A 113824-nucleotide genomic window follows, 5' to 3' on the forward strand; every position below is an offset into this window, starting at 1 on the left:
ACACCGCGTTCCAGGACATCCGAGCGGAGTTGGACCGTGTCAACTGAGAGCCTGCGCATCGTCTGGGTCTACCCCGACCTGCTCTCCACCTACGGCGACCGGGGCAACGCGCTGATCCTGGCCCACCGCGCCCGCCAGCGCCGGATGCCGGTCGAGGTGCTGGAGGTCCGCTCCGACGAGCGGCTGCCCACCACCGCCGACATCTACCTCATCGGCGGCGGCGAGGACGGCCCGCAGGCGCTCGGCGCGCAGCGGCTGACCGCCGACGGCGGCCTGCACCGGGCGGTCGCCCAGGGGGCGGTGGTGTTCGGTGTCTGCGCCGGCTACCAACTGCTCGGCACCTCGTTCTTTGCCAAGGGCACCCAGTACCGCGGCCTGGAGCTGCTCGACCTCTCCTCCGACCGGGGCCCGACCCGGGCCGTCGGCGAACTGGCCGGCGACATCGACCCCCGGCTCGGCCTGCCCCCGCTGAGCGGGTTCGAGAACCACGGCGGGCGCACCCACCTCGGTCCGGAGGTCGCCCCGCTGGCCCGGGTGACCGCCGGCATCGGCAACGACGGCGCCACCGAGGGCGCCTGGCGGGGCAAGCTGCTCGGCACCTACTCGCACGGTCCGGCGCTGGCCCGCAACCCCGCCCTGGCCGACCTGCTGCTGCGCTGGGCCGCCGGCGTGCACCAGCTGCCGCCGCTGGACGACACCTGGTCCGACCGGCTCCGGTCCGAGCGCCGCGCCGCGGTGGCCGCCGCCCGGGCATGATCCGCGCTGTCCGGCGGCTGCGGGGGCAGCCGTCGGCCGTCCGGTTTCTCCTGCTGCTGCTCCTGCTCGCCGGGTTCGGGGCGCTGCTGCTGGTGGCGCCCCGCCCGGAGGTCGCCGAGCTGCCGCGGCTGGCCGACCGGCTCGGCACGGCGGCCCCGGTCGCGGCGATCCTCGGCGGGGCGCTGCTGCTGGTGGCGCTCGTGCCGCGGACCTTCATCACGCTCGCCGCCGGGGCGATCTTCGGCCCCCTCGAGGGCGCCGGGTACGCCCTGTGCGCCGCGCTGCTGGCCGCGGCGCTCGGCTTCGCCGTCGGCCGGCTGCTCGGCCGGGAGTTCGTCGCCGAGCGGGTCCGCGGCCGGCTGGCCCGGCTGGATCACTGGTTCGCCCGGCAGAGCGTGCTCGGGGTGGTCACTGTCCGGCTGCTGCCGATCGCCGGGTTCGGGCTGGTCAGCTACGGCTACGGCACCACCGGCGCCCGGGTGCTGCCGTTCCTCGCCGGCAGCGTGCTCGCCTCCGCCCCGACCGCCTTCGGCTACGCCGCCGTGGGCGCGGCGGTCGCCTCTCCCGGCGACGTCAACTGGTTCGCCGCCACCCCCGCCGCGCTCGGCCTGGTCGCCAGCGTGGTGCTGATCCGCGGCTGGTGGCGCGCCGAGCGGCAGCGCCGCCCGGGTCTGAGCTGACCCCGTGCCGCCAGCGAGCGCGGCGGGCACCGACCCGGCCGGCGAGGAACGGCTACCGGGCGGCTTCATCGCCGAGGTGGTCCGGGTCGGCGACACCGTTCGGCGTACGCCCCCGGAGAACGCCGACTTCGTCGCGGCGCTGCTGCGGCACCTGGAGCGGGTCGGCGCGGACCTCGCGCCCCGCCACCTCGGCACCGACGAGCACGGCCGGCAGGTGCTCAGCCACCTCGACGGCCGGGTGCCCTGGCGGGACCGGGAGGATCCGGGGTACTTCGCCGATCCGGCGCTGGTCCGGCTGGCCGTCCTGATCCGGCGGCTGCACGACGCGTGCGCCGGCAGCCCGCTGGCCGGCGGGGCCGAGACGGTCTGCCACGGTGACCTCTCCCCGAAGAACACCGTCTACCGACACACCGCGCAGGGGTTGCTGCCGGTCGCCTTCCTCGACTGGGACCGGGCCGGGCCGGGCCGCCGGATCGAGGACGTGGCCTTCGCCGCCTGGCACTGGGCGGACCTCGGCGACGGTGCCGACCCGGCCGAGCTGGGTCGCCGGGCGGGCCTGCTCCGCGCCGCCTACGTCGGCGCGGACGGCCCGCCGCTGCCCGGGGCCGAGCTGGTCGGCGTGCTGCTCGACCAGGTCGAGGGCACCTGGCGGGGGATCGACGCCGGCGCCGACCGGGACGAGCCCGGCATGGTCCGGCTGCGGGTCGCCGGAGTCGTCCGGCTGGTCCGCGGCTGGCACGACTGGCTGCTCCGGCACCGCCGGGAGGTGCTGGCCGCGCTGGGCGACTGATCCCCCACGCCCACCGACCGGGCGCCGGTGGCCGACGGCGCACCCGCCGCGACCGGCGCGGGTCAGCCGGCGGGGGCGACCAGGCCGGCCTCGTAGGCGGCGATGACCAGGTGCACCCGGTCCCGGGCGCCGAGCTTGGCGAAGAGACGGGCCACGTGCGCCTTGGCGGTGGCCACGCTGATCACCAGCTCGGCGGCGATCTCCGCGTTGGACAGCCCCCGGCCGACCAGGGTGAGCACCTCCCGCTCCCGCTCGGTGACGCCGTCCAGGCTCCGGCTGGGGGTGAGCCGTTCCGGCCGGCGGGCGAACTCGGCGATCAGCCGGCGGGTGACGGCCGGTGCGATCAGCGCGTCGCCGGCGGCCACCACCCTGATCGCGGCCAGGATGTCGTCCACCGCCATGTCCTTGACCAGGAACCCGCTCGCGCCGGCGCGCAACGCGGCGTGCACGTGCTCGTCGTCGTCGAAGGTGGTGAGCACCAGCACCCGGGTCGGGCCGCCGTGGGCGGTGATCGTGCGGGTGGCCTGGATGCCGTCCGTGCCGGGCATCCGCAGGTCCATCAGCACCACGTCGGGTGCCAGGTCACGGGCCAGCCGGACCGCCTCGGCGCCGGTGCCGGCCTCGCCGACCACGGACAGGTCCGTCGCCTCGGCGATGAGCACCCGCAGGCCGGCGCGGACCAGGGGCTGGTCGTCGGCGAGCAGGACCCGGACGGTCACCGGACCGCCTCCGTGCCCTGCGTCGGCTGGGCGGCGGCGGGCGGCGGCACCGGCAGCCGGGCCTCGACCCGGAAGCCGCCCTCGGGGCGCGGGCCGGCGTGGAACCGGCCGTCCAGCAGTGCGACCCGCTCCCGCATGCCGACGATGCCGTGCCCCTCGCCGCCGACCGGCCCGCCCCGGCCGTCGTCGACCACCGTCACGGTCAGTTCGTCCGGGCCGTGCGTCACGGTGACCCGGCACTCGGCGGTGCCGGCGTGCCGGACCACGTTGGTGAGCGCCTCCTGCACGATCCGGTACGCGGCCAGGTCCAGGTCGGCGGGGAGCGGGACGGCCTGCCCCCGCCGGTGCAGCCGCACCCGGACCCCGGCGTCCGCCGCCGCGGCGACCAGCCGGTCCAGGTCGGCAAGTCCGGGCGTCGGGTCCAGCGCCGCCGGCTCCCCCTGCGGGCGGCGCAGCGCGCCGAGCGTACGGCGCAGGCCGGCCAGGGTCTCCCGGCTGGTGGCCTCGATGGTGGCGAGCGCGGCCCGGGCCTGCGCCGGCTGGCTGTCGATCACCCGCGCGCCCATGCCGGCCTGGATGGCGATCACCCCGATGCTGTGCGCCACCATGTCGTGCAGCTCCCGGGCGATCCGCAGCCGTTCGGCGGTGAGCGCCTCGGCGGCGGCGTGTTCCCGGAGCGCCTCGGCGTGCCGGCGCCGGGCCCGCACCGAGTCGCCGACCGTCCACGCGGCGACCACCGCCAGCACGGAGAGGGTGGCCCGGCTCAGCGGGTCCTCGGCCGGGTTCACGAAGCTGGCCGCGACCTGCACCGCGAGCACGAAGAGCGCGGCCGGCGCCGAGACCCGCCGGGACCGGTGCGCCGCGACCAGCCCGACCACCAGGTCGACGCCGAGGAACTGGGCGTACCAGATGTCGCGCAGGTAGCCGTTCTCCGGGACGTTGACCGTCACGGTGACCACGCACGCCGCGACGAGCATCAGCCCCAGGGCGAGCAGCGGGCGGCGGCGCAGCAGGCCGGCGGGTAGGCCCAGGACGAGCAGCGGCACCAGGTAGCGCTCGGCAAGCCACCAGTCGCCGAAGCCGATCCCGAACGGACTGGACGCCAGGGGCGCGGCGAGGAGCAGGGCCACGGGCAGCAGCGCGACGCCGACCCAGGGCAGCACCGCGCCCGCCAGCGAGAGGGCGCGGTGCGGCGGCGGCAGGGTGGCGTCCATCCGGACACGGTAGCCACCGGGCCCGGGGCCGGGCATCGGCCCACGGGCGTACGCCCCGGGGCGGGTGCGGGGCCGCCGGATGTGGCCGCCGGCGCGACGCCGGCGCGGCCCCGGCCCGGCAGCGTGGGTGAGGTGATCGAACTCCACGCCCTGACCAAGAGGTACGGCCGGACCACGGCCGTCGACGACCTGACAATCACCGTTCGACCCGGCCACGTCACCGGGTTCCTCGGCCCGAACGGGGCCGGCAAGTCCACCACGCTGCGGATGGTCCTCGGTCTCACCCGGCCGACCAGCGGCACCGTCACCGTGGCCGGCGTCCGGTTCGCCGGCCGGCCGCGCGGGCTGCGGCACGCCGGCGCGCTGCTGGACGCGGGCGACGTGCACGGCGGGCGGTCGGCGGCCGCCCACCTGACCGCGCTGGCCCGCGGCAACGGCATCGGCCGGGCCCGGGTCGACGAGGTGCTGCGGGAGGTGGGGCTGGCCGGGGTGGCCCGGCGCCGGATCGGCGGGTTCTCCCTGGGCATGCGGCAGCGGCTCGGCATCGCCGCCGCGCTGCTCGGCGACCCGCCGGTGCTGCTCTTCGACGAGCCGTTCAACGGGCTCGACCCGGAGGGGGTCCGCTGGGTGCGCGACCTGTTCCGGCGGCTGGCCGGCGAGGGGCGGACGGTGTTCGTCTCCAGCCACCTGATGAGCGAGATGGAGAACTGCGTCGACCGGCTCGTGGTGATCGGCCGGGGCCGGTTGATCGCCGAGCAGAGCCTCGCCGAGTTCGCCGCCCGCGGCACCCGGACCAGCGTCGCCGTCCGTACGCCCGAGGCGGCGGCGCTGGCCGCGGTGCTGGCGGCCGAGGGCGGCACCGCGCGCCCGGACGACGCCGGAGGGCTCCGGGTGACCGGCCTGACCGCCGAGCGGATCGGCGACCTGGCGCTCGCCCACCGGATCCCGCTGCACGAGCTGACCACCCGGACGGCCTCGCTGGAGGAGGCGTTCATGGAACTCACCGCCGACAGCGTCGAGTACACCGGAGGGACGACCCGATGACCACCGTGACGCCCGCACCCACCCGCGCACCGGTGACCGACGCGCCAGCCCGGTTCCGCGACCTGCTCGCCGCCGAGTGGATCAAGCTGTGGTCGCTCCGCTCGACCCGGTGGACGCTGCCGTTGGTGTTCCTCTTCGTCGTCGGGGTGAGCGTGCACGCCAGCCTCGCCGACTACCGGAACTGGCCGAGGTACCCGGACGGGACGCGGGAGATGTTCCACCTGTACGGGCCGGCGCGGGACGCCTTTCCCGAGGCCGGTTACCTGCTGCTGATGCTCGCCACCACCAGCGTCGGCGCGCTGACCCTCGTCGGCGAGTACCAGAGCGGGCTGATCCGGGCCACGTTCGCCGCCGTTCCCGCGCGCCGCTCGGTGGTGGCCGCGAAGGCCGCCGTGCTGACCGCCGTGATGCTCGTGCTCGGCCTGGTCACCGCGGCGACCTCGTTCTGGGTGTCCCAGGCGATCCTGTCCGGGCGGGACGCCGGCTGGTCGATCGGCGATCCCGGGGTGGCCCGGGCGGTCCTGGGCAGCGCCCTGCTGGTACCGGTCTGCGCGCTGCTCGGGATGGGGCTGGGCGCGGTGATCCGGCACGCCGCCGGGACCGTCGTGGCGGCCACCGCGGTGCTCGTGCTGCTGCCGCTGGTGGTGGACAGCGACAAGCACCGGTGGATCGCCGAACTCCGGCACGTGCTGCCCGTCCCCGCCTGGCAGCGGCTGATCGAGGTGCACCCGGACGTCCTGTACCCGGACCGGTTCCCGGCCACCGTCACCGGCTCCTGGCTCGCGTTCGCCGGCTGGTCACTGGCCTCGACGCTGGTCGCCGTGACCGCCATCCACCGCCGCGACCCCTGACCACCCCACCCCCACTGCGCCCGCTCCTACAGAGAAAGAGTGGCTATTCCGCGCGGAATAGCCACTCTTTCCGTGAAACTACGAGCCCGTAGCCAGGGGGTGGGGTCAGGCGACGACGGAGACCATCCGGCCGGACACCACGATGACCTTGCGGGGTTCCTTGCCGGCCAGCGACGACGCGACCGCCTCCAGGGCCGCCGCGCGGACGGTCTCCTCCGGCGCGTCGGCGGGCACCTCGACGCGACCGCGGACCTTGCCGTTGACCTGCACCGGGTAGGTCACCGTCTCGGCCACCAGCAGCGCCGGGTCGGCCACCGGGAAGTCCACGTAGGTCAGCGAGGTGTCGTGCCCCAGCCGCCGCCACAGCTCCTCGGCGATGTGCGGGGCGAACGGCGCCAGCATCAGCACCAGCGGCTCGGCCACCTCGCGCGGGGTGGCCGACAGCCGGGTCAGCCCGTTGGTCAGCTCGATCAGCTTGGCGATCGCGGTGTTGAACCGGATCGCCTCCATGTCGCCGCGGACCCCGTCGATCACCCTGTGCAGCAGCCGCCGGGTCGCCTCGTCGGCCGGGTCGTCGGTGACCCGCGACTCACCGGTCTGCTCGTCGACGATTGCCCGCCAGACCCGCTGCAGGAACCGGTACGAGCCGACCACCGCCCGGGTCTCCCACGGCCGGGACACCTCCAGCGGGCCCATCGACATCTCGTAGACCCGGAAGGTGTCCGCGCCGTACGCCGCGCACATCTCGTCCGGCGTGACGACGTTCTTCAGCGACTTGCCCATCTTGCCGTACTCGCGGTTGACCTGGGTGTCGCCCAGGTAGAAGCCGCCGTCCCGCTCGACGACCTCCTCCGCCGGCACGTACGCGCCGCGCGCGTCGGTGTACGCGTACGCCTGGATGTAGCCCTGGTTGAACAGCTTGCGGAACGGCTCGAACGACGTGACGTGGCCCAGGTCGTACAGCACCTTGTGCCAGAACCGGGCGTACAGCAGGTGCAGCACGGCGTGCTCGGCGCCGCCCACGTACAGGTCGGTGCCACCGCAGTCGCCGGCCGAGCGCGGGCCCATCCAGTACCGCTCGTTCTCCGCGTCGACGAACCGGTCGGCGTTGGTCGGGTCCAGGTAGCGCAGCTCGTACCAGCAGGAGCCGGCCCACTGCGGCATCACGTTGGTCTCCCGGGTGTACCGCTTCGGGCCGTCCCCCAGGTCCAGCTCCACCTCCACCCAGTCGCGGCGGCGCGACAGCGGCGTCTCCGGGTTCGAGTCGGCGTCCTCCGGGTCGAACGTCTTCGGCGAGAAGTCGTCCACTTCGGGCAGCTCGACCGGCAGCATCTCCTCGGGCAGCGCGATGGCGGCGCCGGTGGAGTCGTACACGATCGGGAACGGCTCGCCCCAGTAGCGCTGCCGGCTGAACAGCCAGTCGCGCAGCCGGTAGGTCACCGCGCCCTGGCCGTGGCCGGCGGCCTCCAGCCACTCGATGATCCGGGCCTTGGCGTCGGCCACCCCCAGGCCGTTCAGGTCCAGGCCGCGGTCGGGGGCGGCGCTGTTGATCGCCGGCCCGTCACCGGTGTACGCCTTGCCCGTGAAGCCCTCCGCCGGCTGCACGGTACGCACGATCGGCAGCTCGAAGACCTCGGCGAACTCCCAGTCCCGCTCGTCCTGGGCGGGCACCGCCATGATCGCGCCGGTGCCGTAGCCGGCCAGTACGTAGTCGGCGATGAAGATCGGGATCTGCGCGTCGTTGACCGGGTTGGTGGCGTACGCCCCGACGAAGACGCCGGTCTTCTCCTTCGTCTCGGCCTGCCGCTCGACGTCGGTCTTGGCCGCCGCCGCCTTCCGGTACGCCTCGACGGCCGCCCGCGGGTTGGCGTGCCCGCCGGTCCAGGCGTCCTTGGTCCCCTCCGGCCAGGCCGTCGGCACCAGCGCGTCGACCAGCTCGTGCTCCGGCGCCAGCACCATGTAGGTGGCGCCGAAGACGGTGTCCGGCCGGGTCGTGAACACCCGGATCGGCTCGACGGTGGTCGGGAAGTCGATGTGCGCGCCCTGGGAGCGGCCGATCCAGTTGCGCTGCATCAGCTTGATCGCCTCGGGCCAGTCCAGCGTGTCCAGGTCGTCCAGCAGCCGGTCCCCGTACGCGGTGATCCGCATCATCCACTGCTTCAGGTTCCGCTTGAAGACCGGGAAGTTGCCCCGCTCCGAGCGGCCGTCGGCGGTGACCTCCTCGTTGGCCAGCACGGTGCCCAGCCCCGGGCACCAGTTCACCGGGGCCTCCGAGACGTACGCCAGCCGGTGGTCGTCGACGATCCGCCGGCGCTCGGCCACGGTCAGCTCGGCCCACGGCCGGCCGTCCGGGGTGGGCCGGGTGCCCCCCTCGAACTCGGCGATCAGCTCGGCGATCGGCCGGGCCTTGCGGGCCTGCGGGTCGTACCAGGAGTTGAAGATCTGCAGGAAGATCCACTGGGTCCAGCGGTAGAAGTCGGTGTCGATGGTGGCCACCGAGCGGCGCTCGTCGTGCGCCAGCCCCAGCCGGCGCAGCTGCGACTTGTACCGCTGGACGTTCGCCTCGGTGGTGGTCCGCGGGTGGGTGCCGGTCTGCACCGCGTACTGCTCGGCGGGCAGGCCGAAGGCGTCGAAGCCCATCGCGTGCAGCACGTTGCGTCCGGCCATCCGCTGGTAGCGGGCGAAGCAGTCGGTGCCGATGTAGCCCAGCGGGTGCCCGACGTGCAGGCCGGCCCCGGACGGGTACGGGAACATGTCCAGCACGTACAGCTTCTCGGCGCCCGACCGGGGGTGGTCGGGGTCGGCCAGCGGGCCGGTCGGGTTCGGGGCGTGGAAGGTGCCCTCCCGCTCCCAGAAGTCCTGCCAGCGGTGTTCGATCTCGTCGGCCAGGGCCGCGGTGTACCGGAACGGGGGGATGTCGCTGGCCGGTGCGGCTGCCTCACTCATGGCGTCTCCTCGCGTCGTTCGGCGCGGTGGTCTCGTGCTGTCTGGTGGGTGCGGCGGCCCGGAACGCCGGGCCGGCCGGCGACGGGCACAAAAAAGCCCCTCACGCATGAGGGGCCGCCGTGCTGTCGCGCGTTCAGCGCATCAGCACGGCTCGGTAAGAAGCAGGAAGACTCCGGCCATGACGGCAGTGTACCCCCCGGCCGGAGTCGGGCGGCGCCCGCTACCACGGGTCGGGACGGCGGTGCGGTGGCTCGTCCCCCGACCCGGCGAATATTCAGGGCGTAACCGGCGGTCCACCTGCGGGGGTCGGCGATCACGACAAACATGGTTAGCCTGAGAGGCCAGTGAGATTTCTGCGGCAGACGAGGCTCGGCGTCGCGAACCCAACGGCGGGTCCAGGTGCTCTATACAGAGCTGCCGTGATCGGCGACGAGGAGGAGGCCCGTGACACAACAGACCTGGGACGAGGTGGGCGGTCTGCTGCCGCACGACGAGTTCCGCGCCGCCAGCGAAGCCATCGTCTCGAACATCGAGCAGGTCATCGAGGGCAAGACCGCCACCGTGCGGCTCGCCCTGGCGGTCCTGTTGGCCGAGGGCCACCTGCTCATCGAGGACGTTCCCGGCGTCGGCAAGACGAAGCTGGCCAAGGCGATGGCCCGGTCCATCGACTGCTCGGTGCGCCGCATCCAGTTCACCCCCGACCTGCTGCCCAGCGACGTGACCGGGGTCAGCGTCTACAACCAGGAGACGCACGACTTCGAGTTCCGCCCCGGCGCCGTCTTCGCCAACCTGGTGGTCGGCGACGAGATCAACCGCGCCTCGCCGAAGACCCAGTCGGCGCTGCTGGAGTGCATGGAGGAGCGGCAGGTCACCGTCGACGGCGTCACCTACCAGCTGCAGACGCCGTTCATGGTCATCGCCACCCAGAACCCGATCGAGATGGAGGGGACCTACCCGCTGCCCGAGGCGCAGCGCGACCGGTTCACCGCCCGGATCGCGATGGGCTACCCCGACCCGGGCGCCGAGCTGGCGATGCTGGACGGGCACGGCGCCACCGACCCGCTCACCGAGCTGCGGCCGGTCTCCGACGCCAACACCGTGCGCCGGCTGATCGGGCACGTCCGGCAGGTGCACGTCGCCGACGCCGTCAAGCAGTACGCGATCGACCTGGTCACCGCCACCCGTGAGGCCCCCGACCTGCGGCTGGGCGCCTCACCGCGGGCCACTCTCCAGCTGCTGCGCACCGCCCGCGCGGTGGCCGCCCTGGAGGGGCGCGACTACGTCCTCCCCGACGACCTCCAGGTGCTCGCCGTGCCGGTGCTGGCGCACCGGATCATCCCCACCGCCGACGCCCAGCTGGCCCGGCGCACCACCGACGCCATCGTCGCCGAGCTGGTGCACCGGCTGCCGCTGCCGCACGACCGCAAGCGCTCCCCCTACGACACCCGGCCCGGCCAGGGCCACGGCCGGCCGCCGTACGAGCCGCGGAGGCCGTGAGGTGCGCGAAGGGCTGCGCGGGCTGACCACCCGGGGCCGCTCGTTTCTGGCGGCCGCGGTCGCCGCCGCGATCTCGTCGGCGATCCTCGGCGAGAAGGACCTGCTCCGGGTCGCCGTGCTGCTCGCCATCCTGCCGCTGCTCGCCGCGGCCTACGTCGGGCGCAGCCGCTACAAGCTGGCCTGCAACCGGTCGCTGGACCCGCACCGGGTGCCGGTCGGGGCCAGCTCGCGGGTGGTGCTGCGGCTGCAGAACATGTCCCGCCTGCCGACCGGCACGCTGCTGCTGGAGGACCGGCTGCCGTACGCGCTGGGCAGCCGGCCGCGGGTGGTGCTGGAGCGGCTCGGCGCGCACCAGGCCAGCTCGGTGGCGTACACCGTGCGCGCGGACGTGCGTGGCCGGTACGAGGTGGGACCGCTGGTGGTCCGGATGACCGACCCGTTCGGGTTGTGCGAGCTCAGCCGCGCGTTCCCGAGCACCGACCACCTGACCGTCATTCCGCAGGTCACCCCGTTGCCGTCGGTGCGGCTGCCCGGTGAGTACGCCGGCAGCGGCGACAGCCGGGCCCGTTCGGTGGCGGTGCACGGCGAGGACGACGCCGCCACCCGCGAGTACCGGATGGGCGACGACCTGCGCCGGGTGCACTGGAAGTCGACCGCGCGCACCGGCGAGTTGATGGTGCGGCGGGAGGAGCAGCCCTGGGAGAGCCGAGCCACCGTGGTCCTCGACACCCGAGCGTACGGCCACCGCGGCGACGGCCCGACGGCCAGCTTCGAGTGGGCGGTCTCGGCCGCCGCGAGCATCGCTGTGCACCTGCGCCAGGCCGGCTACAAGCTGCGCCTGGTCACCGGCTCGGGGGCGGACGTGGACGCCTCCGAGGTGGGCGGCGACGGCCTGCTCCTGGACCACCTCGCCGAGGTCCGGCTGGACAAGAACGTCGAGATCACCACGCTGGTGCAGCGGGTGCGGCAGCGCTCGGACGGCGGCCTGATCATCGGTCTGTTCGGTTCGCTGAGCACCGCCGAGGCCGAACTGCTGGCCGGGCTGCGCGGCAACGGCGCCACCTGCGTCGGCTTCCTGCTGCACAGCTCCACCTGGCTCAACCTGCCGGAGAAGGCCCGGGCCGAGGCCGACCAGGCGCACGGCGCCGCCGCGCTGGCGCTGCTGCAGAGCGGCTGGCGGGTGATCGGCGTCGACCACGGCGGCCGGCTGCCGGCGCTCTGGCCGCAGGCGGCCCGGGGTTCGCAGGGTTTCGCGCTGCGGGCGGCGCTGGCCGAGACGGTGGCCGGCGGCGTGCGATGAACGGAAGGCTCCCCTCATGATCGCTCACCGCAACCTGGGCTTCGTCGCCGCGGCGGCGACCCTGCTCGCCGCCGCGCCGCTGTCGGCCATCTTCGAACGCTGGACGTGGCTGATCCAGGCCACCATCGCGGTGGCGGTGGTGGCCGCCGTGGCCGCGCTGGCCCGGTTGGCCAGGTTCCCGCTCTGGGCCCAGGTGGTGGCCATGCTGGCCGGCCTGACGCTGGCCCTGACCTGGCTCTTCCCCGGCGGCACCGAACTGGTCGCGTTCATCCCGACCCCGGCCACCTTCGGGCACTTCGCCGACCTGCTGTCCGCCTCGATGCAGGACATGCGCTCGTACGGCGTGAAGGTCCCGGACACCGACCCGCTGCTCTTCCTCACCGTGCTCGGCATCGGCGGGGTGGCCGTGGTGGTCGACGTGCTCGCCGTCGGGCTGCGCCGTCCGGCGCTGGCCGGGCTGCCGATGCTCGCCATCTACTCGGTGCCGGTGGCGGTCTACGTGGACAGCGTCCCGCCGGTGCCGTTCGTCGTCGGCGCCGCCGGCTACCTCTGGCTGCTGGTCACCGACAACGTGGACCGGGTGCGCCGGTTCGGCCGCCGGTTCACCGGCGACGGCCGGGACGTGGACGTCTGGGAGTCCTCGCCGCTGGCCGCCGCCGGCCGGCGGCTCGCGGTGGTCGGCGTGGCGGTGGCCGTGGTGTTGCCGCTGGCCGTGCCGGGAATGACCGGCGGGCTGCTGGACACCCTCGGCACCGGCGCGGGCAACGGCACCGGCACCGGGCGGCCGGGCGTCGGCACCAATCCCGGCCGGATCAACCTGTTCGCCGCGCTGAGCGGGCAGCTGAACCAGTCCGAGGTCGCCGACCTGGTCAAGGTCACCACCAACGAGCAGCAGCCGTTCTACCTGCGCTTCGGGGTGGCCGACCGGCTGGGCAACGACGGCTTCCGGGTCAGCGACCCCAGCGGCAGGCCGGTCAACCGGGACCTGCCGGACCCGGCGGAGGGCCTCCGGTCGGGCGTCGGGCAGAACCACTACCGGGCGACCGTCGAGGTGACCGACAACCTCGACATGCCGCTGCTGCCGGTGTACGCCCAGCCGGTCCGCACGGAAGACCTGAACGACCGGTGGCTCTACGACGACGACCGCCAGATCGTCTTCTCCGGCCGGGAGTCCGCCCGCGGCAAGAAGTACTCGTTCGAGTACGTCCGGCTGACGTACACGCCGAGCGTGCTGCGGCAGGCGCAACCGCTGGGAGCCTCCCACCCGGCCCGGGTCCACTACACAGTCACGCCGGACGTGCCCGAGGTCGACGCGCTGGTCAGCCGGCTGATCCGCGGTGCGAACACCCAGTACGACAAGGTCCGGGCGATCTACGACTACTTCTCGGCGGACAACGGCTTCGTCTACCGGCTGAGCACCGAGACCGGCACCAGTGGTCAGGAGATCGTCGACTTCCTCACCAACAAGGCCGGCTACTGCCAGCAGTACGCCGCCGCGATGGCCTGGCTGGTCCGGGCCGCCGGCATCCCGGCCCGGGTGGCGTTCGGGTTCACCAACGGCAGCAACCGGTCCGGCGACACGTACACGCTGACCAACCGGAACCTGCACGCCTGGACCGAGGTCTACTTCGACCAGATGGGCTGGGTGCCGTTCGACGCCACCCCGGCGTACGGCGTGGCGGGGTCGACCCGCTCGGCCTGGGCACCGGACATCGACGCCCCGGAGGAGTCGACGGCCGAGCCGGGCAGCGCCAGCGCGCCGGGCGAGACGGAGGCGTCGGCGGGCCCGCAGGGCCCGGACTCCCCCGAGGAGGACCCGGACTCCGGCCTGGCGCTCGGCGGCACCGCGCCGGCCGAGCGGGCCCCGGTCTGGCCGTGGTGGGCGGCCGGCGCACTGGTCCTGCTCGCCCTGCTCGCCCTGCCGGCGCTGCGCCGGCTGGCCCTGCGCCGGCGGCGCGGTGTCGCGGCGGCTCCCGCCGAGGCGACGGTGCGGGCGGCGGGCGGTGACGCGCCCGCCGCCGGGCCGCGGATGGTCGTGCTCGGCGTGGACGCCGCCCGGGCGCGGGCGGACGCCCACGCGGCCTGGGACGAGCTGCTCGACACGTTGGTCGACTACCGGGTCCGGGTGGACCGCACGGAGACCCCCCGGGCCACCGCCGACCGGCTGGTCCGGGAGGCGTTGAGCGCCGACGCCGGTGCCGTCACGGCGGTACGCCTGCTCGGGCGGGCGGAGGAACGCGCCCGCTACGCGCGGGACCCGCTCACCGGAGAGCGGCTGCTGCCGGCCCTGCGGTCGGTACGCGGCGCGCTCGCCGCGCAGGCCGACCGGCGTACCCGGCTGCTGGCGGCGGTGCTTCCGCCGTCGGTGCTGCTGCGCTGGCGGCTTGCCACGGCGGACGCCTCGTCCCGCCTGGTGGCGACGACGGGACGGGTCCGCCACCGGCTGCTGCGCTGGAGCCCGCGCCGCCTGATCGCCAGCCGGTTGGCCCGCTGACCCGCGCCGGGTGGGCGGCGGGCCTCCCCGCCGCCCACCCGGACACCCCAACCCGAGGCCCGGTGGCACCGCGCCCGACAGATCCGCCAGCCACGGGCGTCACGTCGGCCCGACGGCGAGCGGGCGGCGCGGCAGCCGACGGCGAGCAGGCGGCGCGGGGCGGCCGGCGTCGGGCCAGCCGGCGGAGTTGGCGTCGGCGGGCCGCGTCGAGCCTTCCGGCGGAGTGGGCCTCGGCGGGTCGGGCCGCGCCGGGGCCTGCCAGTGGGTTGAGCGACGGCGGGCGGGCGGCACGAGTCGGCCTGGCCCCCTTGGCCGGACCTCGCCGTCCTACTCGGGGTGGCGGCCGGCGTGCCGATTGCCGGCGGGTCGGGGCGCAGCGGAACGTCAAAGGTCGCCGGGGCGTCCCGGCGATCCGCCGGGAGCGGTGGGGTGCCCGCCTCAGCGGCGGGTCGGGGTCAGCGGTGCCCCTCCGGGCGCTGCCGCCACCGGTCCTCCAGCCGGTCCAGGATCGACGGCCGTCGACCGGCACGACCGCGGGGACGACGACGACTCGTCGTACCGCCCACGACGTGCAGGTCGGGTGACTGCGCCCGACGGTGTGACTGCACCGCGAACGCGGCCGAGGCCAGCATGACGACGAAACCCGCCACCGCCAGCGGCGGAGTCTTGATCACCGCGCCGTAGACCAACAGGGCCAGGCCAGCGATGATCACGCCGGCAGCGACGAGCAGGCGACGCCGCGCGTGGAAACGCGGGTCGCTGGCGCGCACGGCCGAGGCGAATTTGGGGTCCTCGGCAAGCGACCGCTCGATCTGCTCGAACAGCCGCTGCTCGTGCTCCGAGAGCGGCACGGCACTCCTCCCCGGTCACGTTGGTCGGCCCGGTCGGACCGACAGACCGTGGCAGCCAACCGGCTGCTTACCCGCAAGTCTACGAGGGGGGTCGCGCGTCGGAAAGCGGGACGACCTATGGCCGGCGGGGATTTTCATTTCGGCGCACGTCGGGGGCACCGAGAAGACTGGCCGGACCTATGACGGACCGCCCGAAACGGGCAGCCGCGGCGTCGGCGGCAGCTTCCGCCTCCCGCCACCCGCGCTCGGGCGCGCCGAGGGCGAGCTGGCGCGGGGCGCCCGCCGCCGCGGCGAGCCCCTCGACCCGGACGCCGACCAGGCGGATCCGGTCGCCCGGATCGAGCGCGGTGTAGAGCGCCCAGACCGTGTCGAACACCTCCCGTGCGGTATCGGTGGGCACGGCGAGGGTGCGGGAGCGGTTCACCGTGCGGAAGTCGGTCAGCCGCACCTTCAGCGACACCGTCCGCCCCACCTGGCCGGCCCGGCGCAGCCGGGCGCCCACCTTCTCGGCCAGGGCGAGCAGGGCGCGCCGGATCTCCAGCGGGTCGGCCACGTCGGCGTCGAAGGTCACCTCCGCGCCGATCGACTTCTCCACCTGCTCCGGGCTGACCCGGCGCGGGTCGCGACCCCAGGCCAGCTCGTGCAGATGCGTGGCGGACGCCTCACCGACCGCGCGGCGCAGCATGCCGAGCGGCGCCTCGGCGAGATCGCCGATGGTGTTCAGGCCGAGCCGGCGCAGCGCCTCGGCGGCCCGCTCCCCCACGCCCCAGAGCGCCCCGACCGGCAGCGGGTGGAGGAAGTCGAGCACCCGCCCGGCCGGTACGACGAGCAGGCCGTCCGGCTTGGCCCGGGTCGAGCCGAGCTTGGCCACGAACTTGCTCGGCGCCACCCCGACCGAGCAGGTCAGCTCCTGCTCGGCGGCGACCCGCTCGCGGATCAGTCGGGCGATGGCGGCCGGGGACCCGAACAGCCGCCGGGCGCCGGCCACATCGAGGAACGCCTCGTCCAGGGAGAGCGGCTCGACCAGCGGGGTGACGTCCCGGAAAATCTGCATGACCGCCTGGGAGGCCGCCGTGTACTGGGTGAAGTCGGGCGGGAGGTAGACCGCGTCCGGGCAGAGCGCCCGGGCCCGCATGGTGGGCATGGCGCTGCGTACGCCGTAGCGCCGGGCCTCGTAGCTGGCCGAGCTGACCACCCCGCGTGGGCCGAGCCCGCCGACCACCACCGGCCGGCCGCGCAGCTCGGGCCGGCGGCGCACCTCCACCGAGGCGAAGAAGGCGTCCATGTCGACGTGCAGGATCGGGCAGCCGGAGTCGTCGGCGTCCGGCCCGAAGCGGGGATCACCGCCCCGCGGCAACGACTGACTGCGACCCATTGCCGCAGGCTAGCCGGCACCTCCGACAGTACTCCCGGACGGTCCGGTGACGGCGACACCGGTCCGTCCGGGCGGTCCCGTCGACCTCAGTCGGCCGACGCCGTTCCCGCGGGTACGCGACGCAGGGCGACGCCGCTGGCGAGCGCTCCGACGAGGAGGATCGCCGCGCCGACCACGGCGGTGACCGTGAAGCCGTCGGTGAAGGCGGCGAAGGCGCGGTCGAGCAGCGCGCCGGCCACCTCGGTCGGCAGCTCGCCGGCCACGGCGAGGGCACCGCCGACGGTGTCGACGGCTGCGTCGGCGAGCCCGTCGTCAAGGCCGGCCGGCGGCCGGGCGTCCATCTCGGCCCGGTAGATGCCGGCGGCGATGCTGCCCAGCACGGCGATGCCGAGCGCGCCGCCGAACTCGGTGCTCGTCTCGGACAGCGCCGACGCGGATCCCGCCCGCTCGGGCGGCGCCGTGGTGAGCACGAGCGAGGTCGCCAACGTGCTGGTCATCCCGACGCCGAGGGTGAGCAGCCCGTAGCTGGTGACCAGCCACCAGACGGGCGAGTCGACCCGCATGGTGCTGACCAGCAGGAATCCGGCGGCGGCGAGGACGAGCCCGGTGCTGACGAGGACCGCGGGCCGGATGCTCGGCGCGAGGGCGGAGGCGAGGGCGACGCCGACCACGCCGCCCAGGATGGTGGGCAGGGTCCAGAGCGCGGCGTCGAACGGGCTGAGGCCGAGCACCGTCTGCATGAACGTGACGGCGAGCAGGCCCATGCCCGCGCTGGCGAAGGTGATCGCCGTGTTCGCACCGATGGCCGCCGAGAAGGAGCCCGTCGAGAAGAGCCGTACGTCGATCATGGGCCGCTCGCTGCGGCGCCGCCGGCGTACGAAGAGGGCGCCGACCGTCAACCCGGCGAGGAGGGCGACCAGCGAGGACGCGTTCGGCCCCGCCTCGGCGAGGTGCTTGACCGCGTAGATGGCCGGCAGGATCGCGCCCAGGCTGAGCAGCGAGCTGAGCGGGTCGAGCCGCCCCGGGTTCGGGTCCTTCGACTCGGGCAGCAGCAGCGGCCCGACGACGAGCAGCAGCAGCATGACCGGGACGTTGACGACGAACACCGAGCCCCACCAGAACCGCTCCAGCAGGAAGCCGCCGATGATCGGCCCGACCGCGACGCCGCCGGTGAAGCCGGCCGTCCAGATCCCGATCGCGGTCCGGCGTTGGTTTCTCGTCGGCGAACATGCCGCGGATCAGGGCGAGGGTCGACGGGGCGAGGGCGGCGCCGCCCAGGCCGAGCAGGGCCCGGGCGGCGATGAGCAGCTCCGGGCTGGTGGCGAAGGCGGCCAGCAGCGACGCCGCCCCGAACGCGGCGGCGCCGAGGAGCAGCAGCCGGCGGCGCCCGATGCGGTCGCCGAGGCTGCCCATGGTCACCAGCAAGCCGGCCATCACGAACCCGTAGATGTCCACGATCCACAGGTGCTGGCCGGCGGTGGGGCCGAGTTCGGCGCTGATCAGGGGCGCGGCCATGAACAGGATGGGCTACGCGCACACCACGGCCCGCGACATCGTGGCGGCGGCCGGCGCCCACCTCGGTTCCATCGGCTACCACTTCGGGCGGGCTCGCCATGGCGATGGTCAACGGCGCCATGATCCAGTGGCTGATCGACCCCGCGTCCGCACCCACCGCCGACGACCTCGCACGGGCGCTCGGAGGGTTCAGCGAGCGCTGACCGGACGCCCCGGCCGCCGACCGGCTCCGCGGCGCCGTCGACCGGGGTCACCGGCGGTACCGGGCCTGGTCAGCCGGTGCCGCGTCAGCGAGCGGAGCGGGCGGCCGCCCGGCCCGGTCAGCCGCGGACCACCAGCAGCGGGATGGTCATCTCCGCCGCGGTGTCCGCCCCGTGGTACGCCACCAGCCGGGAGGCCAACGGCTTCTCCGACCGGGTGGCCATCACCGCGTACGTGTCGTTGCAGATCACCACCACATCGCCGATCCGGCTCAGGTGCTCCTCCGGCACCGGGCCGAACCAGCCGTCGGCCACCACCTCGTCCCGGGTCCGTACCCGGGCCGCGGCACCGAGCACCGCCGACCAGGCGGCCACCACGTCGGCGGTGGCGCCGGGGGCCACGTGCAGGTAACGGACCCGGGGTTCGCCGGAGACCACCCGCACCCCGGCCCGCAGCCGCGGGTCGGTGTCCAGGTCGAAGCGGTGCCCGGCCGGCACGTCGAGCTGCCCGTGGTCGGCGGTGACCAGCAGCGCGGCGTCCGCCGGCAGGCCGTCCACCAGCCGGGCGAGCAGCCCGTCCACCTCGGCGGCGGCGTGCCGCCAGGGCATCGAGTCGACGCCGGTGAGGTGGCCGTGCCGGTCCAGGTCGGGGTGGTAGCCGGAGACCAGGGTCGGCCCGGCGCCGGCGGCGAGCGCGGCCAGCATCTCCTCGGCCAGCGCGTCGACGCCGGCGGCGCCGCGGTAGTCGCCGCCGCGGTTGGCGGCCACGGTGAGCCCGCTGCCGCCGAACTCCGGGCGGCTCACCACGGTCACCGCGACCCCGGCGGCCCGGGCCCGCTCCAACTGGGTGCGGACCGGCTGCCAGCGCAGCGGGGCCGGGTCGGCGGCCCACTCGATGTGGTTGAGCACCCGGTCGCTGCCCGGCACCCGGACGGTGAAGCCGAGCACGCCGTGCGCGCCGGGGGCGGCGCCGGTGCCGAGGGTCACCAGGCTGGTCGGCGTGGTGGACGGGAAGCCCGAGGTGATCGGCCGGCCGACGGTCGCGGCCAGCCCGGCCAGGGTCGGCGCGTACGGGGCCGCGGTGGGGATCTGGTACCAGCCGAGCCCGTCGACCAGCAGCACCGCGATCCGGCGTACCCCGGCCAGCGCTTCGGTGAGCCGGAGCGGGTCGGCGGCGCCGGGCACGCCGAGCACGGCCAGCGCGCTGGGCAGCACGTCGGCCAGGCTGCCGGTGCCGTAGCGCGGAGCGACCACCGCCAGCGGGTCGGGCGCGCCGGCCGGTGCGGCGGGTCGGGTCATGCCGGCCGGCGGGCGAACAGGTGCAGCTGGGCGGCCAGGTCGCGCCAGGGCGACCGGCCGGCCAGCGACCGCTCCAGCTCGACCAGGGCGCCCGGCTGGCCGTCGGCGACGGCGGCGGGGAGCAGGTCGGCGAGCACGCGTACGCCGTGGATCTCCTCGACCACCAGCCCGGCGGCGCCGAGCAGCGCGGCGGCGCCGTCGGCGTCGTAGCGCCGGCGTAGGGTGTCCCGGGGCCCGGCGGTGCCCGCCGGGTCGGCGGCCAGCGTGGCGGCGGTGTCCAGGTGCCCGTTCATCGCCCGGCCGAGCACGGCGGCGGCCCGGCCGGCGACCAGCACGCTCGCGGCGCCGCCGGGGCGCAGCGCGGCGGCCAGCGCGGCCACCACCGGCGCGGGGTCGTCGACCACCTCCAGCACGGCGTGGCAGAGCACCAGGTCGGCGCCGGCCGGCTCGACCAGCCCGGCGAGCGCGTCCCCGTCGCCCTGCACGGCGTGCACCCGCCCGGCGACCCCGGCCTCGGCGGCCCGGCGGGTCAGCGCGGCGAGCGCGTCCGGGCTGGCGTCGACCACGGTTACCCGGTGCCCGGCCTGGGCCAGCGGTACGGCGAAGCCGCCGGTGCCGCCGCCCACGTCGAGCACGGTCAGTTCGGCGTCGCCACGACGGTCCAGCTCGGCGCGCAGCACCGACCAGATCACGGCGGTACGGGGGGTCAGCGGCGGCCCGGCGATCCGGCCTGGGGTTTGCTCCACCCGGTCGAGCCTAGTCACCCGCGCCAGCGACATGAAGATCACGGACGCGCCGGTGAGCGCCGCCATGAACGCCACCCGCTGCCAGAGCGGCGGCCGGGCGTCCCCGGCGGCGGCCCGCCGCCGGCGCGGCTCCGGGCACCGGCGCGGCGGCGGTCCGCTCGACCGCGGTGGTCACGACTCCGCCCCGCCCTCGGGGTCCTTCTCGGCCCGGGAGCGCCGGGCGTTGGCCACCGGCCCGTCGGTGACCGGGTATTCCCGGGCCTCGCACTGGTGTGGGTGCCAGTCGGCCGCCAGCCGGGTCCGCCGGCGGTTGGCCACCTCGTGGTACGAATCGCTCATCGGTCCTCCCCCTTCGTAGAACACGAACCGGTTGCTGAGCTTCACCTGCACCAGCGTGACCACCAGGATGATCACGAAGAGCAGCCAGGCCATGGCCGAGGCGTAGCCCATGCGCAGGAACTGGAACGCTTCCTGGAACAAATGGATCACGTAGAACGATGCCGCGTCGCCGCGGAACCGGGCCCAGCCGCGTGTGGCGCGGATCTCCGCCGGGGCGGGCGACGTCCGGCCCGGCCACGGGCCTGGTCAGGCTGGCCGCGTGCTCCTGCTGCTCACCGTCTCGGCGTCGTACTGCTCGGTGCCGTCGCGCATTCGCGGCGACCGGTCAGCTGCACCTCGACGTGGCGCGGACCGCCCTGGTCGCGCTGCCCGCCGTACCGCTGGGCTGGTGGTCGGGCAACCGGCTGTTCCGCCGGATCGACCCGCTGCTGTTCCGGCGGATCGTGCTGGTCGGGCTGCTCGGCAGCGCCGGCACGGCGCTCGCCGGCCTGGCCGGCTGAGCCGGATCGGCGCGACGCGCGCTCGACGGTGAGGGCCGGGCCGCGGCGCGTGCCCTCGGTCTTCCCGGCCGGCCACGACGCCGCCGCCCAGGCACCGCGCCGGCCGGTCAGCGGAAGTCGCGGGAGGCCGGGCTGACCGGCGGCTCGATCGCGTCCAGTCGGTCGGCGTCCAGGTTGAGCACGCCCTCGTGCCGCTGCAACCGGCCCCGCACCACCAGCCCGGCGCTGGTCCGGGCCACCCGCCGGTAGCGCTGCCACAGCCCGGGCGAGCAGGTGACGTTGAGCATGCCGGTCTCGTCCTCCAGGTTGAGGAAGGTGACCCCGCCGGCCGTCGCCGGGCGCTGCCGGTGGGTGACGATCCCGCCGACCCGGATCCGCTGGCCCGGCTCCACCCGGCCGAGCCGGGCGATCGGCACCGCGCCCAGCGCGTCCAACTGGGGGCGGATGAAGCTGGCCGGGTGGGTCTCCGGGGACAACCCGGTGGCCCAGACGTCGGCGACCAGCCGGTCCACCGCCTCCATGCCGGGCAGTGTCGGCGCGGCGGTGCCGGTGACCGTGCCGGGCAGCCGGCCGGGCCGGTCCTGGGCCGCCGCCCCGGCGGCCCAGAGCGCCTGCCGCCGGGTGAGCCCGAAGCAGGCGAAGGCGTCCGCGGTGGCCAACGCCTCCAGCTGCGCGGCGGTGAGGCCCACGCGCCGGGCCAGGTCCGGCATGTCGCGGTACGGCCCGTGCGCCGTCCGCTCCGCCTCGATCCGCTCGGCCACCTCGTCGCCGAGGGTACGCACGCTGGACAGCCCCAGCCGGACGGCCGGCCCGTCCAGCCCCCAGGCGTGCGGCGGCTCCCCCGGCTCGCTGCCCCACCGGGTCTGCGGGGTGGATTCCAGCACCGCCTTGGCGCCGCTGGCGTTGACGTCCGGCCGGCGTACCTCCACCCCGTGCCGGCGGGCGTCGTCGACCAGGGTCTGCGGCGAATAGAAGCCCATCGGCTGGGCGTTGAGCAGCGCGGCCAGGAACGGGGCCGGGTGGTAGCGCTTGAGCCAGGAGCTGGCGTAGACCAGGTAGGCGAAGCTCATCGCGTGGCTCTCCGGGAAGCCGTAGCTGGCAAACGCGGAGAGCTTGCGGTAGACGTCGTCGGCCAGGTCGCCGGTGATGCCCCGCCCGGCCATCCCGGCGTAGAGCCGGTCGGCGATCCGGGCCATCCGCTCGGCCGAGCGTTTGGCTCCCATCGCCCGGCGCAACTGGTCGGCCTCGGCGGCGTCGAAGCCGGCCAGGTCGATGGCGAGCTGCATCAGCTGCTCCTGGAACAGCGGCACGCCGAGGGTCTTCTCCAGCGCGTTGCGCATCAGCGGGTGGGCGTACTCCACCGGTTCCTGGCCGTTCTTGCGCCGGATGTACGGGTGCACCGAACCGCCCTGGATCGGGCCCGGGCGGATCAGCGCCACCTCGACCACCAGGTCGTAGAAGACCCGCGGCTTGAGCCGGGGCAGGGTGGCCATCTGGGCCCGGCTCTCCACCTGGAACACCCCGACCGAGTCGGCCCGGCAGAGCATGTCGTAGACCTCCGGGTCGTCCAGCGTCATGTCGCCGAGATCCAGGCTCATCCCGATCATGTCGTAGCCGTAGTGCAACGCGGAGAGCATGCCGAGCCCGAGCAGGTCGAACTTGACCAGGCCGACCGCGGCGCAGTCGTCCTTGTCCCACTGGAGCACGCTGCGCCCGGGCATCCGCCCCCACTCCACCGGGCAGACCTCGATCACCGGCCGGTCGCAGATCACCATGCCGCCGGAGTGGATGCCCAGGTGCCGGGGAAAGGTCTGCAGCTCGTTCGCGTACGCGACGACCTGCTCGGGGATGTCCGCCACGTCGACCGCGGCGACCGAGCCCCAGCGGTCGATCTGCTTGCTCCAGGCGTCCTGCTGACCGGGCGAGAAGCCGAACGCCTTGGCCACGTCCCGCACCGCGGAGCGGGGTCGGTAGGAGATGACGTTGGCGACCTGGGCGGTGTGCTCCCGGCCGTAGCGGGCGTAGACGTGCTGGATCACCTCCTCCCGCCGGTCGGACTCGATGTCCACGTCGATGTCCGGCGGGCCGTCCCGTTCCGGGGCGAGGAAGCGCTCGAACAGCAGCCGGTGCCGCACCGCGTCGACGTTGGTGATCCGCAGCGCGTAGCAGACCGCCGAGTTCGCCGCCGAGCCCCGACCCTGGCAGTAGATGTCCTGCTCCCGGCAGAACGTGACGATGTCGTAGACCACCAGGAAGTAGCCGGGGAAGCCCAGTTCCTCGATCATGTTCAGCTCGTGCTCGAGCTGCTCGTACGCCCTCGGGTGCGCCGCGCGCGGGCCGTAACGTTCCTGGGCGCCGGCGTAGGTGAGGTGGCGCAGCCAGCTCATCTCGGTGTGCCCCGGCGGCACCGGGTACGCGGGCAGCTTCGGCGCGACCAGTTGGAGGTCGAAGGCGAGTTCGGCGCCGAACTCGGCGGCCCGGGCCACCGCCCCCGGGTACGCGGCGAACCGGGCCGCCATCTCGGCGCCGCTGCGCAGGTGGGCGGTGGCGGCGGCGGGCAGCCAGCCGTCGATCTCGTCCAGGCTGCGCCGGGCCCGGACGGCGGCGACGGTGGTGGCCAGCCGGCGCCGGGCGGGGGTGGCGTAGTGCACGTTGTTGGTGGCCACGGTGGGCAGGCCGGCCGCCGCGGCCAGGTCGGCGAGTGCATCGTTGCGGTCGGCGTCGACCGGGTGCCCGTGGTCGGTGAGCTCCACCGCGACCGTCTCCGCGCCGAAGAGGGCGGTCAGCCGGTCCAGCTCGCGGGCGGCGGCCTCGACCCCCTCGGTGAGCAGCGCCGCCGGCACGTGGCCCTTGCGGCAGCCGGTGAGCACCAGCACGTGGTCGCGCAGCTCGGCGGCCACCTCCTCCAGCTCGCCGTAGACCGGGCGGCCCTTCTCCCCACCGCGTAGCTGGGCGCGGGCGATGGTGGCGGCCAGCCGGGCGTACCCCTCGTGGCCGTGGGCGAGCACCAGCAGGTGCCGGCCGAGCGGGTCGGGCTCGCCGTTCTGCGGGCCGGGCAGGCCGAGCGACAGCTCGGCGCCGAAGATCGTCGGCAGGTGCAGCGCGCGGGCCGCCTCGGCGAAGCGCACCACGCCGTAGAAGCCGTCGTGGTCGGTGACGGCGAGCGCGGTGAGCCCCAGCCGGGTCGCCTCCTCGGCCAGCTCCTCCGGGTGGCTGGCGCCGTCGAGGAAGCTGAAGTTGGTGTGCGCGTGCAGTTCGGCGTACGGCACCGCGGCGTCCGGGCGGGGCAGCTCGGGGGGCTGGTACTGCTGCCGCTTGCGGGTCCAGGCCGGCGAGTCCCCGCCGTCGGCGTCGACGGCCAGCGGGTCCACCACGTGCAGGTGCCGCTCCGGCCGGTCCCCGCCGGCCCGGCCGGAGAGCACCCGTTCCAGCTCGGACCAGGGCAGCTTGGGGTTGTGGAAGCTCATCCGGCCCGCCGGCCACGGCCACCCGACCGCGCCGTCGACCGGCGCCGCCCCGCGCAGCAGGCCGGCCGGCGGCCCATCACCGACGAGCGTGATACCTGTGCGTCATCAATATGACGCACAGGTATCACCGTGCGGGGTAGTAACGCGGCAGCCTGCGGCAGCACCCGGACCCCGTCGACGTGGCGACGGGTGCCCGGGCCAGCCTGACCGACCCGGTCGGGCAGGGCCGGCACGCCGGAACGTTCAGTCATAGATCGCCTCCACCAGCCACTGCCCCGCCTCGACGGCCAGCAACAGGGCGGCGCCGTCGGCGAGGCAGACCTGGAACCGGGCCCGGCGCCGGGCCTCGGCCGGCGCCCACCAGCGCTCGTCGACCGGCCACGGACCGGCCCAGCCGACGATCTCGCCCGGCCGGCCGGTGCCGACGGTCAGCCGGGCCGGGGCGGCGCTCAGCTGGAGCCGCGCGCTGACCACGACCGGCTCGCCGGCGTCGTCGTGCACGGCGGCGGCGAGTGGTTGGGGCAGCACCACGGCCGGTGCGGGTGGCGGCAGTTGGCCCGGCCACGGCGGGTCAACCCGCCCCGCCGACCGCCCCGCCGACCGGGGCGACCGCGCCGCCCGACCCGACCCCCCTCGGCCCGCTTGCGCCCCCTGACCCGACGACCCCGACTGAACCAAGGATCCCGACTGACCGGGCAATGCCGGCCGGCCCGACGACGCCGGCCGGTCGGGCACGCCCGACGACACCGGCTGGCCCGGTGGCACCGGGCCGGCGAGCGACATCGGCTGCCCGGGCCGGGCGGGGAGCCGCTCGTCCCCCCAGGGCACCAGGCGCACCTGGTCGGCCGGGGACCGTCCGCCGCCGAGCACCGCGGTGACCACCGCCTCGGGGCCGAGGATGCCCTGCACCCGGCTCAACGCCCGGTGTGCCCGCTCGCGCTCCTCGCCGGCCTCCCCCCAGAGGCCGGGTTGCAGGCCGGCCTGGGCGATCACCCCGTCCGGGACCAGCCGCAGCCGGATGATGCCGGCCGTCGGCCGGGCCGCCCGGCCCCCGGCCCGGCCGTTGCTGCCGGAGAGCCACCCGTCGAGCTGCCAGCGCACCCGGTCGGCGATGGCCGCGGCGGTGAGCAGGCCGTCGTGCCGCCAGACCCGGTGCAGTTCCTGGCCGTGCGCGGTGACCGCCTCGATGCCGAGCCGGGTGCAGGCCAACCCGTGCCCGGCGAGCCGGTCGTGCAACTGCTCGGCCAGCGCGCGGGCGGCGAAGGCCGCGGCGTCGACCCGGTCGAGCGGCTCGTCGTATCCGGCGGTGACCGCCAGATCGACCGGGGGCTGGCGGACGGCGAGCGGGCGGTGGTCCCGCCCCGCGGCGAGCCGGTGGGCCAGCGCGCCGTCGAAGCCGAACCGGGCCAGCACGTCCCCGGCCGGCAGCGCGGCGAAGTCGGCCAGGGTGCGTACGCCGAGCCGGCGCAGCAGGTCGGCCAGCGCCGGACGGCCGAGCGCCTCGACCGGCAGCGCGGCGAGGAACTCCGGCGTGCCGCCGGGCGGGACCACCCGACCGCTGCGCGCGGCCAGCCCCGCGGCGAACACCCCGTCGGCGATGCCGACCTGGCTCTCCACCGCGCAGGTCTGCGCGACGTGCTCGACGATCCGCTCGGCCGCTGCCTCCTCCCCGCCGAGGTAGCGGGCCGGGCCGCGGGCCGCCACCGCACAGGCGCCGGGGCGGACCACCTCCACCCCGGCGACCAGCTCCTCGACGGCGGCGACCACCGGCTCGAACGCCCGGGCGTCCCGCCCCGGGTCATGGTCGACGACGGTGAGCTGCGGGCACCGCCCCTGTGCCTCCCGCCGGCGCAACCCGCGACGCACCCCCTCGACGCGGGCCCGCTCGGAGCAGGCGACCACCCGGTTGGCGTGCAGCACCGCCACCGGATCGGTGGCCGGCACCCCCTCCACGATCTCGGCGGCGAGCACCGGCCAGTCCGGGCACCAGAGCAGCAGGGTCCGCACCGGCCCGCCACCCCCAGGCCGGGCCGACAGCCCACCGGGCCGATCGGTGCGCGACGGCGACCCACCGGACCGGTCAGCGCGAGCCGGCGACCCACCGGGCCGGTCGATGCGGGCCGGCGACCCACCGGACCGGTCAGCGCGGGCCGGCGGCCCGCCGGGACGGTCGGGAGCGACGTCGCTCATGCCGGACCGACCAGGGTGAGCGTGCCGGGCCGCCCGACGGGGTCGGACGGGCCGGCCGGCGGCACCGGGCGGAGCCGGCCGGCGGCCGACCGGCCGGTGACGGAGGCCACGGAGGTGGCCGCCGGTCGCGGGATGACCCGGGTGAGCCCGTCACCGGGCAGCCAGACCTTGACCTCCTTGGGGCGGGCGGCCGCCCCGCGCCCGCGCGCCGAGACGGTCACCTCCCGGCGGCGCAGCCGCCCGCGGCCCGGCCCGAGCCCTTCCCACACCCCCCGGACCACCTGCAACGTCACGTCCGCGCCGTCCCACCGGCCGTACGGGACGAGCACACTGCCCCGCTGGCGGGCCCGGGCGGCCAGCCGGTTGGCGACCGAGGCGGAGACCGCGGCCGGCACCGCGGTGACCACGACGTCCACCCCGTCGATCAGCGCGGCGACGACGGTGGCCCACTCCGGACCCGGGTTGGGCACCAGGGCGAGCCGGTCCAGGGCGATGCCGTACTCGGCGGCCGCTCCCGCACCGAACGTCGGCACCCCGACCACGGCACACCACGAGCCGGCCCGGGACGCCTCGGCGAGCAGCGCCAGGACCAGGGAGGTGCCGCCACTGCGCCGGGGCTGGCCGGTGGCGACCGCGACGGTGCTGCCGCGGCGCAACCCTCGGTTGGGCAGCAGGCCGGTCAGCTCCGGGGCCACCGGCAGCACCCGGTGGCCGCCCGCCGGGTCCGGCGCGCTCGCCGGACGGACCAGGCCGGCCAGTGCGGCGGAACCGACCACCATGCGGCCCGCCATCGGACCTACCCCCCGTCGTGCTGTTCGGATCAGATGTGCGCGTGGGCGCCCCGGCCGCCCGGCTCCCCCCGCCGGGCGGTCGGGGTGTCACAGGTGTCAGGCGGCCAGACCGTCGAGGGCCGGCTGGTGGGCCACGCCGAGCGCGGTCTCCACCACCGTGACGAACTGCTCGGCGGCGCGCAGCAGGTCGTCGGCCTCCCGGGCGGTGACCACCCGGGGGATGCCGGCCTCGGCGGCGGCCCGCTTGCCGGCGCCGGCGGCGAAGAACCGGGCCCACTCGTCAAGCTCGGGAGCGACCCCGGAGAGCAGGACCCAGACGCTGGTGATCCGGTTGCGCCGGGCCGGTGCCGGGCGGGCCCGGGCGGCGAGCAGGGCGGCGGCGGCGCGCAGGGCGGCCAGGTGGGCGGCCGCGTAACGGAGGCCGTCGGGACGGGTCCGGACGGCCTCGGCGAGCCCCTGGCGAGCCACCGCGAGAAGCTGGGCGGGAGTGCGGTGCGGCAGCACGTGCGCCGGCACCGTCGGTGCCTGAGCCGGGTTGGTCGGCATGGGACTGTCTCCTCCACGTGGCCGGGTCGCCACCCCACCGCGGCGGACGGACCGCCGGCGGGGCGCCGGATCGAGTGGTGCGGAGGAAGACGCACCGGATGGGGGCCGGCCGGGTGTGGACGCTTCCCCACACCACACCCGGCCGGCGTACCGGCGGGTTCGTCGCCCGCCGCCCGGGGGTCGTGGGCGGCGGGCGACGCTCCTGCCTGACGGGACCGGGCTCGCGACTGCCCGGAACCCCGGTGCGGCCCGCGGAGCCGCACCGCCCGGAGCCGGCGCCGCGAAACACCGCCCCGGGCTGGTTGGAACGAGCGTACGAGGCAATCGAACACTCGTTCTAACTACTGCTGACAGTACACCCTCCCTCCGACGAAAATGCAACGTGTGACGCGCGGCCGGTCGTGGACCGCACCCGCGTACCGGGAAGAATGGCGGGCATGCAGTCACACCCGAACGTACGGGCGGTGCAGGACGCGCTCGACGCCGCCGACGCGCGGAACGGTTCCGGCGCCCCCAGCCTGGTCCGCCTGCTGCCCGAGGCGGTGCACACCGCCGCGGCCGCCGCCGAGGCGCTCGGCGTCGGCGTCGGCCAGATCGCCAACTCGCTGATCTTCGAGGCGGACGGCGAGCCGCTGCTGGTGCTCACCTCCGGCGCGCACCGGGTGGACACCGCCGGGCTGGCCGCCGGCATCGGGGTCACCCGGCTGCGCCGGGCCAGCCCCGACTTCGTCCGCACGCACACCGGGCAGGTGATCGGCGGGGTGGCCCCGCTGGGCCACCCGAAGCCGCTGCGCACCCTGGTGGACACCGCCCTGGCGGCGTACGACGAGATCTGGGCCGCCGGCGGGGTGCCGCAGGCGGTCTTTCCCACCACGTACCGGGAACTGCTCCGGATCACCGCCGGCGCCCCGGCCGAGGTGGCGTGAGCGACCCCGCACCCGCCGTACCGGGCCTGGTCACCCTGCACGTGTGGCGGACCTCCCGGCCCGCGCTGCCCCGGGCGCTGGCCCGGATGGCGCTCGACCCGCGCCGGCTGCGCGCCGTGCCGGGCGTACGGTTCGGCAAGCTCCTCGGCACCGGGACCGGCACCGGCTTCGGCCCGGGTGACGCCGACCTGACCCGGTGGGCGGCGCTGGCGGTGTGGGACTCCCCCGCCGCGGCGGCCGGCTTCGACGCCTCGCCGGTGGGCCGGGCCTGGTCCCGGATCGCCCGCTCGGCCGTCCGGCTCGACCTGCGCCCGCTGACCAGCCGGGGCGAGTGGTCCGGCCGCCGGCCGTTCGGCGAGCCGCCCGGCGGCCGCGCCGACGGCCCGGTGCTGGCGCTGACCCGGGCCCGGCTGCGGCCCCGCCGGGCGGTCACCTTCTGGCGGGCGGTCCCGCCGGTGGCCGCCGCCCTGCACGCCGCACCCGGCCTGCTCGCCCGGTTCGGCGTCGGCGAGGCCCCGCTGGGCTGGCAGGGCACGGTGAGCGTGTGGCGTGACCCGGCGCACCTGGTGGCGTTCGCGTACCGTCACCCGGAGCACCGCGCCGCGATCATGCGGACCCCCACCGAGGGGTGGTACGCGGAGGAACTCTTCGCGCGGTTCGCGGTGTGCGACGTGGTCGGTGACCGGACGGTGCTGGGGTGGGTCGCGGACGGCGACGCGGAGACGGCGAAGGGCGCGCGGGCATGAGGTTGGTGCGGTGGACGCCGGACGATCTCGTCCGGCGGCTGGACGACGTGGTGGCCGTCTACGGCGAGGCGATGGGCTACCGCACCGACCTGCTGGAGGCCCGCCGCGGCTACATCGCCACCCACGTCCGCCGCCCCGGCTTCCGGGCCGTGGCCAGCCTGACCACCGAGGGGCACCTGGCCGGCTTCGGCTACGGCTACCTCGGCGCCCCCGGGCAGTGGTGGCACGACCAGGTCTGGCGGGCGCTGGACCCGGCCGCCCGGCAGCGCTGGCTGGCCGACTGCTTCGAGGTGGTCGAGCTGCACGTCCGGCCGCCGGCGCAGGGGCACGGCCTGGGCGCGGGGCAGCTGCGCGCCCTGCTCACCATGGCCGAGGGGGCCACCACCCTGCTGTCCACCCCGGAGGCCGACGAACAGCGGTCGCGGGCCTGGCGGCTGTACCGCCGGTTCGGCTTCGTCGACATCCTGCGCGACTTCCACTTTCCCGGCGACGAGCGCCCGTTCGGCGTGCTCGGCCGGGACCTCCCCCTCCCGCCTCCCGGCCCGGCGCCGGCCCCGCCGCGCTCCGCGCAGGCCCCGCCCGGCCCGGCCGCGCCGTGAACCGGCAGCGGGCCTGCTGGGCGCTGCTGGCCGTGCTGGTGCTCGCGCAGATCTGCTACCCGCTGACCACCGGGACGACCCGGGCCCGGCTGACCGTGGCCACCGTCGGCATCGGCTGGCTGCTCTCGGTCGGCCACGCGCTGCTGAGCCGGGGTGCGCGTACCGCTGCGGCGCTGGTGGCGGTGGCCACCGGCGGCGGGTTCGCCATCGAGGCGCTCGGGGTGGCCACCGGCTTCCCGTTCGGCAGCTACGACTACTCCGGCCAGCTGGGCCCGAAGCTGGCCGGAGTGCCGCTGGTCATCCCGCTGGCGTGGACCTGGATGGCCTGGCCGGCCTGGCTGACCGCGGTCCGGCTCACCACGCCACCCGACCCCAGTGCCCCGGCCGGCGGCCACCCCGCGCCGCCCCACCCCCGGTCACCGGTCCGGCTCGCCGTCCGGCGGGTCGCGCTGGCCGCGCTCGGGCTGGCCACCTGGGACCTCTTCCTCGACCCGCAGATGGTGGCCGAGGGCCACTGGGTCTGGCGGGACGCCACCCCGGCGCTGCCCGGCCTGCCCGGCGTCCCGGTCAGCAACTACCTCGGCTGGCTGCTCTTCGCGGTGCTGCTGATGGCCGCGCTGCGCCCGCTGGCCGGGCCGGCGGTGGCCGGCACCGACCGGCGGGACCACCCGATGTTCGCGCTCTACCTGTGGACGTACGGCTCCAGCGTGCTGGCCCACGCGGTCTTCCTCGGCCTGCCCGCCTCCGCGCTGTGGGGCGCCGCCGGCATGTCGGTGACCGCGGTGCCGCTCGCGCTGACGCTGCTGCGGACCCGCCGCGACGACCGGCCGGCGTCCCACCCGCCCCGGCGCGCCGACGCCGACGCCCCGGCATGAGCGGGCCATGAGCGGGCGAATCGGCAGGCTCGGCGCGACGGTGCCCCCTGGCGGCACGCAGCGCAGCGGATCGCCGTCATGAGCGGCGTCCTTCTCCTGCTGCTCGGGGTCGCCGCGCTGACCGCGCACACGCTGGTCAACGCCGGCCGCTGGCTGCGCCGCCCGGCCGCGCCGCCGGCCCCGGTGGACGAGCCGGTCGCGGTGCTGCTGCCGCTGCGCGACGAGGCCGCCCGGGTCACCCCGTGCCTGCGCGCGCTGCTCGCCCAGCGCGGCGTGCCGGGGCTGCGCGTCGTGGTGCTCGACGACGGGTCCACCGACGGCACCGCCGAGGTGGTCCGGGCGGTGACCGGCGACGACCCGCGGGTCACCCTGCTGAGCGGGACCGCCCCGCCGCCGGGCTGGCTGGGCAAGCCGTACGCCTGCTGGCAACTGGCCAGCCGGGCCGACCCGGCGGCCACCACGCTGGTCTTCGTCGACGCCGACGTGGTGCTCGCCCCGGACGCGGTGGCGGCGGCGGTCACCGAACTGCGTGCCGCGCGGCTGACGCTGCTGTCGCCGTACCCCAGGATCCTGGTGGCCACGGCGGCGGACCGGCTGGTCCAGCCGTTGCTGCAGTGGCTGTGGCTGACCTTCCTGCCGCTGCGCGCGATGGAGCGCTCACCGCGGCCGTCGCTGGCCGCGGCCGGCGGGCAGTTCCTGGTGCTGGACCGGGCCGGCTACGAACGGGCCGGCGGGCACGTCGCGGTGGCCGACAAGGTCCTGGAGGACATCGAGCTGGCCCGGGCGGTCAAGCGGGCCGGCGGCCGGATCGCCCTGGCCGACGGCTCGCGGCTGGCCACCTGCCGGATGTACGAGGACTGGCCGCAGCTGCGCGACGGCTACACCAAGTCGCTCTGGGCCTCGTTCGGCCACCCGGTGTCGGCGGCCGTGGTGGTGGCGCTGCTGCTCCTGCTCTACACCGCACCGCCGCTGCTGGCGGTGGGCGCGCTCGCCGCCGGGGCGGTCCCGGTGGCGGCCGCCGCCGCGGCGGCGTACCTGCTCGGGGTGGCCGGACGGGCGATCAGCGCCCGGGCGACCGGCGGCCGGTGGTGGCCCGACTCGCTGGCACACCCCGTGTCGGTCGTGGTCCTCGGTTGGCTGACCCTGCGGTCGTACGATCTGCGGAAGCGGCGCCGGCTGACCTGGCGGGGCCGCCCGGTCACCTAGGAGGCGGCATGGCGCGGATCGTGGTCGTCGGCGCCGGAGTCGGCGGGCTGGCCACCGCCGCGCGGCTGGCCGTCACCGGGCACCAGGTCACCGTCTTGGAACGGGCCGACACGGTGGGCGGCAAGCTCGGCCGGTACCTGCACGACACGCCGGCCGGCCCGTTCCACTTCGACACCGGGCCCAGCCTGCTCACCCTGCCCGAGGTCTTCCACGACCTGTTCGAGGCGACCGGTGCGAAGCTCGACGAGTACCTCGACCTCGCGCCGCTGGACCCGATCGTCCGGCACGTCTTCCCCGGCGGGGGGCCGGCGCTGGACTCGTGTGCCGACCCGGCCGAGTTCGCCGCCCGGATCGGCGCCGCGCTCGGCGACCGGGCCGCGGCCGACTGGCAGCGGCTGTGGCGCCGGGCCGGCCGCGTCTGGCAGGCCTCCCACCAGGACATCCTGCGCCGCCCGGTCGGGTCCCCGCGGGACCTGGCCGCGCTGGCCTGGCGGCTCGGCGACCTGGCCGCGGTCGCCCCCGGCCGGAGCCTGCGCGGGCTGGGCCGCCGCCACCTGTCCGACCCCCGGCTGCGGATGCTGCTGGACCGGTACGCCACGTACACCGGCGCCGACCCGCGCCGGGCCCCGGCCGCGCTGGTCGCCGTCCCGTACGCCGAGCTGGCCTTCGGCGGCTGGTACCTGCGCGGCGGGCTGGGCACCCTCGCCGACGCGCTGCTGACCCGCTGCCTGGATCTCGGCGTGGTGGTGCAGACCGGCGCCGAGGTCACCCGGATCGACGCCGCCGGCGGCCGGGTGACCGGGGTACGCCTCGCCGGCGTCGCGGCGCCCGTCCCCGCCGACGTGGTGGTGGCCAACGCCGACGCGCTCACCGTCTACCGGGACCTGCTGCCCAGCCCGCGCCGGCTGGCCGGGCTCGCCGACCGCAGCCTGGCCGGCTTCGTGCTGCTGCTCGGGGTCACCGGCGCATCCGGCCTGGCCCACCACACCGTGTTCTTCCCGCGCGACCACGACGCCGAGTTCGACGCGGTCTTCGGCGACCCGGGGCGCGGGGTGCGCGCCCGCCCGGCGCCCGACCCGACGGTGTTCGTCACCGTCGCCGACGACCCGCTGGTCCGCCCGGCCGGGCACGAGGCGTGGTTCGTGCTGGTCAACGCGCCCCGGCAGGGCACCGCCGCCGGCGCCGTGGACTGGCGGCGGCCCGGGTTGGCCGAGGCGTACGCCGACCGGATCCTGGACGTGCTGGCCGAGCGCGGCGTCGACGTGCGCGACCGGCTGCTGTTCCGCGAGATCCGCACCCCGGCCGACCTGGACACCGCCACCGGCGCGCCCGGCGGGTCGATCTACGGCACGGCCGGCGGGCTGCTCCGCCCGGCCAACCGCGGCCCGGTACGCGGACTGTGGCTGGTCGGCGGTTCCAGCCACCCCGGCGGCGGCCTGCCGATGGTCACCCTCTCCGCGCAGATCGTCGCCGACGAGATCGGCTCCGCCTGGTGACCCGACCGCTCAGCCGGGCCGCTCAGCGGGATCATCGCGGCGCCGTGGCCCGGTCCGGCGGCCGGTCCGCGTCGAGCAGGGCACGGCGGACGGCGGAGAGCAGCTGGCCCAGGCCGAAGGCGGCCAGCAGCACCCAGACGGCGGTGGCCATGGTGATGGTGCCGGCGGCGAGGTCCGGCTCGATCAGCCCGGTCAGCCCGGCGAGCAGCAGCCCGGCCAGGGCCACCGAGACCCGGGTGGGGCGCTCCCCCACGGTCACCGCGCCGATCTCCCGCATGCCCGCGGCGACCGCCCGGGCCCGGACGTACTCGTGCAGCCAGGACAGCGCACCGGCCGTGGCCACCAGCGCGCCCGGCGCGCCGACCAGCCAGAACGCGACCAGCCAGGCGACCTCACCGAGCCGGTCGGCGACCGAGTCGTAGACGTAGCCGAGCCGGGTGGTCCGGCCGGTGGCCACCGCCACCGCGCCGTCGACGCTGTCCGCCACCGCGGCGAGCAGCACGAACAGCGCCCCGAGGAACGGCCCGTCCCCCGGGCGTACGGCGAACACCGGCACGAGGACGCAGAGCAGCACGCCGGCCACCGTCACCGGGGTCGGGCCGACCCGGAGCCGGCCCAGCACGTACCCGACGTGGTAGGCGAACCGCAGCCAGGCGCGCACCACCGGAGCCGCCACCCGGGGGTCGAACCCGCCGTGCAGCCGGGCCCAGGCGGTCGCGTAGTCGTCCCACTTCAGCAGCTGTGTGCCCACCACGGATCAACCGTCGCACCGCGGCCGAGGTGTCGCGGCCCGTACGCTCACACCCGCGCGCCCACCTGGAGGTGCTGCCAGACCTCGCGGGTGGCCGTGGAGCGGTTGAGGGTGATGAAGTGGATCCCCGGCACGCCCTCGTCGAGCAGCCGCCGGCACATCTCGCTGGCCTGCTCGATGCCGAGCCGGCGCACCGCCTCCGGATCGTCGGCGACCCGCTCGAACCGCTCGGCCAGGGCCGGCGGGAACGGCGCCCCGGACAGCTGGACCGACCGCTCGATGGTGCTCATCTGGGTCACCGGCATCACGCCGGCCAGGATCGGGGTGTCGCAGCCGGCGGCCGCCACCCGGTCACGCAGCCGTAGGTAGTCGTCGGCGTCGAAGAACATCTGGGTGATCGCGAACTCGGCACCGGCCCGACATTTGCGGACGAAGTACTCGGTGTCACTGGCCACGTCGGGCGACCGGGGGTGCTTGTACGGGAAGGCGGCCACCCCGACGCTGAAGTCACCGGACTCGCGGACCAGGCGGACCAGCTCCTCGGCGTAGAGCACGCCCTCGGGGTGGCGGACCCACTCGCCGCCCGGGTTGCCCGGCGGGTCGCCCCGCACGACCAGCACGTTGCGCACGCCGACTCCGGCGAGCCGGCCGATCACATGCCGCAGCTCGGCGACGGAGTGGTTGACCGCGGTGAGGTGGGCCATCGGCAGCAGGGTGGTCTCGGTGGCGATCCGCTCGGTGACCGCGACCGTGGTGTCCCGGGTCGACCCGCCCGCGCCGTAGGTGATCGAGACGAACGAGGGGCGCAACGGCTCCAGCTCGCGGATCGCCTGCCAGAGCAGCCGCTCGCCCTGCTCGGTCTTGGGCGGGAAGAACTCGAAGGAGAAGGTCGGCTGGCGGTCACGGATCAGCTCCCCGATCGCCGGCTGCGACTGGGGAAGGACGGAGGGAAGACCGAGCGCCACGCCACGACTGTAGCGGGCGGCGCCGGTCGCACCCACGCCTTCCCACCCCGTCGGACACCGGGCCGCCCCGATGACACCGCGGTCGGGCCGGCGGGCGCCGGAAAGCGTCGTACCCGCGGAGTAGGCATGGGGTCAGCGCGGGTGGGCCGGCCGGGGCCGGCCGCACCGGGGGGCGCGCGGGGGTCGAGATCCGATCGGTGGCGCACGGTCCCGTCCGGCGGGGCGCGTCGCCGCCGTGCCGACGCCCACCCGGAGGACCCATGACGCCGTTCCCGCCCGGCCCGCGGCTGCTCGGGCCACTGCTCGCCCAGCTCCGGCTGGCCCGCGGCTGGAGCCAGCCACGGCTGGCCGCCGAGCTATGCGCGGCCGCCGGCGTGCCGACCCTGAGCCGGCACGAGGTCTCCCGGTGGGAACGGCAACTGCGCGTCCCCGGCGACTTCTGGCTCGGCTGGCTGGCCGTCGTGCTGGACGCGCCGGTCGAGCTGCTGCACTCCGCCGCGACCCGGTCCCGGGCGCTGGGCGCCCCGCCGGCCGTGCCCGGTGCCGGCGCCCGGTCGCGGGCCGCGCTGCTCGCGCTGGCCCAGCGGTGGCTGGCCGACCCGCACGCCGCCCTCCTGGTCGCCGCGTCGCCCGGCCTGGCGGTCGCGGCGCCGGCCGGGCCAGCCGAACCCGACCCGCCGGACCGGGACCGGCGGTCGCCCGACGAGCTGCGCCGGCTCGACGACCTGTGCGGCGGGGCCGACCTGGCCGGGTTGGCGGCCGGCCGGATGCGGCGGACGGTCCGGGCACTGTCCGGGGCGGCCCCGGCGGCCCGCCGCCGGCTGCTGCCGGTGCTGGCCGAGTCCGCCCAGCTGGCCGGCTGGCTCGCCGCCGACGCCGGGGACCCGGTGGGCGGGCTGGACGCCTACCGCCTGGCGCTGCGGGCCGCCACCGCGGCCGGGGACGTGGCGCTCGCCGGGCACGTGCTCGGCTCCGCCAGCCACCTGCTGGCCGGCCTCGGCGACCCGGCCGGCGCGCTGGTGCTGGCCCGCACCGGGTACGCCGGGGCGCGCCGGCACGCCACGCCGGGCCTGCGGGCGCTGCTGCTGCACCGGGTGGCACTGGCGGCCGCGCTCGGCGGGCGGGCCGCCGCGGCCCGGCAGTCCCTCGACGAGGCGCGGCGCGCGGGTGGCGACCCGCCGGAACCGGGCCGGGAGCCGTCCTGGCTCTACTGGCTCGACGGGGTCGAACTGGCGGCGATGACCGGGCGCACGCTGGTCGCGCTGGGCCACCCGGGCCCGGCCGAGGCGCCGCTGGTCGCCGCCCGGCGGCGCGGGCACCCGCGCGGCGCGGCCATCTACGGCGGCTGGCTGGCCCGGGGCTACCTGCAACTCGGCGAGGTCGAGCGGGCCTGCGCGGTGGCCGGCGAGGCGCTGCTCGACGCGGTCCGCGCCGGCTCGCCGCGGGCACTCGGCCCGCTGTCCGAGCTGCGCCGCCGGCTCGCCGGGCACCCGCACGAGCCGGCCGCGCGGCGGTACGCGGCGCTCGTCGCGGCGGCCGGGCCGTACCTGCCCCGAGCGCCGGCGGGCCGGGCCCGCTCCGGCGCGCCACCGGGCCGCGGCACGGCCGCCCCGGCGCGTCGGATACCCACGGGTACGGCGGCGCGGAGGCGGACCGGCTAGCGTCAGGGCGTGACCGACGCTGCTCCTGTTTCCCCCGTCGACCGCGCCGGGCTGCGCCAACGGGTCGACAAGGCCCTGGCCGAGTTCCTGGCCACCCAACGCACCTGGATGGCCGGGGTCGACGACGCCCTGACACCGGTCGCCGAGGCGATCGAGGCGTTCGTCCTCGGCGGCGGCAAGCGACTCCGGCCGGCGTTCGCCTACTGGGGCTACCGCGGCGCCGGCGGGGTGGACTCCGACCAGGTGGTGAGCGCCCTGGCCGCGCTGGAGTTCGTCCAGGCCAGCGCTCTGATCCACGACGACCTGATGGACCGCTCGGACACCCGGCGGGGCGAGCCGGCGGTGCACCGGCGGTTCGCCAGCCGGCACCGGTCGGCCGGCTGGCGTGGGGACCCGAACGGCTTCGGCGACGCGGCGGCGATCCTGCTCGGCGACCTGTGCCTGGTCTGGTCCGACGAGCTGCTGCACTCCGCCGGTCTGGAGCCGGGCACGGTGGCCCGGGCCCGGCCGGTCTTCGACGAGATGCGCACCGAGGTGACCGTCGGGCAGTACCTCGACGTGCTGACCCAGGCCACCGGGGACACCTCGGTGGAGCGGGCCGGCAAGGTCGCCCGCTACAAGTCGGCGAAGTACACGGTGGAGCGGCCGCTGCTGCTCGGCGCCGCGCTGGCCGGAGCATCGGCGGACGTGCGGACGGCGTACTCGGCGTACGGGCTGCCACTGGGCGAGGCGTTCCAGCTCCGCGACGACGTGCTCGGGGTCTTCGGCGACCCGGCCCAGACCGGCAAGCCGGCCGGCGACGACCTGCGCGAGGGCAAGCGCACCTACCTGGTGGCGGCCGCCCTGGAGGCGACCGACGAGGCGGGGCGGGAACTGCTGCTCGGCCGGCTGGGCGACCCGGAACTGGACGAGGAGGGCGTCACCCGGCTCCGTGAGCTGATCACCGGGTGCGGCGCGCTGGCCCGTACCGAGCAGCGGATCGTCACCCTCACCGACGCCGCGCTGGCCGCCCTGACCACCGTCGACCTGGACACCGAGGCCCGCCAGGCCCTGGTCGACCTGGCCATCGCCGCCACCCGCCGCGCCGACTGACCCTCCCACCCCACCCCGCCCCGCCCCCGGCGGCTTATCAGAAGCCGAGGGCTTGGGCGCGGCGTTTGATCTCGCGGGCCTGGTCGCTGGCGAGGGCGGCGGCGGGAGTGGCGCCGGGGAGGGCGTCGTCGGGCTCGTAGAGCCAGCGCAGCGCGGCCTCGTCGTCGTAACCGGCGTCGGCCAGCAGGGTGAGCACGCCGGGCAGGTGCTTGAGCACCGTACGGTTGGCCACCAGGTCAGCCGGGATCCGGCGGACGCCGTCGCGGCGGACCGCGATCAGCTCCCGGTCCCGGACCATCTGGTGCACCTTGCTGATCGACACGTCGAGGCGCTCGGCGACGTCCGGCAGGGTCAGCCAGTCGGCCGGGTCGGCCGGGCCGGCGAGGTCGGGGCCGGGCACGGCCCGGTCGGCGGGTACGGAGTCGGTCACCCGACCACCCTGCCATGCCCGGCCCGGCCTGCGTCAACGGCACCCCGGGCGGGTCATGTCCGCAGGTGGCGCGCGGCGGGGAGGGGTCTGCCCGCCCCCGGCTGTAGCATCCTGTTCAACCTTCACCCTACGGACACATAGACTCCCTGCCGATGGACACACAGGTCGCCGACACGTTGCTGGGCTCGCTGATCGACGGGCGCTACCGCATTCGCGGTCGCGTGGCCCGTGGCGGCATGGCGACCGTGTACACCGCCACCGACGAGCGCCTCGAGCGCACCGTGGCGGTCAAGATCATTCACCCCACCCAGGCTCCGGAGGCGCGGGCCCGCCTGGCCGGGTTCCTGGAGCGGTTCACCGACGAGGCGAAGACCATCGCCCGGCTGACCCACCCCAACGTGGTGGCGGTCTACGACCAGGGCACCCACAACGGGCTGCCGTACCTGGTCATGGAGTACGTGCGCGGCCGCACCCTGCGCGAGGTGCTCGCCGAGCGGCGCCGGCTCAACCCGGACGAGGCGCTGGCCATCTTCGAGCAGATGCTCGCCGCGATCGCCGCCGCGCACCGGGCCGGGCTGGTGCACCGGGACGTCAAACCGGAGAACGTGCTGGTCGCCGAGGCACCGACCGGCGGTGTGGCGAACCTGGTGGACAGCGTGGTCAAGGTGGCCGACTTCGGGCTGGCCCGGGCGGTCGAGGCGAGCGCCGACGAGACGCAGGGCAACCAGCTGATGGCGACCGTGGCGTACGTCGCGCCGGAGCTGGTCACCGACGGGCACGCCGACCCGCGCACCGACGTCTACTCGGCCGGCATCGTGCTGTTCGAGATGCTCACCGGCCGGGTCCCGTACGACGGGGACCGCCCGGTGGAGGTCGCCTGGCAGCACGTCGACCAGGACGTACCGGCGCCGTCGACGCTGGTGCCCGGGCTGCCGAAGGCCCTCGACGACCTGGTCGCCCGGGCCACCCGGCGCGACCCGGGCGCCCGGCCGACCGACGCCGGCGCCCTGCTCGCCGAGGTGCAGGTGGCCCGCGACGACCTGGGCAACCCGAACACCCGTACCGCCGTGCTGCGCCGGGTGACCGACGAGCCGCCGGTGGCCCAGCCGACCATGGTGGTCGCGGCGGTCAAGCCGGCCGAGCGGCCGTCCTGGGCCCGGCTGCCCGAGGGCGGCGGACCCCGCGCCGGCCGGCGGCGGGCCGCCCCGGAGGACGGGCAGGACCTGTGGTCCCGGTTGGTGGCGCTGCGCACCCGGGTGATGGCCGACCGGCGCGGCCGGCAGGCCGTCGCCGCGGCCGTGGTGGTGCTCGGCCTGGTCGCCGCCCTGACCGGATGGTGGTTCGGGGTGGGCCGCTACACCGTTGCCCCGCAGTTGGTGAGCCTGACCAAGGCCGAGGCGGAGGCGCAGGCCGAGCGCGCCGGCTTCACCCTGGTGTACGCCGAGCCACGCTACGACGAGCAGGTCCCGAAGGACGCCGTGCTGGTGCAGGACCCGGCCTCGGCGACCCGGATCGTCAAGGGTGGGACGATCACGCTCACCCTCTCGCTGGGCCCGGAGCGCTTCCCGGTGCCGGACGTGGTGGGCAAGGACTTCGAACTGGCCGAGGCGGATCTGGTCAACCTCAAGCTGGTGGCGGTCAAGGGCGCGTCGCGCTACGACGACAACCTGCCGGCGGGGGTGGTCATCGACACCAACCCGAAGGTGGGTACGGAGGTCAAGCCGGGCGCCAAGGTCACCCTCATCCTGAGCAAGGGCCGGGCCCCGGTCTCGGTGCCGAACCTGGTCGGCAAGAGCCTCACCGAGGCCCGGGAGACCCTGACCAAGCTGGGCCTGGTGCCGGTGGAGAACTACAAGGACTCCGACAAGCCCCGGGACGAGATCCTCGGGCAGAGCCCGTCCGACGGCACCGGTGTCGAGAAGGGCGCCCGGGTCAAGCTGGAGGTCAGCAAGGGCCCGCCGCTGACGGTTCTACCCCGGGTGGTCGACCTGCCCTGCCCGCAGGCCAAGCAGTTGCTGGAGAGCCAGGGTTTCCCGGTCGCCGTGCAGTTCAACCCGAACGGCGTCGTGCGCTTCCAGAACCCGAACGAGAACAGCCAGGTGCCGCCGGGCACCCTGGTCACCCTCGGGTGCCTGTGATGACCGCGGCGCATCCCGGCGGGCGTCGGCGGGTGGGCTCGCACACGCCCACCTCCGGCGGCCTGGCGAAGGCGGCCCTGCCGTACCTGGACGCCGCCGGCTCCGAGGTCGTGCAGGTCTACGTCTCGAACTCCCGCGGCTGGGCGCTGCCGGTGGGCGACCCGGTGCAGGACGCGCTGTTCCGCGACGGCTGCGCCGAACGGGACGTACCGGTCTTCATCCACGCCTCGCTGCTGGTCAACCTCGGCTCGCCGACCGCCGCGACGGTCGAGCGGTCGGCGTTGACGCTGGCCCACGCGCTGCGCCGGGGCACCGAGATCGGCGCCCGCGCGGTGGTGTTCCACGCCGGCAGCGCGGTGGACGCCGGGCACGCCGAGGCGGCGATGCGGCAGGTCCGCGAGACGCTGCTGCCGCTGCTGGACGGCGCCGCCGCCGAGGGCGGGCCGATGCTGCTGGTGGAGCCGAGCGCGGGCGGCGGCCGGTCGCTCGCCTCCCGGGTGGAGCACCTCGGGCCCTACCTGGACGCGGTGGACCGGCACCCCTGGCTCGGGGTCTGCTTCGACACCTGCCACGCCTGGGCGGCCGGGCACGACGTGGCCGTCGAGGGCGGCATGACCGCGACGCTGGACACCCTGGTGGCGACGGTCGGGGCCGACCGGCTGAAGCTGGTGCACGCCAACGACTCGAAGGACCTGTGCGGCTCGACCCGGGACCGGCACGAGAACATCGGCAAGGGCACCATCGGCGAGCCCGCGTTCGCGGAACTCATGCGGCACCCCGCCACCGCCGGCCTGCCGATCGTGGTGGAGACCCCGACGGAGAAGCACGTCGGCCACGCCGCCGACATCGCCACCCTCACCCGCCTCCACCCCTGACCACCCCTCTCCTCAGGGGGCAGCCGCCCTCGTTCCCGGAAAGAGTGGCTGTTCCGCGCGGAACAGCCACTCTTTCCGGGAACGAGGGCGAGGGGTCAGGCGCGGAGGATGCCGGTGAGGGTGGTGACGGCGCGGTCGATGCCGGCGTCGTCGACGTCCATGTGGGTGACCAGGCGGGCGGTGCGCGGGCCGAGCACGGAGACCAGCACCCCCTCGGCGCGGGCGGCGGCGGCGAGCGCGTGCGCGTCCAGCGGGGCCTTGGTCAGGTCGAGCGGCACCACGTTGGTGCGCGCCGGGCTGGCGAGCACCCCGAACGGGGCGATCGCCTCGGCCAGCCGGGCCGCCTTGGCGTGGTCCTCGGCGAGCCGGTCGATGTGGTGCGCGAGGGCGTACCGGCCGGCCGCGGCCAGGATGCCGGCCTGACGCATGCCGCCACCCATCCGCTTGCGGATCCACCGGGCCCGCTCGATCTTCTCGGCGCTGCCGACCACCAGCGAGCCGACCGGCGCGCCGAGCCCCTTGGAGAGGCAGACCGACAGGGTGTCGAAGAGCGCGCCGTACTCGGCCAGCGGCACGCCGTCGGCGACGTGCGCGTGCCAGATCCGGGCGCCGTCGCAGTGCAGCGCGAGCCCGGCGTCGTCGGCGACCCGGCGCAGCTGGCGCAGGGTGGCCAGCGGGATGACGCCGCCCCCGCCACGGTTGTGGGTCTGCTCCACCGCGATCGCCCGGGTCGGGACCGCGAAGTAGCCGTCCGGCCGGATCATGGCGGCGACCACGTCGGGGTCGAGGTCCGCGCCGACCGCCGGCCAGGTCCGCGACGAGATGCCGCCGTACGCGGCCGCGGCGCCGATCTCGTACGTGACCACGTGCGCGTCGGCGTCGCAGAGCAGTTCGTTGGCCGGCGGCACCACCAGTTGCAGGGCGATCTGGTTGGCCATCGAGCCGCTCGGCGCGAACAGCGCCGCCTCGTGCCCGAAGAGCGCGGCGACCTCGGCCTCCAGCGCGTTGACCGTGGGGTCCTCGCCGTAGACGTCGTCGCCGACCTCGGCGGCGGCCATCGCCTCCCGCATGCCGGCGGTCGGCCGGGTCACCGTGTCGGAGCGCAGGTCGACGACCATGTCCTCGCTCGCGGCCGCGGGGCGCACAAGCTCACTCCTCGCCTCAGCCACGGAGCATCTCCGCCACCAGGAAGGCCAGCTCCAGCGACTGCTGGGTGTTCAGCCGCGGGTCGCAGGCGGTCTCGTACCGGTCGGGCAGGTCGAGGTCCTCGATGCCCTGGGCCCCGCCGAGGCACTCGGTGACGTCCTCGCCGGTGAGTTCGACGTGCAGCCCGCCGGGGTGGGTCTCCAGGCTCCGGTGCACCTCGAAGTAGCCGAGCACCTCGTCGACGATGCGGTCGAAGTGTCGGGTCTTGTAGCCGTTGGACGACTCGTGCGTGTTGCCGTGCATCGGGTCGCACTGCCAGACCACCTTGGCGCCGGCCGCAGTGACCTTGGACACGATCGGCGGCAGGGCGTCGCGGACCCGGTGGTTGCCCATCCGGCTGATCAGGGTGAGCCGGCCGGGGATGTTGTCCGGGTTGAGCTTCTCGCAGAGCTCGATCGCCTCGTCCGGGGTGGTGGTCGGGCCGAGCTTGACCCCGATCGGGTTGGCGATGCGGGAGATGAAGTCGATGTGTGCGCCGTCGATCTGCCGGGTGCGTTCGCCGATCCAGAGGAAGTGCCCGGAGAGCCCGTACGCCCGGCGGTCGGAGACCCGGGTCAGCGCCCGGTCGTACTCCAGCGCCAGCGCCTCGTGGGAGCAGTAGAGGGTGACCGTGCGCAGCGCCTCGTCGTCGGTCATCCCGCAGGCCCGGATGAAGGCCAGCGCCCGGTCGATCTCCCGGGCGATCGCCTCGTAGCGCTCGCCGGCCGGCGAGTTCTTGACGAAGCCCTTGTTCCAGTCGTGCACCGCGTGCAGGTCGGCCAGCCCGCCGGCCAGGTACGCGCGGAGCATGTTCATCGCGGCGGCCGAGTTCGCGTACGCCCGGATCATGCGCTGCGGGTCGGCCATCCGCGCCTCCGGCGTGGCCTCCAGCGAATTGATCATGTCGCCGCGGTAGGCCGGCAGGCCCCGGGCGTCGGTCGGCAGCGAGCGGGGCTTGGTGTACTGACCGGCGACCCGGGCCACCTTGACCACCGGCAGCGACGCGCCGTAGGTCAGCACGATCGCCATCTGGAGCAGGGTGCGGGCGTTGGCCAGCAGGTGGCTCTCGGTGTTGTCGGCGAAGGTCTCCGCGCAGTCGCCGCCCTGGAGCAGGAACGCCTTGCCCTCGCAGACCAGCGCGAGCCGCTGCCGGAGCTGGTCGACCTCGTACGGCGCCACCACCGACGGGACGACGTCGAGCACCTTGCAGACCTCGGCGACCTGGGCCGGGTCCGGCCAGGGCGGGGTCTGCGCCCGGGGCAGCTCCCGCCAACGGTCCAGACCGAGGGCCGCGTCCTCGGCGGAGTCGACGGTCGGACGGCTGGTCTGCAGGCCGGGACTGCCCACGGCGGGATGGCTCAGCTGATGCCACTCATGGCGCATGCCAGAAAGCGTACGGCGACCGCCGGGGCCGCCGACCGCCGAGGGGCACGGTTCCGGCAGTTGGGAGCTCAGCTCAGGCGTGACCGGGCCCAGGCTAGGACGAGGGCGACGGGACGGCCGAGGGCGGCGGGGCGGTGTCGGCGGGCTGCGGGGCGGTGCCCGGTGCCTCACCGGAGATGCACCAGTCGGCGCCGTCCCGGGTGACGGTGAACAGCAGCGGCCGGGTGGCCTTGCGGGAGCCGACGGTGACCGAGACGGAGGTGCTGACCTCCTGCCCCCGGGGGCCGGGCCGGATGTCGATGATCTCCGCCTGGGGCACCTGGAAGTGGTCGGCGAAGTCACCGTTCGGGCCGGTCGCGGCGGCGTCGAAGCTCTCGTGCGCGGTCGCGCAGAACTGGCTGCGGCCGGCGGCCACGTCCTTGGCGGTCATCGCGTCGAGGTACGCCTGCACCCGCTCCCGGGCCCGCGCGCTCGCCTCCTCGGCGGGTGCCCGGCCGGGCTTGGCCGCCGGGTCGTCCTCCTTGATCAGACCGCAGCCGAGCAGGGCAAACGGCAGGGTCGCGAGCAGGGCGGCGGTCGCCGCCAGCCTCCGGTGCGTCACGCGCATCGCCACCTCCGTCGACGGGCCATCGAGCCGCGAGTCTGTCACACGGACCCGCCGGGCCGGTCGCCAGGCACGCCCGGAGCGCCGCCGGGCGGGGAGGGACCGGTGCGTGGTCCCTCCCCGCCGTGTGGGTGGTGCGTCGGCCTGCGGCCTAGCCGAGACCGCCCTTGATGGCGCCGATGAGCTCGCCGTTGCCGGTGTCACCGGAGAGCTCCCAGAAGAACGCGCCACCGAGGCCCTGGTTCTTCGCGTACGTCATCTTTCCGTTGATGGTCGACGGGGTGTCGTAGCTCCACCAGTTGCTGCCACACTTGGCGTAGGCGGTGCCGCCGACGGTGCCCGTCGCCGGGCAGCTGCTCTTGAGCACCTTGTAGTCCTCGATGCCCTGCTCGTAAGTGCCCGGGGCGGGGCCGGTGGCGGTGCCGCCCGGCGCGCTCTGGGTCACCCCGGTCCAGCCCCGGCCGTAGAAGCCGACGCCGAGCAGGAGCTTGTTGGACGGGATGCCCTTACCCTTCAGCTTCTGGATCGCCGCGTCGGACCAGAAGCCCTGCTGCGGGATCCCCGGGTAGGAGTAGAGCGGGGAGTGCGGGGCGGTCGGGCCCTGCGCGTTGAAGGCGCCGAAGTAGTCGTACGTCATCGGCATGATCCAGTTGAGGTGCGTCGCGGCGCCCGCGTAGTCGGTGGCGTCGATCTTGCCGCCGTTGCTGCCGTCCGCGGTGATCGCCGCGGTGACCAGCGCCGACGAGCCGAACCGCGTGCGCAGCGCGCCGACCAGGTTCTTGAACGCGTTCGGGCCGCTGCTGTCGCAGGTGAGGCCGCAGGCGTTCGGGTACTCCCAGTCGACGTCGATGCCGTCGAAGACGTCCGCCCAGCGCGGGTCCTCGACCAGGTTGTAGCAGCTCTCCGCGAACGCGGCCGGGTTCTGCGCGGCCTGGGTGAAGCCGCCGGACCAGGTCCAGCCGCCGAAGGACCAGATCACCTTCAGGTGCGGGTACATCTTCTTGAGCTTGCGCAGCTGGTTGAAGCTGCCGCGCAGCGGCTGGTCCCAGGTGTCGGCGACGCCGTCCACGCTGTCCGCGGCGGTGTACGCCTTCTCGTAGTCGGCGTAGCTGTCGCCGATGGTGCAGCGCCCGCCGGTGGTGTTGCCGAAGGCGTACAGGATGTGGGTCAGCTTGGCGGCCGAGCCGCTGGTGTGGATGTTCTTGACGTGGTAGTTGCGGGCGTACACGCCCCACTGGGCGAAATAGCCGACGACCTTCTTGTCACCCGGGTCCGGCGGAGTGGTGGTCGGCGGTGTCGTCGTCGGTGGGGTGGTGGTCGGCGGGGTCGTGGTCGGTGGCGTGGTGGTGGGCGGGGCGGTGGTGGTGGGCGGCGCGCCGCCGCCGCACGGGGCGCCGTTGATGGTGCAGTTCAGCGGGGCCCGGTACGGCCCGGTGCCGTTGTAGCCCCAGCTGAAGGCCGCGCCGGGGGCGAGCGGCCCGGCCCAGCTCTTCTTCACCGCGACGTAGTGGTCGCCGGTGCGGGTGACGTCCGCGTCCCAGAAGCTGCCGATGCTGGTGCCTGCGGGCAGGTCGAACTCGATGCGCCAGGTGCTGACCGGGGCGTCCGAGCCGTTGGTGATCGTCACCCTGGTCTCGTGACCGGTCCCCCAGTCCTGCACCTTGGTGAACGTGGTGGTGACGGTGCCGGCGCCGAACGCCGAGGCCATCGGCACCGTGGCGACGGTGACGGCGACCACGGCGCCGGCCCAGAGGGCCCGGCGGAGCGATCTCTTCATGTGGCGTCTCCCCAAACAGTTAGGAAACTTTCCAAAATGATTGCTGAGACGCTACTCACGACGTCATCACTTCGTCAAGATGTGCATGTTTCGATTTCCGGCGCCCGCCGGGGGAGGCTGACCGGCGGGTGATCCGAGCGCGTAGCCTCGGCGCATGACCGTCTTCGACACCCCGATCGACGCCCTCGGCGGCGGCCCGGCCGACCTTGCCCGCTACCGCGGCCGGGCCCTGCTGGTGGTCAACGTCGCCTCCCGCTGCGGCCTCACCCCGCAGTACGCCGGCCTCCAGGCGCTGCACGAGGAGTACGCCGCCCGCGGCCTGGTGGTGCTCGGCGTGCCGTGCAACCAGTTCGCCGGGCAGGAGCCGGGCACCGCTGCCGAGATCAGCGACTTCTGCCAGGTCAACTACGGGGTGACCTTCCCGCTGACCGAGAAGGTCGACGTCAACGGCCCGGGCCGGCACCCGCTCTACGCGGCTCTGGTGTCCACTGCGGATGCCGACGGGCACACCGGTGACGTGCGCTGGAACTTCGAGAAGTTCCTCGTCGCGCCGGACGGTACGGTCGCCGCCCGGTTCGCCCCGACGGTGGCCCCCGACTCCGCCGAGCTGCGCGGCGCGATCGAGAAGGTGCTGCCGGACGCGGCCTGACCGCCGACTGTCCCGCGTCCGAGTCACCGCAAGCTGGACGCCCGCCCACCGGACGACCGTGCTCGTCTACTCGGCAGGGTCCGCTGTGGAGCTGATGTCGCCACCGACTCACCGAGCGCCAGCGATCACACCGGATCGGGGACATGGGGGTGTCCGTCCGGGCTGCGCGACGGACTGTGTGCGGGCGGCGCAGCGCCCGCCGGCCCACCGAGCCGGGTTCGGGTGCCGCGGATCGGCGGCGGCCCGGCCCCCCGGCGACCCGGGCCCGGCGGTGATCGCCGGGCACCTGGACTCGCGGGACGGGCCGGCCATCTTCGCCCGGCTCGGCGAGCTGCGCCCGGGTGACCGGGTGCAGGTGTGGCGCGGCGACCGGGTGGTGGTGTCGTTCCGGGTCACCGGCACGCTGCGCGCCAGCAAGGACCGCTTCCCGACCACCGCCGTCCACGGCCCGACGCCCGGCCCGGTCGACATCGGCCACGGCGGACAGCGGAAGCCGGCGCGGCAGCGCCACCCACCGGAGCGGAGACCAATCAGACCGGGCGGCGGCCGGCGAAGCCGCACTCCACCCGGTGGTACCAGTTCAGCTCTACGTCCCCCTCCAGCCAGCACCAGAGCACCGGCCGGCCGTCCCGCTCGCCGGGGAAGTCGAGCAGCACCGGGGCGATCCCCTTCACCTGGATGTCGTGCTGGTGCAGGTCGTCCAGCACCGCGTGCAGCCGCGCCTCCAGCCCCTTGACCTCGGCCCGCCCGCCGAGCGGGCTCGCACCGTCCTGGGCCAGGTCGGCGCGGAGTTCGGCCAGGTCGGCCCGGAGCCGGATCAGCTCGTCGACGCGAGGGCGCAGCGTGGCCACCAGGTGCCGGGCCTGGGCGAGTGTGAACACCGGGCCAGTATGGGGCACTCGGGCCGGTGCCGGCCGCACCCGCAGGTCAACCGCCGATCCTGTAGCTAACCTTCCTTGACGGGCCATCTACATGTAGTTAAGTTTCAACGAAACCAGAACGGGAGGTCGACCGTGGAGCGTAGGAAATTCCTGGCCGGTGCGGGTGCGGTGACCGCGGGAGCGGTCGCGGCGGCGGCCCCCGGCTCCCCCGGCGCCGCAGTGCCCGGCATCCGCCGCGTGGAGAACGGCCTGGACGTGCTCGTCCGGTCCGGCTTCGCCGAACTCGCCGGCCAGCGGGTCGGCGTCATCTCGAACCCGACCGGTGTCGACGGGTCCTACCGGCACCTGGTCGACCTGATGCACGCCTCCGACGCGGTCCAACTGGCCGCCGCGTTCGGCCCCGAGCACGGGTTCCGCGGCTCGGCGCAGGCCGGCGGCAGCGAGGGTACCGGCGTCGACGCGCGCACCGGGATCACCGTCTACGACGCGTACGGGGCGTCGCTGGCCAAGTGGGAGACGATGTTCGGCCAGGCCGGCGTCGACACCGTCGTCTTCGACATCCAGGACGTGGGCGCCCGCTTCTACACCTACATCTGGACGATGTACACCTCGATGATGGCCGCCGCCCGGACCGGCAAACGGTACGTCGTGCTGGACCGGCCCAACCCGATCGGCGGCCGGGCGTACGGGCCGATGATGACCAGCGCCTACACCTCCGGTGTCGGGCTGAAGGAGATCGTCCAGCAGCACGGCATGACCGTGGGCGAGCTGGCCCGGTTCTTCAACGCCGAGTTCCTGCCGGCCGAGGCCGGCGGCCAGGTGGACCTGCACGTCGTCCGGTGTCGACACTGGAAGCGCGACAAGCTCGCCGCCGACGCCGACCTGCCCTGGGTGATGCCCAGCCCGAACATGCCCACTCCGGACACCGCGCTGGTCTACCCCGGCACCGGGCTGTTCGAGGGCGTCGCCTCGATCAGCGAGGGGCGGGGCACCTGCCGGCCGTTCGAGCTGATCGGCGGCCTGGCGACGGACTTCGACTACCACTGGTCCGACCGGCTCAACGCCCGTGAACTGCCGGGCGTCGAGTTCCGCGAGGCGTACTTCACGCCGACCTCGGCCGGGCAGAAGCCGGCGCTGCTCAACAAGCTCTGCGCCGGCGTCGAGGTGAAGGTCGTCGACCGGGCGACGTACGACCCGATCCGCACCGCGGTGGCGATGCTGGTCGAGGCGCACAAGTACCCGGCGTTCGCCTGGCGGCGGGACTCCTGGGACACCGTGCGGCCGTACTGGGTGGACAAGCTGACCGGCTCGCCCCGGCTGCGCACGATGATCGACGCGGGCGCCGACGTGGACGACGTGGTCGGCGCCTGGGCCGACGAGCTGGCCGACTTCAACCGGCGGCGGGCCCCGTACCTGCTCTACTGAGGACATCCGCGACGCCGGTGCCGGGCTGATCAATCGGTCAGCCCGGCGCCGCTTTTTCGTCGGCCGGCCAGTTCACCGGAAACCGACTCACGTCGGCGGGCGGCTCGCTACCCTCGGCCTCGGGACCCACACGGACATCCGGCCGCCACTCGATCGGCGCGTTCGCCGCTGACCAGGCGATCGACGTCCCGCCGGAACACCGGCGGCAGGCCGTACGACTGGCGCGCGGGACACCCATGCCGATAGGAGCGCCATGCCCGGGAAGACCCGATCCCCCGCCCTGCACCTCATCGTCTGCCACGCCGAACCCGCCGCCGAGCTCGCCGAGTTCATCGCCGCCTGCCAGGAACTGGGCTGGCAGGTGCACGCAGTCGCCGCTCCCGCCGAGGCGGTCGACCTCGCCGCCCTCACCGACCTCACCGGCCATCCCATCCGGACGGACGAGCAGGCCGAGACGCTGCACCCGCTGCCGCCGGCCGACGCGTACGCGGTCGCGCCGGCCAGCTTCGACCTGGTCAACAAGTGGGCGTACGGGCTGAACGACAACCTGGCCCTGCGGCTGCTCAACGAGGCGACCTCGATCGGCCTGCCGGTCGTCGCCGTGCCGGCGCCGGATCCGGCGTTCGCCCGGCACCCCGCCTTCCTGGAGAGCCTGGAGCGGCTGCGGCACTGGGGCGTGGCGGTCCCCTCGCCCGCCGAGCCGGGCGACGTCGACGACCCTGAGCCGTGGCACGTCGCCGTCCGGGTGGTCGCCGGGTGGACGCGGTTCGCCCGGGTCCCCGCCCAGCAGCCGGCCGAGCCGGTGCGCGGCGTCGCGGAGCTGGCCCTGCAGTCCGGTTGACTCAGTCGGCCTGGTCGGCCAGCTCGCGGGCCCGGTCCCGGGCCGCCTCGAGCGCGGCGAGCAGTGCCGCCCGTACGCCGTGCCTCTCCAGCTCGCGGATGGCGGAGATGGTGGTGCCGGCCGGCGAGGTGACCGCCTCGCGCAGCTTCACCGGGTGTTCGCCGGAGTCGCGCAGCATCACCGCGGAGCCGATGGCGGTCTGCACGATCAGCTCGTGCGCCACCTGCCGGGGCAGGCCGAGCAGGATGCCGGCGTCGATCATCGCCTCGACCAGCAGGTAGAAGTAGGCCGGACCGGAGCCGGAGAGGGCGGTGACCGCGTCCTGCTGCGACTCGGGCACCCGGATCGTGGCGCCCAGCGGCTTGAACATCTCCTCGGCCAGGGCCAGGTGCGTCCCGGTGGCGTACGCGCCGGCGGAGATGGCGGTCATCGCCTCGTCGACCAGGGCGGGGGTGTTGGTCATCACCCGCACCACCGGGGTGCCCTCGGGCAGCCGGCGGTTGAAGAAGCTGGTCGGCAGGCCGGCGCAGAGCGAGATCACCAGCTTGTCGGCGGGCACCTTGGGCCCGATCTCGTCGAGCAGCGTCGCCGCGTCCTGTGGCTTGACCGAGACGGCGAGCACCTCCGCCTCGTCGACAGCGGTGAGGTTGTCGACCACCCGTACCCCGTAGCGGGCGGTCAACTCCTCCGCGCGCGCCGGACGCCGGGCGGTGGCCAGCAGCCGGTCGACCGGCCAACCCGAGCGCAGCAGCCCGGAGAGCATCAGCTCACCGATCTTGCCGGCGCCGATCACGGCGACCGTGTGCACCGCGTACCCCCTCCTGCCGTGGCCGGCGGCGCGGTGGGCCGGTGGCCCGCCCGCGCCGCCGCCGGTCGGCTCAGCTGCCGAAGAAGACCTCGGCCTCGGCGTACCGCTCCAGCGGCACGGTCTTCAGCTCGCGGGTGGCCTCGGCCAGCGGCACCCGGACGATGTCCGTGCTCTGCATGGCGACCATCTTGCCCCAGTCGCCCTCGTGCGCCGCGTCGATCGCCTGCAGGCCGAGCCGGGTGGCCAGCACCCGGTCGAAGGCGGTCGGGGTGCCACCGCGCTGGATGTGGCCCAGCACGACGGTGCGCGCCTCCTTGCCGGTCTTCGCCTCCAGCTGCTCGGCCAGCCACTGGCCGATGCCGCCGAGGCGGACGTGGCCGAACGCGTCCAGCTCCTGGTTCTGCAGGACCATCTGGCCCGCCAGCGGCTGGGCGCCCTCGGCGACCACCACGATCGGTGCGTACTGGTGCTGGAAGCGCTTCTCGACGTACCCGGCGACCTGCTCGACGTCGAACTGCCGCTCGGGCAGCAGGATCACATTGGCGCCACCGGCCAGGCCGGCGTGCAGGGCGATCCAGCCGGCGTGCCGGCCCATCACCTCGACCACCAGGGTGCGGTGGTGGCTCTCGGCGGTGGTGTGCAGCCGGTCGATCGCCTCCATGGCGATGTTGACGGCGGTGTCGAAGCCGAAGGTGTAGTCGGTGGCGCCGAGGTCGTTGTCGATCGTCTTCGGCACGCCGACCACGTTGACGCCGAGCTCGTGCAGCTTGGTGGCCACGCCGAGGGTGTCCTCACCGCCGATGGCGATCAGCGCGTCGACGCCCTGGGCGGCCAGGTTGTCCTTGATCCGCTCGACGCCGTTCTCGATTTTGAAGGGGTTGGTCCGCGAGGAACCGAGGATGGTGCCGCCGCGCGGCAGGATGCCGCGGACCTCCGCGATGCCCAGGGGGCGGGACAGTCCCTCCAGCGGACCCTTCCAGCCGTCCCGGAAACCCACGAACTCGTGGCCGTAGCTGGCGACGCCCTTGCGGACCACCGCCCGGATGACCGCGTTCAGACCCGGGCAGTCGCCGCCGCCGGTGAGCACGCCGATACGCATGATCTGCTCATCCTCCTGGGAGCATCAGATGAAGCCCGATATGCCCCAGGATATGTGTCGGATCAGACCATCGGCGCCGTTGCCGGCCCGGGGCGGGCCGTCAGTGCGCACTGTAGTCGCCGTGGCAGGGGTCCGACACCGCACCCCGGGGCCGGTCCGGCTACCGGTCAGTAGCTGAACCTCGCGGTTCTCCCCCGGCTCCGGCGGCGCGCCGGTCACCGCGGACCGGGCCAGGCCGAACAGGTCGACCACCCCGCCGACCCGACCCGTCCCGGGACACAACCGACCGAACCTACGAACCGGTCATCGCCCGCCACCGGGCCAGGTTGTGCCGGGCGTCCACCAGCGCGTCGTGCCGGGCCGACGCCGCCTCCGGCAGCGACGGGCGGCCCCGCTCGTCCCAGAGCTGGCGCAGCTCCTTGGTGAACCGGGGGATCTCCCGGGGCAGCGCCGGCATCGCCCCCCACAGCTGCGCTAGCGCCACATGGTCGTACGCGGCGTACCAGGCCCACAGCTCCAACTGCTCGCCCGGGCGGTCCCGGATCGGCTCGATCAGGAAGTCGTACAGGTCGTCGCGGATCCGCTCCCGGGACCGCCAGGCCCGGTCGGCCGGCGAGGGGAGCTTGTCCAGCACGTTGCGGCGCACCCAGGGCACGGCGCGGGAGTCGTCGAACTCGGTGGAGACCGCGTAGAACTCGCGGCCGTACTCGTCGACGACGCCGATCGACACCAGGTCGACGATCCGGCCGTCCTCGATGAACTCGCAGTCGTAGAAGTAGCGGTGCACCATCCCGGTCATCCTCGCCCACCGCCGCCGCCGGCCGACCGGCGGGTCGCCCACCCGCGGGCGGATCCGCACGTCATCGGCGGGACCGGCGCAGCTCGGGACGGTCACGGAACCGCATCCAGGGGTGTACAGCAAGCGACATGGCCGTCATGATCTGATGTGTACCGCTACCGGACGCCGAACCCGGTGTCAGTTCACCTTGTCAGGGGCCCGTCAGGTTCACCCGGTGAGCGATGTTGTGGTCCATGACCGGGGAGGGGACGGCCGTGGAGATGCGCCTGCCGGAGCCGGGTGACGCGCTCACGGGTGTGGAGATGTTCGCCGGGCTGGAGCCCGAGGTGCGCCAGCGGGTGATCGCCGCTGCGGTGCCGCGGACGTACCGCAAGGGTCAGTTGCTCTTCGTCGAGAACGACCCGGGCGAGTCGCTGATCGTGCTGCGGCGCGGCGCGGTCGCGGTGTTCCGCACCGCGCCGACCGGGGAACGCGCGGTGCTGTCGGTGATCCGGCCGCCGGACGTGCTCGGCGAGGTCTCGCTGCTGGACGCCTCCACCCGCTCGGCCTCCGCCGAGGCGATCGAGGACTGCGCGGCGCTCGCGCTCTCCCGCGGGGCGTTCATGGAGCTGGTGCACTCGAACCCGCGCATCCTGGACGCGGTGATGCGCTCGCTCGGCGGGCTGATCCGCCGGCTCACCGAGCAGAACGCCGACCACGTCTTCCTGGACCTGCCCGGCCGGGTGGCCAAGACGCTGGTCCGGCTGGCCGGCGAGAGCCAGGCCCCGATGATCACCATCGAGCTGAACCAGAGCCAGCTCGCCGAGATGGCCGGCGGCTCCCGGCAGAGCGTCAACCAGGCGATCGGCTCGTTCGCCAGCCGCGGCTGGCTGCGTACCGAGGGCCGGCGGATCGTGGTCACGGACGTGGCGGCACTACGGCGTCGCGCCGGCATGAGCGAGCGCTGACCCCGGCCGCCACGCCACGTCGGGTACGCCCGCACGGGCGGGCGGCGGTGGCCCGCCGCCCGCACCGGTCGCTCACTTGTCGGTGTCGTCCGCGGGGGGCGAACTCGGACCCGGGCCGATCTTGCTGGGATCGGTGTCCTTGGGCTTGGTGGTCGTGGTCGTGGTCTCGGTCGAGCCAGCGCTCTGGCCCGCGGGCTGCTCTACCATGCCCTGCTCCTCCAGTTCGGCGAGAGTGACCGCATCGACGTCGACCGTGTCGCCCGGACCCCACACCGTTCCACCCGGATCGGTCCAGCGGGCGGACAGTCGCACCTGCACGGCACTCTCCCTGCGGTCAATCTTTTCTGGTACGAGAGACTAGCCCCAATGCCGGGTAGTTAAGCGCGGCGGTGGCTGGTCAAGAGGGCGTGTTGGTGCAGGTACCGGCAGCGGGACTCCGGTAGAGAGGTACGTCCGCCAAGACATGCCTTACCGCCGGGAGTCCCGCTGTCTGTTCAGTCTGTCATTACGCGTGTGGTCCGGGTCGGGGCAGGTCCGTTCGCGCCGGGTCATTTGGGTGAGCTGACCCAGCAGGTGCCGTTCGAGATGATCGATGCGGTTCTCGCGCAGGTCCGCTGTACCCAGCGGCGGGTGCGGGATCTGCCTTCGCGGGTGGTGGTGTATCTGCTGTTGGCGGGCTGTTTGTTCACCGAGTTGGGGTATCGGCAGGTGTGGCAGCGGCTGGTCGCCGGTCTCGATGGGCTGCCGGTCGCGGACCCGAGCGAGGCCGCGTTGACCAAGGCCCGCCGCCGGGTCGGTCCGGCGCCGTTGCGGGCGTTGTTCGATCTGCTGCGCGGGCCGGCGGCCAGTCTGGCCGGGCCGGTACGCTGGCGCGGCCTGCTGGTCTGCGCGATCGACGGCACCACGCTGAGCGTCGCGGACAGCGCGGCGAACCTGGCCCGGTTCAGCAAGCAGCGCGGGGGCCGCACGGGCGGGTCCAGCTATCCGATGCTGCGGCTGGTCACGGTCATGGCGTGCGGTACCCGGTCGGTGATGGACGCGGTGTTCGGGCCGATCACCGCCGGGGAGAGCACCTACGCCAAGGATCTGCTCGCCCGGCTGCCCGCCGGGGTGCTGCTGCTGGCCGACCGTAACTTCGCCGCCGGGCACCTACTCAAGCTCGTGACCGGCCGCCAGGCGCACCTGCTGGTGCGGGCCAAGACCGGCCGCGGCGGCCCGAAGATGCCGGTCCTGCACCGCTGGCGGGACGGCTCCTACCGATCGGTGTTCGGTGGCCAGCCGGTCCGGGTCATCGACGCCGAGATCAGCATCGCCACCAAGACTGGCACGGTCACCGGCATCTACCGCCTGATCACCACGCTGCTGGACCCGGACGCCTACCCGGCCACCGCGATGCTGCGGCTGTATCACGAGCGGTGGGAGATCGAGACCGCCTACTTGGAGATCAAGTCCAGCATCCTCGGCGGCCGGGTGTTACGGGCCCGGACCCCGGCCGGCGTCGACCAGGAAATCCACGCTCTGCTGGTCACCTACCAGATCTTGCGCACCGCGATGACCGACGCCACCAACGGCCAGACCGGCACCGACCCCGACCGGGCCAGCTTCACCATCGCCCTCAACGCCGCCCGTGATCAGGTCGTCCACGCCGCCGGCGTCATCGCCGGCACCGTCATCGACCTGGTCGGCAAGATCGGCCGTCTCGTCCTGGACAACCTGCTGCCTGAGCGGCGGCTACGCGTCAACGCCCGCACCGTCAAACGAGCGATCTCCAAATACAACGCCCGCGGCCCGAACATCGACCGACGCACCTACCAAGCCACCCTCAGCCTCAACATCCTCGCCGGACCTGCCTTGACGACCAGCCCAGACCCTTAACTACCCGGCATTGAGACTAGCCCCGACCGATCAGCGGTAAGGGCCGCCCGCACGTCGGGTACCCGACTTATCGCCGGGGCGGGATACTGGGCTCTCTCGCGTACGGAGCTGGACATCGACCTCACCTGTGGACACTGCTCCCGGGCAGCCGGGCCGGACGACCGCTTCTGCGGTGGGTGCGGACGGCCGCTGTCCAGGACCTGTGCTGGCTGCGGCCACGCCAACAGCACCGAGGCCAACTTCTGCACCAGCTGCGGCGACCCGCTGCGCGACCACGCCGTGTCGGTGCAGGAGGACCGCCGCCAGGTCAGCGTGCTCTTCATCGACATCGTCGACTTCACGACATACGCCGAGCGGGCCGACCCGGAGCAGGCGCGCGGCCTGCAACAGGCGTACTTCGCCACCGTGCGGCGACTGGTGCACCAGTACGGCGGGGTGGTCGAGAAGTACATCGGCGACGCGGTGATGGCGCTGTTCGGCGCGCCCGTGGCGACCGACAACGACGCGCTGCGCTGCGTCCGCGCCGGGCTGGAACTCCAGCGCAACCTGGCCCGGCAGGCCACCGGGCCACACCCGTTGCAGTTCCGGGTCGGCATCGCCACCGGTGAGGCGCTGGTCGACCTCTCCGCGACCCGGGACGGCGGGCAGGCGTTCGTCACCGGCGACGTGGTCAACACCGCCTCCCGGTTGCAGGGGCTGGCCCCACCCGGCGGGGTCGTGGTCGACGAGAGCACCTGGGCGGCCACCCGGCACGAGATGGAGTACGCCGACCAGCCGCCGGTGCGGCTGCGCGGACGGTCCACGGTCAGCCGGATCTGGCTGGCGGAACGGGCCCGACCCCGGCGCGACCCGCACACCGTCGAGCTGACCCCGATGGTGAACCGGGACCACGAACGCGGCCTGCTGGTCAACGCCCTGCACCGCACCGTCACCGAGCGCACCTCGCAGCTGGTGACGGTGTTCGGCCCGGCCGGGGTGGGCAAGAGCCGGCTGCTGCGCGAGCTGGCCCGGCACGCCGCCAACCTGCCCGGCGCCCGGGTCACCTGGCTGGTCGGCCAGTGCCCGCCGTTCGGCGAGAACGTCACCTACGCCGCGCTGGCCGACATCGTGAAGAGCTGGGTGGGGCTGCCGGACAGCGACGACGCCTCGGCGCTGCGCGAGCGGCTGCGCCAGCGGCTGGGCCGGCTGGCCGACCCGCACGCGGTCCGGCTCGCCGAGGCGCTCGGCCCGCTGCTGGGCGTACCCGGGGAGCGGCTGGCCCCGGTCGAGACCGAGACCGCCTGGCGGCGCTTCCTGCTCACCCTGGCCGCGACCGAGCCGACGGTGCTGGTCTTCGAGGACATGCACTGGGCGGACGCGGCCATGCTGTCCTTCGTGGAGCAGCTCGGCGCGGCGGCCCGCGGGGTGCCGCTGCTGATCGTCGCGACCGCCCGGCCCGAGCTGCGCGAGCGGCACCCGGCCTGGACCGGCACGATCAGCGGCGCGATGTCGATCTCGGTGCCGCCGATGCACGACGGCGACATCGACACCCTCTACTCGCTGTTGCTCGGGCAGGCCACGCTGCCGGTGGCGGCCCGCGAGCCGCTGATCGAGTTCGCCGACGGCAACCCGCTCTATGCCCAGGAGTACGCCCGGATGCTGCTCGACGGCGGCCTGGTCGACCCGGCGGCGAACGCCGTCCGGCTCGACCCGGCCGGCGGGCCCGGGATGCCCCGCACGGTGCAGGCGGTCATCGCCAACCGGCTCGACCTGCTCGACCCGGCCGACCGGGCGGTGCTGCAGGCCGCCTCGGTGGTCGGCGTGCAGTTCTGGCCCGGGCCGGTGGCGGTGGCGCTGGGCCGGCCGGTGGAGTGGGTGGAGCGGGCGCTGCACCGGTTGCAGCGCCGGGACCTGGTCTACGAGCTGCCCAGCTCGTCCATGCCCGGCCAGCCGGAGTACCGCTTCCGGCACATCCTGGTGCGGGACGTCTGCTACCAGCGGCTGCCCCGGGCCGAACGGGTGCTGCGCCACCAGCACACCGCCGACTGGCTGGAACAGCTCACCGACGGCCGGCAGTACGACTTGGCCGAGGTGCTGGCCAACCACCGGTGGACCGCGCACGAGATCGCCCGCACGGTCGGCCTCGACCCGGCGCCGTACGCCGTGGCCACCCGGACCGCGCTGCACCGCGCGGCCCGCCGGGCGTACGAGCTGCACGCGCTGGACACCGCGGCCACCCTGGTCGACCGTGCGCTGGCCGTGGACTGCGGGCCGGATCCGGCGCTCGAACTGTTCCACGCCGAGCTGGCCTTCTACCGCGACAGCGACGCGTTCCTGGTCGACGGCGGCACGGACACCCTGCTCCGGCTGGCCGACCGGCTGATCGCGGCGGGCGACCGGCCGGCCGCCGCGAAGGCGTGGACGCTGCTGGCCACCGCCGCGTGGAGCCGGGCCGACCGGTCGGAGACGCTGCGCTGCCTGGACCGCGCGATCAGCCTGCACGACGGCCTGCCGGACACCCAGGAGAAGGTCGGCGCGCTGTTGGAGCTGGCCCGGGTGCACATGCTCAACGCGGAGACGGAGCCGGCCTGCGCGGCCGCCCAGGCGGCGGCCGAGCTGGCCGAGCGGCTGGGCCTGCACGAGGCGCTGGCGAACGCCCGGATCACCCTCGCGGTGGCCCGCTACCTGGCCGGCGCCGAGGAGGCGTACGCGGAGCTGGCCGACGTCACCGAGCAGTGCCGGGTGGAGCGGCTCACCAGCCGCCGCCGGGCGGTGCACAACCTGTCCTGGATCCTGCAGGAGGAGGGCGACCTGGCCGGCTCGGTCCGGCTGATCGACGAGCAGCGCTCCCTCGACCTGGCCGGCGAGCACGGCCTGACCATCGGTTTCGCCGACCAGTGGGCCCGCTCGTACTACGCCGGTGAGTGGGTGGCGGCGTTGGAGATGGCGGACGGGGCGACCCAGGGCCCGACCGCCGAGTGGGACACCCACATCGTGGCGGTCTCCGGCTGGATCCGGGCGCTCGGCGCCGAGCCGGATCCGACCGGCCCCGACCTGCTGGAGAAGGCCCTCGCGGCGGCCCGGCGCAGCGGCTTCCACCGGGTGCTGCGGGTCACCCTGGCGCACGCCGCGCTCTGCCGGGCGGTGCAGGGCCGCCGGGACGAGGCGATGGCGCTGCTGACCGAGTTGGACGAGGACTGGCGGCAGACCCGGATGATCCCGTTCGCCGAGTGGGTGCCGGCGGTCGGGCACCTCGCCGCCCTGCTCGGCGCGGACGCGGCGCGACTCGTCCGGGACCTGCTGCGCCGCTCGCCCCGGATGACCCCGTGGGCGCGGGCCGCCGGGCAGTCCGCCGACGCCACGCTGGCCTGGCGGGACGGCGACCCGCGGGCCGCCGCCGACCTGCTCGCCGCGGCGGCGCAGGGTTACGCGCGGATGACCGACCGGACCGACCACATCCTGGCGACCGCGCTCTCGGTCGGCCCGCTGTCCGAGGTGGACCCGGCCGCCGCGGCCGCCACGCTGACCCGGGTACGCGAGTTCGCCGACCGCAACGCCGCCCCCGGCCTCCTCCGCCTCCCCACCCCCCGCTGACCCCCCTCCCCACCCCACCCGCACACCGCGCGCCCCGTCCCGCGCCTCCCTTCTGGGCCGCGCACGTTCAGAGAACGAGTGGCCAAGACGCCGCGGACAGCCACTCGTTCAGAGAACGTGCGCGCTGGGATCCGGGCGTGGGAGGGGGTGGAGGGGTGGGTCAGGCGGGGACGGGTTCGCGGGGGGTGGGTGGGGTGGGCTGGTTCTTGAGCTTCTGGGCGTAGATGTCGACGTACTCGCGGCCGGAGAGTTCCATCAGCTCGTACATGATCTCGTCGGTGACCGCGCGCTCGACGAACCGGTCACCGGCCAGGCCCCGGTAGCGGCTGAAGTCCAGCGGCGCGCCGAACCGGATCCGCACCCGCTGGAGCTTCGGGAGGAGCTTGCCCGGCGGCTGGATCTCGTCGAGATTGAGCATCACCACCGGGACCACCGGCGCACCGCTCTCCAGGGCGAGCCGGGCCACCCCGGTCTTGCCCCGGTAGAGCCGGCCGTCCGGGGAACGGGTGCCCTCCGGATAGATGCCGGCGATGCCGCCGGCCCGCAGCACCTTCAACTGGGTGTCCAGCGCGGCGCGGGCCGCCCGACCGCCGGAGCGGTCCACCGGGATGGTGCCGGTGCCGACGAAGAACATCCGGGTCAGCCAGCCCTTGATCCCCTTGCCGGTGAAGTACTCGGCCTTCGCCACGAAGGTGACCTTCCGCGGGGTGATCAACGGAGTGAAGATCGAGTCGGAGAAGGAGAGGTGGTTGCTGGCCAGGATGACCGGGCCGGTGTCCGGCACGTGGTGCAGGCCCTCCACCTGCGGGCGGAAGATCAGCCTCAGCAGCGGCCCGAGGAGGACGTACTTCAACAGCCAGTACAGCACCGGCGTCCTTTCCCATGGTGTGTGCCCGGGACAGCACCGACCGGGGTGCCGTCGCCGACGAGCCTACGGAGCGCCGCCACCCGCCACAACGGACGACCGATCAGCGTCGTCACCCGACCGGCGCCCGCCGCCTGCCGTCGCGCCGGCGTCGCCACACCGCCCGCAGTTCCACCCCGATCAGCCCGAGCAGCACGAGCGTGGCCGGAACCACCACCCAGGCCCGCCACCCGCCCGCCTGCACCAGCTCCGGGCCGCGGACGCCAGTGCAGACCAGCGCGACGACCAGCACGGGCAGCCGGGTCGTCGCACGCCGAGCCGCCATCGCCACGCCCTCCCGCCGCGAGCCGAGCAGCGCGCTCTCCAGCCCCTCCACCCGCTCCCGCAGCCACGCCAACTCGACCGCCTCGTCCACCCGCCGCTCCCTCCGCTCGATCGACGCGGCGTCCGTCCGGCGGGTTCGGGCCCACCGCCGGACGGACGCCACCAGGACACTCTGCGACACTCGAAGGGGTCTGCGCAACTAGGTAGGCCTAAAACGGCACTGCCGATCGTCCTACGGTCGCCGGGTGGGTGACGTACCGGGACCCCTGGTCGGTCCGCACGAGCTCCAGGAGATGCTCGGCGTGAGTCGCACCCGGATGCGTCAACTCGTTCGCTATCCCACCTTTCCCGCGCCCTTCCAGCGGCTGCACGGGATGACCGTCTGGTTGCGGGCCGACGTGGAGGCGTGGATCGCCGAGCACCGGCCGCCGCGGGTGACCGACGGCGACGAGCCCGAGTGAGCTGGCACATACACGACCGGCGATACGCCGGGCGGCTCGCCGACTGAGTGGGCGGTCACCTGACGCGCCCCTAGCGGAAACAGACATTCAGCCCCGGTCGCGACCAGCGGCCGGGGCGCCGACTTTGGAAGACGCGACACAACGCACTCCCGGAACCGGGTCCCGACGTGTCACGATTCAAGGCACGGCGTACGGGTGGCGCCGCAGGGGGCGGGAGCGGCCGCGCCGTTCGGCGCGATGAGGAGGATTGTCCGGTGTCAGCGGGTGGAGCCCGCCGGGGGCGGCGGGACAACGGGCTCGACGCGAGCGAGTACGCGGTCGCGGGCGACGTGGATCCGCGCATCGGCGAGCACCTGCTCGACGTCCTCGCGGCCGGCGGGATCGCCGCGTACCTGCAACCGTCGGCCGACCTGAACCCGGTCACCCGCACCACCACGGTCCCGTCCCGCCCGGTCGACCGGCTCTACGTCGACCGGTCGCACCTGACCACCGCCCGCGACTACCTCACCCAGCTCACCGACGAGACGCCCACCGAGCGGCCCCGCGACGACGAGCCCGACATCGAGGCCGAGTGGGCCCGGATCGTGGCCGGCTTCCACGCCACCCCGGCCGCCGGCGACAACCCGTGGCCGGCCGCCGAGGACGTCGACCCGGACGAGCCGACCGCGAGCGGCCCGGTCACCCGCACCGGCGCCGACGAGCCGGCCGGGCCGACCGCCACCGACGTGCGCCGCCTGCCGTACGCGGCGGACATCTCCGGGATCTCGGTGGGGCCTGACCGGCAGGACGAGCCGTCGCTGCTGGACGGGCTGGACACCTTCGGCGCCGATCTGCCCGACGACGAGGACGAGCGCTACACCCCGCCGCCGCCCCCGCCGCTGCCGCGCATCTCCAAGTACGCGGCCGCCGGCGTGCTGGCGGTCGTCGTCGGCTTCACCCTCTTCCTCTTCCCCGACCTGCTCCCGGTGGACCGGGCGGTGGTCACCCTGTTCGGGTTCACCGGCATCCTCGCCGGCTTCGTCACGCTGATCTGGCGGCTGCGCCCCGGCGACTCCGACGACGACCCGGACGACGGCGCCGTCGTCTGACCCTCTACCCGCCACCCCGCGCCGCCCCGACCGTCATCCGCACCTCAACCCGCCCCGGCGCGCCCGACGCCCTGAGCCGGCCCCGCGCGACCGGCCAACCGGCTGCCGCCCCGACAGCGGCCCGCGGGCTCTGGGCCGGCCCCGCACGACCCCGCAGTTCCGGGCCCGCCGGCGCTACCGAGTCGTGCCATCCGACCGGGCGTGTCGTCGCGGATCGGAAAGTGCCCCTGCGAGGGTGATACCTCTGAGTCATTTTGATGACCCGGAGGTATCACCCTCCTTGTCGAGTGGCCCACCCGGCAGTCCATCGACTCGCCAGGTCTCAGTGATCGACTCCGCTCCGCCGTTATCGCGGCGCCCCAGTCGCATGGACACCTCCATGTCGCCGGCACGGAGTCGATCAAGCGGCCGCCGCCCGCCCATCGACCCGGGTGGAGCTCACGTGCCCGCCCGGATGGCGGGACGGTGGTCGGCCCACGCCTCGGGCGTAACAGTGGTGTAACTTACTGTCAGTAGGAATACCGCTGTCCGTCACTTCCCCCGCTGACTGCCCGGTTGTTCCTCGCTCGCGGCAGTCACACCCCTGGTGATCGGAATGCCCGAGATGCGACAGAGTTCCCTCGTAGTGGTGGCCAACCGTCTGCCCATCGACGACAGCGTCGCCCCGGACGGGGCCTGCGAATGGCGCCGCAGCCCCGGCGGCCTGGTCAGCGCGCTGCACCCGCTGCTGCGGGCGGCCCCGGCGACCTGGGTCGGCTGGGCCGGCGGCACCGGGCCGGCGCCCGTCCTGCCGGACGTTGACGGCGTGCGCATGCACACCGTGCCGCTCAGCCAGGCCGACCTGCGGGACCACTACGAGGGCTTCGCCAACTCCACCCTCTGGCCGCTCTACCACGACGCGGTCGAGCAGCCCGTGCACCACCGCCGCTGGTGGGAGGCGTACCAGCGGGTCAACCAGCGGTTCGCCGAGGCGACCGCCGAGGTAGCCGAGCCGGGCGCGCTGGTCTGGGTGCAGGACTACCACCTGCAACTGGTGCCGGGGTTGCTCCGCGCGCTCCGGCCGGACCTGCGCATCGGCTTCTTCCTGCACGTGCCGTTTCCGCCGCCCGAGCTGTTCATGCAGCTGCCCCGCCGGGCCGAACTGCTGCGCGGCATGCTCGGCGCGGACCTGGTCGGCTTCCAGCGGGCGCAGGCCGCGCACAACTTCGCCCAGCTGGCGGTCAAGGTGCTCCAGCTACCGGCCACCGACCGGCGGATCGCCGTGGACGACCGGGTGGTCCGGATCGGCGCGTTCCCGGTCTCCATCGACACCGCCGAGATGGCCGCGCTGGCCAACCGCCCCGACGTGGCCGCCCGGGCGCAACGGCTGCGCCACGACCTCGGCAACCCCGGTCAGGTGATCCTCAGCGTCGACCGGATGGACTACACCAAGGGGATCGAGCAGCGGCTCAAGGCGTACAGCGAGCTGCTCGCCGACGGGCACGTCAAGGTGCGCGACACGGTGCTGGTGCAGGTCGCGGTGCCCAGCCGGGAACGGGTCGGCCAGTACCAGGACCTGCGCGAGCGGGTGGAGCGCGAGGTCGGGCGGATCAACGGCGAGTTCGGCCGGGTCGGCGAGCCGGCCATCCACTACCTCACCCAGCCGTTCGACCCGGCCGAGCTGACCGCCCTCTACCGGGTCGCCGACGTGATGGCGGTGACCCCGCTGCGGGACGGCATGAACCTGGTCGCCAAGGAGTACGTCGCGGCCCGGGTGGACGACGCCGGGGCGCTGCTGCTCAGCGAGTTCGCCGGCGCCGCCGCCGAGCTGTCCCAGGCGTACCTGGTCAACCCGCACGACCTGGAGGGCCTCAAGCAGGGGCTGCTCACGGCGCTGCGCGCGGACCCGGTCGACGTCCGGGAGCGGATGCGGGCCATGCGGGCGCACCTGCAGCGGCACGACATCCGCGCCTGGGCGCGCTCCTACCTCTCCGCGCTCGACGAGAGCGACTCGCTGCTCACCCGGCTGGGCGCCTCCGCCTGACGTCGGCCCCGTCCCCGTGACCATCCGACCCGGCAGCGCGAGGCGGCCGGGGCGGACGGGTCAGGGCCGGTGCTCGGACGCCGGGTCCTTCGCCAGCCAGTCCAGGATCGCGTCGATCGGCTCCCGCCAGCGGGCGTCCAGCATCAGGTCGTGCCCCATGCCGGGGAAGAGCAGCGGCGCCGAGCCGTACCGACGGGCGGCCCGGGTCAGCACCGCCGCCGGGACGATCCGGTCGTCCGGGCTGCCCAGTACCAGCACCGGCGGCCGGCCCACCGCCGGTTCCGGGTCGGCATGGGTGAGCAGCTGCCACTGGGCGCGCCGGGCGGCCCGGCCCAGCCGGGACACGTACCCCCGGGCGTCCGCGTCGGGCAGCTCCCGGCTGAACAGCTGCCGCCGGTTCAGCCGCAGCTGCCCGCCGAACACCGCCGGCAGCGTGCCGGCCGGGTTGCGGCGCAGCGCGGCGCCGAACGTCGCCCAGCCGCCGAGCACCGGCGCGACCAGCACCGCGGCCCGGGCCGGGTAGCGGGCGAGGGCATGCGCCACCACCAGCGCCCCGGCGCCGTGCCCGACCAGCACCGCCTGGCGCGGCAGCCCCGCCGCCACCTGCACCACGTCATGGGCGTACGCCCGCAGCGTCGCCTCCGGCGCCGGGCCGCTGCCGCCGTGCCCGCGCAGGCTCAGCGCGTACGCCGGGAAACCGCGACCGGCGGCGTGCCCCAGCCAGTGCTCGGCGAACGCCCACGCGCCGTGCCCGAACCCCGGCACGAACAGCAGCGGCGGCCGGCCCTCCTCCAGTTCGGGCGTGGCCGCGAGCACCTCGCGCCGGACCGGGCGGACCGGGCGGGCCCACTCCCGCCCCCGCAGCACCCGCACCCGCTCGCTCACGCCGCCGCTCCGCTGCGCCGCGCGGCGCCGTGCGGCGCGGCCGCACTGAGCCGGATGGTTCGCTCACTGCGCTCGCTCACTTGTCCTCCAGGTCGTGCAGCGCGCGCTGGACGGCGCGCAGGTAGTCGGCGTGCCCGACCTCGAACCAGTGCCGGGTGCTGTCCTTGACCGGGCCGGTGTACCGCTCCCCCGCCCGCGCCTGCGCCTTCGCGGCGAACGCCGCGGCCCGGTCCGGGCGGGTCTGCCGCAGCCGCAACAGCCGGGCGAAGAGCACCATCTGCCAGTGCGCGAGCGGGAACAGGCCGGAGTCCGGCTGGAGCAGGCCGGCCACCGCCAGGGTGGGATGCCCGGGGGCGAACGCGTGCAGCCAGAGCGTGGGCCGTCCGGTGCCGCCGTCGTCGCCGAGCACCTTCGGGTCGAGGAACTCGAAGCGCGGCAGGTAGCCGGTGGCGAAGACGACCAGCTCCGGGTCGATCCGGCGGCCGTCGGTCAGCTCCACCCCGTACGCGTCGAAGCGGGCGACGTCCGGCACCGGGCTGATCCGGCCGTGGCCGACGTAGTAGACGAGCTGGCTGTTGGCGATCGGGTGCGTCTCGTAGACCCGGTGGTCGGGCTTGGGCAGGCCGTACCGGGTCAGGTCGCCGACGGTCAGCCGCAGCGTCCAGTGGTAGAGCCACTGGCGTACCCGCCGGGGCACCCGCAGCGCGAGCAGCGAGTCGTTGACCTGGTCGGCCGGGCGACCGAACACGTACTTCGGCGCGTACCAGTAGCCCCGGCGGGTGGAGTGCCAGCACTGGGCGGCCTGCTGGGCGGCCTCCACGGCGATGTCGCACCCGGTGTTGCCGGCGCCGACCACCAGCACCCGCTTGCCGCGCAGCTGCGCCGGGTCCTGGTACGACGAGGCGTGCATGACCTCGCCGCGGAACTGCTCCAGCCCCTCGTAGCGGGGCAGCTTCGGCGACCAGTTGTGCCCGTTGGCCACCACCACCGCCGCGTACCGGGCGGTGCGCTCCGGACCGTAGCCGCCGGTGCTGCGGGTGGTGACGTCCCAGCGGTCCCCCTCGACCGGCTCGACCCGCACCACCTCGGTGCCGAACCAGATGTGCGCGCGCAGGTCGAAGTGGTCGGCGTACCGCTCGAAGTAGGACAGCAGCTGGCTGTGGTGCGGGTAGTCCGGCCAGTCGTCCGGCATCGGGAAGTCCGGGAACTGGGTGAACGGCCGGGACGAGATCAGATGCGTGCTGGCGTACACCGGGCTGCGGTCGTGCCGCCAGTTCCACGCGCCGCCGACGCCGGTCTCCCGCTCGTAGCAGTCGACGCCGAAGCCGTGCTCCTTGAGGTTCTTGATGGCGGTGAGGCCGCTGGCCCCGGCGCCGATGACGCAGACCGTGTCGCCCCGGTCGGAGACCGGGCGGCCGTCCGGGGTCAGGGCGAGCGTGGTCGCCTCCGGGTCGGGCCGGCCGGGGTCGGTGGAGGTGGGCACCGGGGGATTCTCCTTTTGTGCGGCACGAGTGCCGGGTCGCGCGAAATCCTCTCCACATCAGCGCCGGTTGTCCAGCCCCGGTGGCGGCGCGGCCGGTCAGCCGGCGGGCAGCAGCAGGTCGACCAGGACGGGGAAGTGGTCGCTGGCCCGGCGGGTCTGCGGGGTGTCCACCACGTCGTAGTCGACGACGGTGATCCGCGGGTCGACGAAGAGGGCGTCGATCCGGCGGCGCGGGTCCGCGCAGGAGTAGGTGAGCAGGTCGGCGCGGTCCATGGCCACGGCCGCGTCGGTCAGCCCCCGGGCGACGGTGGCCCAGGCCGGGCCGTCCGGCCCCTCGTTCAGGTCCGCCGCGGCGATCACCGGCGTGGCGGCGGCGTCCAGCTCGCGCTTGAGGAGCGCGGCCTGCCCGGGCCGCTCGGCGGGGTCGGTGGACAGGTGCGACCCGGCCACGGTGAACCGGGCGCCGCCGACCACGCACTCGGCGTACGCGGCGCCGCGCAGGTGCCGCCCGGGGGTGAGCGGGAAGCGCTGGCACCGGGTGGCGGTCACCCGCACCCGCAGGCTGGTCAGCAGCAGGTTGCCCAGGGCCGGCAGCCCGCCGGCAGCGACCACCAGGCCGAACGACTCGGCGAGCGCGGCGGACTTCTGCCGCCACCGGAACCGCCGCGGCCCCTCCTGCACCACCACCACGTCCGGGGCGGCGGCGCGGACCACCGCCGCCAGCGCGGCGGTGTCGTCGCGCTGGCTGTGGATGTTGTACGACACGACGCGCAGCGGCACGCCCGGGCTCTGCGTCACCGGCGCCGCCTCAGAGCCGGCGAGCCAGGTCGGCCGCGCCGATCACGCCGGCGCTGTTGCCCAGCTCGGCGGGGCGGATGTCGGCCACCGGCAGCCGGCTGCGCTGGGCCAGCGCCTCGGTGAACGACCGCCGGGTCGGGCCGAGCAGCAGGTCACCGGCCTCGATCACGCCCCCGCCGACCACCAGCACCTGCGGGTCGAGGATCTGCGCCATGTCCGCCAGGCTGGTGCCCAGCCACCGCCCGACCTGCGCGAACGCCTCGATGGAGACCAGGTCGCCGCCCTGCGCCGCAGCGGTGACCATCGGGCCGGTGATCGCCTCGGACTCCCCGCCGGCCAGCTCCAGCAGCGCGGTGGCGCGGTGCGGCTCCTGGCGGGCCGCGGCTCGGGCGAAGCGCACCAGGGCGCTGCCGCTGGCGTACTGCTCGATGCAGCCGAGCCGGCCGCAGCCGCACTGGTGCCCGTCCGGCACGGTGAGCATGTGGCCCAGCTCGGCGGCGATGCCGTTGGCGCCGCGCAGCAGTTCCCCGCCGAGCACGATGCCGCCGCCGACCCCGGTGCCGATGGTGAACATGACCATCGAGTCGTCGGCGTCGCGGGCGGCGCCGTGCCGGAACTCCGCCCAGGCGGCCACGTTGGCGTCGTTCTCCACGATCACCGGCAGGCCGGTCGCGGTGCTGACGTACTCGCGCAGCGGCTCGTCCCGCCAGGCCAGGTTGGGCGCGAAGAGCACGGTGGAGCGGCTGGCGTCGATCCAGCCGGCCGCGCCGATGCCGACCGCGGTGATCGGCTGGCTGGTGGACAGCTCGGCGACCAGCTCGATGATGACGTCCCGGGTCTTGCCGACGTCGTCGGCGGGAGTGTCCCGTCGGGCCTGCACGAGCACCGTGCCGGTGTCGTCCACGACGCCGGCGGCCACCTTCGTGCCACCGACGTCGACTCCGATGGTCAGCGTCACCGCTGCCACTCCCCTCTGCTGTGCCGCCCGCACCGGCCGCGGCCGGTGGGTGCCGAGATGTCTGGTCAGGCCCCGTCGCCCGGAGCGTCCGCGGCCGCGTCGTCGGGCACCCGCGAGGCGGGCACCACCCGACGGTCGGCCGCCGCCCGGGCGGTGCCCGGCGTGGCCGCCCCGGCGACGTCGACGGGCGGCACGGCGGCGGCCGGAGCGGTCACGTCCGCCGCCCGGGTGGCGGTGGACCAGACGTCGGGCTCCGGCGCCGGTTCGGAATCATGCCCGCTTCGGGTGGCCTCGCGCCAGACGCGGTCGTCGTCCACGCCCCGGCCAGCGTCCGCGGCGGGGTGGTCGGGGCCGGTGGCGGCCGTCCCGGCCGGCGGCGTGGTCGTCGGCGACGGCTCCGCCGGAGCGAACGCGCGCAGCAGGCTGGCCACCCCGGCGGCCAGGTCACCGGCGCCGGTGGCGAGCCGCTCGGCGAATTCCGGACTCGGGTCGCGCAGCGCGGTCATCGCGCGACAGATCGGGCAGACGCAGCATTCGGCCGTACCGGTGGCGAAACCGCCGCCGCGTCCGCTGGACGCGCCCGACCCGGCGCTGTGACCGAGGACACTCGACACGATCCCACCGAGCGGACCGAGGCCGCCGGCCGCCGAACCCGACGCGGCCAGCCGCGCGGTGGCCAGCAGCGTGGCGACCAGTCGCTCCGCCTCTTCCCGGGCCGCGCCCGGATCCGTTGCACCCACGCTGGGCTCCTCTACCGGGGCGGCCGGTTCGCCGCCCGCGTCACTGCGCCGCACCGGGTGCTTCTACCCGGCGCTTCAGCTGCTTCAACGCGGTGTCCATGATCATTTTCTCGGCCTTGCGGCGGAACATCCCGAGCATCCCGACGGAGAGCTCCACCTCCAGGGTGTAGGTCACCGTGGTGCCGCCGTCGGGGTTGGCGACCAGGTCGTACGCGCCGCGCTGGGACTTCTGCATCTTCGACGGCGCCACCAGGTGCCACTCGATCCGGGTGAGGTCCTCGGCGTACTCGTAGGCCAGCACGTACTCGTCGGCCAGCACGCCGGCGTCGATGGTGAACCGCACCTGGCTGGCGTAGCCGTCCTCGTACTCCTCGATCACCTCCACCCGCCGGACCGCCTCGGTCCACTCCGGGTAGGCCGGGAAGTCGCAGATGACCGCCGCCACCCGGTCCGGTGGCGCGCCGATGATGATCGACTGGGTGGAGGAGTCCGCCATGGGGGGAGGCTACCCGGCGCCGGGGGCAACCTGCCTACGCCACCCACCTGCCCGGGCGGGTAGGTTTCGACGGGAGCCGACCAGCAGCTGGCGGCCGGCCCCGGTCAGTGTGAGCGCTAGGGAGTGCAGGTGCGCGAGTTCTCCGTCCCGCCGATCGTCACCGTCGGCGACGCGGCCAACCTCACCGACCCGGTCTGGGACAACGCCGAGGTGGCCCCGGACGCGGTCCAGTTCGTCCGGCCAGCCCCGGCCGGCGACGGCCAGGGCTGGGTGGACGTCACCTGCCGGCAGTTTCGCGACGAGGTGGTCGCGGTGGCCCGTGGCCTGGTCGCGGCGGGCGTGCGGCCCGGCGACCGGGTCGGCCTGATGAGCCGCACCCGCTACGAGTGGACCCTCGTCGACTACGCCGTCTGGGCGGCCGGCGGGGTCACCGTGCCGATCTACGAGACCTCAAGCGCCGAGCAGGCCGCCTGGATCCTGGCCGACTCCGGGGCGGTCGCCTGCGTGGTCGAGACCAACGCGCACGCCACCCTGATCGCCGGCGTCCGGGACCGGCTGCCCGAGCTGGGCCAGGTCTGGCAGATCGACCTGGGCGGGGTGGACGACCTGGTCGCGGCCGGCGTGTCGGTCGACCCGACCGAGATCGACCGCCGCCGGGCGGGGCTGCGCTCCGCGGACGTCGCCACCATCATCTACACCAGCGGCACCACCGGCCGGCCCAAGGGCTGCGTGCTCACCCACCGGAACATGTACGCCGACATCGCCAACGCGGTGCCGGTGCTGCCGAACCTGTTCCACGCCGGCGCCTCCACCCTGCTGTTCCTGCCGCTGGCGCACGCCTTCGCCCGGCTGATCCAGATCGGCGTCGTGCACGCCCGGGCCACCATGCGGCACTGCTCGGACACCAAGAACCTGGTCGCCGACCTGCAGGACTTCCGGCCCACCTTCGTGCTGTCGGTGCCCCGGGTCTTCGAGAAGGTCTACAACGCGGCCAAGCAGAAGGCCGAGGCGGACGGCAAGGGCAGGATCTTCGCCCGCGCCGAGGCGGTCGCCATCGCGTACAGCGAGGCGCTGGAGACCTCGCGCGGGCCCGGCCTGGCGCTGCGCGCCCAGCACGCCCTCTTCGACAAGCTGGTCTACGGCAAGCTGCGGGCCGCCCTCGGTGGCCGCTGCCGGGACGCCATCTCCGGCGGCGCCCCGCTCGGCGCGCGGCTCGGCCACTTCTTCCGCGGCATCGGGGTCACCGTGCTGGAGGGCTACGGCCTGACCGAGACCTCCCCGGCGGCCGCGGCGAACCTGCCCAGCGGCACCCGGATCGGCACCGTCGGCCGGCCGCTGCCCGGGGTGACCATCCGGATCGACGACGACGGCGAGATCCTGATCGCCGGCGACCTGATCTTCCAGGGCTACTGGCGCAACGAGGCGGCCACCGCCGAGGCGCTCACCCCGGACGGCTGGTTCCGCACGGGTGACCTCGGCCAGCTCGACAGCGACGGCTTCCTGACCATCACCGGCCGGAAGAAGGAGATCATCGTGACCGCCGGCGGCAAGAACGTCGCCCCGGCGGTGCTGGAGGACCAGGTCCGCGCGCACCCGATGGTCAGCCAGTGCGTGGTCGTCGGCGACCGGCAGCCGTTCATCGCGGCGCTGGTCACCATCGACGAGGAGGCGCTGCCGACCTGGCTGGCCGGCGCCGGCCTGCCCGAGGGCACCACGGCCGAGCAGGTGCGCGGGCACGAGGGGCTGCGGGCCGAGATCCAGCAGGCGATCGACCTGGCCAACCAGGCCGTCTCCAAGGCCGAGGCGATCAAGGTGTTCCGGATCCTGCCCCGCGACTTCACCGAGGCGACCGGGGAACTCACCCCGTCGCTGAAGGTCAAGCGGCAGGTCGTGCACAAGACGTACGCGGCGGAGATCGCCGAGATCTACCAAGGCTGACTACTATCCGTCACGTGCCCGCCTCGACAGCCGCCCGACCCCACCCGCATCCCCTCGCCGCGGCCGCGCGGGTGGTGGTGCTGGCGCTGGTCGCCGTACTGACCCTGCTCGCCACGCACGACGACCGCCAGCTCTGGTGGATCGCGCTGCTGGCCGTCGCCGGGCTGCCCGCCCTGCTGGCCCCCGAGCACCGGCCGGTCGGCCCACTCAGCCGGGTGGCCGAGGTGGTGGTGCTCGGGCTGGCGGCGAGCCAGGTCGGCGCGGTGGCCACCATCGGCGGGGAGATCGGCGGGCTGGGCGCCTCCGCGGTGCTGCCCTACCTGGCGGTCCCGGTGACCGTCACCGCGCTGCGCCGCCGGTTCCACGAGGGCGCGATGCTGCTCGCGGTCGCCGGAGCCACCCTGCTGGTGGCCGGGGCGCTCACCGAGGTCGACGGCCGGCCGCAGCTCACCCAGCTCGGCTACCTGGCGGTCTGCGCGCAGTGGCTGATCCTCGCCGCGCTCGGCCTGTACGCCGCCCGGACGCTGCACCGGGTGATGCAGGCCCGCAACGAGGGCAAGCCCCAGCCGTACGCGGAGGCCACCCGGCTGCTGACCCAGCTGCGTACGGTGGCCCGCCAGCTGCCCGGGGCGACGCTCGACCCGGGCGGCATCTCCGAGCACCTGCTGGAGGAGTTGCGCTCGGTGGCCCCGGCCGACCGGGCGGCGGTGCTCTCCGCCAGCGGCGGCGGCCGGCTGGTGGTGCTCGCCCAGGCGGGCGTGGACCGGGTGGACTGGGAGACCACGCTCGACGCCGACTCGGCGATCGCCGACGCGTGGGCCAGCCAGCAGCCGCAGACCGCGGCCCGCTCGCAGGCCCGCTCGCACCGGGGCGGAGAGGTGTCCGCGCTGATCGTGCCGCTGGTCGCCGGGGTGCGCACGGTGGGGCTGGTGGTGCTGGAAGCGGACGCGGCGCACGCGTACCCGGCCCCGGTGATGTCCCGGGTGACCGGGCTGACCGGCCCGGCCGCGCTGCGGCTGGAGGCCGCGCTGCTCTTCGACGAGGTGCGCGCGCTGGCCACCAACGAGGAGCGGCAGCGGCTGGCCCGGGAGATCCACGACGGGGTCGCCCAGGAACTGGTGATGGTCGGCTATGGCATCGACAACGCGCTGGCCACCGTCTTCGACGACGCCGAGGAGACCGCCGAGGCGCTGCGCACCCTGCGCGGCGAGGTCACCCGGGTGATCACCGAGCTGCGGCTGAGCCTGTTCGAGCTGCGCAGCGAGGTCGACCGGCACGGCGGCCTGGCCGCCGCGATCGCCGAGTACGCCCGCACCGTCGGCGCCTCCGCCGGGCTGCGGGTGCACCTGTCGCTGGACGAGTCCACCGCGCGGCTGCCGGCCGCCACCGAGGCCGAGTTGCTGCGCATCGCCCAGGAGGCGGTGACCAACGCGCGCAAGCACGCCGGGGCGTCGAATCTCTGGGTCACCTGCGAGGTGGACCCCCCGTACGCGCAAATAGAAGTGTCGGATGACGGTCAGGGCATGGGTGACCAGCGCACCGACGGGCACTACGGTCTTGCGATCATGGCCGAGAGGGCGGAACGTATCCGGGGCCGGTTGGAGATCAGGCCGCGGCAGCCGAGCGGCACGACCGTGGCTGTGGTGGTCGGTTCCTCGCCCCGGCGCGATAACGTGCGCGGTAGCACCGCGGCAGCAGAAGGGGAGTAACCCGAGGATGACCACAAGTCCGACACCGGCCACCCGTACCAAGGTCCTCCTTGTCGACGATCACGATCTGATCCGGAAGGGCCTCCGGCACGCGTTCGAGCGTGACCGGCAGTTCGAGGTCGTCGGGGAAGCCGCCACGGCGGCGGAGGGGGTACGACAGGCCGGTGCGCTGCAGCCGGACGTGGTGATCATGGACCTGCGGCTGCCCGACGGCAGCGGTCTGGAGGCCACCCGGGCGCTGCGCAAGTCCAGCGCATCGATGGGCATCGTGGTGCTCACCATGTACGCCGGTGACGACCAGCTCTTCGGCGCCCTGGAGGCCGGCGCGAGCGCCTTCGTGCCGAAGACCGCCCCGGCCGACGAGGTGGTGGCCGCCGCCCGGCACGCCGCCTCCTCCCCCAGCGCCTTCACCGCCGCCGACCTCGCCGAGGCGATGAAGCGCCGGCTCGCCCCGTCCGGCCCGCAGCTCTCCCCCCGCGAGGGCCAGGTGCTGCGGCTGCTCGCCGACGGGATGAGCGTGGCCGGCATCGCCAAGCAGCTCTTCGTCAGCGAGTCCACCGCGAAGACCCACATCTCCAAGCTCTACGAGAAGCTGGGCGCGGCCAACCGGGCGCAGGCGTTGATGACCGCGCTGCGGCTGGGCCTGCTCGAGGCGCCGGACGCCCCGAAGTTCTGACGCTCCCCGCCGGGGGCCCATCGACGGACGACAGCACCAGTCCGCGACCGCCGTCGGCGGTCGCGGACCGTCGTGCATCGACCGGCGTGCGTGACGTACCGGGCGGCGCGCTATGGTCTCCCGGGCGCGCGGCGGGCAGAATACCCGCGCGGGCGACGGCGCCCGCAACGGTGACGCGAGGGGTGAGGGCATGCAGCGGCCGGACTGGGCACCCGAGACGATCGACATCGAACGCCCGAGCGTGGCCCGCATGTACGACTACTACCTCGGCGGCTCGCACAACTTCGCGGTGGACCGGGCGGCCGCCCAGGCGATGGTCGCCGCCGTGCCGGAGGCGCCGTTGATGGCCCAGGCCAACCGGGCGTTCCTGCGCCGGGCGGTGCAGTTCCTCACCGAGGCCGGCGTCCGCCAGTTCCTGGACATCGGCTCGGGCATCCCGACGGTTGGCAACGTGCACGAGATCGCCCAGCGGATCGCCCCCGAGTCGCGGGTGGTCTACGTCGACGTCGACCCGGTGGCGGTGGCGCACAGCCGGGAGATCCTCGACGGCAACGACCGGGCCGCCGTGGTGCAGGAGGACCTGCGCCACCCCGAACGGATCCTCGCCCACCCCGAGGTACGCGGGCTGCTCGACCTCAACGAGCCGGTCGCCGTACTGATCGTGGCGGTGCTGCACTTCGTCTCCGACGACGACCGTCCCGCCGAGCTGCTGCGTACCCTCCGCTCCGCGCTGGCACCCGGCAGCTGGCTGGTGCTCTCCCAGGCCAGCGCGGACGGCCGCGCGGTCGACGAGCGGGCCGAGGCGGAGCGGGTCTACCGCAACACCGACAATCCGCTGTGGATCCGCAGCCGGGCCGAGCTGACCGCGCTCTTCGACGGTTTCCAGCTGGTCGAGCCGGGGGTGGTCTGGGTGCCGCAGTGGCGCCCGGATTCGGCCGAGAGCGCCGAGGACGCCGAGCGGGCCGCCTTCATCGGCGGTGTGGGACGGCTCGGTGGGTGAGATGCCCGGGGCCAACGGCGCCCGGTCCCGGCCGGGGACCTTCGCCCGGGCCTGGGCCAAGGCCGTCTCCGGCACCAGCTACCTGCCGATGACCCAGGAGCAGCTGGAGGCGCTGCTGCAACGGCTCACCGAGCAGCTGGCGACCGCCCTCTGCGCCGAGCCGTTCGATCTGCGGGTCGGGCACCGGGTCGGCGCGGAGCTGGTGGCCGCGCACATCGCCTCCGCGGAGGGCCTGGGCCGTACCGTCGAGGTGGTCCAGCTCCGGTTGGTCCGCGATCTCGGTCTGGTCGCCGACGACGTCGAGGACCGGATGGCCCGGCTGCTGGCCGCGGTGGCCACCGGCTACGCCCGCGCGCTGCGCGACCGCACCCTGGACGAGCAGGAGTCGATCCGCCGGGCCGCGATGACCGCCCGGGCTCAGGCGGAGCGCGCGCTGCGCGCCAGCGAGGCGCGCTTCCGCCACCAGGCCACCCACGACCCGCTGACCGAGCTGCCCAACCGCACCCTGTTCACCGAGCGGCTGGCCGCCGCCATCGCCTCACCGGGCCGCGGCGCGGAGCGGATCGGCCTGTGTTTCCTCGACCTCGACCGGTTCAAGGTGGTCAACGACTCGCACGGGCACCAGGTCGGCGACGCCCTGCTGGTCACGGTGGCCGAGCGGCTGCGCCAGGCGGTCGACGGGCACCTGCTGGCGCGGCTCGGCGGCGACGAGTTCGTGGTGCTCGTCGAGCGCTGCGCCGGCACCGACGACGTGGTCGCGGTGGCCGAGGCGGCGCTGGCCGCGGTGCGCCGGCCGGCCATCGTGGACGGCCACGAGCTGACCGTCTCGGCGAGCATCGGCATCGTCGAGTGCCCGGTCGCCGACGCCACCCCCGGCGACCTGATGCGCGCCGCCGACAGCACCCTGCACTGGGCGAAAGCATCCGGCGGGGCGCGCTGGGCGCTCTACGACACCGACCGCGACCGCCGGGAACTGGCCCGGCAGGCGCTCTCCGCGGCAATCCCGGCGGCCCTGCAACGCGGCGAGTTCTACCTGGACTACCAGCCGCTGACGTCGTTGCGGGACGGCCGCCTGCTCGGCGTGGAGGCGCTCGTGCGGTGGCGGCACCCCGAGCTGGGGGTGCTCCGGCCGGACAGCTTCATCTCGCTGGCCGAGGAGACCGGGCTGATCGTCCCGCTCGGCAGGTGGGTGCTGGCCGAGGCGTGCCGGGAGGCGGAGAGCTGGTCGGCGGCGGGCGGCCCGGCGCCGTACGTCAGCGTCAACCTGGCGGTGCGGCAGGTGCACCGGCCCGGTCTGGTGCAGGAGGTACGCGGCCTGCTGAGCAGCACCGGCCTGCCGCCGGAGCGGCTCCAGCTGGAGATCACCGAGAGCACCATGATGAGCACCGCCGAGGAGCCGGTGCGGGCCCTGCGGGTGCTGGCCGACCTGGGGGTACGGATCGCCATCGACGACTTCGGCACCGGGTACTGCAACCTGGCGTACCTGCGCGACCTGCCGGTGACCGAGCTGAAGGTGGCCGGCCAGTTCGTGGCCGGGCTGCGCGCGCCGGCGATGGAGCCGGCCAGTTGCACCGACGAGCGGATTCTCGCCTCGCTGGTGTCGCTTGCGCACGCCTTGGACCTGACCGTCACCGCCGAGGGCGTGGAGACGGCCGGGCAGGCCGAGCGGCTGCGGGCGATCGACTGCGACGCCGGCCAGGGCTGGCACTTCGGTCGCCCCGCCCCCGCCGAGCGCATCCTGGAACGGATCGGCTGACCGCCGGCCCGCCGCCCGGTAGCCGACCCCGCCAGACACCAGCCCGCCCCTGTCGAGCTGTCCCATCCAGGGGCAGCGCGGCAGCGCAGGGGCGCACCGCGTGCGCCATCCGGCCGGTCCCATGGGTGGGGCAGCTCGACACCGCCGCTGGCAGACACGCCACCCTGGGAGAGACGGGCGGGACGCACGCCACCCGGGCCGGTCCCCGACCGGGCAGCGGTCAGCCGGCGAGCAGGGCGGTCATCCGCTGCGCCTGGATCTCCCAGCGCCACTCCCGCTCCACCCAGGCCCGGCCGGCGGCGCCGAGCTGGCGGGCCAGATCGCGGTCGGCGAGCAGCCGGGCCACCCGGTCGGCGAGCTGCGCGACGTCGCGCCCGCGAACGACGTAGCCGGTCTCCCCCTCCCGGACCGCGTCGGGAGCGCCGCCGGAGTCGCCCGCGACCACCGGCAGGCCGGTCGCGGAGGCCTCCAGGTAGACGATTCCGAGACCCTCCACGTCCAAGCCCCGGTTGCGGGTGCGGCACGGCATGGCGTAGACGTCGCCGGCCGCGTAGTGCGCCGGCAGCTCGGCCGTCGGCACCGACCCGGTGAAGACCACGTCCCGCTCCACGCCGGTCTGCCGGGCCAGCTTCTGCAGGGTGGCCCGGTACGGGCCGCCGCCGACCACCAGCAGCGCCGCGTCGGGCACCCGGCGGCGGATCTCCGGCATGGCCCGGATCAGCATGTCCTGACCCTTGCGCGGCACCAGCCGGGACACGCAGACCACCACCGGCCGGTCGGCCAGCCCGAGCCGGAGCCGGACCGGTTCGCCGTCGACGGACGGGTGGTAGGTGTCGACGTCCACCCCGGGCGCGAGCCGGCGCAGCTCGGTCAGCCCGTGCAGCGCCCGGGCCAGCCGCACCCGGGTGTACTCGCCGAGATAGGTGGTCACGTCGACGCCCCGGCCGATCCGGCGCAGCGCGGCCCGGGCGCCGGGCAGCGCCGCCCAGCCGACCTCGTGGCCGTGGGTCAACGCGACCGCCCGCCGGATGCCGGCCCGGCGGCGCAGGCCCGCGGCGAGCAGCCCGAGCGGGGCCGCCGCGCCGAACCACACAGTGTCGCAGTCGTATGCGCGGGCCAGCCGGGCGGCCCGGCGCGCCACCAGCGGGGTGGGCAGCAGCACCCGGGTGCGTTCCCGGATCACCTCGAAGGGCTGGTCGGCGTCGAACTTCGCGGCGTCCCGCCAGCTCGACGCGTAGACCACCACCGAGCCGGCGGGCTGGCGTACCGCCAGGTTGTGTACGAAGGACTGGATCCCGCCGGGGCGCGGCGGGAAGTCGTTCGTGATCAGCAGCGTCCGGCTCATCGGCCGGCCTCCCTGGCGTGGGCGCGGGCGGCGGCGATCCGCTCGACCGTGGACGGGTGGGTGGCGGAGTAGAGGTACTCCAGCCGGGGCGGGTCGGGGTCGGAGAGGTTGATCCCGGCGAGCCGCCGCTGCATGGCCTCGAACGCCGCCGGGTCGCCGGTCAGCGCCAGCGCGTGCGCGTCGGCGCGCGCCTCGACCCGCCGCGACATCAGCGCCTGCACCGGCGCGGAGACCAGCCCGGCCACCGTGACCAGCGCGACCAGCAGCGGGAACGCGCGTGGTTGGGCCACCGATTCCACCCCGGCCAGCCGCAGCAGCGGCCCCCACGAGCCGATCAGGTAGAGCGCGACCACCGCGGCGGCGGCGCCCAGCGCCCCGGTCAGCGTGCCGACCGCCACGTCCCGGTCCTTGGCGTGCCCCAGTTCGTGCGCCACCACGGCGGTCACCTCGTCCGGGCCGGCCTCGCGCAGCAGCGTGTCGTAGACCACCACCCGCCGGGTCGGGCCGAGCCCCGAGACGTACGCGTTCACCGCGCGGGTGCGCCGGGACGCGTCGGCGACCAGCACGTCGCGTACCGGGACGCCGTCGCGGGCCGCCATGGTCATCAGCTCGGTGCGCAGCGGGCCCTGCTCCATCGGGGTGAACTTGTTGAACACCGGCTCGACCAGCACCGGCAGGACGAAGCTGAGCAGCACCACCAGGGTGGCCGCGCCGGCCGCGCCGAACGCCCACCACCAGCGCGGGGCGAGCCGGATCACGGCGTAGAAGCCGAGCAGCGCCACCGCTCCGATGACCGCGCTGACGGCGTACGACTTGAGCAGGTCGACCGCCCAGCCGCCCCAGCCGTTGGTGGCCAGGCCGTAGCGGGTGAGCACGGCGTGCCGCCAGGCGGCGAACGGCAGGGTGACCAGGTCGGCGACGAGCACCACGGCGAGCCCGCCGAGGATGGCCTGGGCGATCCAGTGGTCGCCGAAGGGGCGCCCGGCCAGCTCGACCAGGCGGCTGCCCAGCGGGGTCAGCCCGAGCGCCAGCGCCACCAGCAGGCCGACGGCCAGCGCCGCCCAGCCGCCGGGGCGCAGCGACGAGCGGAACTCCCGGGCCCGGGCCACCTGGTCGGCGGGGAGGTCGCGCAGCGCGGCCACCTGGTCGGCGCGCGGCGCGGGCGGCCGGTGCCACGGAATCAGCACCGCGGCGGTCACCACCAGGGCGACGGCCAGGCCGACCAGGGTCAGCACCGCCCAACCGCGCGGGGTCACCGCTGCCCTCCCGGCGCCACGTCGCGACAGTCGTGCGGTCGCACCGCGGGCGACCGTCGGGGGCCCGGGACACCGCCGATCGCGGCGGGGCTGTCGCCACCGCGCCGTACCCGCGTCATGCCGCCGCTCCCTCCCGCCGTGAGCGCCCATCCTATTGCCCGGGTCGAAGCCCGCCGCTTCCGCGCCCGGTCGCCGCGGAAGCGGCGGACGATCGCCCACCACACCCTGGACCGGACCCGGTCCGCGCCGTGCGGCGTGGACCGGGTCCGGTCGGTGGCCTACCGGGTCTCCGTCAGGACGGGACCGCGCTCGGCGCTGGGCGGCGCGGCGCCGTTGCGGGCGGCGTCGCCGTGCCCGGGCCACCAGGCGCGGTGGCCCAGCAGCGCGGTGATCGCCGGTACGAGCAGCATCGCCATGACGAAGGCGGAGATCGAGATGCCGATCGCCACCGCGAAGCCCATCTCGGTGAGGAACGCCACCCCGGCCAGCATCATCGAGGCGAAGGTGCCGGCGAGGATCAGACCCGCCGCGCCGACGGACGGGCCGCCGTGCTCGACCGCCAGGTCCGCGGCCGTGCGCGGGTCGTTGCCCAGCCGTGCCTCCTCGCGGAGCCGGGCGATCATGAGGATGTTGTAGTCGGTGCCGATCGCCACCACGAACAGGTACAGGATCGTCGGCAGCATGAACGACAGGCCCGGCCGGTCCCCGACCCCCTGGAACGCGAAGACCGTGGCGCCCAACGTGCTGAGGAAGCCGAGGAACACGGCCGCCATCAGGTAGATCGGGGCGACCAGGCTGCGCAGCAGCAGGGCCAGGATGATCGCGATGAGCAGGCCGGCGACCGGGAAGATCACCTTCAGGTCCCGGGTGTTGGCGTCGCGGACGTCGGCGAACAGGGAACTGATCCCGCCCACGTAGGCGGTGGTGCCGTCCGGGGCCCGCGCGTGCACCACGTCCCGCAGCTCGCCGCCGGCCAGGTCCAGCGACTCCGGCGCGTACGGGCTGCGGTCCAGCAGCAGGTTGATCCGCGCGACGGTGCCGTCCTGGCTGAACCCGGCCAGGCTGCCGTCCTGGCCCGCCGGCATGATGCCGCCGATGCCGGGCGCGTCCTTCAGCGATGCGGCGTACGCGTCGAGCGCGGCCGGGTCGAGCCGCTGGCCGTCGTCGGAGCGCAGATAGACGGTCGTCGGGTTGAGCGCGCCCACCGGGAAGCCGGACTGGAGATCCTCGAGACCGCGCGCCGACTCGGTGTCGGACGGCAGTTGGCCGGTCTGGTCGTAGTCCCACTTCATCCCGAGCACGCCGGCCGCCAGCGCCAGCATCAGCCCGCCGGACACCAGCGCCACCACGGCCGGTCGCCGCCCGGTGAACCGGCCCAGCCGCTGGAACGCCGTGCCGCGCGGGGTGCGCTGCCACGACTTCGACGGCCAGAAGATCTTCGTGCCGAGCAGGGACACCACCGCCGGGACCAGGGTCAGCGCGGCGAACGCCATGACCACGACCGCGATGGCCAGCGCCGGGCCGAGGCTGGTGAACGCGCCGAACACCGCCAGCAGCAGGGCGCTGAACGCGATGACGATCGCCGCCGCGGCCGAGGCGATCACCTCGCCCACCCGGGCCACCGCCGCCACCAGCGCCTGCTTGGCGTCGTCGCCGGCACGCAGCCGTTCCCGGTACCGGAACAGCAGGAACAGGATGTAGTCGGTGCCCACGCCGTACAGGACGATGGTGAGGATGATCTCCAGGGACTGGTCGACCCGCAGGTCGGCCGCCTGAGCCACCCACGAGATCAGGCCAGGGGCGATCGCGCTGACGACGCCGACCGTCACGATCGGCAGCAGCGCGGCCAGCGGGCTGCGGTAGATGACCAGCAGCAGCACGATGATCAGGCCGATGGTGGCCAGGCCGACCACGACCAGTGCGGTGTCGAAGGCGTCGGCGTTGTCGGCGTACATGGCGATATCGCCGGTGACCGCGTAGCCGAGGCCGGTCCCGTCCAGCGTGGACTTCGCCGCCTCGCGGATCTCGGGGATGGCGTCGAGCAGTTCCGGATCGTCGGGGGCGCCCTTCAGGCCGACGGTCACCAGGGCGACCGTCCGGTTCGGCGAGGGGGTGGGCGGCCCGACGGCGCCGGCCACGTGCTCCGCGTCGACCGTGCCGACCGCCCCGGCCAACGTGCCCACCGTGGCGAGGTCGGCGTCGGCCAGCGGTTGCCCGTCGAGGCGCTTGACGACGATCGTCGCGGTCGCGTCGGTGGAGGTGGGGAAGGATCGCTGCGCCACCTCCATGGCCTGGACCGACTCGTAGTCACTCGGCAGGAAGTCGGCCTGGTCCTGGCTGGTCACGTCGCTGAGCCCGGGAGCGATCGCCACGATCGCCACCGTGGCCACCAACCAGCTCAGGATCACCTTCCACGGGTTGTGGACGACGAAGCGTCCCAACCGTTCAAACATCGTTCCCCCTTGAGTTCGCGCGAGCGCGCAGCTTGCCGTACGGGTGGTTCGGGCAGCCCGCCGGACGGGCCGAGGGCAGCTCGCGGGTGGTCGTCGATTCGGACGACATCACGGATTCCGTTCAGTTCGAGGACTCGCGGTTGAACAGCCGTTTCGACCAGAGGTATCCGCCCAGCGCGATGACGGCGCACCAGGCGAGCGCGATCCACGCGTTGTTGCCGATCGGCTTCTCCGTCAGCAGGCCGCGCAGGGTTTCGATGATCGGCGTGAACGGCTGGTACTCGGCGAACCAGCGCAGACCGGCCGGCATGGAGTCGGTGGGCACGAACCCGCTGCCGAGGAAGGGCAGCAGGACGAGCGGCATGGGCAGGTTGCTGGCGGTCTCGACGCTCTTGCTGACCTGGCCGAGCGCGACGGCCAACCAGACGAGCGCGAAGGTCACCGCCAGCAGGAAACCGGCCGTGGCCAGCCACCCGCCCAACCCGGCGGTGGGCCGGAAGCCGACCAGCAGCGCCACGCCGATCACGACCGCCAGGCTGACCATCGCCTGGATCACGCTGCCCAGGACGTGTCCGGTCAGCACCGATACACGGGCGATGTGCATGGTGCGGAACCGGGTGATGATGCCCTCGGTCAGGTCCATGGCGATCGAGATCGCGGTGCCCTGGACCGTGGACGCCACGGTCATCAGGATGATCGCGGGCGCCACGTAGTTGGCGTACGCGGCACGCCCGTCGGCCGCGCCGACCTGTGCCGCCCCGCCGAGGCCGGCGCCCAGCGTGCCGCCGAGCACGTAGACGAAGAGCAGCAGGAAGACCACGGGCATCCCGACGAGCATCAGGGTCATCGACGGGTACCGCAGCATGCGCTTGACGTTGCGGCGCAGCATCGTGGCCGAGTCGCGTAGCGGATGGAAACGGAGGTCCGCCGGCGGCGGACCGGTCAGGGTGTGGGTGCTCATCGCGTGGTCACCTTCTCGGTGGTGGAGTTGCCGGTGAGGGCGAGGAAGACGTCGTCGAGATCGGGGGTGTGCACGGAGAGCTCGTCGACCTCGACGGCCTGGTCGTCGAGCCGGCCGATCAGGGTCTTCAGCGAGCGCAGGCTGCCGTCGCTGGGCACCCGCAGGGCGAGCGCGTCGGTGTCGCGCGAGGCGTCGCCCAGCACGCGCAGGGCCGCGTCGAGGCCCTGCGGGTCGGCGAACCGCAGGCGTACGTGCCCGCCGGGGATGCGCCGCTTCAGTTCCTCCGCGGTGCCCTCGGCGACCACCCGGCCGCGGTCGAGGACCGCGATCCGGTCGGCCAGCTCGTCGGCCTCCTCCAGGTACTGGGTGGTCAGGAAGATGGTGACGCCGCCGGCCACCAGGTCCCGGACGATCTGCCACATGTCCCGGCGGCTGCGCGGGTCCAGTCCGGTGGTCGGCTCGTCGAGGAAGATCACCTGCGGGCTGCCGACCAGGGTCATCGCCAGGTCGAGCCGTCGCCGCATGCCGCCGGAGTAGGTGACCGCCGGCTTCCCACCCGCCTCGGCCAGGTCGAACTGCTCGAGCAGCCGGGCGACGCGCCGCCGGCCTTCGCCCCGGCCGAGGTGGTGCAGATCCGCCATCAGCCGCAGGTTCTCCTCGCCGGTGAGCAGGTTGTCCACCGCGGAGAACTGGCCGGTGACACCGATCGCGGCGCGCACCGCGTCCGGTTCGCGGGCGAGGTCGTGCCCGGCGACCTGGACGTCACCGGCATCGGCGCTGAGCAGAGTGGACAGAATCTTGACGGTGGTGGTCTTCCCGGCGCCGTTCGCGCCGAGCAGCGAGAAGACCGTCCCCCGTGGCACGGTCAGATCGAGGCCGTCGAGGACGACGTGGTCGCCGAACGACTTCCGTAGCCCGGTCGCGGCGATCGCCGGCCGGTACTGGGTGCTGGTCATGGTTCCCTCTCGCCAGGTCCGGACGTGGATCAGGAGCGGTGGATGGTGATGTCGCCGTAGGAGGTGCGGCCGCGCACTTCGACGGTCCGGTCGGACTTGCCGGGCCCGGCGGTGTTCTCCAGTTGGTTGTGGACGCGCCCGAATCCGGTGTTCACCTCGAGCCAGGCGGCGGTGCCCTCGGCGATGCCGATGTCCAGGTCGCCCGCGGCGGTGCCGAGCACCACCGAACCGCGGACCACCTCGCCGAGCCGGATGCCGCCGTTGGACGTCTTCACGTCGGCGCCGGCGCCGGCCCGCTCGATGGCGATGGCGCCGTTGGCGTTGCGCACCCGCACGTCGCCGGTGACCGTGTCGATCGCGGTGTCGCCGTTGGAGTTCTTGACCTCAGCGGCGCCGTCGATCTCGCCGATCTGGATCCTGCCGGAGCCGGTGGAGATCTCGGCGTCGCCGGTGATGCCGTCGGCGTTGATGTGACCGAACCCCGTGTGCAGGCGCAGCGGGCCGGTTCGTTCGAGCCAGATGTTGCCGGTCGTCTTGAGCCGGCACTCCCCGAGTCGACCGGCACAGCGGATGTCGCCCATCAGCAGGTGCGCGGAGAGCTGGGAACCGCTGGGCAGCTCGATGGTCACGTCGACCGACCTGGTCTTCTTGGAGAAGTCGAAGACGCGCTTGGGGCCGGTGACCCGGAGCACGCCGTTGGCGTAGTCGACCTGGACCTGCTGGGCGGCTTTCACGTCGGAGTCGTCGGCCTGGTCGCTCGGGCGGACGTCGACGACGGTGTCGGTCCGGTCGCTCGCGGCGATCCGCACGTCGGCGACGCCGAGTTCGAGCGTGACGGAGATCGGCTGGGGCGTCTCGAAATTGGGCATGGTTGTCTCCGCGTCATGGGTGGATGAGTCGTCCCCGCAGGTCGGGGACGTGGCGTGCGGACAGGCGTGGGGTGCGCTCAGCGCACCCAGCCGGTGAAGCGCTGGGGGGTCCGTTTCCCGGCGCCGGGCGGCTCGGGACGCTGGTCGCGATCCGAGCGCTGTACAGCGGCGGCGGCCGCCCGGACCAGCCAGGCGTTGACCGAGCGCCCCTCCTTGGCCGCGGCCTCCTCGACCGCGGCCTTGAGCTGCTCGGGCATGCGTACGTTGATCCGGGCGGCGGGGCCGTCCTCGGCCATCAGCAGATCGCTCTCCGGCGCGCCGCCGACCGTCGGCGCGGCGTCCCCGGCCGCGGGCCCGAGCGGCTCGGCGGGTGGCGACGTCACGACAAAGTTCGGATCGCGTCCCCGCAGGCGCAGCTCCACCGAACCCGGAGCCAGGTCCCGGGTGATCTCGTCGGCGGCGGCCGACAGGGCGTCCAGCAGCGTCATCCGGATCGCCGACTCGAGCGACCCGGTCAGGCGTTCGACCAGCGCCCGCGCCTCCTCACCGCCGGCTTCGGCGAGGGTGGCGAACTCGCGTCCGAGGTTGCTCACATACGGGGTCAGGTCCATGGTGCCATTTTGGCACGTGAATGGCACCATGGCAAGGCGAATGGCACGCGAGTGACGCCATACATGGCACTATTTGGCACATCCGGGTGAGCGAACGCAGGTCAGCGTGGGGATTGCAGCCCGGTGCGGGTCACGCCACCCGGCGACGCCGGGCCGGCCGGCTGGCTCGGGGCGCCGCCAGCACCTCCACCTCGAACCCGGCGCGGGCGAACACCTCGACCGCCCGGGCCTCGGCGCCGCCCAGCCCGGCGGCCGGGGACGAATCGTCGAGCAGGGCGGTGACCAGGCAGTCGGAGCAGCCGCTCCCCCGGATCCCGCACCCCGCGCAGTCGATGAGCATTCCGCCTCCTGGTGCGCTTGCGGCGACCGGGCGCGGCGTCGCCGTCGCCACCCGAGCACCGTCGGTCACCACGACACTAGGCGCGGGGTACGACAGAATCGGACAACGAGGTCGCGGACGGCCAGAATGCGATCAAGCGCCCCGATCAGGACCGGGCGAGCCGCCGCAGCAGCGAGTCGGCGCCGAGCGGGTACGCGCCGTGCCGGCGTACCCCGTCGGCCACCTCACGGTCGGAGGAGACCACCACCACCGGCCGGCCCGACGGCTCGGCGCGGACCAGGCGGCGGATCAGCTCGTCGGCGGTCTCCCCCTTGCGGGAGAAGAGCACCCGCACGCCGCGCGGCGCCGGCGGCAGCCCGTGCACCCGTTCCGCACCGTCGAAGACCACGGTGACCTCGTCGCCGGTCTGCGCGGCGATCCCGCCCAGCCCGCTGATCAGCCGCTTGCGCTGCTGCTCCAGCGACATCTCGCCGAAGCCCCGCTTGGTCACGTTGTAGCCGTCCACCACCAGGTGCGCCCGGGGCAGGGCGAGCAGCTGGTCCAGCCGGGCCGGGTCGTCGGTGTCCCGGGCCCGGGTGGCGGTGCCGGCCGCCGGGCCGGCCGGCTGCTCGGCGAAGGAGTCGGCGACGAAGTCGGCGGGGAGCTTGTCGACCGGGTCGAGGGCCAGCTCCCGGCGCAGCCCGACGGCCGCCTGGCCGATCGTCTCCAGCAGCAGCCACAGCCGGGCGTCGTCGACCGAGCGGGCCTCCTTGGCGCTGGCCCGGGCCACCCCGGCCGCCGCCTCCGCCTCGGCCAGCCGGGCCCGCGCCCGGCGCAGCTCGGCGTCCGCGTCGGCCGCCGCCCGGGCCGCCCGGCCACGCTCGGTGGCCAGCATCTCGCCGGCCTTGCGTTCGCGGGCCTGGGTCTCCCGCAGCGACCGGCTCAGCTGCCGGTTCTCCTCGCGGAGCTGGCCGAGCTCCTCGCGGACCCGGGCCAGTTCGTCGCGGAGCTTCTCCGCCTCGACCCGGGCCACCGCCCGGTCGTGCTCGGCCCGGGTGGCCCGCTGCTCGGCCTCGCGGACCAGCTCGGCGACGACCGCGCTGTCCGCCTCGGCGCGGACCGCCGCGCCGCTGGCCTCGATCAGGTCCCGCCAGCCGCGGGGGCGGGCCAGGTAGGCCAACGCGGCCACCTCGACCGGGTCGGCCGCCGCCGGGGCGGTCCCCTCGACCACCGCCGCGCCCAGGTCGCCGGCGTCGGCGAGGACCCGGGCGGTGACCCGCTGCCGGAACAGCGGATCGGCGGCGAGCTGCGCGGCGATCGCCGGGGCGCCCAGGCGGGCCCGCCGGTTGGGCGCGAACTTGGCCACCCGGCGCAACGGCACCGGCACCTCGTCGCCGGGCAGGCCGGGCAGCACCGCGGCGGTGAGCGCGACGATCCGCTGGCGGACCGGCTCGGGCAGGGTCGGCTCCGGCTCGGGCACCACCCCGGGCTCCGCCGGGTCACCCTCGTCGGGGCCCTCACCGGCGGCGTACGCAGCGACGACAGGGTCCTCCTGGTGGAGGTTGTCGTCGTACGGCTCGGTGAGGGGCATGTGGCAAGTCTCCCACCGCGACCGGGCCCACCGCCCGGTGAGTGAGCCGATCTCTCATCCTAACCCCGGGTGACCCGTGGGGCTGCCGGGTCGGGAGTGTCGGACCGGGACGCTACCGTGCCGCCGATGGCACAGCAGGAGTACGTCCAGGAGGCGCTGGCCGGGCTCGACCCGGCCGCCGGCACGGTCGATCCGGCGTTGCCGCTGTACGCGACGACGTTCGTGGTGGTCGACCTGGAGACCACCGGCGGCGCGCCGGACGGCGGCGGGATCACCGAGATCGGCGCGGTCAAGGTACGCGGCGGCGAGCAGCTGGGCGAGCTGGCCACCCTGGTCAACCCGGGCGAGCCGATCCCGCCGTTCATCACCGTGCTGACCGGCATCACCCAGGCGATGCTGCTGCCGGCGCCGCCGATCGAGCAGGTGCTGCCGAGCCTCCTGGAGTTCATCTCCGACGCTGTGCTGGTCGCCCACAACGCCCCCTACGACGTCGGGTTCCTCAAGGCCGCCTGCGCCAAGCACGGCTACCGCTGGCCCAACCCGCGGGTGCTGGACACCGCCGCGCTGGCCCGCCGGGTGCTGACCCGCGACGAGGTGCCCAACCGCAAGCTCGGCACCCTCGCCGCCTACTTCCGCACCGCCACCCGGCCGACGCACCGGGCGCTCGACGACGCCAAGGCCACCGTCGACGTGCTGCACGGGCTGATCGCCCGGCTCGGCGGGCACCGGGTCGAAACCATCGGCGACGCCCTCGAGTTCGCCCGGGCGGTCACCCCGACCCAGCGGCGCAAGCGGCACCTCGCCGAGGGGCTGCCCAAGGCGCCCGGCGTCTACATCTTCCGGGCCGCCGACGACCGGCCGCTCTACGTCGGCACCTCCGGCGACATCGCCACCCGGGTGCGCAGCTACTTCACCGCCGCCGAGAAGCGGGCCCGCATCTCCGAGATGCTCGCCGCAGCCGTTCGGGTGGAGGCGGTCGAGTGCGCCCACTCGCTGGAGGCCGAGGTCCGCGAGCTGCGGCTGATCGGCGCGCACGCGCCGCCGTACAACCGGCGGTCGAAGTTCCCGGAGCGCGCGGTCTGGCTCAAGCTGACCGACGGGCCGTACCCCCGGCTGTCCGTGGTGCGCGGCATCTCCCCCACCGACGACGCCTACCTCGGCCCGTTCAACTCGCGCCGGTCCGCGGAGCTGGCCGCCGCCGGCTTCCACGACGCGGTGCCGCTGCGCCAGTGCACCCACCGGCTGTCGCTGCGCACGGTCACGCCGGCCTGCGCGCTGGCCGAGCTGGGTCGCTGCCCGGCGCCCTGCGAGCACCGGATCACCCCCGAGGAGTACGACGCCCGCGCGGCGGCGCCGTTCCGCACCGCGGCCGCCAGCGACCCGCAGCCGGTGGTCGACGCGCTGCTGGCCCGCATCGAGGTGCTCGCCCGCGCCCAGCGCTACGAGGAGGCCGCCGTGGTACGCGCCCGGCTCGCCGCGGTGCTGCGGGCGACCGTGCGCATGCAGCGCCTGGTCGCGCTGACCCGGATCGCCGAGCTGGCCGCCGCCCGGCCGGCCGCCCGGGGCGGCTGGGAGCTGGCCCTGGTCCGGCACGGGCGGCTGGCCGGCGCCGGGGTCTCCCCGCCCGGCGTCCATCCACGACCGACGCTGGCCGCGATCCGGGCCACCGCCGAGACGGTGCCGCCGGGGCACGGCCCGGTCCCGAACGCCTCGGCGGAGGAGACCGAACGGATCCTGTCCTGGTTGGAGCGTCCGGAGACCCGGCTGGTCGAGATGTCCGCCGGATGGGCGTCCCCGGTGGCTGGCGCGGCACGCTTCCGCGACCTGCTGAGCAAGGCCGAAAGCGCCGCATCGCACCAACTCTCAACCGAACGCTCATGAGCAAGTGTCCGATCGGACTACGTCGACTCACTTAGGCTGTTAGAGAAGTGCAGTCCTGCCCGTTTCGTGGGCCTGCTCCTGGTTACCGGAGCCTCGGTGGCCGTGGAGCCGGGGTGAGGAGGTGTCCCTCGTGGACGTCGACGCCGGACACGGCGCCGCCCTGGGGGGCGCGCTTCCGACCCAGCCGGGCGAACTGCCCCTGGCCCGGCGACTGCGGTCGCTGCTGACCTGGCCCACCACCGAGTCCGACCCGGTCGCCCGCCTGGTCCGCGCCCACCGGGCCATCCACGCCGGCACCGACCCCGCGGTGCTGCGCCGGGCCTACACCATCGCCGAGAACATGCACCGGGGGCAGTTCCGCAAGAGCGGCGAGCCCTACATCACCCACCCGCTCGCCGTCGCGCAGATCTGCGCCGAGCTCGGCATGGACACCATCACCCTGGTCGCGGCCCTGCTGCACGACACCGTGGAGGACACCCGCTACACCCTCCAGGCGCTCGCCGAGGACTTCGGCCGGGAGGTGGCCCACCTCGTCGACGGGGTGACCAAGTTCGACAAGGCGTTCTACGGCAAGGCCGCCGAGGCCGAGACGATCCGCAAGATGATCATCGCAGCCGGCAAGGATGTCCGGGTGCTGATCATCAAGCTGGCCGACCGGCTGCACAACATGCGCACCCTCGGCGTACGCTCGGCCGCCTCCCGGGAGCGGATCGCCCGGGCCACCCAGGAGGTGCTCGTCCCGCTCTGCGACCGGCTCGGCATCCAGACCTTGAAACGTGAGCTGGACGACGTGGTGCTGCTGCACCTCAAGCCGGAGGAACACGACCGGATCTCCCGGCACGTACGGGAGCGCCCCGGGTGGGACGCCTACCTCGAACAGGTGGTCGCCCGCGCCCGGGTGGCACTGCGCCGCAACCGGGTCGACGCCGAGGTGACCCCGCGCCCCCGGCACCTCTACTCGATCTGGAAGGACACCGTGGCCGGCGGCCACGAAACCCCGTACGACCTGCCCCGGATCGCGGTGGTGGTGGACGGCCCGGCCACCGACTGTTACGCCGCGCTGGGCGCCATCCACGGCGTCTGGCGACCCGTGCCGGGCCGGTTCAAGGACTTCATCGCCTCGCCGAAGAACAACCTCTACCGCTCGCTGCACACCAGCGTCTGCGGCCCGGAGAACCGCACAGTGGAGGTGCTGATCCGCACCGAGGAGATGCACCGCAAGGCCGAGTACGGCATAGCCGCCGACTTCCGCTTCCCCCGCTCCGGTAGCGCGGCGGCGGCCAGGGCCGAACAGCTCGACTGGCTGCGCCGCGTGCTGGACTGGGAACAGGACGCCGCCGACCCGGCCCAGTTCCTCCAGTCGCTGCGCTGCGACCTGGCCGAGACGCAGATCCAGGTGGTCGCCGAGGGTCGGCAGATCGTGCTGCCGGCCGGCGCCACCCCGGTCGACCTGGCCTACGAGCTGGGCACCGAGCGCGGCGACCACTGCCTGGCGGCGCGGATCAACGGCCGGTTGGCCCCGCTCTCCTCCCAACTGGCCGAGGGGGACGTGGTGGAGATCTTCACCGAGACCGACGCGGAGGGCGGGGCCGGCACCGACGCCGCACCGCCCGGCCCCCGCCGGGAGTGGCTCGGGTTCGTGAAGTCGCCGCACGCGCAGATGCAGATCAACCGGTGGTTCGCCGAGCACACCGAGCCGGGCATCTCGATCAGCGACAAGGTCCGCCTCGGCCGGGCCACCATCGGGCTCGCGCTGCGCCAGCACAACCGGGGCCTGGCCAGCGACCTGCCGCTGCTGCGGCTCTCCGAGGAACTCGGCTACCCCGACCTGGAGACCATGCTGGTCGCGGTCTTCGACCGGGTGATCGAGCCGGACGCCGTGGTGCGGCAGCTCATCGACCTGGTGGACCACCGGCAGTGACCGGGCGGGGCCCGGGGAGCGCGAGCCGCCCGCGTGGCCACTAGCCTTAACTCATGATCCCCCGCTCGCGCGCCACCGGACGGGCCGTCGCCTACCAGGTCTTCTACCGGCTGCCGCTACCGCTGCGCCGCCGCCTGGTCCGACTGGCCGTGCCGAAGTACATCGTCGGCGCGGTGACCCTGGTCCGCGACGCCGAGGCCGAGGGGGCGGGCCGGCTGCTGCTGCTGCGCCAGCCGCCCGGCAAGGGCTGGACGCTCCCGGCCGGGCTGCTCCAGCGCGGCGAGGCGCCGGTGGTCGGCGCGGCCCGGGAACTGTTCGAGGAGTCCGGGATCCGGCTCTCGCCCCGGCAGCTCCAGCCGGCCGTGCCGAACGCGGTGGTGCACGCCAAGGGCTGGGTGGACGTGGTGTTCACCGCCGAGGTTCCGGCGTCGACCACCGAACTGACGGTGGACGGCGCGGAGGTCTTCGAGGCGGCCTGGCACCCGCTGGACGACCTGCCCCGGCTGACCTGGCCGACGGCGCGCCTGCTCGCCTACTACGGCATCGGCCCACTGGCCGGGCAGTTCCCGCCGCCGGTACCGGACACGCCGTGAGCGGGCGCACCACCGGGCGCGCCGCGGCGGCCGGCGACCGCGCGGAACGGCGCGGGACGTCGGTGTGAGCGACCCGGTCGGGCCCGAGGTCTGCGCGGTGGTGCTCGCCGCCGGCGAGGGCACCCGGCTGCGGCCGCTGACCGAACGGGTACCCAAGGCGCTCTGCCCGGTGGGCAACGTGCCGCTGCTCGACCGCGCGCTGGCCCGGCTGGCCGGGCTCGGCCTGACCGGCCCGGACCGGGTCGCCGTCAACGCCTGCTACCTCGGCGAGCAGGTGGTCGCGCGGGTGGGTGACCGGGCCCACCTCTCGGTCGAGCCGGGCGACCCGCTGGGCACCGCCGGCGGCGTCGGCAACCTGCGGGACTGGATCGCCGGGCGGGGGGTGCTGGTCGGCAACGCCGACGCCTACCTGCATCACCCGGCCGCCGCCCCGGGGCCGGACATCGCCGCGCTGCTGCGCGGCTGGGACGGCGAGAGCGTACGCCTGCTCGGTCAGCCCGCGGCGGACCCGGCGGCGCCCGGGACGTTCGACGGCCACGCGTTCACCGGGTTCTCGCTGCTGCCGTGGCGGCTGGTGCGGGACCTGCCGGCCGAGTTCGGCGACCTGGTCCGGGCGGTGTGGCGGCCGGCGGAGGCGGCCGGTGCGCTCACCGTGGTGCCGTACGCCGGCACCTTCTACGACACCGGCACCCCGGCGGACTACCTCGCGGCCAACCTGCACGCCGCCGGGACCGGCAGCCTGGTCGACCCGACGGCCACCGTGACCGGCCGGTGCCACCGGTCGGTGATCGGCGCCGGCGCGACCGTGCTCGGCGACGTCGACCGCGTCGTGGTCTGGCCGGGCGCCCGGGTCGCCGCCGGCGAACACCTGCACAACGCCATCCGCGCGGACACCCAGCTGACCGTCCCCGCAGCACCGAGCCCGTGATCATCTGATCGGGGGCAGGTCGGATCATCGGCGGCAGACCCGCGGACCGTCATCCGATCACGAGCCACCGCACTAGCATGAGCGACGACGTCGACGAACGGAGAAATGTCCCGTGCTCACCGCGATCGTGCTGATCGACTGCGCCACCGACTCGATCCCCGAGGTGGCCGAGGCCCTGGCCGACCTGCCCGGCGTCAGCGAGGTCTACTCGGTGGCCGGCCACGTCGACCTGATCGCCATGGTCCGGGTACGCGAGTTCGACCAGATCGAGCAGGTCATCGCCGGGCGCATCTCCAAGGTGCCGGGCGTGCTGAACACCGAGTCGCACATCGCCTTCCGGGCGTACTCGCAGCACGACCTGGAGGAGGCGTTCGCGATCGGCCTGGCCAACGCCGACTGAACCCGACACGCGGCGGCCGGCCCACCCCCAGCGGGGATGGGCCGGTCGTCGTCCGACGTCAGCTCTCGCTCGGAACCGGCGTCTCGGTGGTACCGCCCGGGGCCGGCGACTCGGTGGTGCCGCCCGGAGCCGGGGTTTCGGTGGTGCCACCCGGAGCCGGCGTGGTGCCGCCCGGGCTCGGCGTGCCGCTGGCACTGGCCTGCGGCACCGGGATGCCCAGCTGCTCGGCCAGCTGCACCAGCTCGTCGTAGTGCGCCTGGAGCGTCGGCAGCGCCGTCTGCGCCAGCTGGACCACCGACTGCTCGGTGCCCTGCGAGATCTCCGTCTGGGTGGCCTGGATGGCCTGGACGTGGCCGGTCAGCTGGCTGGTCACCCAGAGCCGGTCGAACTCCTCGCCGCTGGCGTTGTTCAGCTGGTCGATGACGTCCTGCTGGTCCGTCGTGGGCTCGGCGGGCAGTTGCACACCGAGCTGGGACGCGGTCTGCTGCACCGTCTGGTCCAACTGGGTGTGGTCCGTCTTGAACATCTCGCCCAGGTCCTTCACCTGCTGGTTCTGGCCCTTCTGCTGGGCCAGGTCACCGGTGGTGATCTCGAACAGGTTGACCTGGTGGATCGCCTGCAGGTACTGGGTGTCCTGCGTCGACGGCTGCGCCGCCGCCTGAGCCGCCGCGGCGGGTGCCAGCCCCACCAGCACCAGCGCGGCCAGCAGGCCGAGGCGTTTGATACCCAACATGCTTCCCCCCCTTGAGACGTTGGACCGCACGGATACCCGACTGACCGGGGTTAATCCTGCGATCCGCCCGCCGGGACCGGCGCCGTCGTACCCGCTCAAGGGGTCACGGTCGGACCGCTCCCCCGGCAGGCGAGGCGGAAACGGACGTGGCGCCCACCGGAGGACTCCGGGGGGCGCCACGTCGGGGTGTCTCAGGCGATCAGCTCCGGCGCTCGCCGCTGCCGATCTCCTCCCGCTCCGGTCGGGCCTCGACCGGCGGGTGACCCGGCGAGACCGGCGCCTCGGCCGGCTTCTCGATCGGGTAGAAGAAGCCCCGGATGGCCGGGCCGAGGGCGCCGAGCCGGTTCATCTTCTTCGGCACCACCCAGCCGGCGTACTCCAGCTCGCCGTGGCCGTCGTGGCCGTCCGCCGCGCTGAGCGGCTGGTGCACCTCGACGAACCGGCCGTCCGGCAGCCGCCGGATGATGCCGGTCTCGACACCGTGGGCGAGCACCTCGCGGTCGTGCTGCTGCAGACCGAGGCAGAGCCGGTAGGTGACGTAGTAGGCCAGCGGCGGCAGCACCAGCAGGCCGATCCGGCCCGCCCAGGTCATCGCGTTCAGGCTGATCTGGAACTTGTCAGCGATCACGTCGTTGGCGCCGGAGAGGGTCAGCACGACGTAGAAGGCCACCGCCATGGCGCCCACCGCGGTGCGGGCCGGCACGTCACGGGGCCGCTGGAGCAGGTTGTGGCTCCGGTAGTCCTTGAGGTGCCGGGCCTCCAGGAACGGGTAGAGCGTGGAGAGGCCCACCAGGATGCCCGGTAGCACGACCGTCGGCCAGAACAGCGGCGGGATCACGTACCCGTCGCCGATCGGGATGTTGATCTCCCACGCCGGCATCAGTCGGGTCGAGCCGTCGAGGAACATCACGTACCAGTCGGGCTGGCTGGCCGCCGATACCACCCACGCCTCGTACGGGCCGAACAGCCAGATCGGGTTGATCTGGAACAGGCCACCCATCAGCGCGATCACGCCGAAGACGACCATGAAGAAGCCGCCCTGCTTGATCACGTAACGCGGGAAGAACCGCTCGCCGACCACGTTGCCGTTGGTCCGGCCGGGGCCGGGCCACTGGGTGTGCTTCTGCTTGAAGACCAGGCCCAGGTGGACGCTGATCAGCGCGACCAGCAGGGCCGGGATGAGCAGCACGTGGGCGATGAAGAACCGGCTGATGATGATCGTGCCGGGGAACTCCCCGCCGAAGATCGACGAGGTGAGCCAGGAGCCGATCACCGGAATGGAGAGCATGATCGCCGAGGCGATCCGCAGGCCGGTGCCGGAGAGGCCGTCGTCCGGCAGCGAGTAGCCGGTGAAGCCGGCCAGGAAGCCGACCCAGAACAGCAGCGAGCCGATGATCCAGTTCGTCTCACGCGGCTTGCGGAACGCGCCGGTGAAGAAGATCCGGAGCATGTGCACCACGATCGCGGCCATGAACAGCAGCGCCGACCAGTGGTGCATCTGCCGCATGATCAGGCCGCCCCGGACGTCGAACGAGATGTCCAGGCTGGAGGCGTACGCGGCCGACATCGGCGTGCCCCGCAGCGGGGCGTAGCTGCCGTTGTAGACCACCTCGGTCATCGCCGGCTCGAAGAAGAAGGTCAGGAAGACCCCGGTGAGCAGCAGGACGATGAACGAGAAGAGCGCGATCTCGCCGAGCAGGAAGGACCAGTGGTCCGGGAAGACCTTGTTCAGCATCCGGCGCAGCGGGGTGGCCGCCTGGAACCGGTCGTCCAGTCCCGCGGCGGTCTTGCCCGGCACCGCCGCCATGTCAAACTTTCGCCGCTTCACGGCCGCTCCCAGAAGTCGGGCCCGACGGTCTCGGTGTAGTCGGACTTCGCCACGAAGTAGCCCTCGGCGTCCACCTCGATCGGCAACTGCGGCAGCCGCCGGCTGGCCGGACCGAAGATGGGCCGGGCGTTGTCGGTGATGAGGAACTGCGACTGGTGGCACGGGCAGAGCAGACGGTTGGTCTGCTGCTCGTACAGGCTCGCCGGGCAACCTGCGTGCGTGCAGATCTTGGAGAACGCGGCGTAGTTGCCCCACATGTAGTCGCCGTGACCCTCGCGCTCGTTGGCCCGGCGCGACTCCTGCGCGTCCGAGTCGCGCAGGTGGATCAGCAGGGTCGGCGAGTCGGCGTGCCGGTTGCTCACGCCGTGGTCGATGCCGGGGAACACCGTGATCTGGCCGCCGGCGCTGATGTCCGACGGGCGGATCGGCCGGCCGTCCTCGCGGACCAGGCGGACCTTCTGGCCGCCCTCGGCCGGGGCGAACCCGGTGGTGAACATCTGGTTGTTCTTGTGCGGGTCGGAGATCAGACCGCCGACCAGCGGCGCCGCGACGACCGCGCCGACCGGCGCGAGACCGGCCAGCAGCGAGATGCCGAGCAGCGGCCGGCGCTTCACGCCCAGCTCGTCGACCATGTAGAGCATCGTCTGGCCGGTGATGGTGCGGTCTTCCGCGGCGACCGCGCCCTCGTGCCGGTCCTGGATCGAGACCTCCTTGGGCAGCAGCTTCTTGCCCCAGGTCAGGATGCCGAAGCCGATGCCGAGCAGGGCCACCCCCAGGGTGACGCCGAGCAGCGGGGTGTACCACTTGTCGCCGCCGCGGCCCGGCGCGTACTCCCAGGGCCACCAGATGTAGATGATCAGGAACGCCGTCGCGGCCAGACCGGTCAGCAGGAACATCGAGGCGACCGTACGGGTCAGCCGGCGCTCGGCCTTGCTACCCGGGACGACCTGGGGCTCGTAGTGGACGATCTCGATGTCGTCCCGGCGGGCGCCCTCCCGCACGATGTCGAAGCGGGTCAGCCCGGGGGTGTTCACGTCGAGCGGTTCCCGGCCCTGCTGGGCCTGGTGCTCGGTGTGCGTGCTCATGCCGTCACCTCGCTACGCGCGGTGCCGAGCCGCGGCACCACAGCACTGAAACGAACGATCCGCCCGGTCACGACTTGCCCGCAATCCACAGGCTCGTGAAGACCAGCGCGACGATGCCCACCAGGAAGATCGCCAGGCCCTCGGTCGAGGGGCCGTACCGACCGAGGTTGAAGCCACCCGGGTCCTGGTCGTGCTTCAGCGTCTCCTGGATGTAGGCGATGATGTCCGCCTTCTGCTCCGGGGTGATCTGGTTGTCCCCGAACACCGGCATGTTCTGCGGGCCACTCAGCATGGCGGCGTAGATCTGCCGGTCGGTGGCCGGGCGCAGGCTCGGCGCGTACTTGCCGGAGGAGAGGGCGCCGCCGCCACCGCCGAAGGCGTGGCACTGCGAGCAGTTGATCCGGAACAGCTCGCCACCGGCGGCGATGTTGCCGTCCTCGTGCAGGTCGGCGCCCTCGGGCACGACCGGGCCGCCGCCGAGCTCCTGGATGTACTGGGCCAGCTGACGGGTCTGCTCGTCGGTGAAGAGCTCCGGCTTGCGCTGCGCCTGGGCCTCCTGCCGGGCCATCGGCATGCGGCCGGTGCCGACCTGGAACTCGACCGAGGCCGCGCCGACGCCGATCAGGCTCGGCCCGCGCCCCTCGACACCCTGCGCGTTGCGACCGTGGCAGGTCACACAGCTCACGTCGAACAGCGCCTTGCCCTCCGCGGCGGCGCCGGTCAGCGGCGGGTTGTCCTGCGCCTGCACGCCGGGAGCGAAGACCGTGTAGGCGCCGCCGGCCAGCATCAGCGCGGCGAGCAGGCGGACCGCGGCACCCAGCCGGCGGCGGCCCCTGCTGCGCGCTACGGGCCGCCCGCGCAGCCGCGCGAGCAGACCGCGTCGGCGGTCGTTGTCAGAAGTCATGACCTGTGTCCTTAACCGGTTGGACCTTGTCTCAGGGGACGGAGCAGCGGCGCGGTTCGTGACGCGCCAAGATCACTGAAGCCAGTAGATCATGGCGTAGAGCCCGATCCACACCACGTCGACGAAGTGCCAGTAGTACGACACGACGATCGCGGACGTGGCCTGCGCCGGGGTGAACCGGCCCATGGTGGTGCGGATCATGAAGATGATGAAGGCAACCAGACCGCCGGTCACGTGCAGACCGTGGAAGCCGGTGGTCAGGTAGAACATCGACCCGTAACCGTCTTCGTTGATCTTGATGCCCTCGTGCACCAGCTCGCGGTACTCGTTGAGCTGACCGAGCACGAAGATCAGGCCCATCACGAAGGTGATCGTGAACCAGCGCCGCAGGGCGTGGACGTCACCCTTCTCGGCGGCGAACACACCGAGCTGGCAGGTCACCGAGGACAACACCAGGATCACCGTGAAGGTGGTCGCGTACGGGATGTTGAGGTGCTCGGTGTGCTTCGCCCACTGCTCCGGCGCCGCCGCGCGGATGGAGAAGTACATCGCGAACAGCGCCGCGAAGAACATGAGTTCGCTGGAGAGCCACACGATCGTCCCGACGCTGACCATGTTGGGTCGGGTCAGGGAGTGGATCCGGCTCTTGTCAATGGCTGGGGCCGCAGTCACGCGGTCATTATTGCCCTTGACCGGGGCCGGCGATCAGCGGGGTGCCAAACCGGTGGCATCCATGGCCCGATCGGGGTGGTCCGCTTCGCCTGACCTAGGCTGAAAAGCGTGCTGCACGTCGATCGGATCTCCGCCGCCACCTCGGTCGCCGCCCTGCCGGGAGGTGAGCCGACCCCGCCGCCGTTCACCGTCACCTCGGTGTTCACCGAGACCCGGCTGGACAGCTGGCTCGCCGTCGGCCTGGTGCTGGCCGCCGGTATCTACCTCTACGGGGTGCACCGGCTGCGGATGCGCGGCGACCGGTGGCCGGTCTCCCGGACGGTCTTCTTCCTCGGCCCCGGCCTGGGCGGTATCGCGTTGGTCACGGTCAGCGGCCTGCACGCGTACGACACCGCGCTGCTGTCGGTGCACATGGTGCAGCACATGGTGCTGTCGATGATCTCGCCGATCTTCCTCGCCCTGGGCGCCCCGATGACGCTGGCCCTGCGCACCCTGCCGCAGCGACCGCGCAAGCGGCTGCTGGCGATCGTGCACAGCCGGATCGCCCGGATCTACAGCTTCCCGCTGGTGGCGTTCGCCATCTTCGTGGTGAACCCGTTCGCGCTCTACTTCACCGACCTCTACCGGTTCACCCTGGAGCACGCCTGGGCGCACGAGCTGGTGCACGCGCACTTCATCCTGACCGGCTGCGTGTTCTTCTGGCCACTGCTCGGCCTCGACCCGCTGCCCGGCCGCTGGCCGTACCCGGCGCGGGCCCTGCTGATGCTGCTCTCGGTGCCGTTCCACACCGTGCTCGGGCTCACCATCATGCAGAGCAGCACGCTCTTCGGCGGCGACTGGTACCCGTCGCTCGGGCTCAGCTGGGCCGACCCGTGGGACGACCAGGTGCTCGCCGGCGGCATCCTGTGGGCCGGCGGCGAGTTCGTCAGTGTGACCATGCTCGCCGTGCTGGTCGTGCAGTGGATGAAGCAGGCCGAGCGGGAATCCCGCCGGATCGACCGCGAGCTGGACCGCCAGGAGGCCCGCCAGCGCGCCGCGGAATCCGCCGCCTGAGCTGCGCCGACGGTACGCGCCGCGGGCACCGCCGGGCGGGACGTCGCGCACCTCACACCGACCGGTACGATCAGCGGGCAGCTACGAGGTGGGAGCCAGTCCAGCCATGAGCGATCGTTCGTGCACCATCCTGCTCTACAGCGACGACCCGCAGGTCCGCGACCGGATGCGGCTCGCCGTGGGCACCCGGCCCGCGCCCGGCCTCCAGGTCGAGTTCGTCGAGGCCAGCGACTACGCCGAGTGCGTCCGGCTGGTCGACGACTACGAGATCGACCTGCTGCTGCTCGACGGTGAGGCCAGCCCGGGCGGCGGCCTCGGCATCGCCCGGCAGATCAAGGACGACCGCGAGGACGCTCCCCCGACCTGCGTGGTCATCGCCCGCGCCGCCGACCGCTGGCTCGCCGCGTACGCCGAGGTCGACGCCACCCTGGTGCACCCGCTCGACCCGGTGACCACCGGCACCACGGTGGCCGAGCTGCTGCGGGCGCACGCCCCCGCCTGACGTCCGCCGCACCCGGCCCCGCCACCGCGTCGGGCCGACCGGCGCCGGTTGGCGTCCACCCGCACCCGCTCGCTTCGCTCGGGAGGCCCACCATGGGCGATCGGACCTGGCCGCACCTGCTCAACGCGTTGCTGCGCGGCGAGGAGCTGTCCACCGCCGACACCGCCTGGGCGATGGGCGAGATCATGTCCGGCGCCGCCTCCGCGGCCCAGATCGCCGGCTTCGCGGTGGGCCTGCGGGCGAAGGGCGAGACCTCGGCCGAGCTGGCCGGCCTGGTCGAGGCGATGCTCGGCCGGGCGGTCCAGGTCGAGCTGCCGGACGAGCTGCGGGCCACCGCGCTCGACGTGGTCGGCACCGGCGGTGACCTCGCCCACACGGTCAACATCTCCACGATGACCGCGCTGGTGGTGGCCGGCGCGGGCGTACGGGTGGTCAAGCACGGCAACCGCGCCGCCTCCTCGTCCTGCGGCACCGCCGACCTGCTCGAGTTCCTCGGCGTCCCGCTCGACCTCGGCCCCGAGGGCGTGGCCCGGTGCGTCACCGAGGCCGGCATCGGGTTCTGCTTCGCCGCCCGGTTCCACCCCGGCATGCGGCACGCCGGCCCGGTCCGGCGCGAGCTGGGCGTGCCCACCGCGTTCAACTTCCTCGGCCCGCTGACCAACCCGGCCCGGCCCCGGGGCGGCGCGGTGGGCTGTTTCGACCGGCGGATGGCCCCGGTGATGGCCGGCGTCTTCGCCGCCCGGGGCGACTCGGTGCTGGTGATGCGCGGCGAGGACGGCCTGGACGAGTTCACCACCGCCGCGCCGACCCGGGTCTGGGTGGCCCAGGGCGGCACCGTGAGAGAGGCCGTGCTGGACGCGGTCGACCTCGGGGTACCCCGGTCCACCCTCGCCGACCTGCGGGGCGGGGACGCCGCCTACAACGCCGGCGTGGCCCGGCGCCTGCTCGCCGGCGAGACCGGCCCGGTCCGGGACGCCGTACTGGTCAACTCGGCGGCCGCCCTGGCCACCCAGGGGCCGCTCGACGGCGACCTCACCGAGGCGTTGCGTGCCGGGATGGCGCGGGCGGCCGAGTCCATCGACTCCGGCGCGGCCGCCGCCGTCCTCGACCGCTGGATCACCACCGCCCGCTCCCTCTGACCGCCGCGCCCGGCTGGAGTTGGCCGCGGGGCTCCGCCGCAGCGACCTTCGGCGCCCCCGGGCCCCGCCGCACCCCCGTGATCGCCGGGGTCGCCCCGGCGCCGCCAAATGCGGCTTCTCGCGGTCACCCAGCCCTCGGACACCGCGACATTCCGCACCCGGCGAAGAGCCCAGCCAACCCACCGGCGGCCCGCCGGTCGGTCGCCCGTGGGCTGGCTCAGCCCGGTTGCCGGCACCGCGGGTGGTCCCGTGCCCCGGGGGTCCGGAAGCTCCGCCCGCCGACGGGCCGGCTGCCCAGGTCAGCCGGCTCGGTCGGCGGATGACGGCGGACATGTCGGATCCGCGTGCCAAACTACAGCCGAGTAGTTTTCCGATCCCGACGCGCGTTCAGGTGCCTGTCGGGAGCCCGGTGGGAAAGGAGCCGTCGCCGTGTCGGATCGCGAACTCCACTGCGACACCTGCGAGGGCGTCCAGCCGTTCGAGGCGCCGCCCTGCGTCGACGGCCACGGCGCCGACTGCCCCGAGCTGTTCTGCACCCGCTGCGGCTCCGCGGTGTTGATCGCCACCTGCACGTTCCGCGCCGCCCGCCTCGCCGACCGTCGGCGACCGGTCCGCCGCCGCGCCGCCTGACCCTCATCCCACCCACCCCACCGGGGCGATCACCCCGACCGCCGGCCGCCCCCGTTGACGCCCCCGCCTGGACAGGCCCCGCGACAGCACGCCAGGACGGCCGCGCCCGGGACAGGCCGCCGGGACGGAACGAAGCCCGCCTCCCCGGAGGGAGGCGGGCTTCGTCAGGGCTCGTGCGGTGACGCCGCTCAGTGCTCGGCGGTGCGCCGGGTACCGCTGTAGTACTCGAAGAGCAGGCCGCAGGCGGCGAAGACGACCGCCAGCAGACCGGCACCCACCAGCCAAAACTGCCAGAAGACCAGGCCGAGGCCGGCGATCGAGGCGGACAGCGCCAGGCCGAACGGCCAGTAGCTGCCCGGGCTGAAGAAGCCCACCTCGCCCGCGCCATCGGCGATCTCGGCGTCCGGCCGGTCCTCCGGCCGCAGGTCGATGCGGCGGGAGACGAACCAGAAGAAGCCACCGCACATCGCGCAGAGCAGGAAGGACAGCAGCAGGGCCGTGGTGCCCACCCACTCGACGCCGCCGGCCTCACCGGCCGTCCAGGCGCCGTACAGGACGGTCGCGAAGAGCAGGAACCCGGCGATGATCAGGAAGATGCGCCACTCGGTCTTCATGCCCGCTCCCTCAGCTTCCCGCGCTAACCGGAGCGTTGTCCGGGTTGAAGTTGGCCTCCGTGCGGCGCGTCTCGAACGGCCGGGTGGTCTGCGCGTACGGCTCCTCGCCGATGGCCGTCAGCGCCTCCTGGGTCGACTTGCCGTCCTGCTTGGCCGCGAGGAACTGCTCGTACTTCTCCGGCGACACGACCCGCAGCTCGAAGTTCATGAACGCGTGGTAGCTGCCGCAGAGCTCGGCGCAGCGACCCACGTAGGCGCCCTCGGTCTCCAGGCTGGAGACCTCGAACACGTTGCGGATCTTGCCCGGCATGACGTCCCGCTTGAACAGCATCTCCGGCACCCAGAACGAGTGGATGACGTCCCGGCTGGTCTCCTCGAACCGGATGGACCGGTTGCTCGGCAGCACCAGGATCGGGATGACCTCGCTGGTGCCCAGCGTCGAGGCGACGGTGTTGGCCTCCGGGCCCTGGCCGTCGCGGTAGTTGAACTGCCAGTTCCACTTGAAGGCGACCACCTCGACGGTGACGTCGGGGTTCTTGGTCGTCTTCACCACGTCGGTCTGCACGATCGCCGTGTAGTAGAAGAGCACGGAGACGATCAGGATCGGCGCGATGGTGTAGAGGAACTCCATCGGCAGGTTGTAGCGGGTCTGCACCGGCAGCTCGTTGCCCCGCTTGCGGTAGCGGACGACGCACCAGAAGATCAGGCCCCACACGAAGACGCCGACCGCGAGCGCCGCGATGCACGAGGCGATCCACAGGTCGTACATCCGGCGGGATTCCGGCGAGATGCCACCCTGCGGCCAGCCGAAGCCGCCGAACGTCGCGCCGACGTCGCAGCCCGTGAGCAGGACCAGCAGCGCCGCCCCGCCGAGACCGAGCCCGGCGACCCGACCAGCACCACGCCGCCGGCGCCCACCGGCTCCTGGGGAAGCGCTGTGCCGTACGGCCGTGGGCCGTACCTCCGAACTCCTTGCGACCACCTGGTCCTGCCTCCCTAGCGCGCCGCGGTGCCTGTTCTCTTCTGCCGCCCCAGCGGGCGGAGCGACAGCACCGGCGGCAAAGGCGTCACCGACGGTCGCAGATTACTCGACCATGACGGGCTGGACCGTGTTGGGGTCACTGTCCGCCCCCATCGGGGGGATCTTGGGCGTAGTGGCGCGATAGCGTGGACAGCCGTGAGCGCATCCCCGGTCTATCTGGACGCGGCGACCGCCGCCCCGCTGCACCCGGTCGCCCGGCAGGCGCTGCTGGCCGCCCTCGACGACGGCTGGGCCGACCCCGGCAAGCTCTACACGCAGGCCCGCCGGGCCCGCCAGCTCCTCGACGCGGCGCGCGCCGCGACCGCCGAGACCCTGGGCGTACGCCCTGACGAGATCTCCTTCACCGCCAGCGGTACGACCGCCGCGCACGCGGCCGTCCTCGGTGGCCTGGCCGGGCGGCACCGGGTCGGCCCGATCCTGGTGCACTCGGAGATCGAGCACTCCGCCGTGCTGCACGCGGCCGAGCGGCACACCGCCGCCGGCGGCACCGCGCTCGGGGTGCCGGTGGACCGGCTCGGCCGGCTGGACGTCGCCGCCTGGGACACCGCGGTCCGGGCCCCCGGTGTGGCGCTGGCCGCACTGATCGCCGCCAGCCACGAGGTGGGCACCCTCCAGCCGGTCGCCGAGGCGGCCGCCGCCTGCGCGGACGCCGGGGTGCCGCTCTACGTCGACGCGGCGCAGGCGGTGGGCCGGGTGCCGGTGCCGGCCGGCTGGTCGGTGCTGACCGCCAGCGCGCACAAGTGGGGCGGCCCGGCCGGGGTGGGGCTGCTGGTGGTCCGCAAGGGCACCCGCTGGGAGTCGCCCTGGCCGGCCGACGAGCGGGAGTCCGGCCGTACGCCTGGCGCGCTGAACCTGCCGGCGGTGGTGGCGGCGGCGGCGAGCCTGCGCGCGGCGGCGGCCGACGCGGCGGCCGAGGCGGCCCGGCTGGCGCCGTTGGTGGACCGGATCCGGGCCCGGGTGGCGGCCGAGGTGCCGGACGTGGAGGTGGTGGGTGATCCCGACCACCGGCTGCCGCACCTGGTCACCTTCTCCTGCCTGTACGTCGACGGCGAGGCGCTGCTGCACGCGCTGGACCGGCGCGGGTTCGCCGTCTCGTCCGGTTCGTCGTGCACCTCGTCGACGCTGCGCCCGTCGCACGTGCTGGAGGCGATGGGCGTGCTCTCGCACGGGAACGTGCGGATCTCGCTGCACCGGGAGACGACCGGGGCGGACGTGGAACGGTTCCTCACCGAACTGCCCGGGATCGTCGCCGACCTGCGGGCCGAGGCGGGGGTGGTGGGGCTGTGACCGCGCCGCGGGAGGTGCTGGACTGCCGGGGGCAGCGCTGCCCGCTGCCGGTGATCGCGGTCGCCCGGCGGCTGCCCGAGCTGCCGGTGGGCACCGTGGTCCGGGTGCTGGCCGACGACCCGGCGGCGGCGGTGGACATCCCGGCCTGGTGCCGGATGCGCGGTCACGAGTTCCTCGGCAAGGTCACCGGCGACGACGGCCCCGCCTACGACGTACGCCGCCAGCACTGACCCCGGGAAGCTGCACGCGGTCGGGGCGGGCGTCGTGCGCCCACCACGACCGCGTGCTCGACGGCGGGGACCCGGGTCAGGGCAGCAGGTGGGGGCGCACCTCGTCGGCGGCGACGTCGCCGTACGACTCGGCGAGCCGCTTGACGAACAGGTCGCGCCGGACGTGGTACTCCTGGGTGCCGACGGTCTCCAGCACCAGGGTGGCCAGCAGGGAGCCCACCTGGGCGGCCCGCTCCAGGCCGAGGCCCCAGGAGAGCGCGGTGAAGAAGCCGGCGCGGAAGCCGTCGCCGACGCCGGTCGGGTCGACCGCCTGGGTCTCCCGGGCGATCGGCACGTGGATCGGGTCGATGCCGCGTCCGGCGATCTCCACGCCGTGCTTGCCCAGCGTGGTGACCCGGATCTTGACCCGGTCGAGCAGCTGCTCGTCGCTCAGGCCGGCCTTGCTCTGCAGCAGCGACTTCTCGTAGTCGTTGGTCATCAGGTAGTCGGCGCCGTCGATCAGCGCGATGACGTCCTCACCCGGCATCCGGGCCAGCTGCTGGGACGGGTCGGCGGCGAACGCGAAGCCGCGCTCCCGGCACTCGGCCGAGTGCCGCAGCATCGCCTCCGGGTCGTTGGCGCCGACCAGGACCAGGTCGAGCCCGCCGAGGCGGTCGGCGACCGGCGCGAGCTCGATGTTGCGCGCCTCGCTCATCGCCCCCGCGTAGAAGGACGCGATCTGGCACATGTCGGTGTCGGTGGTGCAGACGAAGCGGGCGGTGTGCGCCACCTCGCTGATGTGCACCGAGTCGCAGTCGACGTTGTGCCGCTCGAGCCAGGAGCGGTAGTCGGCGAAGTCCGCCCCGACCGCGCCCAGCAGCACCGGACGCAGGCCGAGCTGACCCATGCCGAAGGCGATGTTGGCGGCCACCCCGCCCCGGCGCAGCACCAGGTCGTCCACCAGGAAGGAGAGGGACACCTTGTGCAGCTGGTCGGCGATGAGCTGGTCGGCGAAGCGGCCGGGGAAGCTCATCAGGTGGTCGGTGGCGATCGAGCCGGTCACCGCGATCTTCATGTCAACCCTCAGGGTCGGGAGCAGGGCGCGGGTCAGCCTACCGGCCGCCGCAAGGCCGGGCGACCGCACGGTTGCACATCGGCTACGGCCAGGTGACGGCCACCGCGGGCCCACCAGGGGCACCGACATCGGCGGGCGGCCGGGCGGCGGGGCGCACGGTTGAACGACGCCGCCCGTCCGCTGGCGGCCGCATGCCTGAACGGCGGCGGGGCCGTCCCTTCCGGGACGGCCCCGCCGCCGGTGATCGGAGTCGACTCAGCTGAACGAGTCGCCGCAGGCGCAGGAGCTGCCCGCGTTGGGGTTGTCGATGGTGAAGCCCTGGGCGTCGATCCGGTCGGCGAAGTCGATGGTGGCGCCGGCCAGGTAGGGGGCGCTCATCCGGTCGACGACGACCTCGACACCGTCGTAGTCGGTGACGATGTCACCGTCGAGGGAGCGCTCGTCGAAGAAGAGCTGGTACCGCAGGCCGGAGCAGCCGCCCGGCTGCACCGCGACCCGGAGCCGCAGGTCGTCACGGCCCTCCTGCTCGATCAGGGCCTTGACCTTCTGCGCCGCGACGTCGGTGAGGACGACGGAAGTAGGGGCCTTGGCCTCGGTCGACTCGGTCTGCGCTGGCGTGGTCACGTGGAATTCTCCCTGCGCGCGTTCGGTGTGGTCGTCCCGACCAACGTCACCCGCCGGTCAGCGATTCCCACTGTGGTCCAGTTTCTGATTGTAGGCCGCCGCGGGCCGGGTCACCCGGCGGCGTGACCTCGGGGCTTCCCCGCGCGGCGCCGGTCACACCCGGGTCACCGGCGCCGGCTACCCCCGGTCGCCGACCTCGCCCACCCCCGGCCGGCGGCTCCGGCCGTGCCCGGTCAGCGGCTCCACTGCCGGGCCAGCCGGGCGCCGAGCTCGCGCAGCCCCTCCGCGGGCCGGCTCAGCGCGGCGGCCAGGCCGCCGCGCTCCTCGCCGCCGAAGTGCTCCACCAGGCTGTACGCGTCGGTCACCCCGGCCGCGGCGGCCTCCCGCCGCCCGGTGCTGACCTGGCCGGCGAGCACCACGCAGGGCAGGCCGCGGTCCCGGGCCGCGCCGGCCACCCCGGCGACCACCTTGCCGCGCAGCGACTGGTGGTCGAACGAGCCCTCCCCGGTGATCACCAGGTCGACCCCGTCCAGCGCGACGTCCAGGCCGGTGGCCCGGGTGACCAGGCCGATACCCGACTCGCACCGGCCGCCGAGGGCGAGGATCGCCGCGCCGAGGCCGCCGGCCGCCCCGCCGCCGGGCAGCGCGCCGAGTTGCGCCGGGCAGCCGGGCAGGTCCCGCTCGAGTACGGCGGCGAAGCGCTCCAGCGCGCTGTCGAGCAGCAGCACGTCGGCCCGGTCGGCGCCCTTCTGCGGGCCGAACACGTTGCTGGCCCCGTGCAGCCCGAGCAGCGGGTTGTCCACGTCGGTGGCGGCGACCAGCCGGGCGTCCCGCAGCCGGGGCGCGCCGTCGAGGGTTGCCACGGCGGCCAGCGCGGCGCCCCCGTACGGTAGGGCCCGGCCGGCCTCGTCCAGCGGGGTGACGCCGAGCGCGGTGAGCATCCCGGCGCCGGCGTCGTTGGTGCCGGAACCGCCCAGCCCGATGATCACCGTGTGCGCGCCGGCCTCGACCGCGGCGGCCACCAGCAGCCCCAGCCCGTACGAGGTGGTGGCCTTCGGGTCCCGCTCGTCGGCGGCGAGCAGGTGCAGGCCGCACGCCTGGGCGCTCTCCAGCCAGGCGGTCGATCCGCCGTCGGTGAGCAGGATCTCACCGGCCGCCGGCCGGCCCAGCGGGTCGACGGTCGGCACCGGCACCCGTCGCCCGTCCAGGGCGTCGGCGAGCACGTCGAGGAAGCCGGGACCGCCGTCGGCCAGCGGCCTGATCAGCAGCTCGTCGTCCCCGGCCACCTCGCGCCAGCCGGCGGCCACCGCGGCGGCGACCTCGGGGGCCGGCAGCGTGCCGGCGAACTTGTCCGGACAGAGCAGCACGCGCATGCCGAGCAGTGTGGCAGCCCACACCGGCGGAGGCCGCGCCGAGGCCACGCTGTGGGACCATGGGGTACGTGACTTCGACCTGGGTAGAACCCTCCAACACCGCCACGGCGCTGCTGCTGCTCGGCCGGGGCAGCGACCCCGCCACCGAGCGTGGCGTCGAGTGTCCGGGCGACCTGCCGGCGCCCAGCGACCCGGACCTGGTGGCCCGGGCGGCGGCGGCGAAGGCGAAGCTGGGCAGCAAGGTGTTCGTGCTGGGCCACCACTACCAGCGCGACGAGGTGATCCAGTTCGCCGACGTGACCGGCGACTCGTTCAAGCTGGCCCGCGAGGCGGCCGCCCGCCCGGAGGCGGAGTACATCGTCTTCTGCGGCGTGCACTTCATGGCCGAGAGCGCCGACATCCTCACCTCGGACGCGCAGCAGGTGGTCCTGCCCGACCTGGCCGCCGGCTGCTCGATGGCCGACATGGCGGTGCTGTCACAGGTCGAGACGGCCTGGGAGGTGCTCACCGAACTGGGCATCGCGGAGCAGACCGTCCCGGTCACGTACATGAACTCCTCGGCGGACATCAAGGGCTTCGTCGGCCGTAACGGCGGCGTGGTCTGCACCTCGTCCAACGCCAAGCGCGCCCTGGACTGGGCCTTCCAGCAGGGTTCGAAGGTGCTCTTCCTGCCCGACCAGCACCTGGGCCGCAACACGGCCGTGCTGGAGATGGGCTTCTCGCTGGACGACTGCGTGCTCTACGACCCGCACAAGCCGAACGGCGGGCTCACCCCGGAGCAGCTGCGCGGCGCCAAGATGATCCTGTGGCGCGGGCACTGCTCGGTGCACGGCCGGTTCACCCTGGGCAGCGTCAACGACGTCCGGGAGCGGGTACCCGGGGTCAGCGTGCTGGTCCACCCGGAGTGCCGGCACGAGGTGGTCACCGCGGCCGACCACGTCGGCTCGACGGAGTACATCATCAAGACCATCGAGGCGGCCCCGGCCGGCTCGGCGTGGGCGGTCGGCACCGAGCTGAACCTGGTCCGCCGGCTGGCGCTGGCCCACCCGGACAAACAGATCATGTTCCTCGACCGGGCGGTCTGCTACTGCTCGACGATGAACCGGATCGACCTGCCGCACCTGGTCTGGGCCCTGGAGGAGCTGGTCGCCGGTCGGGTGGTCAACCGGATCACCGTCGACCCGGACACCGCGCACCACGCCCGGGTGGCGCTGGACAAGATGCTCGCCCTGCCCGGTGCGGACACCCCGCCGCCCGGCACCCGTTGATCACCCTTGGTAGTTACCCTTTTACGGAATTGGGTCGGATCACCGAAAAATGCCCTCAGGGGCGAAGTGACCGGGTCCATTTTCATCACTGAGGGCTATGCTGCCGGGGCGACGACGCACGCGGCCCGTTTCGACCCGTCCGCGTTCCGGGTAGCGATGACATCGTGAGCCCCACCATCTACAGCACCGACCGCTGGAGGTTGCGTTGACCGACGACGTCCTGGTCGTACACGGAGGCACTCCGCTGGAAGGGCGGATCCGCGTGCGCGGCGCGAAGAACCTGGTTTCCAAGGCGATGGTCGCCGCGCTGCTGGGCGACAGTCCGAGCCGCCTGTTCGACGTGCCGAACATCCGTGACGTCGAGGTCGTCCGTGGCCTGCTCGGCCTGCACGGGGTCAAGGTGACCGACGGCGACGAGGACGGCGAGCTGGTCTTCGACCCGGCGAACGTGGAGAGCGCCAGCACCGACCAGATCAACGTGCACGCCGGCTCCAGCCGGATCCCGATCCTGTTCTGCGGGCCGCTGCTGCACCGCCTCGGCCACGCCTTCATCCCGGACCTGGGCGGCTGCCACATCGGCCCGCGGCCGATCGACTTCCACCTCCAGGCGCTGCGCGAGTTCGGCGCCACGGTCGACAAGACCCCCGAGGGGCTGCACCTGTCCGCGCCGAACGGACTGCACGGCACGAAGTTCGCGCTGCCCTACCCGAGCGTCGGCGCCACCGAGCAGGTGCTGCTGACCGCAGTGATGGCCGAGGGCGTCACCGAGCTGCGCAACGCCGCGGTGGAGCCGGAGATCATCGACCTGATCTGCGTCCTGCAGAAGATGGGCGCGATCATCAAGGTGCACACCGACCGGGTGATCGAGATCCAGGGCGTGCCGAGGCTGCACGGCTACACCCACCGGCCGATCCCGGACCGGATCGAGGCGGCGAGCTGGGCCGCGGCCGCGCTGGCCACCCGCGGGCACGTGGAGGTGCTCGGCGCGCAGCAGGCCGACATGATGACCTTCCTGAACATCTTCCGGTCGGTCGGCGGCGAGTACGAGGTGACCGACAGCCGGCCGCCGCGGCTGGGCGACCCGGGCCAGGAGGGCGGCATCCGGTTCTGGCACCCGGGTGGCGAGCTGAAGTCGGTGGCCCTGGAGACCGACGTGCACCCCGGTTTCATGACCGACTGGCAGCAGCCGCTGGTGGTGGCGCTGACCCAGGCGCGCGGGCTGTCCATCGTCCACGAGACGGTCTACGAGCAGCGGCTCGGCTACACCGAGGCGCTGAACTCGATGGGTGCCAACATCCAGGTCTACCGGGACTGCCTGGGCGGCACCCCGTGCCGCTTCGGCCGGCGCAACTTCAAGCACTCCGCGGTGATCGCCGGGCCGAGCAAGCTGCACGCCGCCGACCTGGTCATCCCCGACCTGCGGGCCGGGTTCAGCCACCTGATCGCGGCGCTGGCCGCCGAGGGCACCTCCCGGGTGTACGGCGTCGACCTGATCAACCGGGGCTACGAGGACTTCGAGGCGAAGCTGGCCGACCTGGGCGCGCACGTCGAGCGTCCGTAACCTCCCACACTGACGACCGCGCCCGGTGCACCGCGATGTGCACCGGGCGCCGTCGGTTGGCTACCCTTTCCGCGTGCCGTCGCTGTTTCGCCGCAAGTCCACCGACCTCGCCGACGAGGCGGTCACCTCGGTGACCCCCGAGGAGGAGGCCACGTCCACCCGTCCCCGGGGCTACACCCCCGCGAAGGGACGCGAGACGCCGAAGCGGCCGAGCGCCGGCCGGCGGCCGGCCGGGGCCACCAAGCCGATGACCAAGGAAGAGCAGCGGGAGCACCGGCGCAAGCTGCGGGCCGAGGCGGCGGCGGAGTTCCGGCGCGAGGGCGGCCCGCGTGACCGCGGCCCCGAGCGGCAGCTGGCCCGCAACGTGGTCGACTCCCGGCGTACGGTCGGCACCTGGTTCTTCGGCGGCGCGCTGATCGTGCTGATCGGCTCGAACGCGGCCATGCCGCCGGTGGTCCGGCTGGTGTCGAACATCCTCTGGGGCGCCCTGGCCCTCGGCGTGGTGATCGACTCGATCCTCATCTGCCGCAAGATCAGGAAGCTGGTCCGCGAGCGCTTCCCGAACACCGGGCAGCGGATGGGCTCGCTCTACCTGTACGCGATCATGCGCTCGATCACGTTCCGCCGGATGCGCGCCCCGGAACCCCGGGTCAACCTCGGCGACCCGGTCTGACAACGACGGAACCGGCCCCTCCCGCACCGCGGCGAGGGGCCGTTCCCGTTCCGACCGCCGCCGCTACGGCACGCCGAGCAGGCGGAGCAGGGCGGTCGTCCCGGCGGCGGCGACCACGACCAGCACGAACGGCGCCCGCCGCCAGGCCAGCAGCACCCCGACCAGCACCCCCGCCGGCCGGGCCCAGCCGGCGAACGCGCCGGCCTCGGTCAGCGCTGCGGTCGCCGCGAGCGCGGCCAGCAGGGCCGCGGCGCCGACCGGCAGCAGCCGGCGGGACCACTCCGGCAGGTCCAGCCGGTCGCGCAGCAGCACCCCGGCGACCCGGAAGCCGTACGTACCGGCGGCCAGCGCCAGGATCACCGCGATCAGCACGACTCCCCTCCCGTCCGGCGGACCGGGCCGGGGTTCCCGACCCCGCGCCCGGCGTCCGGGATCGGGGCGGGCGTCACCCCGACCTCCCGGACGCCGGTGACGGAACCGGCGACGGGAGTCGGGCTGGAGGTGCCCCCGGTCTCCCGTCCACCGGTTCCGGATCCACCCCGGCCGGCCCGGCGGGTGTCCCGGGTCGGGGCGGGCGTCGCCCCGGCTTCCCGATCGCCGGTCCCGGCCCTGGCGCGGACGGCCCGTACGCCCAGCACGGCCGGACCGGCCAGCGCGAGCAGCACCGGCAGGCCGGCCGGCAGCAGCGGGGTGGTGAGTACGGCCAGCACCGCGCCGGCCAGCGCCATCCGCCGGGTCTCCCGGTCGCGCAGGCTGGGCAGCAGCAGCGCGATCAGGCCGGCCGGAAAGGCGGCGTCCAGCCCCAGCGCGGCCGGATCGCCGGCCACCCCGCCGACCAGCACGCCGAGCACGGTGCCGACGTTCCAGGTGACGAAGAACAGCACCGCGGCCAGCCAGAACGCCCGGTGCCGGGCCGGGCCGGCGGGCTGGGCCAGGGCGAACGCGGTGGCCTCGTCGGTCATCAGGTGGCTGCCGAGCAGCCGTTGTCGCAGCCGGGGGCCGAGGCTGTCGCCGAGGGTCAGGCCGAACGGCAGGTGCCGGGCATTGAGCAGCAGCCCGGCCAGCACGGCGGCCAGCGGGCTGCCCGCCGCGACCAGCCCGACCGCCATGAACTGCGCCCCGCCGGCGAACACCAGCACGGACATCGCGGCGGCCGCCCAGCCGGGCAGCCCGGCGGCCACCGCCACCGCGCCGAACGAGGCGCCGACGGCCACCATCGCCGCCCCGATGGCGGCGACGTCGCGGAGTACCCCGCCGTCGGCTGTTCGTTGTACCGTACGCATGGTCCACCATGATGAACGGGCCACGCGTGATCGTCAAACCGAACAACCAGACCGACGGAGCGAACATGGCCGCCGTACCGGCACCCCCGCTGGCCACCATCGCCGCCGCGATCCGCCGCGAGCGCGAGCGGGTCGGCGTCTCGCTGACCGAACTGGCCCGGCGGGCCGGGATCGCCAAGTCCACCCTCTCCCAACTGGAGTCGGGCGTCGGAAACCCCAGCGTGGAAACGCTGTGGGCGCTCGGCGTGGCGCTGGACGTGCCGTTCAGCCGGCTGGTCGAGCCGCCGAGCCCGGCCGTCCAGGTGGTCCGGGCCGGCGAGGGCCCGCGGATCCGCTCCGAGCACGCCGACTTCGCCGGGACGCTGCTCAGCGCCGGGTCGACGCATGCCCGACGTGACGTCTATCTCCTCGAACTGGAGCCCGGCGCGGTCCGCAAGGCCGAGGCGCACACCCCGCGCAGCATCGAGCACGTGGTGGTCGGCGCCGGGCGGATGCGGGTCGGCCCGGAGTCCGACCCGGTGGAACTGGGCCCCGGAGACTACGCCACCTTCCCCGGCGACGCCCCGCACCGCTACGAGGCGCTGGCCCCCGGCACCTTCGCCGTGCTGGTGATGGAGCACCCCTGACGCTCCCGGCGGTAGAGCCGGGCCACCACGTCCTCGATGTCCGGCTCCACCACCGAGACGTCCCGCAGCGCGCCCAGCCCGGCGAGCCCGGCCACCACCTCGGCCACCCGCGCCGACTCCAGCGCGAACACCAGCCGGTGCCCGTCGTTCTCCACCCGGTGCAGCGACGCGCCGGGCAGCACCGGCGGTTCGGGCACGGGGGCGTCGAGATCGGCCACCACCAGCCGACGGGAGCCGTACCGCTCGTGCAGCGCGGCGATCGACCCGTCGTGCACCAGCCGGCCGTGGTCGATCACCACCAGCCGCCGGCAGAGCCGTTCGATGTCGGCCAGGTCGTGGGTGGTCAGCACCAGCGTGGTGTCGCCGGTGCGGCCCAACTCGGCCAGGAAACCGCGCACCGCCTGCCGGCTGACCACGTCCAGGCCGATGGTGGGTTCGTCGAGGAAGAGCACCTCGGGGCCGTGCAGCAGGGCGGCGGCCAGCTCGCCCCGCATCCGCTGGCCGAGGGAGAGCTGGCGGACCGGCACGTCCAGGAACGCGTCCAGATCGAGCAGTTGCCGGCAGCGGCGCAGCCGGGCGGCGTGCGCGCCGGGCGGCACCCGGTAGACGTGCCGGAGCAGGTCGAAGGAGTCCCGCAGCGGCA

Annotated in this window: 104 protein-coding genes and 2 pseudogenes (2 of these 106 cut by a window edge); 50 read left to right on the forward strand and 56 right to left on the reverse strand. The window is 74.3% G+C overall.

Going from position 1 to position 113824, the window contains the following annotated elements; translation table 11 throughout:
- The 4 genes in view from FHX32_RS00785 to FHX32_RS00800 are tightly spaced (at most 4 nt apart) and all read left to right on the forward strand, a layout consistent with a single transcriptional unit that may run on beyond the window.
- Positions 1–47: the final stretch of a MurT ligase domain-containing protein gene (locus FHX32_RS00785; protein WP_167182028.1), read on the forward strand. Its footprint begins 1201 nt before the window's first position; only the last 47 of its 1248 coding nucleotides appear in the window; its start codon lies beyond the left edge, outside the window; it ends in the stop codon at positions 45–47.
- On the forward strand, positions 37–756 hold the full coding sequence (locus FHX32_RS00790; RefSeq protein ID WP_167178542.1) for a type 1 glutamine amidotransferase family protein: 720 nt from the start codon (positions 37–39) through the stop codon (positions 754–756). Before FHX32_RS00785 ends, FHX32_RS00790 begins: the two co-directional genes overlap by 11 nt.
- The gene (locus FHX32_RS00795; protein ID WP_167178544.1) at positions 753–1436 is read left to right on the forward strand and encodes a VTT domain-containing protein; all 684 of its coding nucleotides are present in this window, start codon (positions 753–755) and stop codon (positions 1434–1436) included. Before FHX32_RS00790 ends, FHX32_RS00795 begins: the two co-directional genes overlap by 4 nt.
- A 4-nt stretch (positions 1437–1440) precedes the next feature.
- A complete protein-coding gene (locus tag FHX32_RS00800) occupies positions 1441–2226 on the forward strand; it encodes a phosphotransferase (RefSeq protein WP_167178546.1) in 786 nt (261 codons plus the stop codon).
- Between the two features lie 62 nt (positions 2227–2288).
- On the opposite strand, the gene FHX32_RS00805 is transcribed toward FHX32_RS00800, so the two are convergent.
- Together FHX32_RS00805 and FHX32_RS00810 are read right to left on the reverse strand one after the other, a co-directional pair.
- Complete coding sequence (locus FHX32_RS00805) at positions 2289–2945, reverse strand: response regulator transcription factor (protein ID WP_167178548.1); 657 nt, start codon at positions 2943–2945, stop codon at positions 2289–2291.
- A complete protein-coding gene (locus tag FHX32_RS00810; protein WP_167178550.1) occupies positions 2942–4159 on the reverse strand; it encodes a histidine kinase in 1218 nt (405 codons plus the stop codon). The genes FHX32_RS00805 and FHX32_RS00810 overlap by 4 nt, the downstream gene beginning before the upstream one ends.
- A gap of 132 nt (positions 4160–4291) precedes the next feature.
- Here FHX32_RS00810 and FHX32_RS00815 point away from each other — a divergent pair, with 132 nt between their 5' ends.
- Both FHX32_RS00815 and FHX32_RS00820 read left to right on the forward strand, forming a co-directional pair.
- Positions 4292–5203 carry an ABC transporter ATP-binding protein gene (locus FHX32_RS00815; RefSeq protein WP_486480857.1) on the forward strand — a complete coding sequence of 304 codons (912 nt, stop codon included), beginning with the start codon at positions 4292–4294 and terminating at the stop codon, positions 5201–5203.
- Positions 5200–6054 carry an ABC transporter permease subunit gene (locus tag FHX32_RS00820; protein WP_167178554.1) on the forward strand — a complete coding sequence of 285 codons (855 nt, stop codon included), beginning with the start codon at positions 5200–5202 and terminating at the stop codon, positions 6052–6054. Before FHX32_RS00815 ends, FHX32_RS00820 begins: the two co-directional genes overlap by 4 nt.
- Before the next feature lie 105 nt (positions 6055–6159).
- On the opposite strand, the gene leuS is transcribed toward FHX32_RS00820, so the two are convergent.
- A complete protein-coding gene (gene leuS, locus FHX32_RS00825) occupies positions 6160–9000 on the reverse strand; it encodes a leucine--tRNA ligase (RefSeq protein ID WP_167178556.1) in 2841 nt (946 codons plus the stop codon).
- Between the two features lie 444 nt (positions 9001–9444).
- On the opposite strand from leuS, the gene FHX32_RS00830 reads away from it, so the two are divergent.
- From FHX32_RS00830 to FHX32_RS00840, 3 genes are read left to right on the forward strand one after another with little or no spacing between them, the layout of a single operon-like run.
- Positions 9445–10497 (forward strand): AAA family ATPase, encoded by a 1053-nt coding sequence (locus tag FHX32_RS00830; RefSeq protein WP_167178558.1) that lies wholly within the window; start codon positions 9445–9447, stop codon positions 10495–10497.
- A 1-nt stretch (position 10498) separates the two neighbouring features.
- Positions 10499–11797, forward strand: a complete 1299-nt coding sequence (locus FHX32_RS00835; protein ID WP_167178560.1) for a DUF58 domain-containing protein — start codon at positions 10499–10501, stop codon at positions 11795–11797.
- 16 nt (positions 11798–11813) lie between these two features.
- Positions 11814–14291, forward strand: coding sequence for a transglutaminase TgpA family protein (locus tag FHX32_RS00840; RefSeq protein WP_167178562.1), 2478 nt, complete (start codon positions 11814–11816; stop codon positions 14289–14291).
- Between the two features lie 455 nt (positions 14292–14746).
- Here FHX32_RS00840 and FHX32_RS00845 read toward each other — a convergent pair whose 3' ends face one another.
- The 7 genes and pseudogenes from FHX32_RS00845 to FHX32_RS34795 form a co-directional block, all read right to left on the reverse strand.
- The gene (locus tag FHX32_RS00845) at positions 14747–15142 is read right to left on the reverse strand and encodes a DUF3040 domain-containing protein (protein ID WP_088992747.1); all 396 of its coding nucleotides are present in this window, start codon (positions 15140–15142) and stop codon (positions 14747–14749) included.
- A 115-nt stretch (positions 15143–15257) separates the two neighbouring features.
- A complete protein-coding gene (locus FHX32_RS00850) occupies positions 15258–16517 on the reverse strand; it encodes a DNA polymerase IV (protein WP_167178564.1) in 1260 nt (419 codons plus the stop codon).
- A gap of 86 nt (positions 16518–16603) precedes the next feature.
- Positions 16604–17713 carry an MFS transporter gene (locus FHX32_RS00855; protein WP_486481062.1) on the reverse strand — a complete coding sequence of 370 codons (1110 nt, stop codon included), beginning with the start codon at positions 17711–17713 and terminating at the stop codon, positions 16604–16606.
- 79 nt (positions 17714–17792) lie between these two features.
- Positions 17793–18032: pseudogene (locus FHX32_RS34355) on the reverse strand (MFS transporter); the annotation flags it as partial.
- A 320-nt stretch (positions 18033–18352) separates the two neighbouring features.
- Positions 18353–19531, reverse strand: a complete 1179-nt coding sequence (locus FHX32_RS00860) for an alkaline phosphatase family protein (RefSeq protein ID WP_167178566.1) — start codon at positions 19529–19531, stop codon at positions 18353–18355.
- Complete coding sequence (locus FHX32_RS00865) at positions 19528–20310, reverse strand: methyltransferase domain-containing protein (RefSeq protein WP_167182030.1); 783 nt, start codon at positions 20308–20310, stop codon at positions 19528–19530. The genes FHX32_RS00860 and FHX32_RS00865 overlap by 4 nt, the downstream gene beginning before the upstream one ends.
- A 138-nt stretch (positions 20311–20448) precedes the next feature.
- Positions 20449–20766 carry a hypothetical protein gene (locus tag FHX32_RS34795; protein WP_486480858.1) on the reverse strand — a complete coding sequence of 106 codons (318 nt, stop codon included), beginning with the start codon at positions 20764–20766 and terminating at the stop codon, positions 20449–20451.
- Between the two features lie 191 nt (positions 20767–20957).
- Between FHX32_RS34795 and FHX32_RS00875 the strand changes: the two genes are divergently transcribed.
- A complete protein-coding gene (locus FHX32_RS00875) occupies positions 20958–21116 on the forward strand; it encodes a hypothetical protein (protein ID WP_167178568.1) in 159 nt (52 codons plus the stop codon).
- Between the two features lie 107 nt (positions 21117–21223).
- Here FHX32_RS00875 and FHX32_RS00880 read toward each other — a convergent pair whose 3' ends face one another.
- The 4 genes from FHX32_RS00880 to FHX32_RS00895 form a co-directional block, all read right to left on the reverse strand.
- Positions 21224–24583 (reverse strand): error-prone DNA polymerase, encoded by a 3360-nt coding sequence (locus FHX32_RS00880; RefSeq protein ID WP_167178570.1) that lies wholly within the window; start codon positions 24581–24583, stop codon positions 21224–21226.
- Positions 24584–24826: 243 nt separating this feature from the next.
- Positions 24827–26590, reverse strand: a complete 1764-nt coding sequence (locus FHX32_RS00885) for a Y-family DNA polymerase (RefSeq protein ID WP_167178572.1) — start codon at positions 26588–26590, stop codon at positions 24827–24829.
- A gap of 179 nt (positions 26591–26769) precedes the next feature.
- Entirely contained in the window at positions 26770–27564 is a 795-nt protein-coding gene (locus FHX32_RS00890; protein WP_167178574.1) for a hypothetical protein, read from the reverse strand.
- Positions 27565–27660: 96 nt separating this feature from the next.
- Positions 27661–28110 (reverse strand): SAV_6107 family HEPN domain-containing protein, encoded by a 450-nt coding sequence (locus FHX32_RS00895; protein ID WP_167178576.1) that lies wholly within the window; start codon positions 28108–28110, stop codon positions 27661–27663.
- 437 nt (positions 28111–28547) lie between these two features.
- On the opposite strand from FHX32_RS00895, the gene FHX32_RS00900 reads away from it, so the two are divergent.
- The 6 genes from FHX32_RS00900 to FHX32_RS00925 all read left to right on the forward strand — a co-directional run bounded on the left by FHX32_RS00900 (position 28548) and on the right by FHX32_RS00925 (position 33958).
- The gene (locus tag FHX32_RS00900) at positions 28548–29036 is read left to right on the forward strand and encodes a YbaK/EbsC family protein (RefSeq protein WP_167178578.1); all 489 of its coding nucleotides are present in this window, start codon (positions 28548–28550) and stop codon (positions 29034–29036) included.
- Positions 29033–29782 (forward strand): monooxygenase, encoded by a 750-nt coding sequence (locus FHX32_RS00905; protein ID WP_167178580.1) that lies wholly within the window; start codon positions 29033–29035, stop codon positions 29780–29782. The genes FHX32_RS00900 and FHX32_RS00905 overlap by 4 nt, the downstream gene beginning before the upstream one ends.
- Positions 29779–30381: a GNAT family N-acetyltransferase gene (locus FHX32_RS00910; protein WP_167178582.1), complete on the forward strand. Its 603-nt coding sequence runs from the start codon at positions 29779–29781 to the stop codon at positions 30379–30381. The genes FHX32_RS00905 and FHX32_RS00910 overlap by 4 nt, the downstream gene beginning before the upstream one ends.
- On the forward strand, positions 30378–31256 hold the full coding sequence (locus FHX32_RS00915) for a carotenoid biosynthesis protein (protein ID WP_167178584.1): 879 nt from the start codon (positions 30378–30380) through the stop codon (positions 31254–31256). The genes FHX32_RS00910 and FHX32_RS00915 overlap by 4 nt, the downstream gene beginning before the upstream one ends.
- Before the next feature lie 78 nt (positions 31257–31334).
- Entirely contained in the window at positions 31335–32462 is a 1128-nt protein-coding gene (locus FHX32_RS00920; RefSeq protein ID WP_167178586.1) for a glycosyltransferase family A protein, read from the forward strand.
- Between the two features lie 8 nt (positions 32463–32470).
- Positions 32471–33958, forward strand: coding sequence for a phytoene desaturase family protein (locus FHX32_RS00925; RefSeq protein ID WP_167178588.1), 1488 nt, complete (start codon positions 32471–32473; stop codon positions 33956–33958).
- 31 nt (positions 33959–33989) lie between these two features.
- On the opposite strand, the gene FHX32_RS00930 is transcribed toward FHX32_RS00925, so the two are convergent.
- Together FHX32_RS00930 and metF are read right to left on the reverse strand one after the other, a co-directional pair.
- On the reverse strand, positions 33990–34712 hold the full coding sequence (locus FHX32_RS00930; protein WP_167178590.1) for a CDP-alcohol phosphatidyltransferase family protein: 723 nt from the start codon (positions 34710–34712) through the stop codon (positions 33990–33992).
- A gap of 44 nt (positions 34713–34756) precedes the next feature.
- Positions 34757–35674 (reverse strand): methylenetetrahydrofolate reductase [NAD(P)H], encoded by a 918-nt coding sequence (gene metF, locus FHX32_RS00935; protein WP_167178592.1) that lies wholly within the window; start codon positions 35672–35674, stop codon positions 34757–34759.
- Positions 35675–35934: 260 nt separating this feature from the next.
- On the opposite strand from metF, the gene FHX32_RS00940 reads away from it, so the two are divergent.
- Both FHX32_RS00940 and FHX32_RS00945 read left to right on the forward strand, forming a co-directional pair.
- Positions 35935–37335, forward strand: a complete 1401-nt coding sequence (locus tag FHX32_RS00940; RefSeq protein ID WP_486480859.1) for an NsdA family TPR-like regulatory protein — start codon at positions 35935–35937, stop codon at positions 37333–37335.
- A 9-nt stretch (positions 37336–37344) separates the two neighbouring features.
- Positions 37345–38427: a polyprenyl synthetase family protein gene (locus tag FHX32_RS00945; RefSeq protein ID WP_167178601.1), complete on the forward strand. Its 1083-nt coding sequence runs from the start codon at positions 37345–37347 to the stop codon at positions 38425–38427.
- Positions 38428–38464: 37 nt separating this feature from the next.
- On the opposite strand, the gene FHX32_RS00950 is transcribed toward FHX32_RS00945, so the two are convergent.
- Complete coding sequence (locus FHX32_RS00950) at positions 38465–38857, reverse strand: Rv2175c family DNA-binding protein (RefSeq protein ID WP_167178603.1); 393 nt, start codon at positions 38855–38857, stop codon at positions 38465–38467.
- Positions 38858–39009: 152 nt separating this feature from the next.
- On the opposite strand from FHX32_RS00950, the gene pknB reads away from it, so the two are divergent.
- Positions 39010–40995 (forward strand): Stk1 family PASTA domain-containing Ser/Thr kinase, encoded by a 1986-nt coding sequence (gene pknB / locus FHX32_RS00955; protein WP_167178605.1) that lies wholly within the window; start codon positions 39010–39012, stop codon positions 40993–40995.
- A complete protein-coding gene (locus FHX32_RS00960) occupies positions 40995–41870 on the forward strand; it encodes a deoxyribonuclease IV (RefSeq protein WP_167178608.1) in 876 nt (291 codons plus the stop codon). The genes pknB and FHX32_RS00960 overlap by 1 nt, the downstream gene beginning before the upstream one ends.
- A 95-nt stretch (positions 41871–41965) precedes the next feature.
- Here the strand turns inward: FHX32_RS00960 and FHX32_RS00965 are convergent, their stop codons facing one another.
- The 4 genes from FHX32_RS00965 to FHX32_RS00980 form a co-directional block, all read right to left on the reverse strand.
- Positions 41966–42988 (reverse strand): GntG family PLP-dependent aldolase, encoded by a 1023-nt coding sequence (locus FHX32_RS00965; RefSeq protein ID WP_167182032.1) that lies wholly within the window; start codon positions 42986–42988, stop codon positions 41966–41968.
- Positions 42989–43031: 43 nt separating this feature from the next.
- Positions 43032–44438: a class II 3-deoxy-7-phosphoheptulonate synthase gene (locus tag FHX32_RS00970; protein WP_167178610.1), complete on the reverse strand. Its 1407-nt coding sequence runs from the start codon at positions 44436–44438 to the stop codon at positions 43032–43034.
- A gap of 94 nt (positions 44439–44532) precedes the next feature.
- A complete protein-coding gene (locus tag FHX32_RS00975) occupies positions 44533–45045 on the reverse strand; it encodes a hypothetical protein (protein ID WP_167178612.1) in 513 nt (170 codons plus the stop codon).
- A gap of 148 nt (positions 45046–45193) precedes the next feature.
- Positions 45194–46819, reverse strand: coding sequence for a glycosyl hydrolase family 18 protein (locus FHX32_RS00980; RefSeq protein WP_167178614.1), 1626 nt, complete (start codon positions 46817–46819; stop codon positions 45194–45196).
- Positions 46820–46973: 154 nt separating this feature from the next.
- Between FHX32_RS00980 and FHX32_RS00985 the strand changes: the two genes are divergently transcribed.
- Together FHX32_RS00985 and FHX32_RS34800 are read left to right on the forward strand one after the other, a co-directional pair.
- Entirely contained in the window at positions 46974–47468 is a 495-nt protein-coding gene (locus FHX32_RS00985) for a glutathione peroxidase (RefSeq protein ID WP_167178616.1), read from the forward strand.
- A gap of 94 nt (positions 47469–47562) precedes the next feature.
- A pseudogene (locus FHX32_RS34800) lies at positions 47563–47850 on the forward strand (class F sortase); the annotation flags it as partial.
- A 148-nt stretch (positions 47851–47998) separates the two neighbouring features.
- Here FHX32_RS34800 and FHX32_RS00990 read toward each other — a convergent pair.
- The gene (locus FHX32_RS00990) at positions 47999–48349 is read right to left on the reverse strand and encodes a DUF2203 domain-containing protein (RefSeq protein ID WP_167178618.1); all 351 of its coding nucleotides are present in this window, start codon (positions 48347–48349) and stop codon (positions 47999–48001) included.
- Positions 48350–48481: 132 nt separating this feature from the next.
- On the opposite strand from FHX32_RS00990, the gene FHX32_RS00995 reads away from it, so the two are divergent.
- Both FHX32_RS00995 and FHX32_RS01000 read left to right on the forward strand, forming a co-directional pair.
- Complete coding sequence (locus FHX32_RS00995) at positions 48482–49774, forward strand: DUF1343 domain-containing protein (RefSeq protein WP_167178620.1); 1293 nt, start codon at positions 48482–48484, stop codon at positions 49772–49774.
- 253 nt (positions 49775–50027) lie between these two features.
- The gene (locus tag FHX32_RS01000; protein WP_167178622.1) at positions 50028–50615 is read left to right on the forward strand and encodes a flavoprotein; all 588 of its coding nucleotides are present in this window, start codon (positions 50028–50030) and stop codon (positions 50613–50615) included.
- Position 50616: 1 nt separating this feature from the next.
- On the opposite strand, the gene proC is transcribed toward FHX32_RS01000, so the two are convergent.
- From proC to FHX32_RS01015, 3 genes are all read right to left on the reverse strand, one after another.
- Positions 50617–51423: a pyrroline-5-carboxylate reductase gene (gene proC, locus FHX32_RS01005; protein WP_167178624.1), complete on the reverse strand. Its 807-nt coding sequence runs from the start codon at positions 51421–51423 to the stop codon at positions 50617–50619.
- Positions 51424–51493: 70 nt separating this feature from the next.
- Positions 51494–52522 carry a 6-phosphofructokinase gene (locus tag FHX32_RS01010; RefSeq protein ID WP_167178626.1) on the reverse strand — a complete coding sequence of 343 codons (1029 nt, stop codon included), beginning with the start codon at positions 52520–52522 and terminating at the stop codon, positions 51494–51496.
- Between the two features lie 292 nt (positions 52523–52814).
- The gene (locus tag FHX32_RS01015; RefSeq protein ID WP_167182034.1) at positions 52815–53312 is read right to left on the reverse strand and encodes a polyadenylate-specific 3'-exoribonuclease AS; all 498 of its coding nucleotides are present in this window, start codon (positions 53310–53312) and stop codon (positions 52815–52817) included.
- A 263-nt stretch (positions 53313–53575) separates the two neighbouring features.
- Here FHX32_RS01015 and FHX32_RS01020 point away from each other — a divergent pair, with 263 nt between their 5' ends.
- Positions 53576–54268, forward strand: coding sequence for a Crp/Fnr family transcriptional regulator (locus FHX32_RS01020; protein WP_088997507.1), 693 nt, complete (start codon positions 53576–53578; stop codon positions 54266–54268).
- A gap of 72 nt (positions 54269–54340) precedes the next feature.
- Here the strand turns inward: FHX32_RS01020 and FHX32_RS01025 are convergent, their stop codons facing one another.
- A complete protein-coding gene (locus tag FHX32_RS01025; RefSeq protein WP_167178628.1) occupies positions 54341–54586 on the reverse strand; it encodes a hypothetical protein in 246 nt (81 codons plus the stop codon).
- Positions 54587–54781: 195 nt separating this feature from the next.
- Between FHX32_RS01025 and FHX32_RS01030 the strand changes: the two genes are divergently transcribed.
- Positions 54782–56143, forward strand: coding sequence for an IS4 family transposase (locus FHX32_RS01030; protein ID WP_486480860.1), 1362 nt, complete (start codon positions 54782–54784; stop codon positions 56141–56143).
- A gap of 114 nt (positions 56144–56257) precedes the next feature.
- The gene (locus FHX32_RS01035; RefSeq protein ID WP_167182038.1) at positions 56258–59716 is read left to right on the forward strand and encodes an adenylate/guanylate cyclase domain-containing protein; all 3459 of its coding nucleotides are present in this window, start codon (positions 56258–56260) and stop codon (positions 59714–59716) included.
- 160 nt (positions 59717–59876) lie between these two features.
- On the opposite strand, the gene FHX32_RS01040 is transcribed toward FHX32_RS01035, so the two are convergent.
- Together FHX32_RS01040 and FHX32_RS01045 are read right to left on the reverse strand one after the other, a co-directional pair.
- Positions 59877–60584: a lysophospholipid acyltransferase family protein gene (locus FHX32_RS01040; RefSeq protein WP_167178629.1), complete on the reverse strand. Its 708-nt coding sequence runs from the start codon at positions 60582–60584 to the stop codon at positions 59877–59879.
- A gap of 109 nt (positions 60585–60693) precedes the next feature.
- The gene (locus FHX32_RS01045) at positions 60694–60996 is read right to left on the reverse strand and encodes a hypothetical protein (protein ID WP_167178631.1); all 303 of its coding nucleotides are present in this window, start codon (positions 60994–60996) and stop codon (positions 60694–60696) included.
- A gap of 154 nt (positions 60997–61150) precedes the next feature.
- On the opposite strand from FHX32_RS01045, the gene FHX32_RS01050 reads away from it, so the two are divergent.
- The 3 genes from FHX32_RS01050 to FHX32_RS01060 all read left to right on the forward strand — a co-directional run bounded on the left by FHX32_RS01050 (position 61151) and on the right by FHX32_RS01060 (position 64477).
- Positions 61151–61366 (forward strand): helix-turn-helix transcriptional regulator, encoded by a 216-nt coding sequence (locus FHX32_RS01050; RefSeq protein WP_088992707.1) that lies wholly within the window; start codon positions 61151–61153, stop codon positions 61364–61366.
- 254 nt (positions 61367–61620) lie between these two features.
- Positions 61621–62454, forward strand: a complete 834-nt coding sequence (locus tag FHX32_RS01055) for a DUF308 domain-containing protein (RefSeq protein ID WP_167178633.1) — start codon at positions 61621–61623, stop codon at positions 62452–62454.
- A 604-nt stretch (positions 62455–63058) separates the two neighbouring features.
- Positions 63059–64477, forward strand: coding sequence for a trehalose-6-phosphate synthase (locus tag FHX32_RS01060; protein WP_167178635.1), 1419 nt, complete (start codon positions 63059–63061; stop codon positions 64475–64477).
- Between the two features lie 60 nt (positions 64478–64537).
- On the opposite strand, the gene FHX32_RS01065 is transcribed toward FHX32_RS01060, so the two are convergent.
- From FHX32_RS01065 to FHX32_RS01090, 6 genes are all read right to left on the reverse strand, one after another.
- On the reverse strand, positions 64538–65362 hold the full coding sequence (locus tag FHX32_RS01065) for an alpha/beta fold hydrolase (RefSeq protein ID WP_167178637.1): 825 nt from the start codon (positions 65360–65362) through the stop codon (positions 64538–64540).
- Positions 65363–65438: 76 nt separating this feature from the next.
- Positions 65439–66845 carry an NAD(P)-binding domain-containing protein gene (locus FHX32_RS01070; RefSeq protein ID WP_167178639.1) on the reverse strand — a complete coding sequence of 469 codons (1407 nt, stop codon included), beginning with the start codon at positions 66843–66845 and terminating at the stop codon, positions 65439–65441.
- A 96-nt stretch (positions 66846–66941) separates the two neighbouring features.
- A complete protein-coding gene (locus FHX32_RS01075; protein WP_167178641.1) occupies positions 66942–67643 on the reverse strand; it encodes an endonuclease/exonuclease/phosphatase family protein in 702 nt (233 codons plus the stop codon).
- 10 nt (positions 67644–67653) lie between these two features.
- Positions 67654–68601 carry an ROK family glucokinase gene (locus tag FHX32_RS01080; protein ID WP_167178642.1) on the reverse strand — a complete coding sequence of 316 codons (948 nt, stop codon included), beginning with the start codon at positions 68599–68601 and terminating at the stop codon, positions 67654–67656.
- Between the two features lie 65 nt (positions 68602–68666).
- Positions 68667–69341, reverse strand: a complete 675-nt coding sequence (locus FHX32_RS01085) for a hypothetical protein (protein WP_167178644.1) — start codon at positions 69339–69341, stop codon at positions 68667–68669.
- A 40-nt stretch (positions 69342–69381) separates the two neighbouring features.
- Complete coding sequence (locus FHX32_RS01090; RefSeq protein WP_167178646.1) at positions 69382–69837, reverse strand: SRPBCC family protein; 456 nt, start codon at positions 69835–69837, stop codon at positions 69382–69384.
- A 129-nt stretch (positions 69838–69966) separates the two neighbouring features.
- On the opposite strand from FHX32_RS01090, the gene FHX32_RS01095 reads away from it, so the two are divergent.
- The 5 genes from FHX32_RS01095 to FHX32_RS01115 all read left to right on the forward strand — a co-directional run bounded on the left by FHX32_RS01095 (position 69967) and on the right by FHX32_RS01115 (position 76916).
- On the forward strand, positions 69967–71775 hold the full coding sequence (locus FHX32_RS01095) for a long-chain fatty acid--CoA ligase (protein WP_167178648.1): 1809 nt from the start codon (positions 69967–69969) through the stop codon (positions 71773–71775).
- A gap of 14 nt (positions 71776–71789) precedes the next feature.
- Positions 71790–73484: a sensor histidine kinase gene (locus FHX32_RS01100; RefSeq protein WP_167178650.1), complete on the forward strand. Its 1695-nt coding sequence runs from the start codon at positions 71790–71792 to the stop codon at positions 73482–73484.
- Positions 73485–73491: 7 nt separating this feature from the next.
- The gene (locus FHX32_RS01105; protein WP_007072219.1) at positions 73492–74160 is read left to right on the forward strand and encodes a response regulator transcription factor; all 669 of its coding nucleotides are present in this window, start codon (positions 73492–73494) and stop codon (positions 74158–74160) included.
- 190 nt (positions 74161–74350) lie between these two features.
- Entirely contained in the window at positions 74351–75160 is an 810-nt protein-coding gene (locus FHX32_RS01110; protein ID WP_167178652.1) for an SAM-dependent methyltransferase, read from the forward strand.
- Positions 75138–76916, forward strand: a complete 1779-nt coding sequence (locus tag FHX32_RS01115; protein WP_486480861.1) for a putative bifunctional diguanylate cyclase/phosphodiesterase — start codon at positions 75138–75140, stop codon at positions 76914–76916. The genes FHX32_RS01110 and FHX32_RS01115 overlap by 23 nt, the downstream gene beginning before the upstream one ends.
- 220 nt (positions 76917–77136) lie before the next feature.
- Here FHX32_RS01115 and FHX32_RS01120 read toward each other — a convergent pair whose 3' ends face one another.
- The 9 genes from FHX32_RS01120 to FHX32_RS01160 all read right to left on the reverse strand — a co-directional run bounded on the left by FHX32_RS01120 (position 77137) and on the right by FHX32_RS01160 (position 87277).
- Positions 77137–78261, reverse strand: coding sequence for a glycosyltransferase family 4 protein (locus FHX32_RS01120; protein WP_167178656.1), 1125 nt, complete (start codon positions 78259–78261; stop codon positions 77137–77139).
- Entirely contained in the window at positions 78258–79517 is a 1260-nt protein-coding gene (locus FHX32_RS01125) for a M48 family metallopeptidase (protein WP_167178658.1), read from the reverse strand. The genes FHX32_RS01120 and FHX32_RS01125 overlap by 4 nt, the downstream gene beginning before the upstream one ends.
- Before the next feature lie 278 nt (positions 79518–79795).
- Positions 79796–81970: an MMPL family transporter gene (locus FHX32_RS01130; protein WP_167178660.1), complete on the reverse strand. Its 2175-nt coding sequence runs from the start codon at positions 81968–81970 to the stop codon at positions 79796–79798.
- Positions 81971–82091: 121 nt separating this feature from the next.
- Entirely contained in the window at positions 82092–82931 is an 840-nt protein-coding gene (locus FHX32_RS01135) for an ABC transporter permease (protein ID WP_167178662.1), read from the reverse strand.
- A complete protein-coding gene (locus tag FHX32_RS01140; protein WP_167178664.1) occupies positions 82928–83887 on the reverse strand; it encodes an ATP-binding cassette domain-containing protein in 960 nt (319 codons plus the stop codon). The genes FHX32_RS01135 and FHX32_RS01140 overlap by 4 nt, the downstream gene beginning before the upstream one ends.
- A gap of 29 nt (positions 83888–83916) precedes the next feature.
- A complete protein-coding gene (locus FHX32_RS01145; protein WP_167178666.1) occupies positions 83917–84756 on the reverse strand; it encodes a DUF4097 family beta strand repeat-containing protein in 840 nt (279 codons plus the stop codon).
- Between the two features lie 77 nt (positions 84757–84833).
- Positions 84834–85367 carry a ribbon-helix-helix protein, CopG family gene (locus FHX32_RS01150; RefSeq protein ID WP_167178668.1) on the reverse strand — a complete coding sequence of 178 codons (534 nt, stop codon included), beginning with the start codon at positions 85365–85367 and terminating at the stop codon, positions 84834–84836.
- Positions 85368–85497: 130 nt separating this feature from the next.
- Positions 85498–85707, reverse strand: coding sequence for a hypothetical protein (locus FHX32_RS01155; protein WP_167178670.1), 210 nt, complete (start codon positions 85705–85707; stop codon positions 85498–85500).
- A gap of 145 nt (positions 85708–85852) precedes the next feature.
- Complete coding sequence (locus FHX32_RS01160) at positions 85853–87277, reverse strand: NYN domain-containing protein (protein ID WP_167178672.1); 1425 nt, start codon at positions 87275–87277, stop codon at positions 85853–85855.
- Positions 87278–87403: 126 nt separating this feature from the next.
- Between FHX32_RS01160 and FHX32_RS01165 the strand changes: the two genes are divergently transcribed.
- The 5 genes from FHX32_RS01165 (at position 87404) to FHX32_RS01185 (ending at position 93000) form a co-directional block, all read left to right on the forward strand.
- Complete coding sequence (locus tag FHX32_RS01165) at positions 87404–89158, forward strand: DEDD exonuclease domain-containing protein (RefSeq protein WP_167178674.1); 1755 nt, start codon at positions 87404–87406, stop codon at positions 89156–89158.
- 130 nt (positions 89159–89288) lie between these two features.
- Complete coding sequence (locus tag FHX32_RS01170; protein ID WP_167182041.1) at positions 89289–91079, forward strand: RelA/SpoT family protein; 1791 nt, start codon at positions 89289–89291, stop codon at positions 91077–91079.
- Positions 91080–91132: 53 nt separating this feature from the next.
- Entirely contained in the window at positions 91133–91672 is a 540-nt protein-coding gene (locus FHX32_RS01175) for an NUDIX domain-containing protein (protein WP_167178676.1), read from the forward strand.
- A 64-nt stretch (positions 91673–91736) separates the two neighbouring features.
- Positions 91737–92600, forward strand: a complete 864-nt coding sequence (locus FHX32_RS01180; protein ID WP_167178679.1) for a sugar phosphate nucleotidyltransferase — start codon at positions 91737–91739, stop codon at positions 92598–92600.
- Positions 92601–92712: 112 nt separating this feature from the next.
- Positions 92713–93000, forward strand: coding sequence for an Lrp/AsnC ligand binding domain-containing protein (locus tag FHX32_RS01185; protein ID WP_167178681.1), 288 nt, complete (start codon positions 92713–92715; stop codon positions 92998–93000).
- A 58-nt stretch (positions 93001–93058) separates the two neighbouring features.
- On the opposite strand, the gene FHX32_RS01190 is transcribed toward FHX32_RS01185, so the two are convergent.
- From FHX32_RS01190 to ctaE, 5 genes are all read right to left on the reverse strand, one after another.
- A complete protein-coding gene (locus FHX32_RS01190; RefSeq protein ID WP_167178683.1) occupies positions 93059–93733 on the reverse strand; it encodes a DUF4142 domain-containing protein in 675 nt (224 codons plus the stop codon).
- Between the two features lie 199 nt (positions 93734–93932).
- Complete coding sequence (gene qcrB, locus FHX32_RS01195) at positions 93933–95561, reverse strand: cytochrome bc1 complex cytochrome b subunit (RefSeq protein ID WP_167178685.1); 1629 nt, start codon at positions 95559–95561, stop codon at positions 93933–93935.
- Positions 95558–96646, reverse strand: a complete 1089-nt coding sequence (gene qcrA / locus FHX32_RS01200) for a cytochrome bc1 complex Rieske iron-sulfur subunit (RefSeq protein ID WP_167178687.1) — start codon at positions 96644–96646, stop codon at positions 95558–95560. The genes qcrB and qcrA overlap by 4 nt, the downstream gene beginning before the upstream one ends.
- 67 nt (positions 96647–96713) lie before the next feature.
- The gene (gene qcrC, locus FHX32_RS01205) at positions 96714–97550 is read right to left on the reverse strand and encodes a cytochrome bc1 complex diheme cytochrome c subunit (protein WP_167178689.1); all 837 of its coding nucleotides are present in this window, start codon (positions 97548–97550) and stop codon (positions 96714–96716) included.
- Between the two features lie 72 nt (positions 97551–97622).
- Positions 97623–98222: an aa3-type cytochrome oxidase subunit III gene (gene ctaE / locus FHX32_RS01210; protein ID WP_109901865.1), complete on the reverse strand. Its 600-nt coding sequence runs from the start codon at positions 98220–98222 to the stop codon at positions 97623–97625.
- A 108-nt stretch (positions 98223–98330) separates the two neighbouring features.
- On the opposite strand from ctaE, the gene FHX32_RS01215 reads away from it, so the two are divergent.
- The 4 genes from FHX32_RS01215 (at position 98331) to FHX32_RS01230 (ending at position 101546) form a co-directional block, all read left to right on the forward strand.
- Complete coding sequence (locus FHX32_RS01215; protein ID WP_167178691.1) at positions 98331–99275, forward strand: cytochrome c oxidase assembly protein; 945 nt, start codon at positions 98331–98333, stop codon at positions 99273–99275.
- Positions 99276–99381: 106 nt separating this feature from the next.
- Entirely contained in the window at positions 99382–99777 is a 396-nt protein-coding gene (locus FHX32_RS01220) for a response regulator (RefSeq protein ID WP_167178693.1), read from the forward strand.
- Between the two features lie 92 nt (positions 99778–99869).
- Complete coding sequence (gene trpD / locus FHX32_RS01225) at positions 99870–100916, forward strand: anthranilate phosphoribosyltransferase (RefSeq protein WP_167178695.1); 1047 nt, start codon at positions 99870–99872, stop codon at positions 100914–100916.
- A 429-nt stretch (positions 100917–101345) separates the two neighbouring features.
- Complete coding sequence (locus FHX32_RS01230) at positions 101346–101546, forward strand: hypothetical protein (RefSeq protein ID WP_167178697.1); 201 nt, start codon at positions 101346–101348, stop codon at positions 101544–101546.
- A gap of 188 nt (positions 101547–101734) precedes the next feature.
- Here the strand turns inward: FHX32_RS01230 and FHX32_RS01235 are convergent, their stop codons facing one another.
- On the reverse strand, positions 101735–102160 hold the full coding sequence (locus FHX32_RS01235) for a cytochrome c oxidase subunit 4 (protein WP_167178699.1): 426 nt from the start codon (positions 102158–102160) through the stop codon (positions 101735–101737).
- Positions 102161–102170: 10 nt separating this feature from the next.
- Positions 102171–103142 (reverse strand): aa3-type cytochrome oxidase subunit II, encoded by a 972-nt coding sequence (gene ctaC / locus FHX32_RS01240; RefSeq protein ID WP_167178701.1) that lies wholly within the window; start codon positions 103140–103142, stop codon positions 102171–102173.
- Between the two features lie 195 nt (positions 103143–103337).
- Here ctaC and FHX32_RS01245 point away from each other — a divergent pair, with 195 nt between their 5' ends.
- Together FHX32_RS01245 and FHX32_RS01250 are read left to right on the forward strand one after the other, a co-directional pair.
- A complete protein-coding gene (locus tag FHX32_RS01245) occupies positions 103338–104489 on the forward strand; it encodes an aminotransferase class V-fold PLP-dependent enzyme (protein WP_167178703.1) in 1152 nt (383 codons plus the stop codon).
- Positions 104486–104719, forward strand: a complete 234-nt coding sequence (locus FHX32_RS01250; RefSeq protein ID WP_088992672.1) for a sulfurtransferase TusA family protein — start codon at positions 104486–104488, stop codon at positions 104717–104719. Before FHX32_RS01245 ends, FHX32_RS01250 begins: the two co-directional genes overlap by 4 nt.
- A gap of 76 nt (positions 104720–104795) precedes the next feature.
- On the opposite strand, the gene FHX32_RS01255 is transcribed toward FHX32_RS01250, so the two are convergent.
- From FHX32_RS01255 to FHX32_RS01265, 3 genes are all read right to left on the reverse strand, one after another.
- Positions 104796–105773 (reverse strand): carbohydrate kinase family protein, encoded by a 978-nt coding sequence (locus FHX32_RS01255; protein ID WP_167178705.1) that lies wholly within the window; start codon positions 105771–105773, stop codon positions 104796–104798.
- A gap of 255 nt (positions 105774–106028) precedes the next feature.
- Positions 106029–106397 (reverse strand): iron-sulfur cluster insertion protein ErpA, encoded by a 369-nt coding sequence (gene erpA / locus FHX32_RS01260; protein ID WP_088992670.1) that lies wholly within the window; start codon positions 106395–106397, stop codon positions 106029–106031.
- A gap of 233 nt (positions 106398–106630) precedes the next feature.
- A complete protein-coding gene (locus tag FHX32_RS01265; protein WP_167178706.1) occupies positions 106631–107770 on the reverse strand; it encodes a glycerate kinase family protein in 1140 nt (379 codons plus the stop codon).
- A 68-nt stretch (positions 107771–107838) separates the two neighbouring features.
- Here FHX32_RS01265 and nadA point away from each other — a divergent pair, with 68 nt between their 5' ends.
- From nadA to FHX32_RS01280, 3 genes are all read left to right on the forward strand, one after another.
- Positions 107839–109038: a quinolinate synthase NadA gene (gene nadA, locus FHX32_RS01270; RefSeq protein ID WP_167178708.1), complete on the forward strand. Its 1200-nt coding sequence runs from the start codon at positions 107839–107841 to the stop codon at positions 109036–109038.
- Between the two features lie 205 nt (positions 109039–109243).
- Positions 109244–110599: a UDP-N-acetylglucosamine 1-carboxyvinyltransferase gene (gene murA, locus FHX32_RS01275; RefSeq protein ID WP_167178710.1), complete on the forward strand. Its 1356-nt coding sequence runs from the start codon at positions 109244–109246 to the stop codon at positions 110597–110599.
- Positions 110600–110672: 73 nt separating this feature from the next.
- Entirely contained in the window at positions 110673–111272 is a 600-nt protein-coding gene (locus tag FHX32_RS01280; protein ID WP_167178712.1) for a DUF3043 domain-containing protein, read from the forward strand.
- Positions 111273–111335: 63 nt separating this feature from the next.
- Here the strand turns inward: FHX32_RS01280 and FHX32_RS01285 are convergent, their stop codons facing one another.
- Both FHX32_RS01285 and FHX32_RS01290 read right to left on the reverse strand, forming a co-directional pair.
- Entirely contained in the window at positions 111336–111644 is a 309-nt protein-coding gene (locus FHX32_RS01285; RefSeq protein WP_167178714.1) for an AzlD domain-containing protein, read from the reverse strand.
- The gene (locus FHX32_RS01290) at positions 111638–112555 is read right to left on the reverse strand and encodes an AzlC family ABC transporter permease (RefSeq protein ID WP_486480862.1); all 918 of its coding nucleotides are present in this window, start codon (positions 112553–112555) and stop codon (positions 111638–111640) included. Before FHX32_RS01290 ends, FHX32_RS01285 begins: the two co-directional genes overlap by 7 nt.
- A 65-nt stretch (positions 112556–112620) precedes the next feature.
- Here FHX32_RS01290 and FHX32_RS01295 point away from each other — a divergent pair, with 65 nt between their 5' ends.
- On the forward strand, positions 112621–113181 hold the full coding sequence (locus tag FHX32_RS01295; protein WP_167182044.1) for an XRE family transcriptional regulator: 561 nt from the start codon (positions 112621–112623) through the stop codon (positions 113179–113181).
- On the opposite strand, the gene FHX32_RS01300 is transcribed toward FHX32_RS01295, so the two are convergent.
- On the reverse strand, positions 113127–113824 hold the 3' portion of the coding sequence (locus tag FHX32_RS01300) for an ATP-binding cassette domain-containing protein (RefSeq protein ID WP_167178716.1). 313 nt of this gene lie beyond the right edge of the window; 698 of the gene's 1011 nt are visible here — the last part of the coding sequence; its start codon lies beyond the right edge, outside the window; its stop codon occupies positions 113127–113129. The two genes, FHX32_RS01295 and FHX32_RS01300, sit on opposite strands and share 55 nt — an antisense overlap.

Source organism: Micromonospora sp. CNZ280, from assembly GCF_011759515.1.

Excerpts from the sequence above, each read along its gene's own strand:
- FHX32_RS00980 (WP_167178614.1), bottom strand. The coding sequence starts at position 46,819 with ATGAAGAGATCGCTCCGCCGGGCCCTCTGGGCCGGCGCCGTGGTCGCC.
- FHX32_RS01190 (WP_167178683.1), bottom strand. The coding sequence starts at position 93,733 with ATGTTGGGTATCAAACGCCTCGGCCTGCTGGCCGCGCTGGTGCTGGTG.
- leuS (WP_167178556.1), bottom strand. The coding sequence starts at position 9,000 with ATGAGTGAGGCAGCCGCACCGGCCAGCGACATCCCCCCGTTCCGGTAC.
- FHX32_RS01120 (WP_167178656.1), bottom strand. The coding sequence starts at position 78,261 with ATGAGCCGGACGCTGCTGATCACGAACGACTTCCCGCCGCGCCCCGGC.
- qcrC (WP_167178689.1), bottom strand. The coding sequence starts at position 97,550 with ATGACTTCTGACAACGACCGCCGACGCGGTCTGCTCGCGCGGCTGCGC.
- FHX32_RS00965 (WP_167182032.1), bottom strand. The coding sequence starts at position 42,988 with ATGGTCGTCGACCTGCGCTCCGACACGGTGACCCGGCCGACCGCCGGC.
- FHX32_RS01145 (WP_167178666.1), bottom strand. The coding sequence starts at position 84,756 with ATGCCCAATTTCGAGACGCCCCAGCCGATCTCCGTCACGCTCGAACTC.
- FHX32_RS01090 (WP_167178646.1), bottom strand. The coding sequence starts at position 69,837 with ATGGCGGACTCCTCCACCCAGTCGATCATCATCGGCGCGCCACCGGAC.
- FHX32_RS00970 (WP_167178610.1), bottom strand. The coding sequence starts at position 44,438 with ATGCGCCATGAGTGGCATCAGCTGAGCCATCCCGCCGTGGGCAGTCCC.
- FHX32_RS00985 (WP_167178616.1), top strand. The coding sequence starts at position 46,974 with ATGACCGTCTTCGACACCCCGATCGACGCCCTCGGCGGCGGCCCGGCC.
- FHX32_RS01010 (WP_167178626.1), bottom strand. The coding sequence starts at position 52,522 with ATGCGTATCGGCGTGCTCACCGGCGGCGGCGACTGCCCGGGTCTGAAC.
- FHX32_RS00975 (WP_167178612.1), bottom strand. The coding sequence starts at position 45,045 with ATGCGCGTGACGCACCGGAGGCTGGCGGCGACCGCCGCCCTGCTCGCG.
- FHX32_RS00840 (WP_167178562.1), top strand. The coding sequence starts at position 11,814 with ATGATCGCTCACCGCAACCTGGGCTTCGTCGCCGCGGCGGCGACCCTG.
- FHX32_RS01235 (WP_167178699.1), bottom strand. The coding sequence starts at position 102,160 with ATGAAGACCGAGTGGCGCATCTTCCTGATCATCGCCGGGTTCCTGCTC.
- FHX32_RS01175 (WP_167178676.1), top strand. The coding sequence starts at position 91,133 with ATGATCCCCCGCTCGCGCGCCACCGGACGGGCCGTCGCCTACCAGGTC.
- FHX32_RS00860 (WP_167178566.1), bottom strand. The coding sequence starts at position 19,531 with ATGACCCGACCCGCCGCACCGGCCGGCGCGCCCGACCCGCTGGCGGTG.
- FHX32_RS01290 (WP_486480862.1), bottom strand. The coding sequence starts at position 112,555 with ATGCGTACGGTACAACGAACAGCCGACGGCGGGGTACTCCGCGACGTC.
- FHX32_RS01220 (WP_167178693.1), top strand. The coding sequence starts at position 99,382 with ATGAGCGATCGTTCGTGCACCATCCTGCTCTACAGCGACGACCCGCAG.
- FHX32_RS00960 (WP_167178608.1), top strand. The coding sequence starts at position 40,995 with ATGACCGCGGCGCATCCCGGCGGGCGTCGGCGGGTGGGCTCGCACACG.
- FHX32_RS00940 (WP_486480859.1), top strand. The coding sequence starts at position 35,935 with ATGACGCCGTTCCCGCCCGGCCCGCGGCTGCTCGGGCCACTGCTCGCC.
- FHX32_RS01160 (WP_167178672.1), bottom strand. The coding sequence starts at position 87,277 with ATGCCCCTCACCGAGCCGTACGACGACAACCTCCACCAGGAGGACCCT.
- pknB (WP_167178605.1), top strand. The coding sequence starts at position 39,010 with ATGGACACACAGGTCGCCGACACGTTGCTGGGCTCGCTGATCGACGGG.
- FHX32_RS00795 (WP_167178544.1), top strand. The coding sequence starts at position 753 with ATGATCCGCGCTGTCCGGCGGCTGCGGGGGCAGCCGTCGGCCGTCCGG.
- FHX32_RS01150 (WP_167178668.1), bottom strand. The coding sequence starts at position 85,367 with ATGGACCTGACCCCGTATGTGAGCAACCTCGGACGCGAGTTCGCCACC.
- FHX32_RS01130 (WP_167178660.1), bottom strand. The coding sequence starts at position 81,970 with ATGTTTGAACGGTTGGGACGCTTCGTCGTCCACAACCCGTGGAAGGTG.
- FHX32_RS01060 (WP_167178635.1), top strand. The coding sequence starts at position 63,059 with ATGCGACAGAGTTCCCTCGTAGTGGTGGCCAACCGTCTGCCCATCGAC.
- FHX32_RS01295 (WP_167182044.1), top strand. The coding sequence starts at position 112,621 with ATGGCCGCCGTACCGGCACCCCCGCTGGCCACCATCGCCGCCGCGATC.
- FHX32_RS01015 (WP_167182034.1), bottom strand. The coding sequence starts at position 53,312 with ATGGTGCACCGCTACTTCTACGACTGCGAGTTCATCGAGGACGGCCGG.
- FHX32_RS00865 (WP_167182030.1), bottom strand. The coding sequence starts at position 20,310 with ATGTCGCTGGCGCGGGTGACTAGGCTCGACCGGGTGGAGCAAACCCCA.
- trpD (WP_167178695.1), top strand. The coding sequence starts at position 99,870 with ATGGGCGATCGGACCTGGCCGCACCTGCTCAACGCGTTGCTGCGCGGC.
- FHX32_RS01135 (WP_167178662.1), bottom strand. The coding sequence starts at position 82,931 with ATGAGCACCCACACCCTGACCGGTCCGCCGCCGGCGGACCTCCGTTTC.
- FHX32_RS01105 (WP_007072219.1), top strand. The coding sequence starts at position 73,492 with ATGACCACAAGTCCGACACCGGCCACCCGTACCAAGGTCCTCCTTGTC.
- FHX32_RS00890 (WP_167178574.1), bottom strand. The coding sequence starts at position 27,564 with ATGGCGGGCCGCATGGTGGTCGGTTCCGCCGCACTGGCCGGCCTGGTC.
- FHX32_RS00895 (WP_167178576.1), bottom strand. The coding sequence starts at position 28,110 with ATGCCGACCAACCCGGCTCAGGCACCGACGGTGCCGGCGCACGTGCTG.
- FHX32_RS01265 (WP_167178706.1), bottom strand. The coding sequence starts at position 107,770 with ATGCGCGTGCTGCTCTGTCCGGACAAGTTCGCCGGCACGCTGCCGGCC.
- FHX32_RS00910 (WP_167178582.1), top strand. The coding sequence starts at position 29,779 with ATGAGGTTGGTGCGGTGGACGCCGGACGATCTCGTCCGGCGGCTGGAC.
- FHX32_RS00820 (WP_167178554.1), top strand. The coding sequence starts at position 5,200 with ATGACCACCGTGACGCCCGCACCCACCCGCGCACCGGTGACCGACGCG.
- FHX32_RS00880 (WP_167178570.1), bottom strand. The coding sequence starts at position 24,583 with ATGAGCTTCCACAACCCCAAGCTGCCCTGGTCCGAGCTGGAACGGGTG.
- FHX32_RS00810 (WP_167178550.1), bottom strand. The coding sequence starts at position 4,159 with ATGGACGCCACCCTGCCGCCGCCGCACCGCGCCCTCTCGCTGGCGGGC.
- FHX32_RS01155 (WP_167178670.1), bottom strand. The coding sequence starts at position 85,707 with ATGCTCATCGACTGCGCGGGGTGCGGGATCCGGGGGAGCGGCTGCTCC.
- FHX32_RS01140 (WP_167178664.1), bottom strand. The coding sequence starts at position 83,887 with ATGACCAGCACCCAGTACCGGCCGGCGATCGCCGCGACCGGGCTACGG.
- FHX32_RS00920 (WP_167178586.1), top strand. The coding sequence starts at position 31,335 with ATGAGCGGCGTCCTTCTCCTGCTGCTCGGGGTCGCCGCGCTGACCGCG.
- FHX32_RS01165 (WP_167178674.1), top strand. The coding sequence starts at position 87,404 with ATGGCACAGCAGGAGTACGTCCAGGAGGCGCTGGCCGGGCTCGACCCG.
- FHX32_RS00900 (WP_167178578.1), top strand. The coding sequence starts at position 28,548 with ATGCAGTCACACCCGAACGTACGGGCGGTGCAGGACGCGCTCGACGCC.
- qcrA (WP_167178687.1), bottom strand. The coding sequence starts at position 96,646 with ATGAGCACGCACACCGAGCACCAGGCCCAGCAGGGCCGGGAACCGCTC.
- FHX32_RS01000 (WP_167178622.1), top strand. The coding sequence starts at position 50,028 with ATGCCCGGGAAGACCCGATCCCCCGCCCTGCACCTCATCGTCTGCCAC.
- FHX32_RS00850 (WP_167178564.1), bottom strand. The coding sequence starts at position 16,517 with ATGGGTCGCAGTCAGTCGTTGCCGCGGGGCGGTGATCCCCGCTTCGGG.
- FHX32_RS01110 (WP_167178652.1), top strand. The coding sequence starts at position 74,351 with ATGCAGCGGCCGGACTGGGCACCCGAGACGATCGACATCGAACGCCCG.
- FHX32_RS00925 (WP_167178588.1), top strand. The coding sequence starts at position 32,471 with ATGGCGCGGATCGTGGTCGTCGGCGCCGGAGTCGGCGGGCTGGCCACC.
- FHX32_RS01255 (WP_167178705.1), bottom strand. The coding sequence starts at position 105,773 with ATGAAGATCGCGGTGACCGGCTCGATCGCCACCGACCACCTGATGAGC.